Source organism: Roseixanthobacter pseudopolyaromaticivorans (genome assembly GCF_043195145.2).
In the GTDB taxonomy this organism is placed as follows: domain Bacteria; phylum Pseudomonadota; class Alphaproteobacteria; order Rhizobiales; family Xanthobacteraceae; genus NCEH01.
The window spans coordinates 4,302,501-4,417,843 of record NZ_CM195539.1 but is presented as its reverse complement, the minus strand read 5'-3'; the positions used below and the strand labels follow the sequence as shown (position 1 = coordinate 4,417,843).

Here is a 115,343-nt window from a genome sequence, read left to right as displayed (position 1 = left end):
TCCATCGGCCTGCGTCGTCCGCGCCTGGGCGATATCCGGCGCGTGGCGCAGAAGCTCGCCGCGCTCGCGGGAACGCCGGATGCCGCCGGTGCACCCGCTGCCGATGCGCCCGGCTTCCGCGTGGTGGCCCCGCACGCGGTGCCCTGGCCCGGCAATCCGCTCGCCGAGGCGGCGAACGCCCGGCTTCTCGGCGCGCAGTTGCGCGCCGTGATGGCACAGGAGAACATCGTTCGGCCGATCCTGTGGACCTCGCTGCCGAGCGCCTTGCCGGTGGTGGGAACGCTCGGCGAACGGGCGGTGGTGTATTATTGCGGCGACGATTTCGGCGCCCTGTCGGGCGTCGACCATGCGCCGGTGCTGGATATGGAGCGCCGGCTGGTGGAGAAGGCCGACCTCGTGATCGCCGCGAGCCCGGCGCTTGCGGAGCGCTTTCCGCGCGAGAAGACGGTGCTGGTGCCCCATGGGGTGGATGCGCGCGTGTTCTCCAGTCCCGCCCCGCCCGCCGTGGATCTGCCGGAGGGCAAGGTCGCCGGCTTCTATGGCAGCGTCTCCGACTGGCTGGACGTGCCGATGCTCGCGCGCGCGGCGCGGGCGCTGTTCGACTGGACCTTCGTGTTCATCGGGCCGGTGCGCACCGACGTTTCGGCTCTGACGCGGCTGGAGAACGTGCGCTTTCTCGGGCCGCGGCCGCACGCGGCGCTGCCCGCCTATGTGCAGCATTGGACCGTGTCGCTGATCCCGTTCCGCGACACACCGCAGATCCGCGCCTGCAATCCGCTGAAGCTGCGCGAATATCTGGCCAGCGGCACGCCGGTGGCGGCGACCCGTTTTCCCGCGCTCGAACCCTATGCGCATCTGGTCAGCGCCATCGATCCCGGCGGCGATCTCGCGCGCGCCATCGAGGCGGCGGCCAACCAGGCGGGCGGCGCCCTGGCGCGGCTGCGCCAGCTGGCGGTGGCGCAGGAGGGATGGGACCGGCGCGCAGAGGCGGTGGAGACCGCGCTCGGCCGCTTCTGAGCGCGCGGCGCGAACGCCGGTAGTGAATCATCTATTAAGGCTGATGACAGTAAACTTGCCGCCTATGATCCGCCGATTCGGGGATGGGCGGATCGGGGAAGGGATGATGGGGAGCCGGCGTGGTCCAGAACGCTTCGCCGCCGTCTTTCTGTGGGCCATGCTCGCAGGAGGCCTGGGCGGCTGCGCCGGTCCGCGCGACCCCACCGCGCTCATCCCCGCTCCGGTGCAGAACACCGTGATGGCCGAAGACAAGCTGCGCGAGGCGCGCGCCGCCGCGGCGGCGCAGAAGGGCGAGGGGACCGCCGTGAGCGTCACGGATATTCTGGCGCGCGCTCGCGCGGCTCAGGACCAGCCGGCCGCCGCCCAGGCGCCGGCGAGCGCCTCCGCGCAAACCGCAGCTTCCTTACCGACCGCAGCTTCCTCGCCGACCGCTGCTCGCCCCGCGTCCGCGCGGCAGGTCAGCGCCTTCGCCGCCGAGACCACCGGAACCCTGCCGCGCGCCGCCACACGCGCGGCGCTGATCGACATCGTGTTCGAGCCGGGGCAGGAGGCGCCCGGCGCGGCCGATGCGACGGCGCTCGCCAAGGCGGTGAAGGCCGCGCGCCTCGGTCCCGGCCGCCCGGTGACCGTGGTCGCCGGTCCCGGCTCCGGTGCCGATCCGTTTGCCCAGGCGCTGCTCGCCAACAAGCGGGCGCGCGCGGTCAAGGCCCTGCTGCCTCAGGATATCCCCGCCGCACAGCTCTACGACCCGGATCTTGAGCCCGACACGGTGCGCGTCATCGCCGGAAGCAGCGAATGAGCGCCTTGTTCGAAAACACGTCGGATACCCTCGCCTATATCGCCCAGGTGGCGTGGCGGCGCAGGTTTCTGGCTTTCATTCCCCTGCTGTTGCTGCCGCCGCTCGCGGTGGTCACCGCCATGGTGGCCCCCAAGCGCTATGAGGCGCGCATGACGATGCTGGTGCAGGAGCCCTCCAAGCTCAATCCGATCCTGAAGGACATCTCCATCAACCCGAACCTGAAGGAGCGCATGTCGGCCCTGGTCGCGCTCGCCCATTCGGAGGTGGTGCTCGGCAAGGTGCTGGAGGATCTCGGCCGGATCGGCCCGACAACCGATCCGCGCGACCGCGACTATATGGTGCGGGCGCTTTCGCTGGCGGTGAACATTCAGCTGGTGGGCAGCGACATCATCGAAATGCGGCTGCGCTCGGGCGATCCGCTCTCGCCGGCGGCCACCCTCACCGCCATCGCCAACCGCTTCGTCGAGCGCCTGGTCTCGCCCGAGCGCACGGCGGTGCAGGACAGCGAGCGCTTCCTCAAGCAGCAGATGGACGAGCGCCGCGCCAGTCTCGACCAGGCCGAGCAGGCATTCGCCGCGTTTCGGTCCGCCAATGCGGACAAGCTGCCGGCGCTCTACAACGCCACCGTCCAGCGGCTCGCGGGCCTGACCCAGCAGCTGGAGGAAAAGCAGATGGCGCTCGGCAGCGCGGATGCCGCCCTGCAGGACCTGCGCAAGCGCCTCGCCAGCACCAATCCGCTGATCGGCCGCATCGAGGAATCCATTGTCCAGGTGTCCGCCGAGCTGGCGAGCCTGCGGGCGCGCTATACCGACGAGCATTCCGAGGTCCAGGCGGCCGAGCGCAAGCTCGCGCGGCTGGAGGAAGAGCGCCAGCGTCTGCTCGGCTCCGCCAAGAACATCGAGACCGTGGATCTCGACCGATTGTGGAACCTCGCCGCCGGCGTGACCCAGCCCGGCGAGAACGGCCAGGCCCTCGGCTCCGCCCCGCTGCTGGTGTCGCAATTGCAGCGCCTGCAGGAAGCGCAGGCCCGGCGGGTGACGCTGGCCAAGGAAGTCGAGCAGATCAAGGAAGTGACCGCCACCCTGCAGCGCGACATCGCCGCGTTCGGGCCCATCGATCGGCAGCAGCAGAAGCTGGAGCGGGACGTGGGCATGGCGCGGGACAATTACGACGCGCTCGCCAAGCGGTATGAGATGGCGCGGGTTACCGGTGCGCTCGGCGTTTTCGAGGCGCCCGAGCGCGTGAAGGTGCTGGAAGATCCCGACAGCCCGGCCCGCAAGGTCACGCCGGGCTATGTCGTCTACATCCTCGCCGGCATCGTTGCCGGCATAGCGCTTGGAGCAGGGCTGGCCGGCATGGCGGAATTCCTCGACACCCGCCTGCGCAAGCCGGGCGATTTCGCGCGCATCTTCGGCGTCCCCGTCATCGCGCGCATTCCGCGCATCGAGACCTCCGGCGAAGGGGTGCCGGCATGAGCGCTCCGCCGGACGAGGCGCCGTCGTCATTCTGTAACGAAAATCGTGATTTAACCGCGCATCGCGTGGATATCTCCGGCCCGGCGGCGCCCGATGGGTCCGGGCCGCGTCCACCGGCGGGGGGCGCACGCGTCTTCACGCACCGCAGCGGGCCAGCCCACATTCAGCAACGAGACCAGATGGGGCAGGATCAGATGGGTCGCGATGCCGAGGCCCGCGCGCAGCAGGCCTCGTTCCGAACCGGGCGCCGCGCGCTCGTTCTCGGCAGCCTGTTCACGCTCGCCGGGTGCAGCGCGCTGAAACCGCCGAAATCCACCCAGGTCAGCGCCAAGATCACCGCCGACCTGTCGATCAATCCGGCGCCCGACGGCACCGCCACGCCAGTGATCATCCGCCTCTATACGCTGAAGACCGACAACGCCTTTCAGCAGGCGGATTTCTCCTCCCTGTTCAATGCCGATGCCGCCACCCTGGGCCAGGACATGCTCGGCAAGCGGGAGTTCCTCATGGCCCCCGGCAAGGTGGAGGGTTACAAGGACGACGTGCCGCTGGACACGGCTTTTCTCGGCGTGGTGGTGGGCTTCCGCAACATCGATTTCGCCGACTGGCGGGCGATCGCCCCCATCCAGGAGAACGCGCTGAACGCGGCGACGGTGAACATCACCGCCCTGTCGGTCGCGATCCCCTTGGTCAAAGTTTACTATCACAACTGGTTCTAGGCCGAACGCGGCTCAGGCACGGTATCGTGCGGCTGTCGGTTTGCCGGGAAATCGCTGCCGTTCGCGGAAGCCGGTGCTAAGCTGCGCGGGAGCCGGACGGTCGCGACGGCCCGCCGGGGGCATGGCGCCGCCTGCGCGGGCGAGGCAGCGATCGGGACCCGGTGGAAGCAGGCCGTGCCACGGGTCGGAACAAGGGTCGGGACATGGCCGGATATTCTCCCGCAGCCGAGGCCATTGAGCTTTTCCTGACCGGCGATATCGGCGTTCAGCATCTGGGCGAGCGGCTGGCGACCTGCGGTGTCGCGCCCGACGAGATTGCCGGGGTGCTCGCCCATTTCGTCGCCGCGGGCCGCCTGCCGGAGCGTCTCGCGGCGCTCCTCCTCGAGCGGGCGCGCGCCGGCGCGATGCCGGAGCGCCGGCGCGCGCTCTCCGCCGATCCTCGCCGCGCGGACTCACGCCGGGCCTTGCCTCCGGCCGCTGCAGCCACCCCGGCGCATGGGCCCGTGCGGAGCCTGCCGCCCGATCCCGCCGATCTCGAGCCGGCGCCTCCCATCCCCGATCCTGCCGCGCGGTGGCGCACGCCCCTGCCGCAGCCGCATGAGGAGCGCACGCTGCGCCCGGTCGTGGATCCGCGCCGCGCGCCGCGTCCGCTGCCGCTTGCGGACGAGCGTGGCGGCCTGGGCGCGCGCCCGGTGCTGGATCGTCGTGGGCTTGCGCCCGGCGCGGTCCGCGCCTTCGAGCCGCCGGAGGTGGCTCCATCTGCAGACGCCGCGCCCCCCGCCGCGCCGCCGCCCTCCGTTGCCCCTGACAGGTTCGCCCGCGACCGCACGGGCTTTGCGCCCGCGTCCGGCCGGCTGGCGGAGGACGGCGCCGCCCGTCGGCCCCTGCTGCCCCCCAACGCGGCGGGAACCCTGGCCGGGTCACCCCCTCAGCCGGGCATGCCGAATCCGGCGGCGCTGCGCGGTGCCGTGCCGCCGGCGTCCGCACCCCAGCGCGCGCCGCTCCCGCTGCCCACCTTGCCGACCCGGCCGCGCGGCCGCACCCCGCTCGCCGCCGCGCCCGACACGGCCGAAACCCCACCCGCGGTGCCGCGGGCGCACATCGACGACAGCATCACCTCGGCCCTGCTTTCCGGCCTCAAGGGGTTGCGCCACAAGGCAACGCCGCCGCAAGGCCCGGGCCTCAGCGAGCGCCATCTGGACGGCTGGCTCTCCGGCTTCCGCAGCATGCGCGTGCGCCGGCAGGCGGATCTGGTCCATGAAGGCGAGCGGCTGGAGCCGAAGCGCCTGCCCGCAGAGGCCCCCAAGCTCGCCACCGGCTTCATGTTGAAAGACCGCTTCGTGCTGGACGACGAGCTGGGCCATGGCGGCATGGGCGAGGTGTTCCGCGCGGTGGATCGCCGTCGCCTGGAGGCCGGCGATCCCGACCCCTATGTCGCCTTGAAGGTGCTCTCCGCCCAGTTCCGCCTGCATCCCGACGCGCTGGCGGCCCTGGAGGCGGAGGCGCGCAAGGTGCAATTGCTCTCCCACCCCAACATCTGCCCCATCTTCGATTTCGACCGCGACGGGCCGCACGCCTTCTTCGTCATGGAGCTGCTCCAGGGCGAGACGCTGGACCTCGCGCTGCGCCGCGCGCCGGGCGCGCCGCTGGAGGCGCCGCTGCCGGCCCGCGTGGTCTCCGGCGTGCTGGCGGCCATGTCGCATGCCCATGCGCTCGGCATCGTCCATGGGGATCTCAAGCCGGGCAATGTGTTCCTGACCCGAGAGGGCCTCGCCAAGGTGCTGGATTTCGGCGTCGCTGTGGCGCTGCGGGGCGGCGGCTTCAATCCTGAGGGCCTCGCCGCCTACACGCCGGCCTTTTCCAGCCCGGAGATGATCGCGGGCGCACCGCGCGATCCGCGCGACGACGTGTTCTCGCTCGGCTGCCTGATCTATCTGGTCTATGCCGGCCAGCATCCCTACGGGCGCCGGCCGGCGGGGGAGGCAGCGCAGCTGGGGCTGGTGCCGGAGCCCATTTTCGGCATGCCGCATGCCGCGTGGCTGGCCCTGGAGCGCGCGCTCGCCTTTCGGCGGGAGGACCGGCCAGCCGACGCCCGCGCCCTTGCCGCCGCGCTATTGCCCAGCCTCATCGGCCGCCGCGGGGAAGACTGAGGCGTCCCGCTCCAGCGCCGTCGCCAGCTGGCGCACGCCGCGCGAAAAGTCGATCTGCGGATAGAGCAGGGAGACCAGGCCGGAGGAGCCGGTGCGCACCAGTTCGTCGCTCATCAGGATCATGGCGCCGACCTCCGCGCCATAGGTCTCCGAGATCCGCTCGGAGAGCACGGCGGTGTCGAAATCGGGATGCACCTTGTTCACCGCCATGACGATGCGCGGCACCTCCAGCCGGCGGGCAAGCTGCATGGTCACCGCCGTGCCCTGGTAGTCCTGGTGGTCCGGCCGCAGCAGGATCAGCGCGATGTCGGAAATGGCGATCGAGAGCAGGGTCTCGTTGTTGAGGCCGGGATGGGTGTCGAGGATCAGATAGTCGAGGGCAAGCGAACGGCAGAGCGAGATCAACCCCTCGTTCAACAGCTCCACCTCGTAGCCCTCCTTCACCACGCGGGCGATATCGACCGCCTTCAGGCTGGCGGGCAGCAGGCTGAGATGGCCGAGGCCGGGCAGTTCTACCGGCGGCACGGCGCGGGCCACCATGTGCGTAACGTCCACCGCCACCTTGTCGATCGCGCAGCGGCCCCAGAGGAAGTCGTTGAGGGTGTTGACCTCGTCCACGTCCACCTCGAACAGCACGTGGATGCCGGGGGACTGGATGTCCGCGTCCACCAGCGCCACGCGGCGGCCGGCGCGCACCAACTCGGCGGCGAGATTGCCGGCCACGTTGGTTTTTCCGGTGCCGCCCCGATAGGAATGCAGCGCGAGGATCTGGGTCATGGTCAGGGCAAGTCCCTAGAGGGGGCGGTCGCGCAGTCGCTTGGCCATGGCCTGGACGGCGCGGAACTGGTCGGTGTCCACGATCTCCGCCACCGCGCGGTCGCGCTGGGAGATGTCGATACGCAGCCGGTGTACTTCGGCGGAGAGGGCCTCATTGCTGGCGGCGAGACTGCGGTTGTCCTTCTCCAGCAGCGCCTGCGCCTGCTTGAGGGCGGCGAGGGTTTCCTCAAGGTGCAGTTCGCGCGCTTCCACGCGCACGATCATCATGCCGAAGGCCTCCGCGAGCCGGCGCACGGTGTCGGGCAGCGCGCCGTCGCCGGTCATGGCGAGCAGCACGTCCACATCCTCGTAGCGGCCGCCGGAAATGGCCTCGCACAGCGATCGCAGCTGATCGAGCGCCAGGGTTTCGCTGTCGTGCTCAGCCATGCTGGGTTCCGCCGCTCCCTTCCCGCTCGGCATGATCGAAGCCGCGACGTGCGGGAAAGCTAAGATGTAGCATCGAAAAATGACAGTGGCGTTTTTTAGCGCAGCATCCTGGCGCCGCCGACGACGCTCCACACCCGTCTCCCGCAGCGCAGCAACCGGCGACCCGCCCAAAAGGTGACGTGTGCCATAATGCCGCAGATTTCGGCTTGTTTCGGGCCGTGCGCGAGCAGATGGCGACGAGGCCGGAAGGCCGTAAGCGTGCGGGCATACGGGAAAACCCGTAGGCCGCCGCGGCGGGGATTTTTTGCTGCTCCGCCACAGCTCGCTCGCCGCCCTCGACCCCCGCCCCCGTGCGCTCGCTGACATGGCCAAACCGACATATTGTTCTAGTCATTCGTGCATAGGTTCGCGCCGCGCGGGGGATCACACCCCTCGGCGAGAGGCCTGCGCGTGCGCGCGGGCCGGATCAGCGGCGTGGGGACGACAATGGCGGCGGTGGATCTCAAATCATTGATTCTGCGCTTGGACGAGGTGTGCCGCGCGACCTTGGAAAGCGCTGCGGGCTTCGCCCTCATGCGCACGCACTACAATGTCGAGGTCGAGCATTGGATCGCCAAGCTGGCCGGCGAGGCCGACGCCGATTTCATCGCCGTGCTCAATCATTACGGGGTCGAGCAGGGCCGCCTCGCCGCCGATCTCAACCGCGCCCTCGACAAGATGAAGACCGGCAATGCCCGCCCGCCCGGCCTCGCGCCCGACGTGGTGGACCTCGCCAAGCAAGCCTGGCTGCTCGCCTCGCTCGACCAGGGCCAGTCGCGGGTGCGCTCGGGCCACCTCCTGTGGGCGATGGTGGCCGACGACGCGCTCGCGCGCCGCACCTATGAGATTTCCGACCAGTTCCGCCGCATCCCCGCCGACGCGCTGAAGCGCGACCTCGCTGGCCTCACCATGACCACGGGCGAGGCCAATTCCGTGGCCCGCACCGCGCAGGCGAGCGACGGTGGCGGCAACGACATGGCCCTGCCGCGCGGCAAGGGCGCACTCGACCAGTTCACCATCGACCTCACGGCCCAGGCGCGCGCCGGCAAGATCGACCCGATCCTCGGCCGCGACGAGGAAATCCGCCAGATCATCGACATCCTGTCGCGCCGCCGGCAGAACAATCCCATCCTCACGGGCGAGGCCGGCGTCGGCAAGACGGCGGTCGTGGAGGGCTTCGCCCTGCGCATCGCCGCCGGCGACGTGCCGCCCGCCCTCAAGGACGTGGCCTTGCGCACGCTCGATCTCGGACTGCTGCAGGCCGGCGCCGGCATGAAGGGCGAATTCGAGAACCGCCTGCGCTCGGTGATCGACGAGACCAAGGCGAGCCCCACGCCCATCATCCTGTTCATCGACGAGGCGCATACCCTGGTGGGCGCTGGCGGCGCGGCGGGGCAGGGGGATGCAGCCAATCTCCTGAAGCCGGCGCTGGCGCGCGGCGAATTGCGCACCATCGCCGCCACCACCTGGGCCGAATACAAGAAATATTTCGAGAAGGACGCCGCCCTCACCCGGCGCTTCCAGGTGGTGAAGGTGGAGGAGCCGAGCGAGCCCACCGCCATGGCCATGATCCGCGGCCTCGTCTCGACCCTGGAGCTGTACCACAAGGTGCGCATCCTCGATGAGGCGGTGGGCGATGCGGTGCGCCTTTCCGCCCGCTACATCCCGGCCCGCCAGCTGCCGGACAAGGCGGTCTCCCTGCTCGATACCGCCTGCTCGCGCGTGGCGGTGAGCCAGAGCACCATCCCGGCGCCGGTGGAGGATCGCCAGCGCAAGATCTCGCTGATCGACACCGAACTCGGCATCCTGGAGCGTGAGACCCGCTCCGGCGGCGAGCATTCCGCCCGTGCCGCGGAACTTCAGGCCGAGCGCGACATCGCCACCGCTGAACTTGCCGCGCTGGAACAGCGCTGGGCCGAGGAAAAGGCGCTGGTGGCGGAGTTCGAGGCCCTGCGGGCAAAATTGGAAGATCCCGCTTTGCTGGACGACAAGGACGTGCTGCGCGCCGCCCTCCAGGACGCGGTGGCGCGCCTCAAAGCGGTGCAGGGCGAGCAGCCGCTGGTGTTCCCGGTGGTGGACGGGCAGGCGGTGGCCGAGATCGTGCAGAGCTGGACCGGCATTCCCGCCGGCCGCATGCAGTCCAACGAGATCCGCACCGTCCTCGCCCTCAAGGATGCGATGGAAAAGCGCATCATCGGCCAGTCGCACGCGCTGGAGGCGGTGGCGCAGGCGATCCGCACCTCGCGCGCCAAGCTCACCGATCCGCGCAAGCCGGTGGGCGTGTTTCTGATGGTCGGCCTCTCCGGCACCGGCAAGACCGAGACCGCGCTGACGCTGGCGGACCTGCTCTATGGCGGCGAGCAGAACCTCACCACCATCAATATGAGCGAGTTCAAGGAAGAGCATAAGGTGAGCCTGCTCATGGGCTCGCCCCCCGGCTATGTGGGCTATGGCGAAGGCGGCATCCTCACCGAGGCGGTGCGCCGCAAGCCCTATTCCGTGGTGCTGCTGGACGAGATGGAAAAGGCCCATCCCGGCGTCCAGGACGTGTTCTACCAGGTGTTCGACAAGGGCAATATGAAGGACGGCGAAGGCCGCGACATCGACTTCAAGAACACCATCATCATCATGACGTCGAATGCCTGCACGGACCTTCTGGCGAAGCTGTGCGCCGACCCGGAGACCATGCCGGAGCCGGCGGTTCTCGCCGAGGCGCTGCGGCCGGAGCTGATGAAATATTTCAAGCCGGCCTTCCTCGGCCGCGTGACGCTGGTGCCCTATCTGCCGCTCACCGACGCCACCATCCGCACCATCGTCGGCCTGCAGCTCGGGCGCATCGCCAAGCGCGTGCGCGAGGCCTACAAGGCCGAGTTCGCCTATGCCCCCGAGCTGGTGGAGACCATCGCCGCCCGCTGCACGGAAAGCTCCTCGGGTGCGCGCAACGTGGAGAACATCCTCTCGCGCACGCTGCTGCCGGAAATGTCCGCGCGGGTGCTGGAAAAGCTCACCGAGGGTACGCCCATCACCCGTATCCAGGTCGGCCTCGGGGAAGACGGACATTTCACCTATGACGTCGCCTGAGCGCCATTGGCTCTTCTTGCGGCCGGCGTGCGCGCCGGCCCTGCGGAGGCGTGCCTGATGCCCCCCGCCGCGCGCATGGGCGACCAGGTGCTGCAAACCGCGCCCCATTGCCATGCGCCCATGCATCCGCCGGCGCCGGTGCCCACCCCGGTGCCTCATCCCGCCACGCCGCTGGCGATCATGAAAGGGTGCTCCACGGTGCTGATCGGCAATATGCCCGCCGCGCGCCTCACCGATACCACCATGCCCTGCATGCTCATCGGCTGCGTGCCGGGCGGGCCGGGCATGATCATGAAGGGGTCCGCAACGGTGCTGATCGGCAGCTTGCCGGCCGCGCGGGTCGGCGATTCCTCCTTGCATTCCAGCTGCGTCGCGCCGATTCCAAGCCCCAGCGGAAGCATCCTTCCGCCGGGCTGCCCGACCGTCATCATCGGCGGCTGATCTCCATGCGCCATGCCCATTTCGAGGCGCTTCAGCCGATCTGCCCCGCGTGCCAGCGCCGTGGCATCGAGGCGCCGCTTCTGCTCGCGCCGGGCGCGCTGGAGGATGCCGCCGGGGTGAGTTCCGGCCTGCTGCGCTGCCCGGAGCTGGATTGCGGCATTGCCTATCCCATCATCGACGGCGCGCCGATCCTGGTGCCGGATCTCGCCGCATGGCTCGCCGCCAACGGCCACCTGCTGCTGCAGCGCCATGAGCTGCCGGATCCGGTGGAAACCGTGGTGGCGGCCGCGCTCGGGCCGGATGCGGCGTTCAACGTCATCCGCACCCAGCAGGCGAGCTACGCCCACGACCATTACGGCGATCTGGAGGAGGAGGGCGGCTCGGCCGCCGTGTTCGGACCGCCGCCGGTCGCGCCCGCGCCGCCGTCGCCCACACTGCTTTCGCCCGGCGCGGTGCGGCGGACCCTCGCCGCGGCGTTGGCGCAATTGCCGGCGGTGAACGGGCCGGTGCTCGACATCGGCTGCGCCGTGGGCCGCACTTCGTTCGACCTTGCCGCCGCCACACCCGGGCTCGTTCTCGGCATCGATCTGAACTGGCCGCTGCTGTCCATCGGCCGGGGCATCATCGATCGCGCGCTATTGTCCTATCCGCACCGCCGCCTCGGCATGCGGTTCGAGCGCCGCCGCCATGCGGTCTCCTTCGCCGGCAGCGAGCGGGTAGATTTCTGGATCGCCGATGCCCTCGCCCTGCCGTTCCGCGCGCAGACGTTCGATCTTGCGGTGGCGATGAATGTGATCGACTGCGTGAGCGCGCCGCCCCGGCTGATCGCCGAGATGGCGCGGATCCTGATGCGCGGGGGCGGAGCGGCGATCGCAACGCCGTTCGACTGGAGCAGCCAGGTCACCCCGCCGGAGGCGTGGGTGGACGGGCCGGCGGCCCTGGACACGCTGCTGGCGCAGATCGGCGCCCAGGCCCGCCAGGCGGGTTTCGGGGCCCTGGTGCAGACCGGACCCTCGCTCGATCTGGACTGGCAGGTGCGCCTGCACGACCGTGCTGCGATGCACTACGCGGTTCATCTTCTGACAGCTTTACTGGACTGATTTGGAATTTCAGGAGTACGGCTAAGCTGGTTGTACGACTGTCAATAATGGGTGCTACAGCCAAGCCTCGATGATCTCCGCAGCCGCGCCGATCATGGGTAAAACAGGGAAACCCCCACCATGGCCATCTACGTGAATTACGACGGTATTCCGGGTGAGGCCACCCAGCAGGACCACACCAAGTGGATCGACGTGCTGTCGCTCTCCTGGGGCGTCGGCCGCGGCATCGCCACCGTCTCCGGCTCGACCAACAATCGCGAGGCGTCCGAGCCGTCGGTGAGCGAAGTGTCGATCGTCAAGATGTTCGATTCCTCTTCGCCCAAGCTGTTCACGGAATCCTGCACCGGCAACACCGGCAAGACGGTGAAGATCGACCTCACCACCACCGGCAGCCCCGGCGTGACCTATTGCACCTACACGCTGACCAATGCGCTGATCTCCTCCTATTCGGTCTCTTCCGGCGGCGACCGCCCGACGGAATCGATCTCGATCTCCTTCACCAAGCTCGAGTTCAAATTCACGCCCTACGACGACACCAACAAGGCCGGCACCCCGGTCACCGTGTCGTACGACATGGCCACCACCAAGACCTCCTGATCCGACCTGGAACTCGGGTCGGCGCGGCGCGCCGGCCCGGGGGCTCGCGCTTGTCAGGGACCGGGCGGATGCTGCGCGGCCGGCCCATTGAGCCTGCCGCTGCGCCCGTGGTTTTTCGAAGGGGGACGTCATGGATATCAAAGAGTTCACAAAGCTCATCGAATCGACCGTGGCGGCGGCAGGTGGCGCCGATACCCTCGCGGCATGCATGACGAAGCCGGCGGGAACCCTGGTGGCCCAGTACGGCCCCCTCACCGACAAGATCATGAAGGACAAGGCCGTCGCCAAGGCGCTCGAGCTTTACGACGAGCATATGGTGCGGGTGCCGAACCAGCAGTTCGCCAACGCGCTCGCGGAACTTGCGCTGGTGGTCAACGGACTGCCGGCGCAGGCGACCACCGGCGCGACCACAGCCATGGGCGCGCTCGTGTACCAGACCCAGCGCTTCGATGCGAACCTAAGCGCCGTGCTGGCCGGCGTGAAGCCGCCGCCGGCGGGCATGATGGGCGTGCTGCTGGCGGTGATGGATACCTCGATCACCGCCGGCCTCGCCTTCGTGCCGGTGGCGGGCCCGTTCCTGGTTCCACTCTCGCAGGGCCTCGGCAGCGCCATCGGCTTCGGCATCAATGCCGGCATCCAGCGCGCAGCGGATGACCCCGCGCTTCTGTTCAACACCGGCAACGCCCAGCAGAAGGCCGACCAGAAGACGGCTATTTCCGGCAGCTCGGACGTCAATTCCGCGCAGAACCGCTCGGATGCCGCCGGGAATGCCGGCAAGGCGATCAGCAGCGGCGTTTCCAACGCTTTCGGCGCCTTCGACAAGGAAAGCACCATCGGCCAGCTGGCGGCGCAGAAGGGCATCGCCAGCCTCGTCGCCACCGGCATCGGCATGTTGGTGAAGCGCAATGAGGAATCGGTTCTGAAGAACCCCGATTCCACCAGCGGGCGTGCCTTCACCAATGTCATGATGGGGCAGGTCCAGTCGCAGAACCAGTCGGTGGCGGTGGAGATCAACAGCCTCAACAAGATCAATCTCAAGCTGCCGGACGTGCTGCGCCCGACCGCCGACCGCACGAAATTCTATCTGGACGAAAAGAAGTCGCTGGGCGATTTCCGGACCAAGACCCAGGAAATGTTCATCGCCTTCTACAAGCTGATCAGCCAGGTGATTTCGGCCGGATTGCGCGAATCCTTCAAGAGCTCGACCGATAAGATCGATCGCCCGCTCACCAACGAGCAGAAGATCGCGCTGCTTATCCTCGGTTATTTCTATGCGAAGCGCTGGGATAAGGGCGCCCAGATTGCGACCCGGACCACCGACCTCCAGCGTCTGGGCATCGAGAAGAGCGATATCGAAACGAGCATCCAGAGGAATACCGGCGATCTGGGCAATGCGCAGGGCATTGATCGCGGTCCGATCGAGGACAGGATCAGCCAACTCAATCTTGATCTGCGCACCAAGGAAGGCCAGATCGCTTCGATTCAGCAGGAAATGGCCCAGCTGATGTCGAAGAAGAACACGCTGACAGCGGTTCACACCTTCTGGCAGCAGGCGGGGAACCAGGACGACGCCCTGATGGCGACCAGTTTCGCCACCTATCAGAAAGCGAGCACCGCGCTCAGCAAGAAGAACTTCCTCGGTGCCGCCTTCACGACCTCCGACATCTCCATCGACAAGCTCGACCAGGTGAAGGCGGCCTCGAAGGAATATTTCAGTGCCCTGAAGGACGCCCTCGTGTCGGACATTTCGACCGCCATGAACAAGGGCAACGAAGGGATCATGAACGACAAAGACATGGTCGAGATGTGGAAGGTCTATATCGGCGCCAACCTCATCATCAATCAGACGCTGCGGGATGCGAAGCTGAAGGAAACCAGCAAGCTCACGCGCTTCTCGCGCGCCATCACACCCACCACCGACGCCACGTCCATCGACAGCCGCTACATCCAGATGCTGGAAGACGCCGGCTTCATCGAGCGTTATGTCGGCACCTTCGGCGTGGTGACGAAGGCGAAGAAGGCGACGCTGGCCGCGACCGGCCGACTGCGCTGGTCGGTAAGCCCGAGCAATACCGAGCGCGCGATGGTCATTGCATTCTGCACCGTGGTGGCCTTCTCATTGGACGTCGGCAAGATTTCGTTGGGCTTCTGCAGTTGGAAGGAAACAAAGCTTGCCCTCAATGAGGTCTGCAAGACGATCTCCAACACAGCGGTCAAATGATTTGACCTCCGGCCTCATTCAGAAAGGCTGGAGTTCAATTTTTCCCAACCGGTTAAAATAGCAGGAGGGCAGCAATGGCCATTTATGTAAATTACGACGGCATTCCGGGCGAAGCCACGCAGCAGGACCACACCAAGTGGATCGACGTGCTGTCGCTCTCGTGGGGCGTCGGCCGCGGCATCGCCACCGTTTCCGGCTCCACCAACAATCGCGAAGCCTCCGAGCCGTCCGTGAGCGAAGTGTCGATCGTCAAGATGTTCGACTCCTCCTCGCCCAAGCTGTTCACGGAAGCCTGCACCGGCAACACCGGCAAGACGGTGAAGATCGACCTCACCACCACCGGCAGCCCCGGCGTGACCTATTGCACCTACACGCTGACCAATGCCCTGATCTCGTCCTATTCGGTCTCCTCCGGCGGCGACCGCCCGACGGAATCGATCTCGATCTCCTTCACCAAGCTCGAGTTCAAATTCACGCCCTACGACGACACCAACAAGGCCGGCACCCCGGTCACCGTGTCGTACGACATGGCCACCACCAAGACCTCCTGATCCGAGGCGGTACCGGGGTCGGCGCGGGTGCGCCGGCCCCTCGCTTCCAGCCGGGATGCGGGGCGCGCGCCATCGCATTCCGGCTTTGCCGGTTCCGGCATCACGCTACACTGTGCCGCGCTAAACTTGCGCCGCGGGACGCCAATCGGGCCTCGCGCGCCACGGGACCTGACCCATGAGTACCGAAGCGCCGGTGCAGACCGATCGCCTGCTGACCCTCACCACCCCGCTTGGCGGCGACGTGCTCATCGCCACGGCGTTTTCGGGGAAGGAGGGCCTGTCGCAGCTGTTCCGCTTCACCCTCTCCATGGTGTCCACCAACACCGCGATCACCCCGGACAGCCTGCTGGGCAAGCCGATCACCGTCGCCATCGCGCGGCCCGGCGCCGATCCGCGCTACATCAACGGCATCGTGATTTCCTTCATGGCCGCCGATAAGACCGTGGACGGCATGCGCCGCTACGAGGCGGTGCTGGCGCCGAAATTCTGGCTGCTCACCCGCACGGCGGACTGCCGCATCTTCCAGAACCAGAGCGTCACGCAGATCGCCGATACGCTGTTCTCGGACGGCGGCATCACCGATTATCAGAAGCAGGGGCTCACCGGCTCGCATCCGGCGCGCGACTATTGCGTGCAATATCGCGAGACCGATTTCGATTTCCTCACCCGGCTGTTCGCGGAAGAGGGCATCTATTATTATTTTCAGCACACCAACGGAAAGCACACGCTGATCCTCAGCGACAGCACCGCCGGATACACAGATTGCGCCGACAAGAGCGTGCAGCATGCCCAGCCGCAGAGCGGCGAGACGGTGGCGGTACAGCACTGGGAATCGACCTATCATTTCGAATCCGGCAAGACGACGTTGGACGATTATAATTTCGAGCAGCCGACCACCGATCTCACCTCCACCACCTCCACAGTGCTCACCAATTCGGCCTTCAAGTCCTGGGAAATCTATGATTATCCCGGCGACTATACGAAGAAGGACGATGGCACCTCCCTGTCGCGGGTGCGCATGGAAGCGGTGGAAGCGACCTATTCGGTGGTGCGCGGGGAGGCGACATACGCCTCGTTCCAGGCGGGCTCCAAATTCACCATGGCCAAGCACGAAGTCGCCGCGGAGCAGGGCAAGCCCTATGTGCTCTCAACCGTCACCCACGAGGCGCGCGATCCCACCCACATCGGCAACCAGACCAAGGACGTGGTCTATGCCAACAGCTTCACCGCCCTGCCGGCGAGCGTGGCCTATCGCCCGCCGCCGGTGACGCGCCGCCCGCTGATCCCTGGTCCCCATACCGCCACCGTGGTCGGCCCCTCGGGCGAAGAGATCTATTGCGACAAGTACGGGCGCGTGCGGGTGCAGTTCCATTGGGACCGGCTCGGCACCAATGACGAGAAGAGCTCGTGCTGGATCCGCGTATCGCAGGGCATGGCGGGCAACAGCTGGGGCGCCCTGTTCACGCCGCGCGTCGGCATGGAAGTGGTGGTGAGCTTCCTGGAAGGCGATCCCGACCGGCCGCTGATCACCGGCTGCGTCTACAACGCCACCAACATGCCGCCCTATACGCAGCCCGACAACAAGACCCAGAGCGGGCTGAAGACGCGCTCCACCACCGGGGGCGACGCCACCACCTTCAACGAGCTGCGCTTCGACGACAAGAAGGGCGCCGAGCTGATCTACATGCACGCGCAGAAGGACCAGACGCGCGACGTGGAGAATGACGACACGCTGAACGTGAAGCACGACCAGATCATCACCATCACCAACAATCGCACCGAGACCGTGTCCGAGGGCAATGAAACGGTCACGGTCTCCAAGGGCGACCGGGCGGTGACGATCACCACCGGCAACGAGGATCTGACGGTCTCGAAGGGCAACCAGACCCTCACCGTCTCCCAGGGGAATTCCACCACCACGGTCAGCCAGGGCAACCATGCCCTGACGGTCTCGCAAGGCAATTCGACCACCGACATCAGCCAGGGCAACCAGACCGTGACGCTCGGATCGGGCAATGCGACGCTGAAGTGCAACGGCGGCAGCATCACCTTGCAGGCGGCGCAGACCATCACGCTCAAGGTGGGGAGCAATTCCATCACCATCAGCCAGAGCGGCGTTGCCATCAGCGCGACGCAGGTCACGATTTCCGGCACCGCGAAGGTTGCGGTCAGCGGGCCGATGGTGTCGGTAAACGGCAGCGGCACGGTGCAGGTCCAGGGCGGCCTGGTCACGATCAATTAGGGGGGCGAACATGGAACTCGGTTTTCTCCCCAAGCTGCGCTATGCGCTGGCGGACCATCTCACGGCGCAGATCGAGCCGAGCGCGGAGGCGCAGGCGCTGCTGACGCCGGGCCTCACCGCCGCCGGCTTCATCCAGGCGCTCGCCGATGCGGAGCTCACCACCGAGGCGCTGCGATTCCTGGCGCTGGGCCTGCCGCGGCGCGAGGCGGTGTGGTGGGCCTGCGCGGCGCGCCAGCGCTTCCTGCCCGGTGACCTGCCGGAGAAGGAAACCACCGCCTGGAACGCGGCGGAGGCCTGGGTCTACCAGCCCACCGAGGCGAACCGGCGGGCCGCCTATCGCCCGGCCGAGGCGCTGAAGTTCGAGACCGCGGGGGCCTATGCCGCGCTCGGCACCTTCTGGTCGGGCGGCAGCCTCGCGCCGCCGGAATCGGTGCTGGTGGTGCCGCCCGGCGATGCCCTGACGGGCAGCGCGATCGGCGCGTCCCTGCTGCTGTGCTGCGTGCCCGGTCCGGCCAAGACCATCGGCGAACGCCATGCGGCGGCATTGATGATCGGCGCGGATATCGCCAATGGTGGCAGCGGACAGTCGGCCACCTGAAGGAGCACATGAGGAGCATGGCACCGAGCCTTCGCCTGACCATCGTCGACCCGGCCAACCTGCCGCTGCACGAGCGCACCCGCAGCGTCACGCAGGGGCCGTTTCGCATCGGCCGCGTGGACGATAACGACTGGGTCATCGAGGACCCGGCGCGGCTCATGTCCCGTCACCATTGCACCATCGACCTGAAGGGCGGCGTGTTCGTGGTGATCGACACCTCGGTCAACGGCCTGTTCGTCAACAGCGCCGAGCAGCCGCTCGGGCGCGGCAATTCCGTGATCCTGAACGACGGCGACCTGCTGCATCTCGCCAGCGTCACCCTTCAGGCCAGCCTCCAGGATGCGGAGGCACAGCGCGACCCGTTCCTGGCGATCCTGCCCGGCGCCGCCGGCGCCCGTCCTGCCCCGCCGTCGGCCGCCGATCCGTTCGCGGATGCCCCGCAGATCGCGCTGGACAATGCCTTCTCGTCCTATTCGCCCACTTCGCTCCTGCCCTGGACCGAAGATCCGCCCGCCCACTTGCCGGACCCCCTGTTCGCCACCAGCCCGTGGCAGAACGCAACCGAGCCGGACCACGTGCCGGCCGAACTCCAGGCGCTGGGCGCCGTCACGCCGGTGAACACGCATATTCCCGAAAGCTGGGAGGAGGAGGTGCTGGGGCTGGCATCGCACCAGAGCCCGGCCTTCGGCGCTCCGAGCCCCACTGCCGGGGTGCCGGGCAGGAGCGCGCCGGCCGCCGAGCCGACCTTGCCGCGTGCGACCGTGCTCGCCTTGGTGGAGGCGCTCGCGCGCATCTGCGAGGCGGCCGATGCCCAGAGCGGCGAGGATATTCTGGCGGGGACCGCGGAAGACGCGGTGGTGCGTCTCGCGGCGCTGGACCCGGAATGGGCCGGCCTCTCCCTGGTCAGCCTGTCGGTGCGGATCGCCGGCCAGTTGCGGGCGGAGCGCGACGTCTCGCGCGGGCCCGCACCCCATGCCGAATTGCCGCCGGACGCGTGGGAGCCCCCAGATCCCGAGGCCCCGTACCGCCGACCCTTTGACGGAGACGACACGCGATGAACACCAACGGCAAGGTCGTCTGGTCCGAGGGCATGTTTCTGCGCGCCCAGCACTTCCAGCAGCAGGACCGCTATCTGGAGCGCCTGGTGCGGCTGCGGGTGGAGGGGCTCTGCCCATTCCCGTGGGGTCTGCGGGCGCTGTCCATCAATCGCGATCTCCTCGCATTGGGCAAGTTCGCGCTCGACCGCTGCCAGGGCGTGTTCGAGGACGGGACGCCGTTCGATATCCCCGAGGATAACGAGCATCCCGAGCCCATCGACCTGCCGGTGAGCCTGACGGATTCCATCGTCTATCTCTGCATCCCGGTGCGCCAGCGCGGCGCGGCGGACGTGGAGGTGGGCACCATGCGCAATTCCGCTGCCCGCTTCGGCTCGGAAGAGATGGAGGTGGTGGACGAGATCAGCGGCTCCAACAACACCGCCCGCATCCGCACCGCGAAGCTGCGGCTCCAGCTGCTGCTGCACAATCAGGACCGCAGCGGCTTCCATTGCCTCGGCCTGGCGCGGGTGGCGGAGGTGGGGGCGGACCGCAAGGTGCGGCTTGACCCCAATTATATCCCGCCCTTCCTCGACGCCGCCGCCTCGCCAGGGCTGTCCGGCTTTCTCAACGAATTGACGGCGATGCTGCACCATCGCGGCGAGGCGTTGGCGCCGCGCGTGACCGGCTCCGACAGCCATGGCGTCGCCGAGATCGCCGATTTCCTGATGCTTCAGGTGATCAACCGGGCGGAGCCGCATCTGGCCCATCTGGCGCGGCTCTCGGGCCTGCATCCTGAACGGCTCTATGCCACTTTCCTGGAGCTGGCCGGGGAATTGTCCACCTTCACCGCGATGCAGAAGCGGCCACGCGATTTCGCGGTCTACCGCCACGACAATCTCGAAGAGACGTTCGAGCCGGTGATGGTGGAATTGCGCCGCTCTCTCAGCGCGGTGCTGGAGCAGAGCGCGGTGCAGATTCCGCTGCAGGATCGCAAATACGGCATTCGCGTCGGCACGATCCAGGACCGCACCCTGATCTCGGGCGCGAATTTCGTGCTGGTGGTGAAGGCGGAGATGCCCGGCGAGACGATCCGCCGGTCGCTGCCGGCCCTCATCAAGATCGGCCCGGTGGAGCAGATCCGCGAACTCGTGAACGTCCAGCTTCCTGGCATCAGGGTAAGGCCGCTGGCGCTCGCGCCGCGCCAGATTCCCTACAATGCCGGCGCGGTTTACTTCGAATTGGAGCCGGCCAGTCCACTTTGGAAGCAATTAGCGGTTTCGGGCGGTATCGCCGTCCATCTCGCGGGCGATTTTCCCGGCGTGCATATGGAGATGTGGGCGATCCGCAATTAAGGTTAAGCGGAGCTTTAGGGGCCTAGTCATCCGATCGCAACAAGAAACCAGCACAAGGTCCGCTAACACGAGGTACCATGAGCTAAGCTGGAAAATGATCGCATGAACCGCAACGGACCGAGCGAAGGAGATATGGATGACACCATTTTCGCTCGTCCTGCTGTTGCCGCGCGCCAGCTTGGATCTGTGGTCGCCGCGCCTGCCGACGGCAGCGTAAAAGCGCAGCCGGCCCCGCCGCCGGGGCGGGCCCGGGCGGCGCCTGCACAGGGCTTCGCCTCGCCCTTCGATCAGACCCGACCCGCTCCCGCCGCCCCGCCGCCCGCGCAAAGCCCCGCCGCATCCGGCACGCGCGGCGCCGATGCCCGCGCGGCGCCGCGCAAGGGACCGCCCGCCGGCACCGAGCGATCCGACGCGCTCTATGCGGCCTTCGACGTCTATCGCGACAATCCCAGCCTCGGGCTCGCCGCGCCGATCTTCGATCTGCTCGCCAGCGTCGAGGCGACCACGCAGACACCCGACATCGAATGGCTGCACCAGACCCTGGTGCAGGGGCTTCAGGATTTCGAGGCCCAGGCGACCGCCAACGGCCTCAATTCCCAGCAGGTGCGCATCACCTTGTACGCCCTCGCCGCGACCGTGGACGACGGGGTGCTGAAGACCAATTGGGGCAAGGACAGCTTCTGGTCCTCGAAGAGCATGATCTCCATGTTCTTCCGCGAGACCTGGGGCGGCGAGCGCTTCTTCGCCCTGCTCAACCAGATGATGGCGGCGCCGCAACCGGTGCTGAAGGAAATCGAATTCTTCTATTATTGCCTGGAGTTCGGCTTCGAGGGCAAATATCGCCTCGCTGCCAACGGGGCGGGCGAACTCGCGCATCTGTGCGAGGAGATCTTCCAGATCCTGCGCAGCGCCCAGGGGCCGGTGAAGACCGACCTCTCGCCCAAATGGCGCGGCGTCAGCGTCGAGCAGAACCAGCTGCGCGACCTGCTGCCGATCTGGATCGGCGGCGCGGTGCTCGGCACGCTGTTGGTGGCCGCCTTCGTCGCGCTCGCCGCGGTTCTGCGGCACGACAGCAGCCTCGCGGTGGAGAAGGTTTCGGCTTTGCTCGCCGCCCCCGCGCCGCATGTGGCGAAGCCGCCGATCCCGGTCGCGGCGCCGCCTGCCCAGCCGGCACCAGCCCCAGCGCCCGCGGCGCCCCCCAAGCCGGCGGTGCCGGCGCCCGATCCCTACCAGATCATTTCCACCTTCCTCGGGCCCGAGCAGAAGGCCGGCGTGCTGCAGGTGATGAAGCAGGACAACAAGGTGGTGATCCGCACCGTGGGCGAGGTGTTCGCGACCGCCAGCACCGGCATTCGTGCGCAATTCACCGACGTGATCAAGCATATCGGGCAGGCGCTGATGAAGACCCCGGGCTCGATCGAAGTGATCGGCTATAGCGACAACGTGCCGATCAATACCGCGACCTATCCCAACAACCAGGTTCTTTCCCAGGCGCGGGCCGGCCGGGTGGCGGATTTCCTCGCCGCCGAAATGGGCAGCCCGGCGCGGCTCAGCGCCACCGGGCGCGGCTCGTCCGATCCCATCGCGTCCAATGCGACGCCCGAAGGCCGGCAGGCCAACCGGCGCGTCGAAATCGTGCTGACCCCCCAATAGCGCCCCGCAAAGCCCAGGTGAGGCGACAAGATCCATGGTGAAAATGCTGACATCGCGCGCGTTCTGGCGCTGGGTGGTGCTGATCGTGGTGGCCGCCCTGGTCGCTGCGGCCATCTGGTTCCTTGGCCCGCTGCTCAGCATCGGCGGGGATGCCCCGCTGGCCGATGCGACGCCGCGCGTGCTGGCGGTGTTGGTGCTGGTGCTGATCTGCGTGCTGATCGTCCTGAGCTGGCGGCAGCATCCGCCCGCGCCCGCCGCAGCCGGGGCGCCGCAGGACAAGAAGGGCATCATCCCCGCGGGCGTCGTGCCCGCCCATGACGAGCAGGTCGAAGCGCAGACGAGCGCCATGGCTGACGGCATGCAACGCGCCCTCGGCGTCTTGCGCCGCATGCGCCTGTCCCATCGCTGGGGCCGCTCCTACGCCTACCAGCTGCCCTGGTATCTCGTGACCGGGACCGCCGGAGCCGGCAAGACCTCGCTGATCCGCCGCTCGGGCCTGCGCTTTCCGGTGACCGACCGCCGCGACGGGGCAGGCGGGCAGATCGCGGCCGGCAACAGCTGCGCCTTTTTCTTTAGCGACGCCGCCGTGCTGGTGGATACCCAGGGGCCGTTTCGCGGCGACGGGGTTGCCTCCGGCAGCGACCGGCAGGTGTGGAACAATTTCATCGGCCTGCTGAAGAAGCATCGCCCCCGCCAGCCGATCAACGGCGTCATCCTGACCCTCAGCCTGGAAGATCTGGAGAATTGGAGCGAGACCGAGCGCCTGACCCATGGCGCCGACATCCGCCAGCAATTGGTGGGATTGCAGACGAAGCTCAAGGTCCGCTTTCCCATCTATGTGGTCATCACCAAAGCGGACCGCATTCCCGGCTTCCATGCGTTCTTCGACGGCATCACCGCGGAAGAGCGCAACCGCGTGTTCGGCCTCACCTTCCCGCTGTGCGACGAGAACGGCCTCACCGCCGACGGCGAGACCATGTTCGCCTTCCTCAACCGCGAATACGACAACCTGCTGCAATGGCAGTTGCCGCGCGTGCTGAACCGGGTGAACACCGAGGCGGACACGGAACGGCGCTTCGACACCTTCATGTTCCTGCCCTATCTGGCGGCGCTGAAGCCGGCGATCTGCGATCTGCTGGAAGATATGTTCAAGCCCAGCGGATACGACCGCCCGCTGCTGCTGCGCGGCCTGTACCTGACCAGCGCCGATGCCGAGGATGCCGCGAGCGAGAGCCCCTACCGCCTGATCCCGCAGGAGCGTCCGGAAGGCGGGACCGCGGTGGTGGAGCGCCGCCGCACGGGTTTCTTCATCCATGACGCGCTGGAAAAAGTGATCTTCGGCGAGGCGGGGCTGGTGGGCGTGGATGCCGAGCTGAAGCGGCGCCAGAAGCGCATGCTGTGGGGAGTGACCGCGCTCGCCACCTGTTTTGCCGCCGGCATCGCGGTGTGGTGGGCCACCAGCTTCTTCGGCAATCGCGAATTGATCGAGCGGGTGGACCGGGCGGCCCACCAAGCGAAGGTGGTGATCGCACCGTTCAGCAACAGCACCGGCGTCAAGCCGGGCGATGACGGGGACCTCTCGGCCACCATCCCCGCCCTTACCACCCTCGCGGCCATGCCGACCGGGTGGAACGAGCGCAACCAGCCCGTGCCGCTGCGCCTGACCGCCGGGCTCAGCCAGACGCCGCGTCTCGCGGCGGCGACCCGCTCGGAATATACCGACGCGCTGGAAACCCTGTTTCTGCCGCGCCTCGATCTGCGCCTGCAACGGCAGATCGATGCCAACATGCACAAGCCCAGCGCACTCTACGGGGCGCTGATGGTCTATCTGATGTTCGGCGGCGTTTCGCCCATCGACAAGGACCTGGTGATCGCCTGGATGCGGCAGGACTGGGCCACCGCCTATCCCGGCCCGGCCCAGGCGCCGCTACGCGCTGCGCTGGTCACCCAGCTGACCAATCTGCTGCAGGCCGGCTTTCCCAAGCTCGATCTGAACGCCAATCTCGTGGCCCGCGCCCGCGTGGTGCTGAACCAGTATCCCGCCGCCGAACGCGGCCTCGCGATCCTGGAAGACCTGCCGGAAGTGAAGGACCTGACCCCGTGGACCCTCGCGGAAGCGGCGGGGCCGCTCGCGTCCTATGCGCTGGTACGCCGCTCCGGCAAGTCGCTCTCCGACGGCATCGCGGGCATGTACACGGCGGCCAATTTCTTCACCATCGTGCTGCCCGCCATCTCAAAGGTCGCGGAAGCCCTGGTGCGCGAGGATTGGGTGCGCACGCCCGCCAATCCCAATACCCCCGCTCTGGTGCGCACGGACCAGCTGAAGAAGGACATGCTGTCGCTTTATACCAGCGATTACACCGCCCAATGGGAAGACTTGCTGAGCGACGTGACCATCGCGCCCTTCAGCACGCTTCAGCAGGAAATGGCGGTGCTGCAGGCGCTGATCGGCCCGCCGTCGCCGCTGAAGATGTATCTGACCGCGGTGGCGCAGCAGACCACGCTTGCCCCGCCCGCCAAGCCGACCACGGTACAGAATGCCTCCGCCGCCAAGGCGGAACTGGAAAGCCTGCTGGGCGGCGGGCCCTCTCCTGGCCAACCGGTGACCGACCGCTTCGCCGGGCTGCAGAAATTCGTGGCCGGCACGCCGAGCCCGATCGACGACGTGGTGAAGGCCCTGACGCAGCTGCGCATGGCCATCGGCCCCGCCGCCAGCGCGGGCGATGCCAGCCCCTCGCAGGTGACCGAGCTCACCTCCGGGCCCGCCTTCGCGCAGATCCTCGGTCAGTTGAAGATGAGCACGCTGACCGCGCCGCCGGCGCTGGCGGAATCCATCATGGCCCTGGTGCGGCAGACCTCGACCATCACCAATGCGGGCGTGCGCGAGGACATGAACGCCGCCTGGAAGGCGCAGGTGCTGCCGTTCTGCCAGGTGGCCATCAACGGGCGCTATCCGTTCGAGAATTCGCAGAACGAGGCGACCCTGCCGGACTTCACCCGCATGTTCGCGCCCGGCGGCCTGCTGGAGCAATTCTTCGACAAGCAGCTGAAGCCGTTCGTGGATACCAGCATCGCGCCGTGGAAACTTCTGTCCAACGCCAGCGCGCGGCCCGACATCACGGTCGCCGCGCTCGGTTATTTCGAGCAGGCGGCGCGCATCCGCGCCATGTTCTTCCCCGCTGGCGCCACCGCGCCGCAGCTCAATTTCGACGTCACGCCGACCCGCCTCGATCCCGGCGCCATGCGCGTGAAGCTGGAGATCGACGGCCAGTCGATCATCTATCAATACGGGCCGCCGCAGGCGCTGGCGGTGAAATGGCCCGGCGCCACCGGCATCATGCGCGTGGAGTTCGGCGCGCAGGAAAGCGGCCAGCCCTCTTCGGTCACCGTCAACGGGCCCTGGGCGCTGTTCCGCTTCCTGAACGCGCGCGGCCTCACGCGCATCACCGCGAACCGCTTCTCGTTCAACGTGAACCTCGGCCCGCGCTCGGCCGGCTTCACGCTGGATGCGGCAAGCGTGAACAATCCTTTCCGGCAGAACCCGATGACGGGTTTCAAGTGCCTGCCTTCGCTGGTGCCGTGATGAACGTCATTTCCGGTGTCCAATTGATCCAGCAAACAAATATTGCGCTGTCACAATGGTGTTTTGGTCTGCGGCCTAGCTTCCGGCCGACACATCCGATAGCGTATTGCCCGATGCGACGGCGCGGCGCGCGCACGCATCGACAATCGGGTGCAGCGCATCTAGGGCACGCTCGGTAACCCATGGCCATCGCAACCACCTTCGATCCTGAAGTTCTGCTTCAGCCCATCAGCGAGGAGGCGCCTTGCGGCACCGATCCGCGCGCCGATATTTCCGTGACCTCCCGCTATCTGCGCGTGAAGGACGCCCGCGCCACGGCCCGGCGCGCCGAGCGCGCGAACGATGTCGACAACGACGGCGCACCGCCCCTGCAGGAATGGAGCGACGTGGTCGATCTCTCCGGCGAGATCCTGGCCCAGGAGGGCAAGGATCTCGAGGTCATGGCCTGGATGATCGAGGGCATGGTGCGGGTCGACGGCTATGCCGGACTCTATACCGGCCTCAAGGTGGCGGCCGGGCTGGTTGGCAGGTTCTGGGACGGCATCCATCCCATGCCCGACGAGGACGGCAACGAGGCGCGCCTCGCCCCCTTCATCGGCCTCAACGGCGTGGACGGGCAGGGCACGCTGATCCAGCCGCTGCGCAAGCTGGCGATCACCGCCAGCGATCCGGCCTATGCCTTCTGGCAATATGAGCAGGCCAACGACATCGTCCATATCGCCGACCAGGCCAAGCGCGATGCGCGGCTGGCGGCGGGCGGGCTCACGCTGGAGGCCTTTACCGCCTCCGCGCAGGCGACGCCGGCCTCCTTCTATTCCACCCTCGTGGCGGAGCTCGAAGGCTGCCTGGAGGCCCTGAACGAACTGTCCGATGCGTTCGGCGCCCATGTGGGCCGCGACGCCCCGCCCGCCGGCACCATTCGCGGCGTACTGACCGGCGTGCTCGACGCGGTCAAGATGTTCGCCGCCGACAAGCTCGCGGAGGCCGCTCAGCAGAGCGAAATGCACACCTCCCAGCCCGACGGAGCTGCGGGGGAGGGCGCCGCCGGCGCCGCCCCGGGCGGCAGCGGCACGGCTGCATTCGGCGCGCCCTCGAACCGCGAGGACGCGTTGCGCCAGATCCTGCGCATCGCCGCCTATTTCCGCGAGCATGAGCCGCATTCGCCCATCTCCTACACGCTGGAGGAGATCGTGCGGCGCGGGCGCATGCCCCTTGCCCAGCTTCTGGACGAGCTGATCATCGACCACGATGCCCGGCGGTATTTCTACATCGCCTCCGGCTTGAAGGCACCGGAAGTGGAGAGTTGACCGCATCCGGCCGCCGCGCCGGATGTCGGAGAACGTAACGCTAAAATGCGTAGCCGATAACAAGGGGTTGAAGCGCGATGCCCAGCATTCACGAAAAGCTAAACCGCGTGCGCAAGCCGCGTGTCCACATCACCTACGATGTCGAGACCGAAGGCGCGGTCGTCCAGAAGGAACTGCCCTTCGTTGTCGGCGTGCTCGGCGATTTCTCGGGCGATCCCACCGAGCCGCTGAAGCCGCTCAACGATCGCAAGTTCATCCAGATCGACCGGGACAATTTCGACCAGATCCTGGCGCGCATGACCCCCGGCCTGAAGCTGAAAGTGGACAACACCCTGGCCGACGACGGCAGCCAGATGCTGGTCGAGCTGGGCTTCAAGTCCATGGACGATTTCGACCCCGCCTCCGTGGTGCAGCGCGTGGAACCCCTGCGCAAGCTGATGGAAGCGCGCGACCAGCTGCGCGACCTGCTTTCCAAGGCCGACCGCTCGGAAAATCTCGAAAGCCTCCTTGAGCAGATCCTGACCAAGGAAGAAGATCTGAAGACGCTGAGCAGCCAGCTCGGGCTCGAGACCGAAACCGAAAAGAAGGAAGGCTGAGACCATGGCCGACGTTCAGACCCAAGAGGGCGCTGCCCCGGAAGGTGCCGTCGCCGAAGCCGGCGCGCTGTCCTTCCTCGACCAGGCGATCGCCGCCACCAAGCAGACCGATCCCGACCGCACCGCCGAACTGCTGCGCACCTTCACCCGCGAAGCGCTGTCCGGCACGGTCACCTATTCCAAGAACCTGTCGCAGACCATCAACAATGCCATCCAGGGCATTGACGCGAAGATCTCGACCCAGCTCAACGCCATCATGCATCACCCCGACTTCCAGAAGCTGGAAGGCACGTGGCGCGGCCTGAACTATCTGGTGATGAACTCGGAAACCGGCGCGGGCATGAAGATCCGCGTCATGAACTGCACCAAGAAAGAGCTCTACAAGAGCCTCACCAAATCGTCCGAGTTCGACCAGAGCACGATCTTCAAGAAGATCTATGAGACCGAGTTCGGCAGCCCCGGCGGCGAGCCCTATGGCGCGCTCATCGGCGATTACGAATTCACCAACCATCCCGACGACATCGAGCTGATGACGCAGATGTCCTCGGTGGCCGCGGCCGCCTTCGCTCCGTTCATCGCCGCCGCCAGCCCCAAGCTGTTCGGCTTCGACGACTATACCGAGCTGTCCAAGCCGCGTGACCTCGAGAAGATCTTCGACTCGATCGAATACGCCAAGTGGCGCTCGTTCCGCGACAGCGAGGATTCCCGCTTCCTCACGCTGACCCTGCCGCGCACTCTCGCCCGCCTGCCCTACGGCGCCGACACCAAGCCGGTGGAAGCGTTCGATTATGAGGAGGCGCCGATCGTCAATGGCGTGCCGCGCGCCATGCACCATTCCGACTACACCTGGATGAACTCGGCCTATGTGCTGGGCGTGCGCCTCACCGATGCGTTCGCGCAGCACGGCTGGTGCACCGCCATCCGCGGCGCCGAGGGCGGCGGCAAGGTGGAGAACCTGCCGAGCCACGTGTTCGTCTCCGACGACGGCGACAGCGACCAGCAGTGCCCGACGGAAATCGGCATCACCGATCGCCGCGAGGCCGAACTCTCCAAGCTCGGCTTCCTGCCGCTCTGCCATTACAAGGGCACGGACTATGCCGTGTTCTTCGGTGCGCAGACGGCGCAGAAGCCCAAGAAGTACGACCGCCCCGAGGCAACGGCCAATGCCGCGATCTCGGCGCGCCTGCCTTACATGATGGCCACCTCGCGCTTCGCCCATTATCTGAAGATCATGGGTCGCGACAAGGTCGGCTCCTTCATGGAAGCCAGCGATTGCGAGAAGTGGCTGAACCGCTGGATCATCAACTATGTCAATGGCAATCCCGATGCCGGCCAGGACATGAAGGCCAAGTATCCGCTCGCCGAGGCCAAGGTCGAAGTGCGCGAGATCCCCGGCAAGCCCGGGTCCTACAACGCGGTCGCCTGGCTGCGCCCGTGGCTGCAGATGGAAGAGCTGACCACCTCGCTGCGCATGGTGGCCCGCATCCCGACCGCGTCCTGATCGGATTGAGCGCCACGGGAGGACACCCGTTTGGACTCCCTGGTGGACCAGCCGCACCCGGGCCCGGAGGCATCGCCTTCCGGGCCCGGCCCCATGCCGGGCGCGGTCCGCTCTTCGGACCTCGACCTGCTGGCTCCGTTGCCGCCGCCGCTGCGCCGGCACGCCATCGACATGGCGCTCGGCCGCGCCGATGACGCGCGCCTGACCGCCTTTCTCGCGGAAGACGATCCGCTACGCGCGCTGATCGCCTGGTTCGGCGCGGATCTGGCGCAGATGCCCAAGGGCACGGCGCTTGCGGGCCTGATCGACCGCGACATCGCCTTCCTCGACGAATTGCTCACCGACCAGCTGAATGCGGTGCTGCACAACGAGCGCTTCCGCGCGCTGGAGGCGTCCTGGCGGGGGCTGTCCTATCTCACCACCTGCGCCGCCTCGGCCCAGAAGGTGGTGGTACGGGTGCTCAACGTGTCCTGGAGCGAGGTGTGCGCCGATTTCGACCGCGCCTCGGACTTCGACCAGAGTCATCTGTTCGGCAAGGTCTATAACGAAGAATTCGGCATGCCCGGCGGGCTGCCCTACGGCGTGCTGCTGTGCGACTATCAGGTGCAGCATCGCCCGACCATCGATCATCCCACCGACGACATCGCGGGCCTCGCAGGCCTGGCAGGGGTCGCCGCCGCGGCCTTCGCCCCGGCCATCCTCGGCGCCTCCCCACGCATGCTCGGCCTCGACAGCTTTTCCGAGCTGAGCCATCTGCCGAGCTTGAGCGGATTGTATCGCGGGGCGGAATATGCCCGCTTCGAACGGCTGCGCGGCACCGACGACGTGCGCTTCCTCGGGCTGGTGCTGCCGCGCGTGCTGATGCGCAAGCCCTATACCCAGGACGGCGTCAGCGGCGTCGGCTTCCGCTATCGCGAGGACCTGCGCGGCCTCACGGAGGAGGACATGTGCTGGGGCAGCGCGGTCTATCCCTTCGGCGAAGTCCTGATCCGCGCCTTCGACCTGCACGGCTGGTTCGCCGACATCTGCGGCACGCGGCGCGACGAGATCGACCACGGCCTCGTCACCGGCATCCAGGCGCCGAGCGCGGAAACCGATACGCCGGGAGTGGTGGATCGCTTCGGCAGCGAGCTGGCCATCGCCAACCAGACCGAGGTCGATCTCTGGCAGATGGGCTTCATGACGGTGAACGTCTGCAAGGACACGCCCTATCTGGTGTTCCATTCCAGCCCATCGATCCAGAAGGTGCCGGCGGGTGGGCATTCGGCGGCGAATGTGAATGCGCGCCTCTCTGCCATGCTGCGCTACATCCTGTGCGTCTCGCGCTTCGCCCATTATGCCAAGGTGAAGATCCGCGATCGGATCGGCGCCTACGTCAATGCGGAGGCGTGCGAGCGCGACCTGCAGACGTGGCTGCACTCCTATTGCCTCGGCAATGACGATGCCGGCCCCGACATGAAGGCCCGTTTCCCGCTGCGCGAGGCGAGTGTCGAGGTGAAGGCGGTGCCGAGCCGCCCCGGCACGTTTGCTTGCGTCATGCACCTGCGCCCGCATTTCCAGCTCGACCAGATCTTCACCACCTTCAAGCTCGTAACGGACGTGGCCATCGCCGCGTCGCGCACCGGCTGAACCGACGTCCAGGAGACTCTCCCATGACCGATTCCGCGCTGAAGATTTTCGAAGCCGGCCGTCTGAGCGACGCCATCGCCGCGGGCAGTGCGGAGGTGAAGGCCGCCCCGCAGGACATCCAGCGGCGCAGCCTGCTGGCCGAGCTGCTGTGCGTCGCCGGCGATCTGGAGCGGGCGGAACGCCAGTTCGACGCCATCGCCACCCAGGACCCCACCACCGCCGTGCGCGTCGCGGCGCTGCGCCAGCTCGTGCGCGCCGACATGGCGCGCCGCCAGGTGTGGACCGAAGGCCGCCTGCCGGAATTCGCCGGCACCCCGCCGGAACACGTCACGCTGCGCCTCGAAGCCCTGATGCACCTGCGCGAGGGCCGCGCCGAGGCCGCCGCCGCATGCCTCGCCCGCGCGGAGGAAACCCGCCCCGTGGTCGGCGGCACCCACAACGGCGTGCCGTTCGAGGATTTCCGCGATCTCGACGATCTCACCGCCGGCATCTTCGAAGTGATGACCGTGACCGGCAAATATTTCTGGATTCCCTTGGAGCAGGTGGACGAGGCGGTGTTCACGGCGCCGAGCCGTCCGCTCGACTGCGCCTGGCGCACGGTTCAGATGAGCGTGCGCGGCGGGCCGGAAGGCGAAGTGGTGGTTCCCGCCACCTATCCGGTGCTCTCCGGCGAGGTGCGCGAGGCGCTGCGGCTCGGCCGCGCCACCGACTGGATCGAGGACAGCACCGGCTTCGTTACCGGCCAGGGCCTGCGCTGCTTCCTGACGGGGGAGGACAGCGTCTCGATTCTCGATCTGCGCGCGCTCGCCTTCACCTCGGCGGTCTCCGCGCAGCAGGAGGCCCCCGCCGCATGAGGCGCCCGGAGCAACTCGCCCCGCTCGGCCTGTCGCTGGTGGACCGGCTGCTCGACACGGACCGGCCCACCGTGGCCGCGTTCCGCGACGGGCTGCGGCGCGACCTGGAGGAATTGCTCAATACCGACCGGCGCGTGATCGGCTGGGCGGCGGATCTGACCGAGCTTGACACCTCGCTGGTCAATTTCGGTGTCATGTGCCTATCCACCGTCAATCTCTCCACGGAGCAGCGGCGCGCGCAGGTGGTGGATGAGATCGGCGAGATCATCCGGCAATGGGAGCCGCGGCTGGCGAACATGCGCGTCAGCGCGGTGCCCAACGTGGATTCCAGCGACCGCTCGCTGCGCATGCGCATCGAGGCGGAGATCATGATCGAGCCGTCGCCCGAGCCGATGATCTTCGATACGCTCATCGACCCGCTCGGCAATACCGTTTCCCTCACGAGTGCCCGCAGTGACTGACGATCTTCTGTCCTATTACAACCGCGAGATCGCCTATCTGCGGCAGATGGCGAGCGAATTCGCCAGCGCCAATCCCAAGATCGCGGGCCATCTGCGCCTGTCGGGCGACGCCATCGACGATCCCCACGTGGCGCGCCTGATGGAGGGTGTCGCCTTCCTCAACGCCCGCATCGGCCGCAAGCTCGACGATGAATTTCCCGAGCTGGTGAATGCGCTGCTGGAGGTGCTCTACCCGCATTATCTCGCGCCCATCCCCTCCATGGCGACGGTGCAGTTCCAGCCCAAGGCGGAGATGACCGGGCCGCAGCTCATTCCGGCCGACACCGAGCTGGAATCGGAGGCGGTGCAGGGCGAGGTCTGCCGCTTCCGCACCCGCTATCCCGTGACGCTCTGGCCGATCGTGCTGTCAGATGCCTCCATGACCGGGCGCCCGCTGGTGGCGCCGCCCAATCCCGCCGCCGAGGGTGCGGCGGCGGTGCTGCGCCTCTCGCTCGCCTGCACCACGCCCGGCGTCACCTTCACCCAGCTCCAGCCCGACAAGCTGCGGGTGTATCTGCGCGGCCAGCCGCATCAGGTCTACACGCTCCAGCAATTCATCCTGAACAACACCGTCTCCATCGCCCTGGCGGACGGGGTGGGCGACCAGAACCCGGTGATCCTGCCGCCGAGCGCGGTCTCGCCCGTGGGGTTCGCCGCCGAAGACAACATGCTGCCCTATCCTCCGCAGTCGCAGCACGCCTATCGCCTGCTCACCGAATTCTTCGTCTTCCCCGAGAAGTTCCTGTTCTTTGACATCGACCTCTCGGCCAAGGTGCTGCGCGAGGCCGGCGCGGCCATGGACGTGTTCTTCTATTTCGACCGCACCGACGTGACGCTGGAGCGCACGGTCTCGCGGGAGCTGTTCGCGCTCGGCTGCACCCCCATCATCAATCTGTTCCCCCAGCGTGCGGAGCCAATGGTGCTCTCGCAGAACCGCTACGAGCACCGCGTCATTCCCGATGCCCGCCGGCAGGGCGTGCTGGAGGTGCATTCGGTCCTCTCCGTCGTCGGCACCGACGCCGATGGCGAGCAGCGGCCGGTGCTGCCGTTCTATGCCCGCCGCCGCGCCGGCCACGAGGTGAACGCGCCGGCCTATTGGGCCGCCTCCCGCCGCCCCGCGGGCGGGCGCGATCCCGGCACGGAAGTGTTCCTCTCCTTCGTGGATCTCGATCGCGACCCGACCGGCCAGCAGGATTGGGTGATCTCGCTGGAAACCTTGTGCCTCAACCGCGATCTGCCCTCCAAGCTGCCCTATGGCGGCGGCCATCCCTATCTCAAGCCGGTGCACGGCATCGGCACGGTGGGCGAGATCAGCTGCATTTCGCCCCCCACGCGCACGCTGCGCCTCGGACCGGGGCAGGGGCATCGCTGGCAGCTGGTGTCGCACCTGCTGCTCAACCATCTCTCGATTTCCGGCGCGCACGGCCTTGAGGCGCTGAAGGAGATCCTGCGACTCTACGATTTCCGCGATTCCGCCGAGAGCTACCGCCTGATCGACGGAATCGTGGAGCTGACCGCCCAGCGCGGCACGGCGCGCGCGCCGGTGCGGCCGGGGGACGTGGCCTGGGGCGACGCCATCTGCCGCGGCATCGACATCGGCATCGAGTTCGATCCCGCCAATTTCAGCGGCAGCTCCATGTTCCTGTTCGCCATGGTGCTGGACCAGTTCTTCGGGCTCTATGCCTCCATCAATTCCTTCACGCGGCTGACCGCCACGATCAAGGGACAGTCAGGAACCCTGTGCACATGGCCCGCTCGCGCCGGATACCGTCCGCTACTGTAATCGAGCAGCTCATCGCCACGCCGGAGAGCTTCGATCTGATCCAGGCGGTGCGCGTGCTGGAGCGGCGGTGGCGCGACAAGCAAGGGCCGCGGCACGATCAGCGCGGCAGTTGGTCGTCCGCCTTCGGCGACGAGCGCGACGTGCATCTGGACGCGGTGCGCTTCGTTTCCGAGCCTTCGCTCAAATATCCCACCGCCACCATCACCCGCGCGGTCGCCCCGCAGGGCGAGGGGCCGGTGCAGCTCACCGTGGCCCTGTTCGGCCTCATCGGGCCGTTGGGCGTGATGCCATATGGCTACACCAATCTCGCAACCCAGAGCCTGCACGAGAAGAACCCCGCCTTCGCCGCCTTCCTGGACATCTTCCAGCACCGGGCGGTGACCCAATTCTATCGTGCCTCAACCAAGTACCGGCTCGCCGCCTCCCACGAGCAGCGCACCCCCAAGGCGCCCGACCCCTTCACCATCGCCCTGCGCGCCCTGGTGGGCCTCAGCCCGCCGGCGCTGCACGATTGCCTCGCGGTGGCGGACGACGTGGTGCTGCATCATGCCGGCCTGTTCTCCAGCGAGGCGCGGCCCATGTCCGGGCTCGAGGCGCTGCTGGTGAACGAACTGGCGCATCCGGTCTCGATCGTCTCCTTCGTCGGCGGCTGGCTCTCGGTCGCACCTTCCGAACAGACGCGCCTGCCGTTTCCCGGCGCGCCGGAGGGCCTGCACTGTCGGCTCGATTCCAGCGCCATGCTGGGATCGCGCGCCTGGGTGGCGCAGGATTGCTTCCGCGTGGTGATCGGCCCGGTGGATGGCACCGGCCTGCAGGATCTCCTGCCCGGCGGGCCGGAATCCAACCGCATCGTGGACCTGGTGCGGCTCTATTGCGGTCTGGAGTTCGATTTCGACATCAACGTCATCATCAAGGCCGATGCGGTGCCCGCAGCGCGCTTGGCGAGCGGCTCGCACGATGCCGGCGCGGCGCGCCTCGGGCAGACCGCCTGGGTGCTTTCCGCGCCGAGCCCCATCGACCGTTCGGACGCCGTCTTCCCCGCCGGCCGGCTCGCCTGATCTTTCCGGCCCGTTCCTCTCCCTGAACTGAAGCGCGCACCTCATGACCTCCTGGGCCTCCGGCTACGTCAGCGACATCGAGTATCTTCCCGGCCTGTACGTGGAGCAGGCGCCGGGGCATCTGATCCTGGCCTGCCTCATCAATGGCATCGAGCCGCCCCTGCTGGGCGATACGTTCGATTATTGCGAACTGGGCTGCGGGCAGGGCGTGACCGCCAATGTCGTCGCCGCGTCCAACCCGCCGGCGCGGGTGGTGGCGGTGGATTTCAACCCGGCCCACATCGCCCGGGCGGGTGGCGCCGCGCGCGCGGCGGGGCTCGACAATGTGGATTTCCTCGAACTGAGCTTCGAGGAAATGCTCGACCCGCAGAAGGCCGACCTGCCGGCGTTCGACATCGTGACGCTGCACGGCGTGTGGTCCTGGGTGAGCGCGGAGCATCGCGCCGCCATCACGGCCTTCCTGGCGCGGCGGGTGAAGCCGGGCGGCATCGTTTCGCTGAGCTACAATGCCATGCCCGGCTGGACTGCCATCCTGCCGCTCCAGCGACTGATGCTGGAGCATGCGGCGCTGAGCCACGAGCGCAGCGACGTGCAGGTGCTGCACGCGCTGGATTTCGCCGAAAGCCTGCAGAAAGCGGGGTCCGGGGTGCTCGGCTCGCCGACCCTGTTCGAGCAGCTGCGTGCCGGCTCCGCCAAGCATGCGGGTGACGAGAAGGCGGTCTATCTCGCCCACGAATATCTCAACGCCAATTGGCAGCCGCTCTACCACATGGACACCGCGCGCCTGCTGGGCGAGGCCAAGCTGACCTATGTGGGGTCGGCCACCCTGACCGAGAATTTTCCTGATCTCGTGTTCAATCCGGCGCAGCGGGAGATGCTCGCGAGCGTGCCCGCCGGGCCGCTGCGGGAGAGCGTGAAGGATTATCTGGCGAACCGGCCGTTCCGCCGCGACATCTTCGTGCGCGGCGCCCGCCGCATGCCGGACGCGCTGCGCGACGCGCGGCTGCGCGAGTTCGGCCTCGCCCTCAGCGTGCCGCTGGCCGACACCAAGACCACGCTCGATGTGCCGGCCGGCAAGGCCCAGCTGGAGGCGCGGTTCTATCGCCCGGTGTTCGAGGCGCTGGCAGAGCGGCCCCGCACGCTGGGCGAGCTGGTGGACCTGCCGGAGCTGCGCGGGCAGGCGGGCAGCCCCTCCATGGTGGAGCTGGCCGGCATTCTGGTGGGCACCGCGCAAGCGCTGCCGGTGCCGTTCGGCCTTTCGGCGCGCCCCAGCGCGGCCAGCCTTGAACTCAACCGCGCGGCGGCGCGCGAAGTGGCGGCAAAGCGGGCGAAGACGGCGGTGGTGTCCGCTCCGCTCACCGGCTCGGGCCTCACGCTCACCACCATGGAGGCGCTGGTTTATGACGGCCTGGCGAGTGGCGTTCCGGCAGAGCTGCCGGCGCTGCTGGCCCATGCGGAAGCCTGCATGGCGGCGGGTGCCGTGCCGCTGATGCGCGACGGCAAGCGCATGGAGAATGCCGAGGAGGCGCGTGCCGCGATCGCCGAGGGCGTGCAATGGTGCTTTGAAAACCGCTTGCCCATCTGGCGCCAGATGGGCGCGATCTGAGCGGACGGGGCCGCCGCGCAAAGAAAAAGCCGGCCTTGCGGCCGGCTCAGACCGCTGACAAACCCCGTCGATTTTTCGGCGGGGTTTTGTTTTGTTGGCGTCGGGCCGGTTTGGCTCGGGCGTGGGGGGATTTTGAAGGGGAAGCGGGGGTCAGGCTGGGTTGGCCTTTGCTGGATCGGTGGCGATTGCGATCTTCTTGATGTTCTGGGCGGCGGCTGCCAGCAGACACTGGACCTGGACCCGCACCAGACCGCGGAAGCGGGCATAGCGGTGGCCGAAGAGCTGCTTGGCATCGGCGAAGGAGCGCTCCACGGTCTCCTTGCGCCGGGCATAGACGAGCTTGCCCCAGGCGGTCAGGCGGTGGGCGTCCACCCGCTCGCGGGCGTCCTGCCAGACATGGCGGGTGAGGGTGCGCTCGGCCTTGGCATTGCTGGTGCAGGAGGCCAGCAGCGGGCAGGCGCGGCACAGCTTCGGATCCGAGCGATAGTGGCGATAGCCGGTCCGGTCGGTGGTGGCGTAGGTGAGGCTCTGGCCCTGCGGGCAGCGATAGCTGTCGGTGCCGGCCTCATAGGTGAAGCGGGAGGTCCGCATCATGCCTGGCCGCGGCGGGGTCGGGGTGCGATAGCCCGTCACCCCGGCGATGCCGCGCGCCTCAAGCCCATGGGCGATCGCCGCGCTGGCATAGCCCGCATCCAGGCCGACGGTGGCGACCGGCAGGCCGAAACGGGCGCGCTGGCGGTCCAGGCGCTCCAGATAGGGGATGCTGTCATGCACATTGGCCGGCGTGGCGAAGCTATCGGTGATGATGCCGAGCCGACCGTCCACCGTGCGGTGGTCGAGATAGAAGAAGCCCTTGGGCTTGCCCTCCCGCACCATGTAGCCGCTGTCGGGATCGGTGCGGCTGACCTTGGTGGGCTTCACCGGCGGTTCGCGCGGCGGGGCGGGCGGCAAAGGCGGCTGGCCATGGGCGGCGCGATCGTCTTCCACCGCCGCGTCCAGCTCGGCCCAGTAGGCCGCGCGGGACTTGGCCGCCGGGACGATGTCGTGGCGGTTCTTGTTGGCGCTGGCCTTCAGGTGGGTGGAATCGGTATAGAGCGTGCGCCCCTCCACCAGCCCCAGCCCCATGGCCTGCTCGACGATGCGGTCGAAGATCGCCTGCGCCACCCGCTCGTCCTGATAGCGCCGGCGGCGGTTCTGCGACAGCGTCGAGGCGTCGAACACCTTCTCCCGCAGCGACAGCCGCAGGAACCAGCGATAGGCGACGTTCACCTCGATCTCCCGCACCAACTGGCGCTCCGAGCGGATGCCGAACAGGTAACCGAGGAACAGCGCCTTGAACATCAAGGTGGGATCGAGCGGCGGCCGGCCATTGTCGGCGCAGTAGAGCGGCGCCGTCAGATCGTGGATGAAGGTAAAGTCCACCGCCGCATCGATCCGCCTCAGGAGGTGATCCTTCGGGACCAACTCGTCCAGCGTCACGATCTCAAGGGCGGTCTGGGCGGGAGCAGGACGGCGCAGCATGTCCCAGTCAATCAAAAACCCCCGGCTCACGCCAGGGGTTTGTCAGCGGTCTGAGCCGGCCTTGCGGCCGGCTTCTATTGTTATCCGCGCCGCGGTTGCGACCGGCGCTGGCAGGTTTGCCGCGCGTCAGTGCGCCGGCTTGGGGGCGTCGGCGGGCTTGGCATCCGCCGGGGCCGCCGGCGCGGCGGAGGCCGTCGGCAGGGGCTTGGGCGAATGGGCCAGCGAGTTGAGATAGGCGATCAGGTCCGCGCGCTCGGTTTCCTTCGGAATGCCGGCGAAGGCCATGGCGGTGCCCGGTACGAAGCCCTTGGGATTGGTGAGGAAGGCGTTGAGATCCTGCGGGGTCCAGTCGCCGCCCTTGGCCTGCATGGCGGCCGAATAGGCGAAGCCGGGGACGCTGGCCTTCTTGCGGTCCACCACGCCATAGAGATCCGGGCCGACCTTGGCGCCGGCGCCTTCCTGGAAATTGTGGCACGAGGCGCAGCGCTTGGCGACGTTCGCGCCCTTTTCGATGGAGGCGGTGGCGAACAGCTGCTCAATCGGCACTTCGGCGGGCTTGGCTTCAGCCACATTGCCGCCAGCGGGGCCTTCCGGCACGGCGATTTCATAGCCGGGCTTGGCGGGCGCTTCGGGTGCGAAGAGAATTTCGGAAACGATGCCGAGGCCGATTGTCAGCGTGAGCGTGCCGAGCAGCGCGCCCGCGATTTTGTTCAATTCGAAACTATCCATCGGCGCTTCGCTCCTCGGAGCCTCTAAATTCGCGGTCGACCGGGCAAAAACTTGGGCCGTCGCCCCAATTAAGGCGCAGCCGGTCGGACACTAATCACTTTGATTGGCGCCGTGCAACCCGTATAAGGCGCGCCCCAATGCCACGTTTCGCGCCGGTCGCGGCGCATTCCCGCCCCAAGGTTGCCATGATCATGAACGCAGCGGAAGTTCTGGTGTTGATCCCCGCCCGCATGTCGGCCACCCGCCTGCCCGGCAAGCCGCTCGCCGATGTCGGCGGGCGCAGCATGATCGTGGAAGTGGCGCGGCGAGCGGTCGCAGCCGGAATTGGCCGCGTCGCCGTGGCCACCGACACCCAGGAGATCGCCGACGCGGTCCGCGCGGCCGGCCTCGAGGCGGTGATGACCCGCGCCGACCATCCCTCCGGCTCCGATCGCATCCACGAGGCGCTCACGCGGATCGACCCGCACGGCAAGATCCAGATCGTGGTCAATGTGCAGGGCGACCTGCCCACCATCGCGCCCGCCACCATCGCCCGCGCCCTCGCTCCGCTTGCCGATCCGGCCGTGGACATCGCGACGCTGGCCGCCGAGATCGTGCTGGAGGAAGAGCGCACCGACCCGAACGTGGTCAAGGTGGTCGGCTCGCCGCTCGCGCCGGGCCTGTTGCGGGCGCTCTATTTCACCCGCGCCACGGCGCCCTATGGGGCGGGGCCGCATTATCATCACATTGGCCTCTATGCCTACCGGCGCGGGGCGCTGTCGCGCTTCGTGGCGCTGCCGCCCTCGCCCCTGGAACTGCGCGAGAAGCTGGAGCAATTGCGCGCCATCGAGGCGGGCATGCGCATCGACGTCGCGGTGGTGGACGCGGTGCCGCTGGGGGTGGATACACCTGCGCACCTGGAGCGGGCGCGCGCGCTGCTCGCCGCCGAGCGCACATCGGGAGATTTCGCATGAGGACGTTGGCATGAGGACGCAGGCATGAGCCGCCGCATCGTTTTTCAGGGCGAGCCGGGCGCCAATTCCCACATCGCTTGCCGCGAGACCTATCCCGATTACGAAGTGGTGCCCTGCCACACCTTCGAGGATGCCTTCGCCGCCGTGGAGGGCGGTGCCGCCGATCTCGCCATGATCCCGATCGAGAACACGGTCGCCGGCCGGGTGGCGGACATCCACCATCTGCTGCCGCGCGCCAGCCTGAAGATCATCGGCGAATTCTTCCTGCCGCTCTCCCACCAGTTGATGGCCGTGAAGGGCGCGACCCTCGCCACGCTGAAGACCGCGCAGAGCCATGTGATGGCGCTCGGCCAATGCCGCAAGGCGTTGCGCACGCTCGGCCTGACGGCGGTGATCGGCGCCGATACCGCCGGCTCGGCGCGGGAGATCGCCGAGGCGCGGGATGTGACCCGCGCGGCCATCGCCTCGCGCCTTGCGGCGGACCTCTATGGGCTGGAGATTCTGGCGGAAAACATCGAGGACGAGAGCCACAACACCACGCGCTTCGTGATTCTGGCGCGCGAGGGCGAATGGGCGGGGGCGGACGACGGCCCGGTGATGACCTCGTTCGTGTTCCGCGTGCGCAACGTGCCGGCGGCGCTCTACAAGGCCATGGGCGGGTTTGCCACCAACGGCGTCAATATGACGAAGCTCGAATCGTACCAGATGAACGGCGAGTTCACGGCCACCCAATTCTATGCCGAGGTGGAGGGCCACCCGGACGATCTCCCGGTGAAGCTGGCGCTCGAGGAACTGGCGTTCTTCTCGCGCGAGCTGCGCATTCTCGGGGTGTATCCCGCCCATCCGTTCCGCGGCACCATCGTGCGGGCGGAATAGGCATCGTCGGTGGCTTTCCGCGAAGGGCCGGTCGTGCGCCCTAATGGTCGAAGCGCAGGGTGATGCGCGCGCGCCCGGCCGCCCGGCCGAAGGTGACGTGGTCGCCCAGCTTCACCAGAAGATAGGCGGCGAAGCCGGCCACTTCCTTGGCGTCGCCCAGCAGCGCCTCGGGCGAGGGGCGTTCCTTCGGCACCTCCAGCACCTCGCCGTCATAGAGCACGAACACGTCGAGATGGGTCTCGTCGAAGCGGGCGCGCAATTCCACCGGCCCCTCGGCGATGCCTGTGTCCACCAGCACCTCCAGCGCCTGCGCCGCCACCGGGATCGCGGCGGCAATCACGTCGCGCCGCGCGCCCCACAGGTCGCCCTGGCGTTCCAGGAAGTCCTGGGCGGTGAGGAAGGCGTTGGCGCCCTCGGGCACTACAAACGAGCTTTCCTTCGAGATGCCGATTCGGAACAGCAGGTTCAGCGCGATGGCGCAGCAGGCCGCGACGGTGAGCGGGGTGGAGAACAGCGGCTGGATCCAGAACGGCAATTGTCCCTTCAGCGGCAGCAGCGCCACCGAGAGCCCCGCCAGCACCGAAAGCCCCACCAGGAACACCCGCCGTTCGCTGAGCCGGCGGGAGAGGATGAGGTCCATGCCCGCCACTAGCAGATAGGCCGAGGTGTAGAGCAGGATGCCGCCGATCACCGGCGAGGGAATCAGCGTCAGCGCCATGATCGCCTTGGGGAAGAAGGCGGTGGCGAAGATTACCACCCCGGCGAGGATGCCGATGCTGCGCGCGGTGGCTCCGGTGGCGAAGGCGAGGCCCACGGCCGAGGACGAGAGGCCGGACTGGAAGCCCGAGGTCATGCCGTTGAGGATGTTGCCGATGCCGCAGGCGGTCACCGCCCGCCCCGCCGCCTGCATGTCGGCGCGGCGCCATTCGGCATCGTTCATCTTTTCCAGCGAGACGGTGACGCCGAGCACGTCCACCAGTCCCATCATCACCAGCAGCGCCACCAGCGGGAACAGGCGCGGCTCCAGCGCCAGCGAGGGCAATTGCAGGTGCGGCAGGGCGATGAAATCCGCCTTGGCCAGCGTGGCGCTGAGATCGATGGGATCGACGCCGCTGAAGGAGGCGAGCACCCAGCCGCTGGAAGCCCCCACCAGCACCGCGAACAGCTTGAAGCGGCGCGGCGCGAACACGGTGACGCACACGATCAGCGCGAGCGTCACCATGGAGACGGCGAGCGGGCCGAGGTTCACCTGCGTGCCGCCACCTTCCAGGCCGAGCGCGCGGCGCAGGGCAGGGCTCGCCAGCGAAACGCCGAGCATGGTCACGGCGACGCCGCACACCTCGGGCGGCAGCAGCACGCGCAGGGGGCGCACGAGGCGCGCCATGAACAATTGGCACACGCCGACCAGGATCGTCGTCGCCGCCATCAGCCCCAGCCCGCCAATGGTGAGCGCCTGTACCGCGAGCGGAATGGCACCCGCGGCGGGAATGTGGATCGCCAGATAGCCGCTGCCGAAGCGGGTGCGGGAGCATTGGATGATGGTGGACAGCCCGATGCACATGGCGCAGGCGCTGAGCATGGCCTCGACCTGATCCTCCGGCAGCCGCGCCTCGGTGGCGGCGACGATGGGGTAGATCAGGAACGTCAGCGCCAGCATGGCGTGCTGGGTGGACAGGGGAATCAGGGCGGAAAGTGGAACCTTGTCTTCCAGCCCATAGACCAGGTTGGTCGGCCGGCGCACGGGGCGGGGCGCGGTGCCGCGTTCGGGCGCGATCAGCCGGCGCAGCGGGCGCAGGGCCGCGCGCACCGAGCCGCGCCAGCGCGCGGCGCCGCCATGCCTGTGATGAGCCCGGCGGCCGTCGTGATGCGGCCCGTCCTGATGCGGGCCTGGGATGATCTGCGGTCCGGAGCGGGGCTGTTGATCCGGCACGTGTGCTCTTTCAGACGGTCGCGCCTTCGACGAAGGCGCGGATGAGGTGATGGGCGATGGCGTTCGCCGGCGGAACGAACAGTCCCTCGGGGTGCGCGCGCACCAGCATCTTCGCGGTTTCCTCACGGGAAAACCAGCGGGCGCCCGCCAGTTCGTTCGGGTCCATCGTGATGGTTTCAGATGTCGCCTCGGCGATGCAGCCGAACATGAGCGACATGGGGTAGGGCCAGGGCTGCGACCAGCGATAGCGCACCGCGCCCGTGGTGATGCCGGTTTCCTCCAGCGTCTCGCGCCGCACCGCTTCCTCGATGGTCTCGCCGGGCTCGACGAAGCCGGCGAGGCAGGACCACATTTCCGGCGCGAAATGCGGCGCCCGGCCCATCAGGCACTGATCGCCGCGATAGGTCAGCATGATGACCACGGGATCGGTGCGGGGAAAATGCTGGGCGCCGCAGTTCGGGCAATCGCGCCGCCAGCCGCCTTCGATGGCGCGGGTGCGGGTGCCGCAATTGGCGCAGAAGCGATGCCGCCCGTGCCAGGCGAGCATGGCCTTGCCGCAGGCGAGCGCGGCCAGATGATCGGTGGACACAAGGCCCTGCACGGCGGTGGAGCGCAGATCGGGCACCAGAAGGCCGCGCGCCTCCAGGCGCTCCTTTTCCGCCGGATCGAACCGGGCGGCGAAGCGCGGCGCACCGTCGGCGAGGCCGAGGAAGATCCGCTTGCCGCTGCCGAGCGCGGCTGCGGCATCGGCGGTGAACAGCGGGTCGCGCAGCGGTTCTCCCGGGTGGAGCACCACCCATTCGCCGCCGAGGAGATAGAAGCGGGCATCATCCCGCTTGGCGAGGTCTTCGACCGAGCCGCGCAGATGGGCGGCGCGGTCGAGCGGGCTGCCCTGGTAGCCGAGGGCCGGCCAGGGTCCGAGATCCGGTAGGGAAAGCAGTGGCATGGCCCCTGAGGGTGGCAGTGCGAGACGGCGCCGACCGTGGCATGGGCGACACAGGGAGGCAAGGCCGGCGCGCCCCCGGTCCCATGGAATGCGCGCGCGAGGGGCGGCTCTGCGCGCGAAGCGCTTGCCTGCGGACGCGGCCTGCGGCACATCTCGCGCGCCATTCACCAAAGGCCATGCCGATGTCCGCTCCCCTGTCCCCGCTCGCCCCCCGGCTGATTCCCTATGTCCCGCCCGTCGGGGGCGTCCGGTTCGCGACCGCCTCAGCCGGCGTCAAATACCAGGGCCGCACCGACGTGCTGCTGATGGTGTTTGCGCCGGGCACCACGGTTGCCGGCGTCACCACGCGCTCCCTGTGCCCCTCCGCTCCCGTGGAATGGTGCCGGGCGGCGCTGCGCGGCGGCCGGGCGCGGGCGCTGGTGGTGAACTCGGGCAATGCCAATGCCTTCACCGGCGAAGCCGGCCGCGACACCACCGCCGCTACGGCCGAATATGCCGCCGCGGCGCTCGGCTGCAAGCCCTCGGAAGTGTTCCTCGCCTCCACTGGTGTGATCGGCGAGCCGCTGGACGCCGACAAGTTCGAGGCGCCGCTCGCGGACGCCGCCACCCGCCTCGCCAGCGAGAACTGGACCGAGGCGGCACGCGCCATCATGACCACGGACACCTTCCCCAAGCTCTCCACCACCACGGTGAAGCTCGGCGAAGTGGACGTGACCATCGCCGGCATCGCCAAGGGCGCCGGCATGATCGCGCCCGACATGGCGACCATGCTCTCCTTCATCGTCACCGACGCGCCGATCGCCGCCGACGTGCTCCAGAAGATGCTGTCGAAGGCGGTGGGCTCCACCTTCAACGCGGTGACGGTGGACGGCGACACCTCCACCTCCGACACGCTGCTGCTGTTCGCCACCGGCGCCTCCAAGGTGCAGGGCGTCGGCACCATCAAGCGCTGGGATGATTCGCGCGTCGAAGGCTTCCGCGCCGCGCTGAAGGGCGTGATGGCCGATCTCGCGGAACAGGTGGCCCGCGACGGCGAGGGCGCCCGCAAGCTGCTGCGCGTGCATGTGAGCGGCGCGGTGTCCAAGAAGTCGGCGCGGCGCATCGCCATGTCGATCGCCAATTCGCCGCTGGTGAAGACCGCGGTCGCCGGCGAGGACGCCAATTGGGGCCGCGTGGTGATGGCGGTGGGCAAGGCCGGCGAGCCGGCCGACCGCGACCTTCTCGCCATCTCCTTCGGCGACATCCAGGTGGCCGCCCATGGCGCGCGCGATCCCGATTACGACGAGGGGATCGTCTCGCGCTACATGAAGGGCGATGTGATCGACGTGCGGGTGGACCTCGGGCTCGGCGACGGCAAGTTCCGCGCGCTCACCTGCGATCTCACCAAGGAATACATCGCCATCAACGGCGATTATCGCTCGTGAAGATCGTCCTCGTTGCCGCCTGCGCGCTCGTGGACGCGGACGGCCGGGTGCTGGTGGCCCAGCGCCCGGAGGGCAAGCAATTGGCCGGCCTCTGGGAGTTTCCCGGGGGCAAGGTGGAAGCGGGCGAGCGGCCGGAGGAAACCCTCATCCGCGAACTCAACGAGGAACTCGGCATCACCGTGAAGGAGGCCTGCCTCGCCCCCCTCACCTTCGCCAGCTATGGCTATGAGACCTTCCATCTGCTGATGCCGCTGTGGATCTGCCGCCGCTGGGACGGGCCGGTGGTGGCGCGCGAGCATTCCGGGCTGAAATGGCTGCGCCCGGCGAAACTGCGCGACCTGCCCATGCCCCCCGCCGACGCCCCGCTGATCCCGGCGCTGATCGATTTGCTCGGGCCGTAGGGGCGGCAGGGTATCCCGGCTCGCGTTCCGCGCCGGCTGCGCCGCCGCTGCACTTGGCCGCTGCACTTGGCCGGGACACTTGGCCGGGACGCGGCACTTATCCGCGCGATAGCTCAGGTCAGCGGCAGCAAGGCCGCCTTGAGCGCCTCCGGCAACGGCACGGGCCGGCGGGTGAGGCGGTCCACATAGACATGGACGAAATGCCCCTGCGCCGCCGCCTGATCGCTGCCCTGAAACAGGCCGATCTCATAGCGCACCGAGCTGGAGCCGAGCTTCGCCACCCGAAGGCCCGCCTGCACCACCGCCGGATAGGAGAGGCTGGCGAAATAGGCGCAGCGGGTTTCCACCACCAGCCCGATCACCGGGCTCTTCTCGAAATCCAGGGCGCCCTTGGAGATCAGATACTCATTCACCACCGTGTCGAAATAGGAATAGAAAACCACGTTGTTCACGTGGCCGTAGACATCCATGTCCGCCCAGCGGGTGGTGATGGTGAGGAGGTGCGGGAAGGCGGAGATCAGCGCCGGCTGCTCGCGCCCCGCACCCTTGTTCCCGCTGTCCTTTTGCTCTTGGGCCGGCGCGCTCATGCCCAGGCCGCCTGATAGATGGCCAGCGCATCCGCCTCGTGCACGGGGCGGGGATTGTTCACCAGGAGGCGGCTCTGCTTCATGGCATCGGCCGCCAGCATGGGCAAATGGTGTTCCGGCACGTTCACTTCCCTCAGGCAACGGGGCAGGCCGAGATCCAGGGAGAGCGCGGCCAGCCGCTCGACAAAACGTTCCGCCACCTGCGCGTCCGTGCCCGCACCGATGTCGGGAAAGGCGATGGGCGCGATCTGCGCATAGGCGCTTGCGGCGGCCGGCAGGTTGAAGCGCAGCACGTGCGGCAGCACAAGGGCATTGGTGAGCCCGTGCGGCAGATGGTAATGGCCGCCGAGCGGATAGGCGAGCGCATGCACCGCCGCCACCGGCGAATTGGCGAACGCCTGCCCCGCCAGCAGCGAGCCGAGCAGCATGGCCTCGCGCGCCGGCCGGTCGGTGCCCTGGTGCACGGCGGTGCGGATATTCGCCCCCAGCAGCCGCAGGGCTTCCTTGGCGAGGCCGCGCGAGATGGGATTGTTGTTGGGGCTCGCCGAGGCATAGGCCTCGATGGCATGGACCATGGCGTCCACGCCGGTCGCCGCCGTCACATGGGCCGGTAGGCCGAGCGTGAGGTCGGCGTCCAGCAGCGCGATATCGGGGATCAGGCAAGGCGAGACCACGCCCTTCTTCACCGTCTCCCCCGTGGTGACGATGGAGATGGGCGTGACTTCCGAGCCGGTGCCGGCGGTGGTGGGCACCAGGATCAGCGGCAGGCGCGGTCCCTTGGCGATGCCGACGCCGTAGATTTCTGTCAGCGCCTCCTGGCCCAGCGCGAGCAGCGCCACCAGCTTGGCCACGTCCAGCGAGGAGCCGCCGCCGAGCCCGAGCACGCCTTGCGCGCCCATGGCGACGGCTTCGGACGTGGCGGCGAACACCACGTCCTCCGGTGGGTCGGCCACAACCTGGTCGAAGATGCGGTGGGCGATTTCCGCCGCGCGCAGGGCTTCCAGCGTCGGCGCCAGAAGGCCCGCCTTGACGATGCCGGGATCGGTGACGATCAGGATGCGCGAGACCCCCCGCGCCGCGAACAGATCGCCCACCCGCAGTGCCGCGCCGCTGGCGCACACGATGCTCGGCGTGGTGTTGAACACGAACCCGGACATGGCTCCCCCTCAGATGTTCGCGCGGGACGCGAAACGCGGTCTATTCTGGCTGTTCCGGCCCGGCCGGGGAATCCCCCGCTGTCTTCACTTCCTTCGTTCCGAGCGCGTCGGCGAGGCGCATGCGGGCGGAGCCGGGGCGCAGCGGCTTCTGCTGGCTCTCGTGCGGCGCCCAGCCCGACAGCCAGACGATTTCGAAGGTGGCGCGCACCCGTCCGTCCGCATCGGCGAACCGTTCCGCATAAACCTCCGCCGCCCGCAGCAAAGTGCCGCGGCGCAGCGGCACGCGCCGGCGCTCGGCGAGCACATTGCCCGCCCCCATGCGGCGCAGATCGGCGAACAAGGTGAAGGGAGAGGCATAGCGCACGCTCACGCGGTCCACGTCCGTCACCGGCAGGGCAAAGCCCGCCCTTTGCAGCAGCGCGCCCATGTCGCGCACATCGGCGAACGGCGCGACGCGGGGCGAAAGGCCGCCCGTGGTCTCGCTCTCCGCGACGGCGAAGGCTTCGCGCAGTTCGGCCAGGCTCGACCCGCCGACGAGGGCTGCGATGAACAGGCCATCCGGCTTCAGGGCGCGGCGGATCTGGGCGAGAGCGCCGGGCAGATCGTTCACATATTGCAGCGAGAGCGCGGAGACGATGAGATCCAGCGCGCCTTCCGCGAACGGCAGCGCCTCCTCGTCCGCCACCACGGCGGGAAAGGCGGGGCGCGCCGGCGCGAGGGGCGCCGCGCGGAACACGGTGTCGATGCCGGGATGGCGTGCCAGCGTCTCGGCGACGGCATCGGTAGCGCTGCCGAGATCGAGCGCGCGGGGAAAATCGCGCTTCACCGCCAGCAGGCGGTCGCCGACATCCTCGGCCACGCGATCCAGCAGGAAATCCGCCGGGCCAAGCGTGGCGGCACGGGCGAGGCGGCGGCGCAGCAAGGGCCGGTCGAAGACGAGAGGGCTGCTCATGGGCGCCATATAAGCGCGCACCATGCGGCTTGCACAGGCCGGGTCATTCGCACACCGACAGGGTCACCGGGTCGGCGCTCTCCGGCAGCAGCGCGCCCATGGGCCGGCAGGTGCCTTCGATGCAGACGCGGTAATCCGCCGTCGCACCCGAGCGGCGCATAACGATCTGCTTCTGCGGCGCCAGCGTGGGATGGGCGACATAGCGCCCGTCCTTCAGCACCGCCCCTTCGGGCGGTTCCATGCCCGCGCCGGAGCCCTCCAGCCGCATCTCGGTGAGCACCAGGCCGGCGGGCGTTGCCCGCCAGTCCTCCTCCCATGAGGTCTTCTGCACCGAATGGGTCCAGGCGAGGGTGATCATGGCGGCAAGGCGCAGCGTGACCCCGCCCCCGGCGAGACAGATCAGGCTCACGCCGTTCGCGCCGGTGCGTTCCGCACCTGGATCAGATGCCACGCGAGGAACGCCACCAGCAGCGCGAAGGCCGCGATGTCCGACAGGGGCACCGAGGCGACGAAAAGCAGGGCCGCGATCCCCGCCACCACCCGTTCGAGGATCGATAGGGGCCCGAACAGCCAGCCGATGGCCACCGCGCCCAGCAGGCCGATGACGATGCTGGCCTTGAAGAACACATAGGCCACCTCGACCCAATAGCCGTATTGGGCGGCGATTTCCCCGCCCTGTTGAAGCATCAGGGTGGGCTCGTAGACCGCCATGACGGGGATGAGGAAGCCCGCCAGCGCGATGCGGCACGCCTGCCAGCCGATGGCGTCGGGCGAGGCTTTCGCGATCGGCGCGGCGGCGAGGGCGGCAAGCGCCACCGGAGGGGTGAGGTCGGCGATGATGCCGTAATAAAATACGAACATGTGGCTGACGATCAGCGGCACGCCGAGCGTGAGCAGGGCCGGCGCGGCCAGCGAGGCGGTGATGATATAGGTGGGAATGGTGGGAATGCCGGTGCCGAGAACGATGCTGGTGACGATGGTCAGCAGCAGCGAGAGCCAGAGCGTGTCCTTGCCGATGGACACCACCCATCCGCCGAAGATGGTGGCGGAGCCGGTGAGGGTGAGCACGCCGATGACCGTACCGACGATGGCGCAGGCCATGCCCACGGGCAGCGCCTGCCGCGCGCCTTCCGCCAGCCCGTCGCGGCACAGCACGAGCGTTGCCCGCCCGCCCCGGGTGATGAGGTTGCCAAACACCAGCACCAGTACCAGGCCGACGATGACCATCACGCCGAATTCGAAGAAGGCCGCGCACACGAGCCCGAGCGCAATCCAGAAGGCAAGTCGGATCAGCGGCCGCGAGGTTTCGCTGGAAAGGCTCTGGCCAAGGATCAGCACCACGGTCAACGCCAGGCCCACGGCGCCGGCGAACAGCGGCGTGTACCCGGCGAACAGCAGATAGACCAGGACGATCAGCGGCAGCAGCAGGTACCAGCCCTTGCGCAGGGCCGGCAGCATCAGGGGCACCTTGTCCTTGGGAATGCCCATCAGGCCGCGCTTGCCGGCCTCCAGATGCACCATCCAGAAGGCGGAGGCGAAATAGAGAATGGCGGGGATGATCGCAGCCTTGACGATGGTGGCGTAGGGCACGCCGATGGTCTCGGCCATGATGAAGGCGACGGCGCCCATGACCGGCGGCATGATCTGCCCGCCCATGGAGGCGGTGGCCTCCACCCCGCCGGCGAACGACGCGCTGTAGCCGAAGCGCTTCATCAGCGGGATGGTGAACTGGCCGACGGTGACCACATTGGCCACGCCCGAGCCGGAAATGGTGCCCATGAGCGCGGAGGAGAACACCGCCACCTTCGCCGGTCCGCCGCGGGCGCGGCCGAACAGGCCGAGCGCGAGATCATTGAACAATTGGATCATGCCGGCCCGTTCCAGGAACGTGCCGAACAGGACGAACAGGAAAATGTAGGTGGCCGAGACCGCGATCGGCACGCCATAGATGCCCTCGGTGCCGAACGACATCTGCTCGACGATCTGCTCCAGCGAATAGCCGCGATGGTCGAGCGGGGCGGGCAGATATTGACCGAACAGGCCATAGGCCAGGAAGCCGCCGCAGATCAGCGGCAGGGCGGGCCCCATCATTTGCCAGGAGACGGCGAACACCACCACAATCAGGGCGATGCCCATGATGAAATCGGCGCCGGAGAGATCCCCGGCCCGCAGGATCAGGTCGTTATAGAAGATCCATTGATAGAGCCCGGTCGCGAAGCCGAGGAGGCCGACGCCCCAGCCGAGTGCGAGCGTGAGCTTGGAGGTGCTGCGGTGATTGGCAATAAGGGCCGCAGAGATCAGGCACAGGAAGCCCACATGCAGGCCGCGGATCACCTGGCTCGGCAGGATGGCATAGGTGGAGACGAACAATTGGTAGGCGGAAAAGGCGATGGCGATCCAGAACAGGATCTGCCCCTTGAGCCCTTGGCCAAACCCCGGGGGCAGGCCGTGCTCCATGTCGTCGATGGGCGCGAAAGTCTGCGGTGGCGTGACATCGGCATCGGCGGATAGGCTCGGCGCGCTCATCTTCACTCGCTCCAGAATCGCTGGCTCGGGATCGTCCGGGCCGCACCGGCCGGCGGGTCTTTGCCCATGCGGCAGGCGGCGGGAATGGGAAACGGGCGCACCGCAAGGGTGCGCCCGTTCACGTCATCTTCCCAAAGGTCAGGGCGAAACGCCCTTTTCCTTGAAGTACTTTTCCGCACCCGGGTGGAACGGCACCGGCGAGCCCTTCATGGCGCCCTGCAGCGAAATGGCCTTGGCGGCGGCATGGGCGGCCTGGAGGTCCGGCAGATTCTCGAAGATCGCCTTGGTCATGGCATAGACGTCGGCGTCCTTCATGTCCTCGCGCACGACGAGGAAGTTCGGCACCGCGGCGGTGGCGACGTCCTTGTCCTGGCCGGTGTAGGTGCCGGCGGGGATCACCGTCTTCAGATAGGGCGTGCCCACCTTGTCCACGACGGCGTTGGGAATCTCCACCACGTTGATCTCGACCGCGGTGGCGAGGTCCTTGATGGAGGACACGCCGAGGCCGGCCGACTGCAAGGTGGCGTCGAGCTGGCGATTCTTCATCAGCTCCACCGATTCCGCGAAGGGGAGATATTCCACCTTGCCGAGGTCTTCATATTTGAGGCCGGCGGCATTGAGGATCGCGCGGGCATTCAATTCGGTGCCGGATTTCGGCGCGCCGACCGAGAGGCGCTTGCCCTTCAGGTCCGCGAGCGTCTTGATGCCGCTGTCCTTGGACGCGACGATCTGGATGTAGTTGGGATAGATCGCGGCGAGGGCGCGCACCTTCTTGAGCGGCGCCTTGAAGCCGGCCTCTTCCTTGCCGGCCCAGCCGTCGGCGAGGCTGTCGGCGAGAGTGAAAGCGATCTCGCCCTTGCCCTGCTGGATCAGGATGAGATTTTCCACCGACGCCTTGGTGGCCTGCACGGAGGGGCGGACGTCCGGCACCTTGCTCGACAGGATATTCGAAATGGCGACGCCCATCGGATAATAGACGCCCGAGGTGCCGCCGGTGAGGATGTTGACGAATTCCGCCGCCTGCGAGGCCATGGGCGCGCAGGCCAGCGCGACCGACAGGGCAACCATCTTCAGCCTTTTCATGAACGCTCCTCCGATATCATTTGGCATTTTTCCGAAAGGCTAACGCCTTCGACGGCAAAGGCCACCTGCTTTCTTGCGGCTGAGACGAAAGTCTAAACCGCCTACCCTGGTCCCGACCCGCCTGCGAACCGCGTTTTCACGGGCGCGGGCCATTGATCCCGGCGTTTCGGGGCGCTAGTGACGGGGTGAAATAATGAATCCCACAAGCCCTAAGGGCGCGGGATGCCGCCCTCCCGTGCGGAGGGCAAAGGGAGCGCTCATGCCATCCGACAAGGAAATCCTCCTCGCCCTGTTCGAGACCGCGCTCGCGGCCGCCGTGCCGGAGGGCAAGTTCGAGGGGCGGCTGCCGGAGCCGCCGAAGGGGCGCACCATCGTCATCGGCGCCGGCAAGGCCTCCGCCCGCATGGCGCGCGCGTTCGAGGACGCCTGGCAGAAGCCCTGCGAGGGGCTGATCGTGACGCGCTATAGCCATGGCTGCGAAACCCGCCAGATCGAGATCGTCGAGGCCGCCCACCCGGTGCCCGACGCGGCCGGACTGAAGGCGGCGCAGCGCATCCTGGAACTCGCCCGCTCCGCCGGGCCGGACGATCTCGTGATCTGCCTGATGTCGGGCGGCGCCTCCTCGCTCCTCACCCTTCCGGCGGAGGGCATGACGCTTGAGGACAAGCAGGCGCTCAACAAGGCCCTGCTGCGGTCCGGCGCGCCCATCGGCATCATGAACCAGGTGCGCAAATCCATGTCGGCCATCAAGGGCGGGCGCCTCGCGGCGGCCATCGCCCCGGCCCGCTGCGTCACCTATCTCATCTCGGACGTGCCGGGCGACGATCCCCGCTCCATCGGTTCCGGCCCCACCATTCCGGAAAAGTCCGATCCCGAGGCGGTGCTTGCCCTGATGCGGGCCTATCAGGTGCCGGTGAGCCCGCAGATGGAGGCCGTCATCCGCGCCAATACCGTCTCCGGCGACGCCCTGCCGGGGCAGGAAGTTCATATGATCGCCACCCCCATGATGGCGCTGCACGCGGCACGGGAGAAGGCGAAGGCGTTTGGCCTTTCGACGGTCATCCTCGGCGATGCCATTGAGGGCGAGGCGCGCGAGGCGGCCACCGTGTTCGCCGGCATCTCGTTCAGCGCGGCGACCCACGGCGAACCGGCCAAGGCGCCCTGCGTGCTGCTGTCCGGCGGCGAGACCACGGTGACGGTGCGCGGCAAGGGACGGGGCGGGCGCAACGTGGAATTCCTGCTCGCCCTCGCCATCGCGCTGAAGGAAGCGAAGGGCATTTCCGCCATCGCCTGCGATACCGACGGGGTGGACGGCACCGAGGACAATGCGGGCGCCTGGTTCGACGACCAGATCCTGGCGCAGGCGCGGGCGGCCGGCGTTTCGGCGGCGGATCTCCTCGCCAATAACGACGGCTACAGCTTCTTCGAGAAGCTGGACCGGCTCGTCGTCACGGGTCCGACCTTGACCAATGTGAATGATTTCCGCGCCATCCTGGTCCGCTAAAATTAGGTAACCAAGCCTGTTATTGCTGCGACGCAGCAGCGTTGCGTCCGCCGCATGGCGCGCGGAAATTGAGCTGAGTCAAATCACTAGCCCCTCTTTCCAGGGGGTTAGCGTGGGCTTGACTTATGGCTTGATGGGTCAATGTCCTTGACCTTTGCTGCGTTGCACATAGATTGCGGGTGGAGGAACCGGGGGGTCCGGACCATAGGTCAGGAGACCACCATGAACGATCAGGCCGCGCCTGGAATCATTCGCAAGCTCTGGCCCGCCGAGGCCCAGCTGTTTCGCGAACATCTTCTCCGCCTGGATAAGGAGAGCCGGCGCAATCGTTTCGGCTCGGCCGTCTCCGAATCCTTCATCGAGCATTATGCCGAGCGCGTCTTCCGGTCTGGCGCGGTAATCCATGGCTGTTTCGTGGATGGGGTGCTGCGGGCGGCGGCGGAGCTTTATCCCTTCTCCGGCGTGCTGCCGCGCGAGGCCGAGGCGGCCTTCAGCGTGGAGAGCGCATTCCAGAACGGCGGGTTCGGCACGCATTTGATGGAGCGCACCATCCTTACCGCGCGCAATCGCGGCATTCGCACGCTCTATATGAACTGCCTCGCCCACAATCGCCGCATGCAGCAGATCGCGCGCAAGTTCGACGCCGACCTGAAGTTCGAGTCCGACGAGGTGGTCGCGCAGCTGAACGCGCCTTATCCCACACCGCTGTCCCTGGCGCGGGAGGCGGCGGCGGATGCCCAGGGCGTCTCGCGCACCCTCTTCCAGGCCCAGGTGCGGGCGACCGGCCGCGTGATCGACCTGCTGCTTCCCAGCTCGCGCGCCGCCTGAGGGCCCGCAGCGGCTCGTCCGTAAGGGACGCTTAGTGGGGCACGCTCTTGGAGAGCAGGTTCACCACCAGCACGCCGGCGATGATGAGGCCGAGGCCGATAACGGCGGGCAGGTCCAGCTTCTGCCCGTAGACCACAAGGCCGATGGCGGCCACCAACACGATGCCCACGCCCGACCAGATGGCATAGGCGATGCCCACGGGCAGCACCTTCAAGGTGAGCGAGAGGCAATAGAAGGCGACTGCATAGCCGATCACCACGATGACGGAGGGCACCGGCTTGCTGAAGCCCTCCGCTGCCTTGAGGGCGGAGGTGGCGATGACTTCCGCCGTGATGGCGATGAGGAGCAGCACGTAGGTCATGAAGCGAGGTGAGCCCAGAGGCGATTCCGCGTCAATGCGGTTTTGCCTTTCGCGGCCGCGCGATACCGTCACAGCCTGCGGGCTGCGGAGCGCGTGCGGCGGTGGCGAACAGGCCCCGGCGGCCGGGCAAAATGTTTCACGTGAAACAATGGGCTTGTGAAACAAGGGTTTGGCGTGGACGAACATCGGTTTGAAGCGCGTTCTCCGCACTTTTACGGACGATGACACCGGCTTTTCGGGCGAATGTTCGGCACGCATGACTTCGCAGCCGCTGTAAAGCTCCGAACATTCCCCAACGGCATTCACCTCCCACGCAGGCCCGTCCCGGCGCGAAGGCGCCGGGCGATTGGCCGGCCATTCGCGGGCCTCTCCCGCGCCCGCCTCAATGGAAATTTCGCCCCTTCGGCAAGGCCGCCTGCGCGGTGCCTTCGGGCAGGGCCGCGTGGGTGGAGCGGCGGCGGTGCGGCGCCTCGTTGGGGTCGCGCGGATCGCGGCCGGGCCCGCGCTTGGCCTCGTCCGGCGGCATGGCGGGATCGATGGGCGGCCCGGCCCGGTCCAATTCGTCGATGAGGTGGCTCCAATCCTCGATCTTCTCCGCCACCAGATGGATGACGCTGCTCTCGTTCTGAAGCCGGCCGGTGACGCCCACGAGGCGCGCGCCCATCACCTGCGGGCGGAAGGTCTCGAACACGCGGGGCCAGACGATGACATTGGCGAAGGCCTGCTCGTCCTCAATGGTCATGAAGATGACGCCGCTCGCGGTGCCCGGCCGCTGGCGCACCAGCACCAGTCCGGCGAGGGTGAGGCGCCGCCCGCTGGAAAGATCCGGCAGGCGGCCGTTCGGCGTCACGCCCCGCTGGTTGAGCCGGCTGCGCAGGAAGGCCAGGGGATGGGATTTCAGCGACAGCTTGAGATGCCGGTAATCGGCGATCACCTGCGCGCCCGGCGGGAGGATGGGAAGGTCAACCTCAGCCTCGCGCGGGGCGGCGGCGGCGCGGAACAGGGGCAGATCGTCCTTGTCGCCGGCCCGGCGCAGGCCGCGGACGGCCCAAAGCGCGGCGCGCCGGTCCAGCCCCAGGGAGCGAAAGGCGTCGGCATCGGCGAGGCGCTCCAGCACGGCCGGGGCAAGGCCGGTGCGCAGCCACAGGTCGCGCACGCAATCATAGCCCGGCCCACGCAGGGCGGCGATGCGCCGGCCCGCCTCCTCGTGCAGGCCCTCGATCTGCCGCAGGCCGAGCCGCAGGGCGTAAGTGGTCTTCACGTCGCCGGCCATGTCGCCATGGCGCGGGTGGAGGCGCCCGGCGGCGGCGCCGTCCTCCGCTTCCAGCGTATGGTCCCAGTGCGATGCATTGATGTCGGCGGGGCGGATCTCGACGCCATGCTCGGCGGCGTCGCGCACCAATTGGGCGGGGGCGTAGAAGCCCATGGGCCAGGCGTTCAGCAGGCCGGCGGCGAACACATCGGGATAATGGCACTTGATCCAGGCCGAGACATAGACCAGCAGCGCGAAGCTCTCGGCATGGGAACGGGGAAAGCCGTAGGAGCCGAAGCCCTGGATCTGCTGCCACAGGCTTTCCGCGAAGGCGCGCTTATAGCCCTTGGCCAGCATGCCGCGGATCAGCTTGCCCTTGAACGTGTCGATGGTGCCGACATGCTTGAATGTGGCCATGGCGCGCCGCAGCTTGTCGGCCTCCTCCGCCGTGAAGCCGGCGCCGACGATGGCGATCTGCATGGCCTGTTCCTGGAACAGCGGCACGCCGAGCGTGCCTTCCAGCACCTCTTTCAGCTCGGGCGAAGGATAGACCACCGGATCCAGCCCCTGCTTGCGGCGCAGATAGGGATGCACCATGCCGCCCTGGATCGGGCCGGGGCGCACGATCGCCACCTCCACCACCAGATCCTCGAATTTCGTCGGCTTGAGGCGCGGCAGCATGGTCTGCTGGGCCCGGCTCTCCACCTGGAACACGCCGATGGAATCGGCGCGCTGGAGCATGGCGTAGACGCGCTTATCGTCCGGCGGGATGTCGCAGATGCGCTTGAAATCGTGTCCGTACCGGGTGTTGAGCAAAGCGAAGCACTTCTGGATCGCGGTGAGCATGCCGAGCGCCAGCACATCCACCTTCAGCAGGCCCACCGCCTCCAGGTCGTCCTTGTTCCATTCGATGATGGGCCGCTCATCCATGGCCGAGCGGGTGAGCGGCACGGTCTCGTCTAGCCGGTCGTGGGTCACCACCATGCCGCCCACATGCTGGGAGAGGTGGCGCGGAAAGCCGATCAGGGCGCGGGAGAGTTCCAGCGTCAGCGCCAGCCGCCGGTCGGTGGGATCGAGGCCGAGGCGCACCGCCTCCTCCGCCTTCACCCCGCCGGAGGACCAGCCCCAGATGGAGCCGGCCAGCGCGCCCACCGTATCCTCCGAGAGGCCGAGCACCTTGCCCACCTCGCGCACCGCCGAGCGGGTGCGATAGGTGATGGTGGTGGCGGCGAGCCCGGCATGGGCCGCGCCATAGCGCCGGTAGACGAATTGCAGCACCTCGCCGCGCCGCTCGTGCTCGAAATCAATGTCGATGTCGGGCGGCTCGTTGCGGTTGCGCGAGATGAAGCGCTCGAACAGCAGCGAGGCCTTCATCGGGTCCACCTCGGTGAGGCCGAGGCAGAAGCAGACCGCCGAATTCGCCGCCGAGCCGCGGCCTTGACACAGGATGCCCGCGCCCCGGGCGAAGCGGACGATCTCGTCCACCGTGAGGAAATAGGGCGCATAGCCGAGCTCGGCGATGAGGCCGAGTTCGTGGCGCAAGGTGGTATTCACCTTGTCCGGTATGCCTGCGGGATAGCGCGTGCGGGCGCCCTCCCAGGCCAGCGCTTCCAGCGCCGCCTGCGGCGAGGCGAAGCCGTTTCGCGCCTCGCGCGGATAGGTGGGCTTCAACTGGTCCAGGGAGAAATTAAGCCGCGAGAAAAAGGCGAAGCTCTCCGCCACCGCTTCCGGCAGGGCACGGAACAGGCGCGCCATCTCGGCGGGCGGCTTGAGGTGGCGCTCGGCATTGGGGGCGAGGCGCGTTCCGGCGGCGTCCAGCGTCACGTGCGTGCGGATGCAGGTGAGAATGTCGTGCAGCGGGCGCTGCTCCGGCGCGTGATAGAGCGCGTCGCCCACCGCCAGCACCGGCAGGCGCGCGCGCCGCGCGAGGTCGGCGAGGCGGGCGAGGCGGCGGGCATCGTCCCCGCCATGGGCGAGGGCTGCGGCGAGCCATATCCGGTCCGGCGCAGCCTCTTTAAGCTGGCTAAGGAATGCCGTGAAAGCGTCGGGCGGCCGGCGCGGCGGCAGCACGGCGAGGCACAGGCCCTCCTGGAAATCCAGCAAATCGGTGCGGGTCAGGCGGCAATCGCCTTTCTCCGCCCGCATGTTGCCGGTGGTGAGCAGGCGACAGAGCCGGCCATAGGCGGGCCGGTCGGTCGGATAGGCGAGGATGTCCGGCGTGCCGTCGCAGAACACCAGCCGGGCGCCGATGGCGAGGGGGAAATCCAACGCCTTCGCCATGGAATGGGCCCGCACCACGCCGGCCAATGTGTTGCGGTCGGCGATGCCGATGCCGCGATGGCCGAGCGCGTGCGCCTGCCGTACCTGATCTTCCGGATGCGAAGCGCCGTGCAGGAAGGAGAAATTGCTGGTGGCGGCCAGCTCCACATAAGGCAGCGGGGCGGGCGGCTCGGCGCGCGGGCCGGACCTGCGGGCGAAGGCGGGGGTGAGGAGATCGCCGCTCATGCGAACAGCCCGTGCACATACCAGGCGGGCCGGCTGGTTTCCGCCCCATAGAGCCCGGCGCGGAACAGCCAGAGGCGCAGCCCGTCATTCGTTTCCACGCGAAAATAATCCCGCGTCGGGTTGTGGAGCGCGCCCTCGAGCAGAAGGTCCGGATGGGCTGCGGGCGGCAGTCCCGAAAGGCGCAGGGCGGGTTCGCGCCACCAGGGGGCGGAGATGCGCTCGGGTCCTTCCACCCGCGCCACATGATGGATGCGGCGCCGCCAGCGGAAGCGCACAGGGGCGCCGTCCGGCACCTCGGCCACGGCCTCCACCGCTTCGGGCACGGCGAACAGGCGCTGCGGGCGCCCGGCGCCGCCGGCGTCTGGACGCGCGGCGGGCGGTGGAGATGCGGACGATGGGGGAGACCGGCGACCACGCGTCGGCGGGCGAGGGGGCGAAACCGGCGCCTGCGCCGACGGGGGAGATATCGCGGTGTCGGGCGCGCGAGGCAGGGCGATCAGGACGGGGGCCGGCCGGGCCGGATCGACAGGGGGCGACGCGGAGCGGAGACGCGCGGGGAAGGGGATGGTCTGTGCCGCCTTCCCTTCCTGCCCGTTTTCTTCCGCGCGCGTTCCTTGCTCTCTTGGCCGTGCGCCTGGTGCCGGCGCATCCTGCGGTGGCTGGCGAGGGGGAACTGTGTCGAGGGCGGCAAAAGGCGTGCTTGGCCCAGCTGCAAAGGCTTCGCTCCCGGTCAGAACCCGCGCCGGGTCGGCGAGCGCGCCGGCATCGAACGGCAGGCGCTTGCGCGCCAGGGCGATGGCCTGTCCAGCCTCCTCGGGCAGATGTGCGTCGGCGACGGCGAGATGCTGCACCCGGCCGGCGCCGAAGCGGGCAGCGAGGCGGTCCACGAGGCCGTCCAGGGCGGCTTCCTCCGCCTGCCGGGCATCGAAGCCGTGCTGGTGGGGCGCCATGTCCTCGGCCAAAGTGACGCCGAGGCGCAGCAGATCGAAGCCGAAGCCGGCATCCAGGCTCGCCACCTGCGCCACCTTCTCCGCAAACAGGCGGCGGATGGCGAGGGGATCGCGCAGCGGCCGGCTGGCGCCCACCTTCAGCCGCGTCACCTGCCCGTCCACCCGGAACAGGACCAGCTCCAGATGCCGGGCGCCCTGGCCCGCGCGCTCCAAAGCGGGGGCCAGCTTGGTCGCCAGGTGATGGGCAAGGCCGAGCACGTCCTCGGTGCGCTCGATGGGGTCGGACAAGCTGCGCTCGGCGCAGAAGCGCGGCGGGGGAAAGCGATGGTCCACGGGCTCCCGCGCAAGGCCGCTCGCCTGGTCGAGCCGCCGCAGCAGGTCGGCGCCGAAGCGCGCGGTGAGCGGCGCGCGCGGCTTGCCCGCGAGATCGCCCACGCGCGTGAAGCCGAGCCGGGAAAGGGCGGCGAGACCGCCCGCCTCCAGCCGCAAAGCGGCGAGCGGCAAGGGGGCGAGCAAGGCGGCAAGGTCGGCGCCCTCTTCCGCCACCAGGGCCGGGCGGGAGCCGAAATGCGCGAACGCCCAGGCGGCGCCGATGGTGGAGGCGATCGCGGCGCGGGTGGAATAGCCCCGCCCGCCGACGCGGGCGCGCAGATCCGCCACCAGGGCGCGCTCGCCGCCGAACAGATGGGTGCAGCCGGAAATGTCCAGGATCAGGGTGTCCGGGGCATCGAGGGCGAGCAGCGGCGTATAGCGCTCGCAGGCATCGGCCACATGGCCGAGCAGGCGCGCGTCCGCCTCGGCCGCATGGTCCGCCACCTGAAGATCGGGATGGCGCGCGCGGGCATCCGCCAGGGAGAGGCCCGGCACGAGGCCGCGAGTGCGCGCGGCGGCGTTGAGCGCGGCGAGCCGCAGCGCGCTCTTCTCCCCGATGAGGGTGGCGCGCGGGGCCGCGCGCATCTCGGGCGGCAAGCTGCGCTCGATGCGGTCGGTGGAAAGGCGGTTCAGCCACAGGCACAGATAGCGCCGGCCGGGCGCGGCAGGTGCAGTCATGATCCGGCCTCGCGCGCATGGCTGGGATGGTGGGGAACGGCGCGGGTGGGCGCGGCCGAAAGGAAGGCCGGGCCGTCCAGGGACAGGGTCCAGCGTCCCAGCGGGCCGAGGCGGTTGCGCATCAAGGCAGCCTCAAGGGTCGGCAGGCCGAGCCCGCCATAGGAATCGCGCGGCGCGCTCACGGCGGGCGCGATCACCCAGCGGGATAAAGCGGCACAGGCGGCGGGGTCCGGCCTTTGGCGCAGCAGCAGGCCGAACACCGGGTGGGCGCGTGCCGCGAGCGAAAGCCGCCGGGTCGCCGTGAGGGCTTCGGGAAAGGGCGCGCCCACTTCGCCGAGCACGGCGGACAGCCCGCCGCATTTGAGGCCCTCCTCCATCACGAACAGCACGTCCTGCGGCTTGCGCACCCGCACCAGGACCAGCGCGCCGCCGCACAGGCCGAGTTCGGCAAGGCCGGGCGCATAGAGGCTTCCGGCTTCCCGTTCCGCCAGTTCGTGCTGCACCATCAGCACCGGACGCGAGAGCTGGAAGGCGGCGCGGGCCGCGAGCGCCAGGGCGAAGGCGGTGAGGGCGGCTTCCGCGCCGGGGCCGTGGGCCGCAGCCTCGTGCAGCGCGCCGAGCGTGAGCCCGCCGCCCAGCGCCGCGTCCAGCGGCGGGAGGCCGAGGGGCAGGAGGCCGAGGGGCAGGAGCGGCCGCGGCGGGGACAGGTCGGGGCCGGGATCGTCGAAGGGCGCCTGGTCCTCGTCTTGGTCTTGGTCCTCGTCTTGGTTCCGCGCGCCGGCTCCGTTCTGGTCAGGAACCCGCGTCTGGTCTCCTTTCCGGCCGGCCTTACTCAGGTCGCCATAGTCCCCGCCCTTATGGTCCCGGCTGTCATTGCCGCCCCAATTCTCCTGTCCCCAATCGTCTTCGTCCCAATCCGCTGCCTCGCCCGCCGACCAGGGCACGGGCACGCGCGCCGGCAAGGGGGCGTTCGCCCCCCGCTCGATGGCGGAAATGCAGCGCCGCAGGCGCGCAAGCTCGCCCGCAGCGCGAGTCGCGCTCGGATTGGACATGGGCCGTCCGTTTCGCTGGCAGCATCCCCGCGAGCGGCGCAAGCGCGGCCGCCCGTGTTGAATGCCGGGGGTTCGCGGGAACGTGCGTGCCGGCCAGCTTTCGCCAGTGAGAGGCTCGCGTGTTCCCTATTTGTTCTTATAGATTCCGGAACGGCGCGGGAGAGTCAAGCGCGCCGTTCGGGAGGGATCAGCGCTCGGTCAGCTTCAGCTCGATGCGCCGGTTGCGGGCCTGGGCGTCGTCCGTGGTGCCGGGATCGATGGGCTGGTATTCGCCGAAGCCGGCCGCGATGAGATGAGAGGGCTGCACGCCTTTGGCGATCAGATACTGCACCACCGCGATCGCGCGGGCCGCCGACAATTCCCAGTTGGAGGGAAACTGCGGGGTCGAGATGGGGCGGTTGTCGGTATGCCCGTCCACCCGCAGCGCCCAGGAAATATCCGGCGGGATCTGCTTTTCCAGATCGAGGATGGCGCCGGCGAGCTGGTCGAGCGCGGGCAGGGCCTCCGGGCGCGGAGTGGCCGAGCCGCGATCGAAGAACACCTCGGATTGGAACACGAAGCGGTCGCCGACGATGCGGATGTCCGGCCGGTTGCCGAGAATCTCGCGCAGGCGGCCGAAGAATTCGGAGCGGAAGCGGCTCAGCTCCTGCACCCTTTGGGCCAGCGCCACGTTGAGCCGCTGGCCGAGGTCGGCGATGCGGGTCTGGCTCTCCTTGTCGCGCTGCTCGGAGGCGTTGAGCGCCTCTTCCAGCGCCGCCATCTGGCGCCGCAAAGCGGAAATCTGCTGGTTCAGCAATTCGATCTGGGCAAGCGCGCGGGAGGCGGCATCCTTCTGGATGTCCACTTCGCGCGACAGCGCCTGTTCGCGCGAGGCGTCGGGCGCCGCCGGGGCCGCGCTCAGCTGCCCCTTGAGGCGGTCGCGCTCGGCGGTGGTGGCGTCGAGATTGGCGCGCAGCGCGCTCAATTCGCCTTCCGCCGTCAGCCCGGTCGCCCGCTCCAGAGACAACAGCTCGGTGAGCTGGCGGATCTGCGCCTGCAATTTCTGCATGGCGTCGTCCTTGCCCGAAATGTCTTGGGTCAGGAAAAACTGGGTGATCATGAACACGGAGAGCAGGAAGATGAACACCAGCAGCAAGGTGGACAAGGCGTCCACGAAGCCGGGCCAGTAATCGATCGTGCGCTCGCGGCTGCGCCGGCCGAGGGCCATGCTCAGGCCCCCCGGCCGCCGCGGCCCGGCCCCGGCGCGTCCTCGTCATAGGTGTCCAGGGTCTGGTCCAGCCGGTCGACGATGCGGCGCAATTCCTCCTGCTGGCCGGTCTGCACTTCGATCATCTGCTTCATCAGCGCCTGTTCGGAGCGCATGTGGGTCACGAGCCCCTGGAGGCTCTCGGCCAGTTGGGCGACCGCCGAGGTGACGCGCTGGGAGCCGGCCTCGTTCAGCGTGCGCTCCAGCTTCGCCATGGCATCCACCAGAGGCGCCACATCCAGCTGCGGCGGGGGCGGCAGGGCGAGGGGAAGGGCGGCCGGAACACCCGCCGCGCCCGCATGGGGCAAGGCGGAGAGCGTCGGCATGCGCTCGCGCGGCATCGGTCCGACCGGATCGCCGAGATCCTCCACCGTGGTGGAGAGCCAGTCCTCAAGATCGGTATAGAAGCGGTTCTGTGCCTGGCCGGCCTGGAGATCGAGAAAGCCGAGGATCAGCGAGCCCGCGAGGCCGAACAAAGAGGACGAGAAGGAAATGCCCATGCCGGCGAGCGGGGCGGAGAGGCCGCGCTTGATCTCATCGAACATGGAGCCGCTGTCGGGTCGCACCTCCAGCGAGGAGATGACCCCGCCGATGGAGGAGACGGTCTCCAGCAGGCCCCAGAAGGTGCCGAGCAGGCCGAGGAACACCAGCAGGCCGGTGAGATAGCGCGCCGTGTCGCGCGCCTCGTCGAGCCGCGTGCCGATGGAATCCAGGATCGACCGCATGGTGGATTGGGAGATCGCCATGCGGCCCATCCGGTCGCCCAGCAACGCCGCCATGGGGGCGAGCAGGGTGGGCGCGCGGGCAACCGCGAGGCCGGGATCGGCGAGGCGGAAGGAATTCACCCATTCCACCTCCGCGAACAGCCGCGATACCTGGCGGATGGCGAGGATGATGCCGCAGGCCAGCACGCCGAAGATCACGGCATTGAGGCCCGGATTGTTCAGGAAGGCGGCCTGGATCTGCTGGTAGAGCACCGCGGCGAGGGCGGCGCAGAGCAGGAGGAAGATGATCATCCGCACCAGGAAGATGCGGGGAGAAGACACCTTTACGTACGGATCAACGACACGCGCCATTTTCGCTCCCGCAGGCCGTTCCCCTGACAACGGACTATGGCACACATCGGTTCAAATGGAACCGCGCCCGGCGCATGGCCGGGCAAATTGGAGCGGTGCGAAGATAGGGCGCAACCGAAGCCGGGGCGGCGGCGTCCCCCCGCCGCGCACCGCGCCGCAGGCCGGCAATCGCAGGCCAGCGCTCGGGAATATGGGGCCTCAGGCCGCCTTCAGAAGCGCCAGAAGGTCGCGCCGCATGTCCTCGTTGCCGGCGATCACGTCGCCCTTCTCGAGGATCTGATCGCCGCCGTCGAGATCGGACACATAGCCGCCCGCCTCGCGCACCAGGAGAATGCCAGCCGCCATGTCCCACGCGGAGAGATTGCGCTCCCAGAAGGCATCGAACCGTCCCGCCGCCACCCAGGCGAGGTCGAGCGCGGCCGAGCCGGTGCGGCGCAGGCCGGCGACCTGGGTCTGCACCTTGGCGAGTTCGCGGTTGAAGCGCGCGTGATCGCCCCGGCCCATGTGGGGCAGGCCGCAGCACACCACCGATTCGGCGAGCTTGCGGCGTCCCGCGACGCGCAGGCGGCGGTCGTTGAGATAGGCGCCCTGGCCTTTTTCGGCGACGAACAATTCGTCGGTCACGGGATTGAAGATGACGCCGGCGAAGGGCGCGCCGTTGCGCACCAGCGCCACCGAAATGGCGAACAGGGGAATGCCGTGCAGGAAGTTGGTGGTGCCGTCGAGCGGGTCGATGACCCACTCATTGGCCGGATCGGTGCCTTCCACCCGGCCACGCTCCTCCATGAGGAAGCTGAAGCCGGGACGGGAGCGGGAGAGTTCCGTGAACAGGATCTCCTCGGCCTTGCGGTCCGCCGCCGAGACGAAATCCGCCGGGCCCTTCACCGATACCTGGAGATTCTCGACCTCGCCGAAATCGCGGGTGAGGCCGCGCGCGGCCTTGCGGACGGCCTGGACCATGACGGTGATGAGCGGAGAGCGGATCATTTTTCGAAAAACCATTGCTGCCATGCGGCATGGGCGCCGGCGCCGTCCGTCGGGGACGATGGGCCGGCCATGCCGCTGTGAGGGCGCAGACCCGGCGGCGCGAAGGCGCTCCGCTCCAGGCCGGTTCTGCAATAAGGAGGCCGCGCGTGCGACCGTCAATTGAATTGAGGGCGATCCTCTGCCCGTCCCGCAAGGCCGCGTCAAGGCTGGACCGCGTTGGGTGTCAGGGCGATCCATTTGTGGGCGACGTCTTCCGCCTTCTTGCGATCCTCGGGCGAGAGGCTCTCGACCACCCCGTCCAGATAGGGATCGCCGAGCCCCTGCGCCTTGGCAAGCATGTGCCAGGCGGCGGCGGCCACCTTGTTCTGCGGTGCGCCGCGTCCCACCGAAAGCACGCGGGCATAGCGGTTCTGGGCGATCGCATTGCCGGCGAGGGCGGCCTTGCGGAACAAGGCCGCGCCCGCCGCCTCATCCTTCGGCACGCCATTGCCGTTGAAGGTGGCGATGGCGAGTTCCACCTGCGCGGTCACGTGATCCTGCTGGGCGGCGGCGGTCAGATATTTGATCGCCGCCGCCTTGTCGACAGGCACGCCGTTGCCGGCATTCAGCAGCACCGACAGGGCATATTGGGCATCCGCGACCCCGCCGTCGGCGCCCTGCTTGAAATAGGTCGCCGCCTTGGTGAAATCCTGCGTGACGCCGCGCCCCTGGAGATAGATCAGGCCGAGATTGTAGGCCGCGGCCGGATTGCCGGCCTTGGCCGATTGTTCGAACCATTTCTGCGCGGCGGTTTCATCCACCGCCTTGCCCTGTCCGGTCAGATTCATCATGCCGAGCGCGAACATGGCGTTTCCCGACCCGGCCTTGGCGGCGCGCTCGTACCATTGCGTCGCCTTCGCGGGATCGTAGGGCACGCCATAGCCGCGGGCATATAATTCCCCGAGCAGGGTCATGGCGGCGGGGTCGTTGCCCGCCTCGACCCGCTTCATGGCTTCTTTATAGGCGGTGAGATAATTGCCCGCCTGATAGGCGCCGAAGGCCACGTCCACGGGGCCGCTCGGGGCGGGGGCGGGTGCGGCTGCGGCCGGTGGCGCCGCCGGGGCGGGCGCGGATTTGCCGCCATTGGCCCCGTTGCCGCTCTTGGCGCCGGCCGCACCCGCGGCAGGGGGCTTCTGCCCGGTCTGCGGCTGCGCGCACAGCGGCGCGGCGAGGCCGACCAGCAAAAGGGCAGCCGCGCCGGCGCGCAGCGCCAGGCTCCGGCCCCGGAACAGGCCTGCGCTTTGCCGGCGCGTTTCGGCCCGGAAGATATCGCGCACCACGGGCAACCGCATCAAGGCGCGGTCTCCACCGCTGCGATGCGGGCGGCGATCTCGCCGATGCGCGCTTCCGCATCGGCGCCGGTGATCCAGTCGCCCGACAAAGCGATGAAATCGGCGCCCGCGCGGGCCAGTTGCTCCGCCTCCTCGGCGGAGGTGGCGACGCCCACGCAGGGCACCTCGAACACTTCCGCCCACCAGGCGATCATGTCGAGCACATCCTCGAACGGCGGGGCATCCGCCTCCCAGCCGCCGAACAGCACGTAATCGGCGCCGGCCTCTCCCGCCTCCATGGCGTCGTGCCGCGAGGTGAGGCCGCCCGCGCCCGCGATGCGCGCCGGCTTGAGGGTGCCGATGGCTTTCTTCAGCGCCGCGACGCTGGAGAGATGGGCGCCGTCGGTGTCGATGTCGATCGCCACATCGGCGCGTCCATCGACGATCAGGGCGGCATCCGCTTCCTGCACCGGGGCCATCAGGCCGCGCAGCCGGTCCTTCTCGCCCTTGCCCTCGCCCATGCGGGCGATGACGGCGGCCATGTCTCCGGCGCGTACCCGCGCGGCGACGGCGCTGCGGCCCAGGGCCGGCGCGGCGGGAAGGATCAGCATGAGCCGGGCGCCTTGCGCCTGCTGTGTGTTCGACATGGGTCCGATCGGTCTGCCAAGAAGCGGGCGAAAACACGGCCGACGCACTGCGACCGTGCAGGATGGCTAGAGCACGCGCCGTCAGCTGGCATCGCAAGCTGACCGGATAACGCGTTCTCTCATAAATGCTTAGAGACTGATTCACCGATCAGGCTGTTTCAACCTGATCGGATCAGGCTCTAGTCCGAGTGGCCGGGAAAAAGCAAGCGCCGCCCGCCGCTGAGGGGGTCGCGAAGGCGTTTCCGGGAGTTTCCCACCCGCCTTGTCCCTCTCATCTCCTCCGCGCGCCACGAAAAAAGCCCGCCCCCAATGCGGGGACGGGCTTTTTCAACGGACGTAGGCAGAGGCTCAGGCGGCCTTCTGTTCCTGCGCGCTGGTCCACTGGCCGAGGGCGGCGAGCGAATTCATGCGGGCGCGGTGGGTGAAGGCGGCCTGCGCGGCGCCGACATTTTCCACCTTGCCGGACCAAGCCTTCTGCGGCGCGGCCTGAAGGGCGCGGCCGTAGGAATAGGTGAGCTTCCAGGGCAGGCCGCCCAGCTTCACCATGGCGTCGAGATGGGCGGTGGCGTCCTCGTCCGACTGGCCGCCGGAGAGGAAGGCGATGCCCGGCACGGCCGACGGCACGCAGCTCTTGAGCACGCGCACGGTCTTTTCCGCCACGTCCTCGACCGAGGCCTGGGTGCGGGCCTTCTTGCCCGGCACGATCATGTTGGGCTTCAGCACCATGCCTTCCAGGCGCACGCGCTGGTAATACAGCTCCTCGAACACGGTCTTGAGGACCCATTCGGTGACTTCGTAGCAGCGGTCGATGCCGTGGTCGCCGTCCATCAGCACTTCCGGCTCGACGATCGGGACGATCTTGTTTTCCTGGCACAGGGCCGCATAGCGGGCCAGCGCATGGGCATTGGCGCGCACGGCGGTGTAGGTGGGGATGCCGGCGCCGATGTCGATCACCGCGCGCCACTTCGCGAAGCGGGCGCCGAGGTCGTAATATTCCTTCAGCCGGCCGCCGAGGCCGTCGAGGCCCTCGGTGATGGTCTCGCCGGGGCAGAAGGCGAGGGGCTTGGCGCCCGCGTCCACCTTGATGCCGGGGATCGCGCCGGCATCCTGGATCAGCTGCACCAGGGGCGTGCCGTCCTTGGCCTTCTGGCGGATGGTCTCGTCGAACAGGATGACGCCGGAAATGTAGTCCTGCATCGCTTCCTTGGTGCGGAACATCAGCTCGCGATAATCGCGGCGATTGTCCTCGGTGTTCTCGACGCCGATGGCGTCGAACCGCTTCTTGATGGTGCTGGTGCTCTCGTCTGCGGCCAGGATGCCCTTGCCGTCGGCCACCATTTTCTGCGCGATCGCGTCAAGCTCAGCCGTCATCATTTCGTCCACCCATCTGAAAAGCCGCTTTTCGCGGCCGATTTGACCCTGGAAACGATTTTAGCAAACACGCCTCAACGGCGCAGCGCCTCCACGCCCGGCAGCGCCTTGCCTTCCAGCCATTCCAGGAACGCACCGCCGGCCGTCGAGACATAAGAGAAGTCGTCGGCCGCACCGGCGTGGTTCAGCGCCGCCACCGTATCACCGCCGCCGGCGACCGAGATCAGCCGCCCCTCGGTGGTGGCTTTTCCGACGGCCTGCGCCACCGCCACCGTCGCCGCATCGAACGGGGCCAGCTCGAACGCGCCGAACGGGCCGTTCCAGACCACCGTCTTCACCGTGCCGAGCTTGCGCTTCACCAGCTCGACCGTGGCCGGACCGGCATCAAGGATCATCTCGTCGGCGGCCACGTCGTCGATGTCGGCGACGCGATGGGGCGCATGGGCGGCGAAGGTCTTCGCCACCACCGCATCCACCGGCAGCACGATCTCGCAGCCGCGGGCCTTGGCCTTTTCCAGAATGTCGCGGGCGGTGTCGGCGAGATCATGCTCGCACAGCGACTTGCCCACCGCATGGCCTTGCGCGGCCAGGAAGGTGTTGGCCATGCCGCCGGCGATCACCAGCACGTCCACCTTGCGGCAGAGATTGCCCAGCAATTCCAGCTTGGTGGAGACCTTCGCGCCGCCCACCACCGCGAGCACGGGGCGCTCGGGCGCTTCCAGCGCCTTGGTGAGGGCCTCGATCTCGCTCTGCATGGCCCGGCCGGCATAGGCCGGCAGCTTGTGGGCCAGGCCTTCGGTGGAGGCGTGGGAGCGATGGGCGGTGGAGAAGCTGTCGTTCACATAGACGTCGCCGAGCGCCGCGAGCGCGCTGACGAAATCCGGCGCGTTTTTTTCCTCGCCCGCATGGAAGCGGGTGTTCTCCAGCACCAGCACCCCGCCCGCCGGCAGGTCGGCCACGGCGGCTTCCGCTTCCGGGCCGACGCATTCGCCCGCGAAGCGCACCGCGGCGCCGAGCCGCTCGCGCACCGCCGGCATCACTGCGGCCAGGGACTGGCTTTCGTCGCGGCCCTTGGGGCGGCCAAAATGGGAAATCAGGATCGCGCGCCCGCCGCTGCGGGTGATGTCCCGCACCGTCGGCTCGATGGCCTGGATGCGGGTGTCGTCGGTCACGCGGTCCCCGTCCATGGGGACGTTGAGATCGACGCGGACCAGCACGGTCTTTCCGGCGAGGTCCGCATCGTCGAGCGTGCGGAAGGCGGTGATGTCGGCATCGGCGACGGCGGTCATGGGCATGCCTCCCTCACCCGCCGATCAGCCGAGCTTTCCGAGCGCGACCGCCGTGTCCGCCATGCGGTTCGAGAAGCCCCATTCATTGTCGTACCAGGAGAGAACGCGCACCAGCGTGCCGTCCATCACCTTGGTCTGGTCCATGTGGAAGGTGGACGAATGGGGATCGTGGTTGAAGTCGATGGAGACGTTGGGGGCCAGCGTATAGTTCAGCACGCCCTTCAGCTCGTTCTCGGCGGCGCGCTTGATGGCCTCGTTGATCTCGGCGACCGTGGTCGCGCGCTTGGCGACGAACTTCAGGTCGATGACAGATACGTTCGGGGTCGGCACGCGGATCGAGACGCCGTCCAGCTTGCCGTTCAGCTCCGGCAGCACCAGGCCCACCGCCTTGGCGGCGCCGGTGGAGGTCGGGATCATGGAAAGGGCGGCGGCGCGGGCGCGGTAGAGGTCCTTGTGCACCTGGTCCAGCGAGGGCTGGTCGTTGGTGTAGGAGTGCACCGTGGTCATGAAGCCGTGCTGGATGCCGACGGCATCGTTCAGCACCTTCGCCACCGGGGCGAGGCAATTGGTGGTGCAGGAGGCGTTGGAGACCACGAAATGCTCGCCCGTGAGCTTCTCGTGATTGACGCCATAGACCACCGTGATGTCGGCGCCTTCGGCCGGGGCCGAGACCAGGACGCGCTTGGCGCCGGCGGTCAGATGGGCCGAGGCCTTTTCCTTGCTGGTGAAGATGCCGGTGCACTCAAGCGCGATATCGACGCCCAGCTCCTTGTGGGGCAGCTGCGCGGGGTCGCGCACCGCGGTCACCTTGATCTTGCCCTGGCCGCAATCGATCGTATCGCCGTCCACCACCACTTCCGCGGGGAAGCGGCCGTGCACGCTGTCGAAGCGCAGCAGATGGGCATTGGTCTCGACGGGAGCGAGATCGTTGATGGCCACGACCTGGATGTCGGTGCGACCCGATTCGATGATGGCGCGCAGCACGTTGCGTCCGATACGACCGAAACCGTTGATGGCCACCTTCACCGTCATGTCTTCCTCCATTGGCCGACCCTTCAGGCCGGTGCCATATCTTGACCACTCACGACGCCGCACCCGCGCGCCGCGCTATTCTTTCCGGGGCCCGCGTGCCGCCCCACCGATTGGAGTGCCGCATCCTCCCCTAAGGGTGCGGCGCTCCCTAAGACAGCGCCTTGCGGCTCAATCCTGGCGCAGCTGCGCCAGTGCCGCGGCAACCACGGCCTCAGCCGTAATGCCGAAGTGCTTGTACAGTTCCTTTGCCGGGGCGCTGGCGCCGAAGCTGCTCATGCCGATGAAGGCGGCATCCGAGCCGATGATCGCGTCCCAGCCCATGCGGATGGCGGCTTCGATGCCGACCTTGGCGGGCGCATCGCCGATCACGGCGCGCCGTTCCGCCGCAGGGCGGGCGAGGAAAAGCTCGAACGAGGGCACCGAGACCACGCGGGTCGCGACACCCTGCGCTTCCAGCAGCTTCTGCGCCTCGACCGCGAGCGAGACTTCCGAGCCGGTGGCGAACAGCGAGACCTGGGCCTTCCCGGAGGCAGGGCTGATCTCGTAGGCGCCTTCCGACGAGCGGTTCGTGTCGTCGGTGGAACGCAGCAGCGGGAGGTTCTGGCGCGAGAGAATGAGCGCGCTCGGCCGGTCCTTGGCCTTGAGCGCGATTTCCCAGGCTTCCGCCGTCTCCACCGTGTCGGCCGGGCGCAGCACCAGCAGGCCGGGAATGGCGCGCAGGGCCGCGAGGTGCTCCACCGGCTGGTGGGTGGGGCCGTCCTCGCCGAGGCCGATGGAATCGTGCGTCAGCACGTGGATCGCCTGCGTCCCCATCAGCGCCGCGAGGCGGATCGCGGGGCGGGAATAATCGGAGAACACCAGGAAGGTGCCGGAATAAGGAATGATGCCGCCGTGCAGCGCCAGCCCGTTCATGGCGGCGGCCATGCCGTGCTCGCGCACGCCCCAATGGACGAAGGTGCCGGCGAAATCGTCCGGCGAAATGGCCTTCATGCCCTTGGCGCGGGTGTTGTTGGAGCCGGTGAGGTCGGCGGAGCCGCCGAGCATTTCCGGCACCACCGGGGTCAGGGCGTCCAGCACGATCTCTGAGGATTTGCGGGTCGCGACCGCCCCGCCGTCCGCCACCGCCTTGGCCTTGGCCGCCTTCACCGCCGCGTCGAGCGCAGCCGGAAGAATGCCGGAGACGCGGCGCTCGAACTCGGCTTTGTCGTCGGCCGGCAGCGCGGCGAGGCGCTCGGCCCAGGCGCTGCGCGCGGAGGCGCTGCGGGCGGCGGCTTGCGCCCAGGCGGCGCGCGCATCGTCCGGGATCTCGAACGCGCCGGCTTCCCAGCCGAGCGCGGCACGGGTCGCGGCGATCTCCGCGGCGCCGAGCGGCGAGCCGTGGGCCTTTTCCGAACCCGCCTTGGCGGGGGAGCCGAAGCCGATGGTGGTGCGGCAGGCGATCAGGGTCGGCCGGTCCGAGGCCTTGGCGGCTTCGAGCGCGGCACGGATGGCGACCGGATCGTGCCCGTCCACGCGTGTCGTCGCCCAATTGGAGGCGGCGAAGCGGGCGAGCTGGTCGGTCGAGCCGGAAATCGAGGTCGCGCCGTCGATGGAGATGCGGTTGTCGTCCCACATGACGATCAGCTTGGAGAGCTTCATGTGCCCGGCGAGGTCGATGGCCTCCTGGCTGATGCCTTCCATCAGATCGCCGTCGGAGGCGAGCACGTAGGTATAGTGGTCCACGACCGAGCCGCCAAAGCGGGCGGCCATCAGGCGCTCGCCCATGGCCATGCCGACGGCGGTGGAGATGCCCTGACCGAGCGGGCCGGTGGTGGTCTCGATGCCGGGCGTGACGAAATTCTCGGGATGCCCCGGCGTGAGCGAACCGAGCTGGCGGAAGCGCTTGATCTCGTCGAGGCTCACCCCGTCCACGCCGAGCAGGTGCAGCAGCGCGTACAGCAGCATGGAGCCGTGGCCGGCGGAGAGCACGAAGCGATCGCGGTCGGGCCATTTGGGATCGGCCGGATCGAACTTGATGATGTCGGAAAACAGGACCGTGGCGATGTCGGCGGCGCCCATGGGCAGGCCAGGATGACCGGAATTCGCGGCTTCCACGGCATCGATGGCGAGGAAGCGGATGGCGTTGGCCATGCGGTCATGGCGTTCGCGACTGGACATGCGGGGCGAGTCTCCGGCGCCGGGGGCGCCCTTATGGGCAACGAGGCCGAGCGGCAAATGCCGCGGCGCGGCAGTGATAGCAGCGCTGCCCCGGGTGTCAAACGCAGCGGAAGTCGTAGGTCAAGGGATCCTGCATCCGGCGGGCCGCGCCGGATGGTCGCGCCCGCGTGTCGCGGGCCTGTTGCCATTTGTTCGCAAAGGCATTTTTCCCGCAGCGCGATAGGCGGGCGAAATCGCAGCGCCGCGGGCGAAATTCGGCCGATAATGTCGCAGGCTTATTTGCCGGCTTTGGCCAGAAGGGTGCGCAGCGAGTCCCGTCCGCCGGCCCATTGCACGTCCGCGATGCGCCAGCCGCCGCTGGTGCGCACCACCTTGTAGACGATCGACTTGTTCTCGTCGAAATTCTGGAACTGCGCCGTCACCAGCGCCTCGCCCGGCGACACCGCCTTGGTCTGGTAGGTGACCGGAGACAGCTCAAAATCCTGTCCGTCGATGAAGGGATCGAAATCGAGGCGGGGCTCGGCCCGCTTGGCATCCGCCACCAGCAGTTTCGCCAGGGTCGGATCGAAATAGGCCTTGGTGGTGGCCGGGTCGTTATAGTCGAAGCTCACCGCCGTCTCGGGCGCGGTGTCGAAATAATTCTGATACAGCGCACGCACGACGGCGTCCGCCGCCTGGCTGGCCTGCGCCGAGGCAGATGTGGGCTTGGTGCCCTGCGCCGCCCCGGGCAGCGCCAGCGCCCATACCGCGACCAGCATGACGGCCATCACCAGCAGGACGTGTCCTGCCATCCGCTTTCCGCGCCACGCCGCGCCCGTGCGGGCCGTGTCGTTCCCCGTTCCGCCCATCGCGTTCCCACCCATCGCGCCCTGCTTCAGTCATGCCGTGCGTCCGCGCGGCCGGGCCTTCCGCAGCGGGTTTTGCCCCGTCTGCCGGCCCGCGGTCTCTTGCTCGCCCTAATTCCCGTTGACAAGTGGCAAGATGGCTCTGTTTTCGCTCCGACTCAGCTACACTCGAATTTCATGTACGCCTTGAAGCAACGCCCGGCTGAGACTGGACCCATCGAAACGGCAACGCAGCGCCTGCATGCCGCGCTCGATGCCTTGACCGACGCGCTGGAGCGGCGGCGCGATGCCGATCGCCATCAGCAGGCCTTGCTGGCACAGCTCCACGCCATGGGGAACGACCGCGCCCGCCTCGCCGAGGAGCTGGACGGCGCGCGCGAGAAGGTGGCGGAGCTGGGCGAGGTGGCGCAGGAAGTCACGCGGCGCCTGGATGTGGCCATGAGCACGATCCGCGACGTGCTCGCGACCCACGGCGGATAATATGGCGCAAGTCAGCGTCACCATTGCGGGCCGCTATTATCGCATGGCCTGCGACGAGGGGCAGGAAGAGCATCTCATCCGCCTCGCCCGCGACATCGACAGCCGCATCGCCCAATTGCGCACCGCCTTCGGCGAGATCGGCGACCAGCGGCTCACCGTCATGGCCGCCGTCACCATCGCCGACGAACTGGCCGAGGCGCGCAACCGCATCCGCGCGCTGGAAAGCGACATCGAAGGCCAGCGCGATGCCCGCGCCTCCGCGCTCGCCCGCATGGAAGCAAGCGAGGAGGCGGTGGCCCGCTCCATCGACGAGGTGGCCGAGCGCCTGGAAAAGCTCGCCCGCGAGGTCGGCCCGGCGCCCACCGCCAATGTCGGCATGGGCTGATCCGCCTCCAGCCGGCGGTTCTCGGGTTAAGCACGCGTGTTTGTTACCTGGGTAAATTTAAAACCGCCCCTGGCGTCCGGGGCACGGCGGGCCTACATTCAGTCGGCGGGGCTGTGGGGTTCGTTAGGAGAACATTCCCCGGGGCCTTATCGATCCTTAAGGGAGCTGTACCTGACCTTGCCCGTGGGCTTGGCCATACGGCGCCCACCTACGCTGTAGGTTTCCCGGGATCGACCTCCGACGGCTTTTGCGGCTCCGCACATGACTTTTTCGCTGTCCCCTTCCGGTACTACTGCCCCCGGCGCGGACGAGCCCGCGTCGAAACGCGACGCGGCCGAACGGCGGGCTGAAAAGTCCGCCCTGCGCCGTGCGGCGCTCGCCCGTCGCGCCGCCATGGGCGAAGAGGCACGTTCCCACGCTTCCCAGCGCGCGGCGCTCAATGCCATGTCTCTGCTGGAAAACGTGCAGGGCCGCGTCGTCTCGCTGTTCGCGCCCTTCCGCGACGAAATCGATACTGCTCCGCTCGCCGCTTTGCTGTGGGATGCCGGCGCGATCGTCGCGCTTCCCGTGGTTTTGAGCCGGGACGAACCCTTGCTGTTCCGCCGCTGGCAGGCGGGCGATGCGCTCGACCTCGTGGGTGCCTACCGCATTCCCACGCCCGCGCCCGACGCGCCCGAGGTGGTGCCGCAGGATCTCATCGTGCCGCTCGCGGCGTTTGATGCGCGCGGCTTCCGCATCGGCTATGGCGCGGGCCATTATGATCGCACCCTTGCCGGCTTGCGCGCAGGCGGCCCGGTGCGAGCCTTCGGCTATGCGTTTTCCTGCCAGGAAGTGCGCGAGGTGCCCGAAGAGCCCCATGACGAGAGGGTGGACGGGATGATAACGGAGGCGGGGCTTTTTCTCTGCGGCGGTTGATATGCGTATTCTGTTCCTGGGTGATGTGGTGGGTCGGCCCGGCCGCGATGCCCTGACCTCCCGCCTGCCGGGCCTGATTGCCCAATGGCAATTGGATCTCGTGGTGGTCAATGGCGAGAATGCCGCCGGCGGCTTCGGCATCACAGAATCCATCTATGAGGATTTCCGCGCCGCCGGGGCCGATGCCGTGACGCTCGGCAACCACGCTTTCGACCAGCGCGAGGCGCTGGTGTTCATCGAGCGGGTGGACCGGCTGGTGCGCCCGGCGAATTATCCGGCCGGCACGCCGGGGCGCGGCGCCATCCTGGTGGAAGCCAAGAACGGCGCCCGCGTGCTGGTGGCCAACATCATGGGGCGCACCTTCATGGATCCGCTGGACGACCCGTTCGCCGCGCTCGACCGGGTGCTGGAAGGTGCCGAGCTGGGCCATATGGTGGACGCGGTGGTGATCGACTTCCATGCCGAGACCACCAGCGAGAAGCAGGCGTTCGGCCATTATTGCGACGGCCGCGCCACTCTGGTGGTGGGCACGCACACCCATGTGCCCACCGCCGATCATCGTATCCTCTCCGGCGGCACGGCCTTTTGCACCGACGTCGGCATGTGCGGCGCCTATGACGGCGTGATCGGCATGGAAAAGGAGGAGCCGCTGCGGCGTTTCACGCGCAAGATCGGCTCCGGCCGGTTCGAGCCGGCCTCCGGCCCCGCCAGCCTTTCGGGCCTGGCGGTGGAGACCGACGACCGCACGGGGCTCGCCGTGAAGGTCTCGGCCGTGCGCCTCGGCGGGGTGCTTGAGGAGGCCCGGCCGGGCTTCTGGGAAAATTGACGAAGCGGAATCCTTGAGGGGCTTCCTTGCCCTTCGCCCATCGGCCGACCTATAAGGCCGGCTTCATACAAGAAGACCCAGCTCGAGCGGCGCCCCGATGGGCGCGCGGAGGTGAGGCCGAACAGAAATCGGAGGCGGTCATGGCCGGACATTCACAGTTCAAGAACATCATGCACCGCAAGGGCAAGCAGGACGCGGTGCGCTCCAAGCTGTTCTCCAAGCTGGCGCGCGAAATCACCGTGTCGGCCAAGATGGGCCTGCCCGACCCCAACATGAATGCCCGCCTGCGCGCCGCGATCCTCGCCGCCCGCGCGGAAAACATGCCCAAGGACAATATCGAGCGCGCCATCAAGAAGGCCGGCGGTGCCGACAGCGAGAATTACGAAGAGATTCGCTACGAGGGCTACGGCCCCGGCGGCGTCGCGGTGATCGTCGAGACGCTGACCGACAATCGCAACCGCACGGCGGGCGAGGTGCGCTCTTATTTCACCAAGTCGGGCGGAAACCTCGCGGAAACCGGCGCGGTCTCGTTCATGTTCGACCGCGTCGGGCTGATCGAGTTCGACCCCGCCAAGGCCAGCGCCGACGCCATGCTGGAAGCGGCCATCGACGCAGGGGCGGACGATGTGGCCTCCTCCGAGCACGGGCATGAGGTGATCTGCGCGGTGGAGAATCTCAATGAGGTCCAGCGCCAGCTCGAACTGAAGTTCGGCGAGCCGCGCAAGGCCGGCCTCGTGTGGCGCCCGCAGAACAATATCGCGGTGGACGACGAGACCGCCGAAAAGCTCCTGCGGCTGGTGGATTCGCTTGAGGACAATGACGACGTCCAGAGCGTCACGGCCAATTTCGAGCTCTCGGACGCGATGGTCGCGAAGATGACCGCCTGAGCATCGGCTCAGCCTCGCCCCTTAATCGAAGAACCGTCCGCGGCGCCGAATGGCGCTGCGGACAGCTGTGTTCTGTGGCGCCGGCGCTCATGTGGCGGGGGCCGCGCCCTCGCGCCGCCTCTCGCAAAACCCTTCCCGCTCGCGCGCCCGGATACCGCGCGGACTCTTGTCGCGGCATGCCGCGCGGCATTATGTTCGTTTTCGTAACGTCATTCTGGGCGAGAGGAGCCGTAGGCAAAGCAAACGCTACGTCATGTGACGGCACACCGGTGGGGGCTCTTTTCAGCCGGCGACGACTCTGCGCATGGTATCATCCAACAGCGCTAGACAATTGCATAATACCTCCACTTCTGTAATCACGCCGTCATGGCGGCTGGACTAATTGCAAACGGTATCGCCTGCGTTTGGCACGGTGTAAGGTTGTCAGCAACGTAAGCGTGTATTCGGACTTGATTCGGGAACGACCCGGGGGAGCGAGCGTGTCAGGGCGGCGGCGAATCTTGTGCCTCATGGAAACGCTCAATGCGCATCAGCCGAATGCATGCGCTTACTTGCGTCTCCTGCTGCCGCTGACGAAACCGATCGTGAAGGAAGAGTTTGATATAACCTTCGGCGATATCGACAACTATCAGCACATTGATGCGGATATCGTCATTACCCAGCGCGTTGTTCTTAAAACCTTGAAGCGCGCGGAGCGGCTGGTTTCTTATTGCGCGCGCAAGGGGGCCCGCCTCGTCTACGATCTGGACGACGATCTACTTTCCCTTGCGGCGGACCATAACGAGCATTCCTATTATCAGCAGCTGCGCCCTCTGGTGACCTTCCTGCTGCGGGAATCCCATGAAGTCTGGGTCTCCACCGAGGATCTCGCCCGGCGGCTCGCGCCTTTGTCCGACAAGCTTGCCGTGCTCCAGAATCATCTCGATCCGCGGGTCTGGCAGGTGCGTCAGCCGGTTCCCTGCGAAGGTCCGTTGCGTTTGCTGTTCATGGGGACGACCACGCACCAATCGGATTTCGACACCTTGCTTCGGCCTGCGCTGGCGCGGGTGCGCGATCGGGTGAGCCGGGACATCGCCCTGACCCTGATCGGCGTCATGCCCAGCCATACGGTATGCGAGGGATGGCAGGCCATCCGCCCGCCCGACCATGTGTCCGTGTCCTACCCCGCCTTCGCGAACTGGCTCATGGACCAGGGGCCCTACGATATCGGCCTTGCGCCGCTGGCCGATAATCAATTCAATCAGTCGAAGAGCCGGCTGAAGTTCCTCGAATATTCTGGGCTCGGCCTCGCCACCGTGGCCAGCACCGTGGGCGAGTACCGTGAGTCCATCGTCGACGGGGTCAATGGAAGGCTGGGGGGAAATTCGGCGGAAGCGTTCGAGGAGGCCTTGTTCTCCTTGGTCACCAACGAGGATCTGCGGCTGGAACTTGCCGAGAATGCGTCACGTCTGGTTGCCGAAAGCCTGGCTGAAGCTCACCGCGTGGAGCCTCGTCTTGAGCGCCTGCGGGGGCTGGAAGTGCTTGCGCCGCCGCTCGCGGCGCAATAGGGGCGGTCCACTGGCCCTGAACACCCCACCATTCGCCGACTATTTGTCAGGGCATCACATTCTTGAAAGGCGTCATCGCAGACTGCTAGATCAGCCTGCGGTTCTCGCGCTGCCTGGAAAAGGCGCAAGTACGCAGGCGTTTTGCGGTCACCGCGACAGGCGCAGGCGGGATCGGAGACGGGTATGATTGGCTCTTCGTTGTCTTTGGGGATCACCCTGACGACGCCGGCGTTTTTTGAGCCCAAGCGGGTCGCCCTGCCTCCCGTCTTCGTCGAGCATTTTCCGTTCGGCTTCTGGCTGATGGATGCCCTGCGCCCGCGCCTCGTGGTTTCGCTCGGGCGGCGCACGCCGAATCCTCATCTGTGCTTTCTCCAGATCGCGTCGCATCTCGATCTATCGACCCGTTGCGTTGCCATTTCCGGCTGGAGCGAAGCGGGCGAGGGGCGGCAGCCGGCGGCATTCGGCGCCGCGTTCAGCCGTGACGACATGCGGGCCTCCGAAGTTCTGCTCGCCTCCGCCGAGACAGCATATCGCGACTTTCCTCCTGGAAGCATCGATCTGCTCTGCCTCGATGCGGTTCCCCTGGGTGCCCTTGCGGACGACACGCTCGCGGCCTGGCTGGACCGCCTGTCCGACAGTGCCGTCATCCTGGTCCATGGTCTCAGCGAACCGGGCGGGGAACGCGTGTGGCGGCAGCTGCGCGTGCGCTACGGCAGCTTCATCTTCACCCACGGCGAAGCGCTCGGCATCCTCGCGATTGGGCCGCGGATCGCCCCGCTGCTGCGTCCGTTGTTCGATCCGGCGCCGTCCGCCGGCTTTCAGCAAAATGTCCAGCTCGCCTTTTCGCGCCTCGGGAAGGATCTGAAGCTGGCCCTGGCGCCGCAAGTGCGCCAGCCGGCATTCGGAAGCGACGCCGCCCGCGCGGCCCAGATGGAGTTGCTGCGGGAATCCGAGCGCGAACGGGCCGAAGCGCTCGGCAAGGAAGCCGCTCGCCTGCGCGCGCTGCTGCAGGAAGAGACCGCGCAAACCTCGGCCCTGGAACAGGAACTGCTCCAGAAGGAGGGGCAATTGCTCCATCTGGTCCAGCGTCTGCGCTCGTTCTCCTGGCTGTTGCGGCAGATGGTCAAGACCATCCGCATCGGCCAGCGCCGCTTGGTGGGCCGGGTGGCTAAATTGTTCGGCGTGCGCACCGCCTCCTATGTGATGGACAAGAGCCGCAAGCGCCTGGCCCGATCGAACCTGTTCGACCCGGTCTATTATCTGCGGCGCTATCCCGACGTGGGCGCTGCCGGCATGGATCCCCTGACGCATTATCTGGCGCACGGCGCCAAGGATGGGCGGGACCCCAATCCGGTGTTCCGAACCCTCTGGTATGTCACGCAATATCCCGACGTGGTCGCTCTGGGCGAGAACCCGCTGCTGCACTATATCCAGCACGGCAGCAAGGAAGGGCGCATGCCCAGCCCGGATTTCGATCCCCGCTGGTATCTCGCCGCCAATCCCGACGTCGCCGCCCTCGGCATGGACCCGCTCGCCCATTTCCTTACCCATGGGCGCTTGGAAGGGCGGGTCGGCGTACCGCTCGTGGAAGCCGAGGGGCTGGCCTTTCTGAAGGCGACGCGCCGCCACACGCTGGACCTTGCGAGCTTCGTGCCCTCGCCCATCCGCCATCCCGCCCGCGACCTGCTGCCCATGGACGAGGTCGCGGTGGTGATGCCGGTCTATGCGGGCTACGAGGAGAGCCGCGCCTGCATCGAGAGCGTGCTCGCCTCGCGGGCGCGCAACGAGACCTTCGGGCTGCTCGTCCTGATCGACGATTGCGGACCGGAACCCGCCTTGCGCGCCTATCTGAGGGAGGTCGCGGAGACGGCCACGGGGGTGATGCTGCTGGTCAACGAGGAGAACAAGGGCTTCGTCGCCAGTGTCAATCGCGGCATGATCGAAGCGGGCGTGCGCGACGTGATCCTGCTCAACAGCGACACCGAGGTGCGCGGCGACTGGGTGGATCGCATCGCGGCGCAGGCGGCGGCGGATCCGCGCATCGCCACCGTCTCGCCGTTCTCGAACAACGCCACGATCTGCAGCTATCCCGACATCGGCGAGGGGCTGGGCCTGCCCGAAGGGCACACACTCGCCGCGCTGGACGAGGCCTGCGCCACCGTCAATGCCGGCCGTTCCGTGGACATTCCGACCTCGGTCGGGTTTTGCATGTTCATTCGCCGCGCCTGCCTTGAGGACGTTGGCCTGTTCGACGAGGACACGTTCGGGAAGGGGTATGGGGAAGAATCCGACTTCTGCTGCCGGGCCAGCGCGAAGGCATGGCGCCATGTGCTCGCGGGGGACGTGTTCGTCTACCACGCGGGCAATGTGAGCTTCGGCGGCACCGCGAACACGCGCAAGTGCGAGTCCGCGCGCCTGCTGCGCGAGCGCTATCCGGATTATGAGGCGGCCGTCGGCCGCTGGGTGCGCGAGGACCCGGCCTTTGCCATGCGCCTCGCGATCGAGGCGAGCCTGATGCGCGCCTCCGGCACGCCCGTGATCCTGCACATTCTGCACCCCTGGGGCGGGGGGACCGAGAAGCAGGTGGTGGACCTGATGGCGCTGACGGCGGAGCGCGCGATTTCCCTGACGCTCATCATCACGCCGCCGGATGATGAGAAGCCCGATTTTGGGCTGGCCCTGTTCATTCCCGATCCCACGGGCGGGCGGCGGGTGGACATGCGCGTCGGCCAGCTCGGCGAGGTAGCCCAGCTCCTGCGCGCGTTCGGCCTGCGACGCATCCATGTGCACCACGCGCTCACCGCGATGGATGAGCTTGCGCCCTTCCTGGCGCTGATGAACCTGCCCTATGACGTGTCGATCCACGATTACGCGCTGATCTGTCCGCGCATCAATCTGGCGCAGGCGGGCACCTATTGCGGCGAGCCCGACGAGCGCGGGTGCCTGGCCTGCCTTGCGGCCGATCCCAAGCCGTTTTCACGCGATATCATCTGGTGGCGGGAGCGCGGCATCGCGCTGATCGAGCATGCCGAGCGGGTAATCTGCCCCTCGCGCGACGTCGCCGACCGGATTCGCCGTTACGCGCCCTATGCCAATCTCATCGTGGTGCCCCACGAACCCGACCTGTATCGCCGGCCGCAGCCGGTGTGGATTCCGCAGATCGCCCCGGACATTCCCATGCGCGTCGCCGTCCTCGGCATCCTTGCCGAGCACAAGGGCGGGGCCTTTCTGTTGGATTGCATCGAATACAGCCGGTCCATCCGCGCGCCGCTGGAATGGCAGGTGATCGGAGAGTTTCCCAACAAGCTCGACGTGCGGGCCTCCAGCCTGCGCGAGCATCTCTCCATCACCGGACGCTACAAGCCCGACGAGTTGCCGGCCCTGATCGCCAAGGCCGACCCGCACCTGATCTTCTTTCCCCAGCATTGGCCGGAAACCTACAGCTTTACGCTGAGCGAGGCGTTTGCCGCGCGCCGGGCGGTGCTGGTGCCGCCGCTCGGCGCGTTTCCCGAACGGGTCGCGGGAAGCGCCGGCGCGTTTGAATATTCGCTGTCGGAAACCCCGCGGCAGGTGGTTGAGGACCTGCTTGCGCTACGTCTGCGCTTCATGGACCCGGTGCCCGAAACCCCTCCCCTCGCACCGCAAATGGGCGCAACGATGCGGGAAAACGCGGATTTTTATCGCTCCGCTTATATCTGAGCGCGGCGCAAGCCTCCGCTTGATCGGCAGGCGGCGAGGATTTGGGTGGGGCGTAGCGGCGGGAGCGGTGTTCAGTCCCGGCATAAGACCGGCGTAGCGCATCTGCCCGGGCCGAGCGTCATCAGCCGAAGCAATGGTCGCGGCGCGGAAGCTGAAGGTAGCGCGGTGGCTCTTCGCGCACCGGCCACAAGGCCCTGGCGTCACACTTCTTAGGCCGGCGGAACGGATGATCGCGCGGGCGTGTAGGGGTATCCTTGAAGGACCGAGGCGGGAATGAACCCCGCCTTGATCTGAAGGGACTGGAGAACCGCCGGAGGATCAGGCGGCGAGCCGGTCGGCGGTTTCGCGCAATTCGCTGATGGCCGCCTCGATTTCGGCGCGCTGACGCTCGAGCTGGGTGAGCTGCGAGAGGCAACGGTCGCGGGTCAGGGCGAGATCCTGCACGTTCTGGCCTTCATGCGCCGCAACGAGTGAGCGAATTTCGGCGAGGGTGAAGCCGAGACGCTTGCCCTTGAGGATTACCGAGAGACGGTCCCGATCGGTCGCGGAATAAAGCCGCGCGAGGCCTTCGCGACGGGGGCTCAGCAGGCCCTTGTCCTCATAGAAGCGCAGGGCGCGCAAGGTAACACCAAATTCCCGCGAGAGATCGCCGATGGTGAAGACATTGGCGGCCCCGAAGGCCCGGTCGGTCTGCGCGATGTTTTCGCGAACTTCGAAACCGTTTGCGTCCATGCACACTCTCCTGAAGGTGGTCGCGATCGAGGACGGCAATCGCGCCATTCTACGACCAAGGCCCGCAAAGTGATTTGAAACCGAAGGAGACATTCCAGCGCGTGGCGTCCTGCCGCGTTCGCCGGCTCCCCCGATCTGTGTACGAACATAGGGAAAGCCGGCTCACCCAGGGAGAAGGTTGCAGGCTCCCTTAGGGAAAGTAACCGTTACTTCTCCGGACAAATCCCTGCAAAATCGGGCTTTAACTCGCCGTTTACCAAACCGCGTCAAAGATTCGGAACTTCTTGTCGCGGCGTTGCGCTTCGCATCGCCCCATCCCAGCCGTAGGAGGCGGGCATGGACCGTTTGGAAACAGCTGCCCGAAAGTTCCGTGTCGAACCGGGCCCTGAGCGAGATCCGGTCGGCGATCTGCGCCGCCGAATCGAAGGGGCACACGACCTTTTTGCACCCTCGGCCATCGAGACGCTGCGCGCCGAAGTGGAACGGCTGCGCGAGGAACTGCGGGAAACGGCACCGCGCGCCGCGGTGCGGGAAATCGGGCGCGCCCTGACCCATCTTCACGGCCAGATGAGCGAGGTGCAGGCCATAGAGCCGGCCCGCATCGCCGCCGATCTCAACGACATCAAGCTGTGCCTCGGCATCCTCTCCGCCGGCGAGGGACGCGACGGGTTTACCGCAGCGATGGAGGGGCTCAGCCGGAAGGTCGACCTGCTCAACAGCCAGGCGGTCGATGCCGAGGCCTTGGCCCGCCTGCAGGCGCAGACCACGGAATTGAAGGATCTGGTGGCGCGCGCCCTGGAAGATGGCGGCACCCTCGCGGGTCTTGGGGCTGCCTCCCGCGCGGATCTCATGCGGATCGGCGAGGACGTGGTGCAGCGCATCGAGGTGACGGGCGCGGCGATGGAGCGTTCCACCCGCGACCTGATCGCCCGCCTCGAGGAGGCGCCCGCCGGTGATTCGACGGGCGAGGCGATCCAGCAGCAGCTCGCGGACCTGACGGGGCGCCTTGCCGCCCTATCGGAACAGGTGGGCGCCGTCGGCGGCGCCGCCGTGCTGGCGGAGAAGGTGGCCCTGCTGCTGGACCGGCTGGAACAGAACGGCGGGCCGCAGGCCGATGCCTTGCAGCCGCTCGCAGATGCCCTGGAGCGCCATGTCGCGGTGCTTGCCGAACGGGTCCAGGTCAGCGCAGATCACCAGGCGCGGCTCGATGGCATCGAGGCCAATCTGCACGCGTTGACACAGGAATTGGAACGCTTCCGCTACGCCTCCGCCGATGTTTCCGCTGAAGCGGTGCAGGCGGTGGCCATGCGCCTGTCGGCCCGCGACGATGCGCCGGCCGTGATCGGTCTCAAGCGCGGCCTTGCGGCGCTGGAGGCGCGCCAGCAGGATTTCGAGCGGCGCACCCAGGATTTCTTCGCCGCCGAGGCGGAACTCGGTCTGCGCGACCTTGCCGAGCAGGAAATGGTGCGTCCCCCCTATCACGCGCCGGAACCGGTGGTGGACTTTGCTCCCGAGCTGGACCTGGCCCCTGACGTTGAAGCGCCGCGTTTCGACGCCACGCGCCCGGTGTTCGACGGCGCTCTGGACGAGGTGGATTTCGCTGACCTGAGGCCGCACCATTTCGCGGCCGATGACCATCGGGAAGAGGATTTCACGTCTTTTGCGCCGGTCGGGCCGGGCAAGACAGAGCCGCCGGCCGGCTCCACGCCCCGCCCCGTGCTTGGGAAGAGATCGCTGTTCGGCCAGCGCGAGGACCGCGCCATCCGCAAGGCTCGCCAAATCTCGCGCAAGCGCGCCGTGGCGGACCGCAAACGCCAAGCCATTCCGGTCGCCGGACGGGTTGCCATCGGTGCCGCAGCGCTCGGAATCCTGGTTCTTGGCGTCGCGCAGTTCTCAGGGCCGATCTCGACCCTGTCCCACTCCGTGGCGCATTCGGTCTCCGGTTCCTTCACACGGCTCGCCCACGGTCTGGAAGCTCGGGCGGCGGTGACCGCGCCGAGCGGGGCCGCCACGGCCAGCGCGGCGGTGGCCGCCGTCAAGGCGCCGCCGCCGGTCAATGCTCCCGCGCTCGGCGATCTGCCGCCGCCGGTGGGCTCGCCCGCGCTGCGCACCGCAGCCCTCGGAGGCAATGCCGCCGCTGCCTATGAGGTGGGCATGCGCTATGTGGACGGCAAAGGGACGGACATGAATCCCGTCAACGGGGTGAAGTGGCTGTCCTATGCGGTTTCGAAGGGCTCGGTGCCGGCGGCCTATCAGCTCGGCAGCCTGTATGAATATACCAATCGCGACATCGATCAGGCCCGCGCGCTTTATATGTGGGCGGCGGATCGCGGCAACGTGCGGGCCATGCACAATCTCGGCGTGCTGGCGTCCGAGGGCACGGACGGGAAATCCGATTGGCCGGCCGCCATCCGCTGGTTCCGCATGGCGGCGGATCTCGGCCTGCGCGACAGCCAGCACAATCTCGGCGTGATCTATTCGCGCGGCCTCGGCGGCACCCCGGATCTGGGCGAGGCCTGGAAATGGTTCGCTCTGGCGGCCAACCAGGGCGATACCGAAAGTGCCCGCAAGCGCGACGACATCGTCGGGCGGGCGGATGCGGAAACCCTGCGCCGGGCGCAGGCCGCCGCGATTGCCTTCACCCCGGGCATTATGGACGAGGCCGCGAACACCACCGCGAGCAAGCCGGAATGGAACCAGCCGGGACCGGAGGACGCGGCGCCGCGCACCGTCTCCGCCAAATCCAGCAGCTAGGCCTTGCCTGCCGGAAGGTGATTTTGACGGCAGCGATCTGAGAGCGGGGGCGCCACACGCTCCCGTTCGCGCGATCCCCCTCGCGGCGCGGCCTCGCCTCGCGCATGGTGAGAGGATGAAACAGCACGCGATTCGGATCATCGGGCTCGATCCCGGCCTGCGCCGTACCGGCTGGGGGGTGATCGAGGCCGAGGGTTCGCGCCTCTCCTTCATCGCCTGCGGCACCATCCTGCCGCCCGAGGGCGCCGCGATGGCGGTGCGGCTGGCGACGCTCCACCGCGAATTATGCGCCGTCGTCGCCGCCCATGCGCCCGACGAGGCGGCGGTGGAAGAAACCTTCGTGAACATGAACCCGTCTTCCACCCTCAAGCTTGGGCAGGCGCGCGGCGTGGTGATGCTGGCGCCCGCCCAGGCCGGCCTGGAGGTGGCCGAATACGCCCCGCTTCTGGTGAAGAAGACCGTGGTCGGCGCCGGCCGCGCGGAAAAGGGGCAGATCCGCATGATGATCGGCGTGCTGCTTCCCAAGGCGACGCCGCAGACGGAAGATGCAGCCGACGCCCTGGCGGTGGCGATCACCCATGCCCATCATCGCGGCGCCGCTGCGCTGCGGCGTCTGGCGCTGTAGAGTGTCCGCCTGGGCCGGGGCTGAAGCGGCCGCGAGGCAGGGGATAAGCATGGTTTGGGGGCAGCTTGCTCTGGTGGACGCGGCGCTGTTTGCCGGTGCCGCCTTGTATATCAACGTTGCCGAGCAGCCGGCGCGGGCCACGCTCGATCCGGCCGCGCAGCTGCGCCAGTGGAAGCCGGCCTACAAGCGCGGCTTCGCCATGCAGGCGACCCTGGCCCTACTGGGCTTCGTTCTCGGCGCGGTCGCCTTTGCCGTATCCGGGCAATGGCGCTGGATGGCCGGAGCCGTGCTGATGCTGGCGAACTGGCCCTTCACGCTTATCGCCATCATGCCCACCAACCGCCGGCTCCTGGCCACCGAGGAAGCTTTTGCCGGAGCGGAAAGCGCGCGCCAGATCGCCTGTTGGGGGCAATTGCATATGGTGCGCACCGGCCTCGGGCTCGTGGCCACCTTCGTTTTTCTCTGGGCGTCGCTGAGCGGCAAGGGCGCGTGAAGGCTTCAACATGATCGGCAAGCTTAAGGGCGTCATCGACAGCTATGGCGAGGACCATGTGATCCTCGATGTGCATGGCGTCGGCTATCTCGTCCATGCCTCGACCCGCACGCTCCAGGGCCTGCCGCAGGCGGGGGAGGCGGCGGTGCTGTTCATCGAGACCTTCGTGCGGGAGGACCAGATCCGCCTGTTCGGCTTCGTCAGCGAGGCGGAACGCGAATGGTTCCGCCTGCTGCAGGGCGTGCAGGGCATCGGCACCAAGACCGCGCTGGCGGTGCTCTCCACCTTGCGCCCCGCCGAATTGGCGCAGGCGATCGCGCTGGGCGACAAGGCCACCGTGGCGCGCGCGCCCGGCGTCGGCCCGCGGGTGGCGACGCGCATCGTGACCGAGCTGAAGGACAAGACACCCGTGCTCTCCGGCGTCGACCCGGTACTGGCGCAGCTTGCCGGCGAGATGGCTGCGGACCGGGTGCCGGCGCCGGTGGCGGATGCGATCTCGGCTTTGACCAACCTCGGCTACGGCCCGCCCCAGGCCTCCGCCGCCATCGCCGCCGCCGCGCGCGGGGCGGGGGAGGGGGCGACGACGGAGACTTTGATCCGGCTGGGATTGCGGGAACTGGCGAAATAATCAGGGCAGGTTGAGCTGCCAGGACACGCCATAGCGGTCGTTGACCCAGGCGAACTTCCGGCTGAAGCCGTAATCATCCGGCGGCATCAGCGCCGAGCCGCCTTCCAGCAGGGCGGCGGCGAGGGTTTCGATCTGCTCCGCGCTCTCGCAGGTGACGAAGAAGGAAAAGGACGGCGTGAAGGTGAAGGCATGCTTCACGAAGCTGTCGGTGCACATCACCTCTTGCCCGGCCAGCGTGAAAAGCGCCGTCAGGATCGAGCCTTCCGGGCCGGGACCGTCGGGCCCGTAGCGGCGGACCTCGCCGAGCGTGCTGCCGGGAAAGAGCGACAGATAGAAGGTCATGGCTTCCTCGGCCTTGCCCTCGAACATGAGGAACGGACGGACGGCGACGCTCATGGCGGCTCCTTTTCGAGCGCGGTCCAAGGCCGGACCGGCTCCAATTGACCAAGGGGCAGGAGATAGAAACCTAGGCAGGATCGCCGCGGCCTCCTAGTGTCTGGCGACCACGCCCGAAAGAGTCTCGACCGATTCCATGAACCCACGCCTCCTCACGCCGGAAAAGCGCGACGACGATACCGCCGACACGACGCTGCGGCCGCAGCGGCTTGCTGATTTCGTCGGCCAGGCGCAGGCGCGGGCGAATCTCGAAATCTTCATCAAGGCGGCGCGCGCCCGGCAGGAGGCGCTGGACCACGTTCTGTTCGTGGGCCCGCCGGGCCTGGGCAAGACCACGCTCGCGCAGATCATGGCACGGGAAATGGGGGTGGGCTTCCGCTCCACGTCTGGCCCGGTGATCGCCAAGGCGGGGGACCTCGCCGCCATCCTCACCAATCTGGAGGAGCGCGACGTCCTGTTCATCGACGAGATCCACCGCCTGTCGCCGGCAGTGGAAGAAATCCTCTATCCGGCCATGGAGGATTATGAGCTGGACCTCGTCATCGGCGAGGGGCCGGCGGCGCGCTCGGTGAAGATCTCGCTGCCGAAATTCACCCTGGTGGGCGCAACCACCCGCTCCGGCCTGCTGACCACGCCGCTGCGCGACCGGTTCGGCATTCCCGTGCGGCTCGGCTTCTATACGGTCGAGGAACTGGAATTCATCGTCACTCGCGGCGCGCGCGTGTTCGGCATCGGGATTGCGGCGGACGGGGCGCGGGAGATCGCCATGCGGGCGCGCGGCACGCCCCGCATCGCCGGCCGCCTGCTGCGGCGGGTGCGCGATTTCGCCTTGGTGGCGGAGGTGGAGAAGATCGACCGCGCCATCGCCGATCGGGCGCTCTCCGCGCTGGAGGTGGACAGCGCGGGCCTCGATGCCATGGACCGGCGCTATCTGAACGTGATCGCGCAATTCTATGCCGGTGGGCCGGTGGGAGTGGATACGCTGGCGGCAGCGCTCTCGGAGCCGCGCGACGCCATCGAGGAGATCGTCGAGCCGTTCCTGGTGCAGAAGGGCTTCATCCAGCGCACCCCGCGCGGCCGCATGCTCACCTCCGGGGCCTATCGCCATCTCGGCCTGCCGGAGCCGCAGAGACCATCCTCCGCCTTGCCTCTGTTCGACGAGGAAGAGTAGGTCTTGTCGCCGTCCCGCGCATGCGGCGGGGCGCAGGGGCTGATCGGCGCAACGGCGAGAGAGACGGCATGAAGAACGACATCAGCGGCGAACGCGCGACGGCACCGGGCGAACTGGAGACGCACCCCCATCTCTCGGGGCGCCTCATTCCCGGCGGCCATGCGCTGGCCCTGCGGGTCTATTACGAGGACACCGATTTCTCCGGCATCGTCTACCACGCCAATTATCTGAAGTTCATGGAGCGCGGCCGGTCCGACTACATCCGCCTGCTGGGCGTCGCCCAGGGCGCCTTGTTCGCCGAGGCTGCGGCGGAAGCGCCCGGTTTTCACTTCGTCGTGCGCTCCATGCAGCTCGATTTCCTGAAACCCGCCCGCATCGACGACGTGCTGGAGGTGGTGACGCTGTCGAAGGAGGTCGCCGGCGCCTCCATCATGCTGGGCCAGAGCGTGCGGCGGAACGGCGAGCTTCTGGTCTCCGCGAATGTGCGCGTGGCCTTTGTTTCCCAAGGGCGCGCGCGCCGCATCCCCGATGCCCTGCGCCTGGCGACCCTGGCCGATGCGGAGCGCGCGGCGCAGGACGTTGCAGCGCAGCGCTAACGCTTCCTTAAGCATGATCGTGTGTTCTCTGTCGCAGCGTCGCGCGATCTGCCGCGGCGCGGCGAAAATCCAACGCGGTCAAAGTTTGGACAGAGTCCGCCGGTCAAAGAGCCCGCACTCTTCAAAACGGAAGCTGCAGGCGCATGCGTTGCAACTCGCGCTGCAACGCGGTGCGAAGCCGAGGATATGAGATGATGTCTGGCGAGAACGCGCGGTGCGGCCGATGAAGCGGCTCCTCCTTGCGACGGCGGCGCTGCTGGCCCTGTCTTGCGCCACCGCTTTGGCCCAGGGCACGGGCAATGCTCCGCCTCTGGCCGCCCCCGTGGCGAGCGGCGCGCTCGACGCGCCGAGCGTGAACATCTCACTGATCAGCCTGTTCATGCAGGCTCATATCGTCGTCAAGCTGGTCATGCTCGGCCTCGTCGCGGCGTCGGTGTGGGTGTGGGCGATCATCATCGACAAGACATTGGCGTTCGGCCGCAACCGCCGCGCCATGGACACGTTCGAGCAGGCGTTCTGGTCCGGCCAGAGCCTGGAGGACCTCTATCGCTCGCTGGCCGGGCGCCCCAACCATGCCATGGCGGCGATCTTCGTCGCGGCCATGCGGGAATGGAAGCGCACCTATGAGGGCGGCGCGCGCTCCTTCGCCGGCCTCAATCAGCGCATCGAGAAGGTGATGGACGTGACCATCGCCCGCGAGATGGAGCGGCTGGAAAACCGGCTGCTGGTGCTGGCGACGGTGGGCTCCGCCGGCCCCTTCATCGGCCTGTTCGGCACGGTGTGGGGCATCATGACCTCGTTCCAATCCATCGCCGCCTCGAAGAACACCAGCCTCGCGGTTGTGGCGCCGGGCATCGCGGAAGCCTTGTTCGCGACAGCGATGGGCCTCGTTGCGGCCATTCCCGCGACCATTTTCTACAACAAGTTCATCTCCCAGGCGGGCCGGCAGGCGCAGCGTCTCGAAGGCTTTGCCGACGAGTTCTCGGCGATCCTGTCGCGCCAGATCGACGAACGGGGCTGAGGACGCGCCATGGGCATGTCGGCAGGCGGCGCGGGGGGATGGCAGGGACGGCGCTCGCGCCGGCGCCGGGTCTCCGTCATGGCGGAAATCAACGTGACGCCCATGGTGGACGTCATGCTGGTGCTGCTGATCGTGTTCATGGTGGCGGCGCCGCTGATGACCGTGGGCGTGCCCGTGGACCTGCCGCAGACCCAGGCCAAGTCCATGGACCAGGACAAGGACCCGCTGACCATATCGGTCAACGACAAGGGCCAGATCTTCATCCAGGACACCGAGATCAAGATGGATGACCTGGTGGCCAAGCTCCAGGCCATCGCCAAGAACGGATTTGACGAGCGCATCTTCGTGCGCGGCGACAAGAAGGTGGACTACGGCACGGTGATGCGCGTCATGGGTCGCCTCTCGGGCGCCGGATTCAAGCGGGTCGCGCTGGTGACCGAGGTCGAACAAGGGGGTTGAGAAGGATCAGGATGCGCGTCGGCTTAACCGCATCATCCATAGCGCACGGGGCTGTCCTCGTGTTCGCCTTGGTGTCCTTTTCGGGCCCGAGACCCTTCGACGCGCCTCCCGAGACGGTGGCGGTGGACGTGATCTCCGCGTCCGACCTGTCGCAGCTCACCAAGGGCAACCAGAAGGGCAAGAAGGCCGAGCCGCCGAAAGTGGTGGCCGAGAAGGTCGATGCGCCCAAGCCCGCCGACAATCCCGACCTGAAGGTCACCGACAAGGCGGAAGTGCAGCCGAGCGCCGCCGTGCCTCCGCCGCCGCCGCCTCCGCCCCCCAAGGTGGAAGAGCAGAAGCCCGCTCCGACCCCGCCCAAGGCGGAGAAGCCGCCGGAGCCCAAGCCCGAGCAGCCGAAGGCCGACGAGGCGCTGAAGGCCGAGCCGAAGAAGGAAGAGCAGAAGCAGGAGGCCAAGGCCCCGCCGATGCCGCCGAAGAAGCCCGATCCGCCGAAGGAAGTGCCTAAGCAGGTGGCCGACGCCAAGACGCCCACCGACCAGAAGTTCGATGTCGACAAGATCGCCGCCCTGCTGGACAAGCGCGTGCCCCAGCGTAACGCGGCGGCGGCCGATGCCATTTCCCACACCGCCTCGCTCGGCGCGACGGCGGGAGCGGCTGCGACCCTGACGCAGAACGAGTTGGACGCTCTGCGCGCCCGCCTGCGCGAGTGCTGGAACCCGCCCGTCGGCGCGGCCGAGGCGCAGGACATGCAGGTGCTGATCCGCGTCAACTTCAATCAGGACGGGTCGGTCATCGGCAGCCCTGTTCTCATTGAAGGGTCCGCGACGCCCTATGGACCCGCATTCGCGGAGAGCGCGATCCGCGCCATCCGCCGCTGCTCGCCTTATTCCTTCCTGCCGCCCTCGAAATACGAGGTCTGGCGCACCATCGACATGACCTTCACGCCGCGCGACATGTTCCGTGGCTGAGGCGTTCCGCACCCGATCTGCCGAAACGAGAAAAGAATGACCCTTCTGAAGCGACCCGCACCGTTCGAGGCCTCCGGCACCCTGCTGTCCCGCCGCGCCCTGGTAACGGCGGGGGGCGGCGCCGCGGCCGCCCTGGCCCTTGGCGGGTTCCCCGCGCCGGCGCGGGCCGCGCTGAAGCTGGACATCACCTCCGGTACGCCGCAGCCGATCCCCATCGCCGTCACCGACTTCATCGGCGAGGGCGAAGTGGGGCGCGGCGTGAGCCAGGTGGTGAGCGCCGATCTCAAGCGCTCCGGCCTGTTCGCGCCCATCGAGCCCAAAGCGTTCGTGGAGAACATCACCAATCCCGACCAGGCACCGCGGTTCCAGGACTGGCGGGTGATCAACGCCCAGGGTCTCGTCACCGGCCGCGTCACGCGCCAGGGCGATGGACGGCTGAAGGCCGAGTTCCGCCTGTGGGACGTGTTCGCCGGCCAGCAATTGCTTGGCCAGCAATATTTCACCCAGCCCGAGAACTGGCGCCGGGTGGCCCACATTATCGCCGACGCCATCTATGAGCGGCTGACCGGCGAGAAAGGCTATTTCGACACCCGCATCGTGTTCATCGACGAGAGCGGCTCGAAGGAGCGGCGCATCAAGCGGCTCGCCATCATGGACCAGGACGGCGCCAACGTGACCTATCTCACGCGCGGCGATGATCTGGTGCTGACCCCGCGCTTCTCGCCGACCAGCCAGGAAATCACCTACATGTCCTACGGCAGGTCGGATCCGCGGGTCTATCTGCTGAATATCGAGACCGGGCAGCGCGAGATCGTCGGCAATTTTCCCGGCATGAGCTTCTCGCCACGCTTCTCGCCGGACGGGCAGCGGGTGATCATGAGCCTGCAGCAGGGCGGCAATTCCAACATCTTCGTCATGGACCTGCGCTCCAAGACCACCACGCGCCTCACCGACGTGGCGGCGATCGACACCGCGCCCTGCTATTCCCCGGACGGCCGCCAGATCTGCTTCGAGAGCGATCGCGGCGGCACCTCGCAGATCTACATCATGGGCGCCGACGGCTCCGGCGCGCGCCGCATCTCGTTCGGCAATGCGCGCTATTCAACGCCCGTCTGGTCGCCGCGCGGGGATATCATCGCCTTCACCCGGCAGGCGGAAGGCCGGTTCGGCATCGGCGTCATGAAGACCGACGGCTCGGGCGAGCGCGTGCTGACCGAGGGATACCATAACGAAGGCCCGACCTTTGCGCCCAACGGCCGCGTCATCATGTTCTTCCGCGATCCTGCAGGCTCGGCCGGGCCGCAGCTCTTCACGATCGATGTGACGGGCTATAACGAGCAGCGCGTGCCGACCCCGAGCTATGCCTCGGATCCGGCCTGGTCGCCGCTGCGCTCCTGATCCCACCCTGTTGCGTTTGCGCCACACCTCGGCGCAAACGGGTGCCATGGTTTCGGGCGGCGTTAAGGATAACGCCCTGATTTCAGGGGCTTGGCACCGATTTTCGCAAAACGTCCAAAAGCGTGGCGCGGCCGCCTTTTGCGGCCCTCATCTTCGCCATCATGATGCCACGGCCCCGCACCACTGCTGCATTCGCCGCATGCGGGGCTACGCCTGCACGCGGTTCGGGCGACCGGCTGCCGGCCGTTGCCGGACGCCGGGGTGCGCAAGCCGGCGTCCTGCTGTGGCCGACGTCGCTCACCAAGCATTAACCACGAGAGACGGTAGGCGCCCGCGAACGGGCCTCCGCCGCGCTCTGCGGACACCGGACGGAGCCTGCGGAACCTTCGCTTAAGAAAGCGGCTGTTACACGAGGTCTCCGGCTTGCGTTGAGAAGGGAGTCACCGGAATGCGTTTCTTTGGTTTTGCTCGCGGCTTCCGGTTCGCCGCTCTATTCGGGTTCGCGCTGGCGCTGGCCGCCTGCGCCAATAATCCTGATCAGAATGCGGCGGGTGGTGCCGGCGGCGCCGGCGGGCCTCCCGGTTCGCCGCAGGAATTCGTGGTGGCGGTGGGTGATCGCGTGTTCTTCGATACCGACCAGACTGATCTCTCGCCCCAGGCGCGCGCCACGCTGGATCGTCAGGCCCAGTGGCTCCAGCAGTACAGCCGCTATTCCTTCATCATCGAAGGTCACGCCGACGAGCGCGGCACGCGCGAATACAACATCGCGCTCGGCGCCCGCCGTGCCCAGAACGTGCGCGACTATCTCGCCTCGCGCGGCATAGACCCGGCGCGCATGCGCACCATCTCCTACGGCAAGGAACGCCCGGTGGCGGTGTGCAACGACATCTCCTGCTGGTCGCAGAACCGCCGCGCGGTGACGGTGCTGAACACCGGCGGTGCCTGATCCGCGATCCTCGCCTTCGTTCTCCCTTCGGCCGAGCCGGTGCCTTCGGGCGCCGGCTCTGTCGTTTTCACGGGCACGCGCGCGACCCATCGCGTGGGCGCCTCCTGGCTTTGCCCGGGTCACACTTTGGACGCGATCCCTGGGCAAAGCTGCGACAGATGCGGGGCTTTTACCCATGTCCCTGACCTCAACCCTTTTCGCGATTCGGACCATGATGCGCCCGCTTTCCGGTGCCCGAGCGCTTCTGTTCGCCGCCTGCCTGAGCATGGCGGCCGGTGGCGCGCAGGCGCAGAACAATCCCTTCGGCGATCTCTTCAAGCCGCCCGGCGCGGTGCAGAGCGAGCAGGCTGCGGCCGCCGCCCAATCCGAGAGCGTGCTGCGCATCGACCGGCTGGAAAACCAGCTGCGCACGATGACCGGCCAGATCGAGGAATTGCAGTATCGGAACCAGCAGCTGGAGCAGCAATTGCGCCGCTTCCAGGAGGATATCGAATACCGCCTTTCGGGCGGCAAGGGGCCGCGCCCCACCCCGCCTGCGGCCGGTGTCGCCGGTCCGGTGGGCGCACCCGGCGCCGCGCCGGGGGCTGTGCCCTCTTCAGTGCCACCGGTTGCCGCTCCGGTGGTGCCCGGCGCGGGCAAGCGGTCCGACGCCTTCGACCCCAATGAAGATCCCGTCGCCCCGGGCGCGCCCCAGCCCCTGGGGTCGCCGGCGAGTGCCTCCGCCGGACTCGCGCGGCCGAGCGTGCCGTTGGAGATCGGTCCGGGCGGCGGCGGGGCCGCGCCCTCGCGCGCCGGCGCGCCCGCGCAGACGGCCGCCCTCACGCCCGCCGGCAGCGCGCGCGAGATGTTCGACACCGGCTACGGGCAGATCCAGCGGCAGGATTATGCGGCGGCGGAGCAGACCTTCCGCCAGTTCCTCCAGACCTACCCCTCCGACCGGCTGACCCCGGACGCGGTCTACATGCTCGGCGAGAGCCAGTTCCAGCGCCAGTCGTTCAAGGACGCGGCCGAGCTGTTTCTCCAGGTTTCGACCAAATATCCCAATTCGACCCGCGCGCCGGAATCGCTGCTGCGCCTCGGCCAATCGCTTGCCTCGCTGAACGAGCGCGAAGCGGCCTGCGCCACCTTCGGCGAAGTGGATCGCAAATATCCCCGCGCCTCCTCGACGGTGCGCCAGGCGGTGGAACGCGAGCAGAAGCGTGCCGGCTGCTGACGCGCCGCCATCCGCGTCGTGTCCCGTCGGGGATGCCGAACTCCCCGCGCTGTTTTCTTCGCTTTCCGCCCATCCCATCGTGCTTCTGGCCTGCTCCGGGGGCCCGGATTCCACCGCCCTGATGGAACTTGCCGCCCGATGGGCGCGCCTTTCTTCCGCCTCGCCCCGGCTGCACGCCGCCACGGTGGACCACGGCTTGCGCCCCGAGGCCGCCGAGGAAGCGCGGCTGGTCGCCCTTCACGCCCACCGCCTTGCGATTCCCCATGCAATCCTGACCTGGGCCGGGCCGCGCATCACCGGCCGCGTCCAGGAAACCGCGCGCGCCGCACGCTATGCGCTGTTGGTGGCCCATGCTCGCCGGGTAGGCGCGCAGGCCATTGTGACGGCGCATACGCTGGACGACCAGGCCGAGACGATCCTCATGCGCCTCGCCCGCGGCTCCGGCCTCTCCGGTCTTGCCGGCATGCGCGCCTCTTCGCGGCGGGAGGGCTTGGCGCTGCTGCGCCCCTTGCTCGCCCTTCCCAAGGCGCGGCTGATCGCAACGCTTGAGGCTGCGGACATCGGCTTCGTCAGTGACCCCTCGAACGCGAGCCCGAAATTCACACGGGTGCGCCTGCGTGCCCTGATGCCGGTTCTCGCGACCGAGGGCCTGGACGCGGCCGGGCTCTCCCGGTTCGGTCGCCGGGTCGCGCGGGCCGAGGCGGCGCTGGAGCAGGCGACCGCCCGCGCGCTCGCGGATCTGGCGCCGGAGCCCTGGCCCCCAGCCGGGCCGATCCGCCTTGCGCCGGCGGCCTTCTTCGCCTTGCCGGAGGAAATCGCCTTGCGGGTGCTGCATCGCGCGCTGGATGCCGTGGGCGACGAAGGCCCGGTGGAACTGGCCAAGCTTGAGCGCCTGCTCGCTCGCATCACCGCCGCGCAGGCCGAGTGCCGCAGCGTTTCCGCGACCCTGGCGGGCGGGCGCATCCACCTCGCGCCCGGTCGGCTGGAGATTGCGCGAGCCTTGCCGCGCCGTGCCCGCCGCGTGGGCAATAGCGCATAATTGAGTCTTCTGGCTGCTGTTCTCCTTGGCAAGACACGGGCCGCGACCTATTTTAGCGTGGGACGCAAGGTGAGCGATGACGCAGAATGGCCATTCCGGGCAACTGGAAGCCCGATGCGGGAGCGCTGTCGCTGCGCTCCTCGTGAGGAATTTATGAACGCCAACCTTCGCAATTTCGCCCTGTGGGTCATTATCGTTCTGCTGCTTCTGGCGTTGTTCTCGCTCTTCCAGAGCCCGGGACAGCGCACCAGCGCGAACGACATTTCCTTCTCGCAGCTGCTCTCCGACGTGGATCAGGGGCGGGTGCGCGACGTCGTGATCGAGGGGCCGACCATTACCGGCTCGTTCACCGACGGCCGCGCCTTCCAGACCTATGCCCCCAATGACCCCACGCTGGTGCAGCGCCTGTATGGAAAGGGCGTTTCCATTACGGCGCGTCCGATCCAGGACAATGTGCCCTGGTTCGTCAGCTTGCTGGTGTCCTGGCTCCCCTTCATCGCCCTGATCGGCGTGTGGATCTTCCTCTCGCGCCAGATGCAGGGCGCCGGCGGCAAGGCCATGGGCTTCGGCAAGAGCCGCGCCAAGCTGCTGACGGAAGCGCACGGCCGCGTCACGTTCGAGGACGTGGCGGGCATCGACGAAGCCAAGAGCGAATTGACCGAGATCGTCGAATTCCTGCGCGACCCGCAGAAGTTCCAGCGCCTCGGCGGCCGCATTCCGCGCGGCGTTCTGCTGGTCGGCCCTCCGGGCACCGGCAAGACCTTGCTTGCCCGCTCCATCGCGGGTGAAGCGAACGTGCCGTTCTTCACCATCTCCGGCTCGGACTTCGTGGAAATGTTCGTGGGCGTCGGCGCGAGCCGCGTGCGCGACATGTTCGAGCAGGCCAAGAAGAACGCCCCCTGCATCATCTTCATCGACGAAATCGATGCGGTCGGCCGTCATCGCGGCGCCGGTCTCGGCGGCGGCAATGACGAGCGCGAGCAGACCCTCAACCAGCTGCTGGTGGAGATGGACGGGTTCGAGGCGAACGAGGGCATCATCCTCATCGCCGCCACCAACCGCCCGGACGTGCTCGACCCGGCCTTGCTGCGTCCCGGCCGCTTCGACCGCCAGGTCGTGGTGCCCAATCCGGACGTGGTCGGCCGCGAGCAGATCCTGAAGGTGCATGCCCGCAAGATCCCGATCGCCCCGGACGTGAACCTGAAGGTGATCGCGCGCGGCACACCCGGCTTTTCGGGCGCCGACCTTGCGAACCTGTGCAACGAAGCCGCCCTCATGGCCGCCCGTCGCAACAAGCGCATGGTCACCATGAGCGAGTTCGAGGACGCCAAGGACAAGGTGATGATGGGCGCGGAACGCCGCTCGCTGGTCATGACCGAGGAAGAGAAGATGCTGACCGCCTATCACGAGGGCGGCCACGCCATCGTGGCGCTGAAGGTTCCGGCGACGGATCCGGTGCACAAGGCGACCATCATCCCCCGCGGTCGTGCGCTCGGCATGGTCATGCAGCTGCCGGAGCGCGACAAGCTCTCCATGTCCTACGAGCAGATGACCTCGCGCCTCGCCATCATGATGGGCGGGCGTGTGGCGGAAGAGCTGATCTTCGGCCATGACAAGGTGACCTCGGGCGCGGCTTCCGACATCGAGCAGGCGACCCGCCTCGCCAAGATGATGGTGACGCGCTGGGGCTTCTCCGACCTGCTCGGTCAGGTGGCCTATGGCGAGAACCAGGACGAAGTGTTCCTCGGCATGTCCATGCAGCGGCACCAGAATATTTCCGAGGCGACGGCCCAGACCATCGACAAGGAAGTGCGCCGCCTGGTGGACGAGGGCTATGCGGAGGCAACCCGCATCCTCACCGAGAACCGCGACGGCCTGGAAGCTCTGGCGCGCGGCCTGCTGGAATATGAAACCCTCTCCGGCGACGAGATCATCGATTTGCTCGGCGGCAAGCCGCCGGTGCGCGACACGGTGATCGAGCCCGCCAACCCGCGCGGCTCCGTCGTTCCCACGGCGGGCAAGAACCGGCCCCGTCCCGACGGGCCGGCCGGCAGCATAGAGCCTCAGCCGCAGGCTTGATGACGCCGCAGCCAGTTGTGCCTTTGAAGATGCCCGCTCTTTGAGCGGGCATTTTCATGTTATGGGTCCGCGATCCGCACGGTGGCATGCAGGCGAGGCGGAGCGATATTCCGGCCGGGCGTCGGCGATTCGCGCTGCGATCATCGCCGTGCCGGGCCGCCGGAGTTGTGCGGAGCCAAGACTTTGCAGCGCGGGAAGTAAGTGACGTTCCTGCGCTTTTCCTTGCGACGCCAGAGGAGCTGGGTATTGTTTGGCGTGGGATCAGCTTTTTGCGCGGCGCGGTAAGTTTCTCGTGTTTTTTGGGAAGGCGATTACGATATTACCGTGCGCGGGGGCTTAGGGCGGAGACGCATTGAGGTGTGAAGGGAACAGGCATCCTGAGCAGTTGCGGCTGAGCCTGATGTCACAATGAAAGAAGCTGGCTCATCATATGCATGGCCGCTGGGGGCAAACGTGTTGATGGAAACGGAAAGGGGCCAGGTTCAGGAATTGGAGGCATTGCGTGCGGCGTTGGACGCCGAGCGCGAGCGGCATGCGCGCATGGCGAGCGAAGCCGCCCGGTTCAAGCAGGCCTATGAGAAGGAGGCGGCCGAGCACGCGCGGCTGCTAGGCATCGTCCAGAGTGATTTCGGTCTGGAGCGCGATCGGCTGAAAGCCGCGCTCGACCGAGAAGTTGCTCGCGCCGAAGACCGCGCGCGCCAGCACGAAAGCGAACTCGCAAGCCTCAGCTACAGGCTGGAAGCCGCCCATCTCCGCGTGGAGCTGGAGCGCAACCGGCGGCACAATCTTTCGAAGCTCTTCCGCTCGCGGCCCGTTGCGGCCCGCCGCGGGGCACGCGGCGTGCTCGGCCGCCTGATCCGCCGGTTCGGCGGTGGGGAGCTGGAAGCCAATTGTCGCCTGCTGCTGGATTCCGGGCTGTTCGACCGGAATTTCTACACACGGCAATATCCCTTGCCCGATTCGCTTCTCGTGGAGCCCGTGGTCGATTATCTGCTGCGCGGCGGATTCGAGGGGTGCCGGCCCAATCCGGTGTTCGATTCGGAATTCTATTTCGCGACCTATCCCGACGTGCGCAACGCCGGCATGAATCCGCTGTGGCATTACATCAGCTATGGCGAGGCCGAGGGGCGCATTCCCAGCGCCTCGTTCAGCCCCTACGCCTATCGCGAGGAACATCCGGAGCTGGAGCCGTGGCAGTCGCCGCTCGCGGACTATCTGGCGCGGCACGCGAACCAGGAACGTGACAGGTCGGGCCTCAAGGGCGCGGTCGGCGCGATCTGGGATGCGGGCATGAACCAGCTGCGCTCCTATCGCTACGCGCGGATGGCGAAGACCAAGATTCCGGCGCTGCGGGCGGGCCTCGCGGCGCTCGATGGGCGCTATCTCAGCTTCCGGCCCGGCCGGGGCGGGGTGCAGGAGGTGCTTCCCGCAGCGCGCACCGGAACCTACGAATGGCGCGGCCAGCCGTCCGGCTACACTTATATCGCCCCGCGCCGCCCGGCGGATCTCGACGCGCGCATCGCGCGCTTCCGCTCCACGCCCCGCTTCTCCATCGTGGTGCCGCTCTACAATACGCCGCTGGATGTGTTCCGCCGCATGGTGGCGTCGGTCGAAGCGCAATGGTACCCCCACTGGGAGCTGATCCTGGTGGACGACCGGAGCCCGCGTGAGGAGGTGCGGCAAGCCCTCGCCGCGCTCAAGGATCCGCGCGTCGTCATCAAGACCCTGAGCGAAAATCAGGGCATCGCCGGCGCCACCAACGAAGCGATCGCGCTTGCGGGCGGAGATTTCCTGGTTTTTCTCGACCATGACGACGAGCTGACCGAGGATTGCCTCTACGAACTCGCGGCATGCATCGATCGGGACGACCCCGATTTCATCTATAGCGACGAAGACAAGATCGCGACCAACGGCACGCTCGTTGAGCCGTTCTTCAAGCCCGACTGGTCGCCCGATACGCTGATGAGCCTCATGTACACCTGCCACGTCAGCTGCGTGCGGCGCAGCCTGGCGCTGAAGGTGGGGCCGCTGCGTTCGGAATATGACGGATCGCAGGACTGGGATTTCGTGCTGCGCGTCACCGAGAATACCCGGAAGATCTCGCATATCCCGAAGGTCCTGTATCATTGGCGCATCATTCCCGGCTCCGCGGCCGCGGAGTTCGACGCAAAGCCGGAGGCGCTTGCGGCGGCCGTGCGGCTGCGCCTGGACGCGATGCAGCGCCGGGGCGTCAGCGGCGCCTGCGAGCCGGTCGAGGGCCTGCAGGCCTATATGCGCGTGAGGTATGACGTTATAGATACGCCGCGCGTCTCGATCATCATCCCGTCCAAGAACAATTGGGCCGTGCTGCGCCAATGCCTGCGCTCGATCCAGGAAAAGAGCGTTTATAAGAATGTCGAGCTCGTCGTTGTCGACAACGGATCGAGCGAAGCGGACACCCTCGCCTATCTCGACAGCCTCGCCGGCGAAGACGGTGTGCGGGTGGTGCGGCACGATTTCCCGTTCAATTTCTCCGAGCTCTGCAATGTGGGCGTGCGCGCCTCCTCCGGAGAGATCCTGCTGTTCCTCAACGACGATACCGAGGTGGTCACGCCCGACTGGCTCGACCGCATGGTCGGCTATGCCCAGCAGAGCCATATCGGCGCGGTCGGCGCCAAGCTGCTCTATCCCAAATCGCAGCGGGTGCAGCACGCCGGGGTGATCTATATCGCCGATGGTCCGAGCCACGCCTTTCTCGGCGCGAATGCGAAGGACCCCTGCTATTACGCGCGCAACATGCTCGATGCGAACTGGCTCGCGGTCACCGGCGCGTGCCTGATGGTGGAACGCAGCAAATTCGAGACTGTCGGCGGGTTCGACGAAGCCTTCCCGGTTGCCTATAACGATGTCGACCTCTGCTTCCGCCTGGTGGAGGCCGGCCTGTTCAATGTGGTGTGTCCGGCTGCGGAACTGCTGCACTACGAATCCATGAGTCGGGGCATCGATCACGTCAGCGCGGAAAAAATGGCGCGGCTGCGCGCCGACAAGCGGCGGCTGGACGTGGCACACCCGCTTTTCTTCATGCGAGATCCCTTCTTCTCCCCTAATTTGCATCCCAACGACCTTACCTTCCGCGTTCCGTCGTGAGCACGCGGTGCGTAAGGTCCCAAGGGCGCAAGCGATGACATACGCCTGTGCTCGATTGCGGTGCACCTTCGGGGTGTAGAGTGTCTGTCGGCGGAAACGGTCTTGTGTGACCGTGCCGAGGGAAGGGCGAAAGGGGTCCGGTTTTGACAATGAATGCGGCTTTGGAGGCAGCGGATATCGTCTGGTTCGATGTCTGCGAGACCTTATTCATCCGCCCATTGGTGGAGCCGGAACACCTTTTCGACCTCGTGGGCGCGCGCGTTGGCATTGTCGAATTCAAACGGCGCCGGATCGCCGCCGAAGCGCTGGCGCGCAGCGAAGCTGCGGCCCGCGGCGCGGCTGTGACGCTGGACAGCATCTATGAGCGCCTCGAGGCGACGCCAGCGCAGCGCGACCTCGCCAGGAGAACCGAATACCGATTTGAACTCGCCCTGTGGCGGCCCGTCCCCGATGCGGTCGCGAGCTTTCGCGCGGTGGCCGCCGCTGGCCGCGCGGTGCTGAGCGGCACCACGCACCTGCCGGCGGGCTTCTTCGACGAATTGCTGGCGCTGCACGATCTGCCGGCCGCTCCGGTGATTCTTTCGGATGCCGAGTGGGAGGCGGATCGCGCGCTCTCACCAGTGGAGCTGATCGCCCGCCATATGAATGTCCGGCCGGATCGCATCCTCCCGTTCGCCACGGGGCGGGCCGGTGATGTCGACCCGGTGGACCCGCCGGAGCGTCCGGTCACCGAGGGAATTGCCTCGCTGGCCTTTGGATTGCGACGGATCGGCGGGGATGGGCTGGGCGGTGCCCGCGCCGCGCTCGGATTTGAGATCGCGGGGCCGGCTCTCACCGGTTTCGTGCACTGGCTCGGCGAGCAGGCGCGGCGCGATCAGATCGACCTGCTGCTGTTCTGCTCCGGCCCCGGCATGGCCTTGATTCGGATCGCCGAGGGGCCCTATCCGCCGCTCCTGCCGCGGCACGGCTATTTCGCCACGGGGCCCGCCGCGATCCTGCTGGCGGGGACGCACGATCGCAATTTCGACGCGCGCCTTGAGCTTTTCATGGCCGGGTGCCACGGCATGCGCGCCTTTGAAGTGCTCGAGCGGTTCGATATTCCCGTGCCCGCTCCGTTCATGATGGCGGACATCGGCCTCGGCGACGACGTGGTGATCGATCACGCCACCGAGCCGCTGCTGCGACGCTTCCTCAGCGCGTATCGGTGGGAGATTCTCAAGGTCGCGCGGCGCAATCGCCGGGGGCTGTTCCGCGAATTGCTGGATCTCGGCGCCGGGCCAAATATGCGGGTGGCGCTGGTGGATCTCGGCTGGGACGGAAGCCTGCTCGAATCCTTCATCCATACGGTGCAGGATATGATCGAGATTGAGATCTTCGGTTATTCCTTCTGCCTCCTGGATACTCAGGAGAGCCGGCGCCGGCAGGGTCTGCTCAACCTGAAGGGCCTTCTCTCGCGCAGCAGCCTGCCGCCCGAGCAGCTCGCTGCCATCGGCGCCAATCACGCCGCGATCGAGCTTCTGTTCACGCCGCCGCATCGGGAAATCATCGGGCTCGACGATCTGCCCGGTGCCGTCGCGCGGATCGAGAGCCGCAAGGGCTACGGTTCGGATCGGCTGGAGGCCGTGTCTACCGAAACTTCAGAGGGTGTCGCGGCTTTCGCGGCGTTGTTCAACACCTTCTGCGCCCGCGCCGGGTTCGAGCCGGACCCCATCGCGGTGTGCCAGCCTTTCCTCGCGGTGGCGGCGGATGCACAGGCCGTCGCGGGGCCGGTGGTGGCGGCGCTCGAGGTGCCGGCTACGGCCTGAGCGATCGTTCGTTTCGATATCAAATGAAGAAGCCGCCCTTTCGGGCGGCTTCTTTTTTACGCGCGCTCCGGCTCCTGCCTCAGGAGGCGTGGGACGGGGCGGGGTGGGGGGCGCCGTGGCCGTCCGTGCCGTGGCCGCCAGAGGTCGGGTGGATGTCCGGCAGGACTTCGCCGTGCTGCACCAGGGGTCGGTTACCCGCCAGCCGGCGCAGCAGCACGTAGAATACCGGGGTGAGGAAGATGCCGAACACCGTCACCCCGATCATGCCGGCGAACACCGCCACGCCCATGGCATGGCGCATTTCCGCGCCCGCGCCGGTGGAGGTGACCAGCGGCACCACGCCCATGATGAAGGCCAGCGAGGTCATCAGGATCGGCCGCAGGCGCAGCCGGCTCGCCTCGATCGCGGCCTCGACGGGCTTTCGCCCCTGGAATTCCAGCTCGCGGGCAAATTCCACGATCAGGATCGCGTTCTTCGCAGACAGGCCCACCAGCACGATCAGGCCGATCTGGGTGAACACGTTGTTGTCCCCCGCGCTGAGCCAGACGCCGGCCATGGCGGCGAGCAGGCCCATGGGCACGATCATGATGATCGCCAGCGGCAAGGTGAGGCTCTCGTACTGGGCGGCGAGCACCAGGAACACCAGGAAGATCGAGAGCGGGAACACCCACACCGCCGAATTGCCCGCCAGGATGTCCTGATAGGTCAGCTCGGTCCATTCGAAGCCGAAGCCCTTGGGTAGGGTTTCGGCCGCCACCCGCTCGATGGCCGCCTGCGCCTCGCCGGAGGAGAAGCCGGGCGCCGGCCCGCCGTTCACGTCCGCCGAAAGGAAGCCGTTATAGCGCATGGCCCGTTCCGGTCCCGCCGCCGAGCGCACCTTCAGCAGCGCAGACAGCGGCACCATCTCGCCGGTCTTGGAGCGGACCTTGAGCTGGCCCACGTCTTCCGGGCGGGCGCGGAACGGCGCGTCGGCCTGCACGCGCACCGTGTACGTGCGGCCGAACTTGTTGAAATCATTTACATAGGACGAGCCGAGATAGATCTGCATGGTGTTGAAGACATCCGTCACCGCCACGCCGAGCTGCCGCGCCTTCGTGCGGTCGATGTCGGCATAGAGCTGGGGCACGTTCACCTGATAGGAGGAGAACAGGCCGATCAGCTCCGGCTGCTGCATGGCCTTGGCCATGAACGCCTTCGTGGCTTCGTCGAGCGCCTCGTAGCCGAAGCCCGCGCGATCCTCCAATTGCAGCTTGAAGCCGCCGATGGTGCCAAGCCCCTGGACCGGCGGCGGCGGGAACATGGCGATGATGGCTTCGCTGATGGAGGCGAACTTCTTGTTCAGCTGCATGGCGATGGCGCCGCCATTCAGCTCCGGCGTCTTGCGCTCCTCGAACGCCTTCAGCCCGACGAACACGATGCCGGAATTGGAGGAATTGGTGAAGCCGTTGATCGAAAGGCCGGGGAAGGCGATGGCCGATTCGACGCCGGGCTGCTGGAGCGCGATGTCGCTCATGCGGCGGATCACCTCTTCCGTCCGGTCGAGCGTGGCGCCGTCGGGCAATTGGGCGAAGCCGACAAGATATTGCTTGTCCTGCGCCGGCACGAAGCCGCCTGGAACCGCGCGGAACAGCACCACGGTGCAGGCGACCAGCACCAGGTAGAAGCCCACCATGATGCCCTTGCGGGAGATCGCACCCTTCACCCCATTGCCATAGGCGCGGGAGCCGCGGGTAAAGATGGAGTTGAAGCCGCGGAACAGCCAGCCGAGCGAGCGGTCCATGATGCGGGTCAGGCGGTCCTTCGGCGCATCGTGGCCGCGCAGAAGAAGGGCCGCCAGAGCTGGCGAGAGAGTCAGCGAATTCACCGCCGAAATCACGGTGGAAATCGCGATCGTCAGGGCGAATTGCTTATAGAATTGACCCGACAAACCGGTGATGAAGGCGAGCGGCACGAACACGGCGATCAGCACCAGGGCGATCGCGATGATCGGGCCCGACACTTCCTTCATGGCGCGGTAGGTGGCTTCGCGCGGGGCGAGGCCCTGCTCGATGTTGCGCTCCACATTCTCCACCACGACGATGGCGTCATCGACCACGATGCCGATGGCGAGCACCAGGCCGAACAGAGTCAAGGCATTGATGGAGAAGCCGAATACATACATCACGCCGAACGTGCCGACGATCGAGACCGGCACCGCCAGCAGCGGGATGATGGAGGCGCGCCAGGTCTGCAGGAACAGGATCACCACCAGCACCACCAGCAGCACCGCTTCCAGCAGGGTGTGGATGACCGCGTCGATGGAGGCACGCACGAACTGGGTGGTGTCGTAGACGATGGAATAATCCACCCCGTCCGGCATGTTCTCCTTGATTTCGGCCATGACCCGGCGAACTTCGTCGGCGATGCGGATGGCGTTCGATCCGGGCGCCTGGAACACCGGCACCGCGACGGCCGACTTGTTGTTCAGCAGCGAACGCAGCGCATAATCGGCGGCGCCGAGCTCGATGCGGGCGATGTCGCGCAGGCGCACCACTTCGCCATTGTCGCCGCTCTTCACGACGATGTCGCCGAACTCCTCCTCGGTCTGGAGGCGGCCCTGGGCGTTGACGGAGAGCTGAAGGTCGAGCCCGTCCACGCCGGGCGAGGCGCCCACCGTGCCGGCCGCGGCCTGCACGTTCTGCGCCTGGATCTCGGCCACCACATCGCTGGCGGAAAGCCCGTGCTCGGCCACCTTCTGCGGATCCAGCCACACGCGCATGGAATAATCGCCCGAGCCGAACAATTGCACGTCGCCCACGCCGGCGATGCGGGCGAGGCGGTCCTTCACGTTCAGCACCGCGTAGTTGCGCAGATAGGTCATGTCGTAGCGCCCGTTGGGCGACAACAGGTGAACCACCAGCATCAGGTCCGGCGAGCTCTTGATGGTGGTGATGCCGAGGCGGCGCACGTCTTCCGGCAAGCGCGGCTCGGCCTGGGAGACGCGGTTCTGCACCAATTGCTGGGCCTTGTCCGGGTCGGTGCCGAGCTTGAAGGTGACGGTCAGGGTCATCAGACCGTCGGTGGTGGTCTGGCTGCTCATGTAGAGCATGCCTTCCACGCCGTTGATCTGTTCCTCGATGGGCGTGGAGACGGTTTCCGCGATCACCTTGGGATTGGCGCCCGGATAGTTGGCGCGCACCACGATCTGCGGGGGCACCACCTCCGGATATTCGGAAATCGGCATCACCCGCAGCGCCAGCAAACCGCCGAGGAAGATCAGGACCGAGAGCACGCCTGCGAAGATCGGGCGGTCGATGAAGAATTTGGAGAGATTCATGACATCCTCCCCCGCAGGGGCATAAGCGGTCGGGCCCCGCGGGCGGGCGGCCCGGGAGCGGAGAAAACGCGGCTACAGGTGACGTGGCCCGTCCCCGAGGACGATCCCCGGGGACGGGCCGGCAGGATCAGCGTTGGGCGACGTCCTCGGGGGCGGCGGCCTGGGCGGTTTTGGTGACGTCCATGGGCACAGTCTGCGGCACCACGAGCGCGCCGGGCCGGATGCGCTGCAGCCCGTTCACCACTACGCGGTCGCCGGCGGAAAGACCGCTGGTGACGATGCGCAGATTGCCCACCGGCTCGCCGAGGGTGATTTCGCGATAATTGGCCTTGCCCTCGCCATCCACCACCAGCACGAACTTCTTGTTCTGGTCGGTGCCTACGGCGCGCTCGCTCACCAACAGAGCATCCGAATTGGTGGTGCGGCCCATGCGCAAGCGAGCGAACTGGCCGGGAATGAGGCGGCCGTCGGGATTGTCGAACACCGCCCGCACCCGCACCGTGCCGGTTTTTGCGTCCACCTGATTGTCGATGAGCTGCAGATGCCCGCGCACTGGCGTGCCGTTGCTGGTCACGGTGAGCATTTCCACCGGGATGCGCTCCAAAGGCAGCTTGTCGGTGCCGTTCTCCGGCGAAAGGCCGGCGAGCGCCCGCAGCACCACTTCTTCATCCGCATGGAAGCTGGCGTAGATGGGATCGGTAGAGACCAAAGTGGTTAGCACCACGGAGCCGGGGCCGGCCGAGATGAGATTGCCCGCCGTGACTTCCAGCTTGCCCACGCGGCCGGAAACCGGCGCGCGGATTTCGGTATAGCCGAGGTTCAGCTCGGCCGATTGGAGCGTCGCCTGGGCGGCGCGCAGATTGGCCTGGGCCTCGCGATGGGCATTCAGCCGCTCGTCGAGATCTCGCTGGGCGACCGTGCGCGATTCGAACAGGCGCTGGCCGCGTTCCAGATCCGCCTTGGTCAAGGCGACGCGCGCCTCGGCGGCGGTGACCTGGGCCTGGGTGCGATCCACCTCCGCCTGGTAGGGCGCGGGGTCGATGGTGATGAGCAGCGCGCCTTCCTTCACCAACGCACCCTCGCGAAAATGCACGGCCTGGATCGCGCCGGCGACGCGTGAGCGCAGCTCTACGCGCTCGATGGCCTCGAGCCGGCCGGAGAATTCATCCCACACCGGGGCATCGCGCTTTTCGATGACCGCGACCGAAACCGGCACGCCGGCCGGGGCTTTCGCGGGGTCGCTGGCCCGGGCAGCGCCGTGGGGCATCACATAGGGAATGGCGAGGCCGCTCGACAAAGCGGTCGCCGCAACGGCGGCGATCAGGAGGCGGCGCGTGGTGAGGATCCGGGTCATGGGAGCGTCCTGGCGTTCAGATAAGGGCGGGATGTGCCGGCAGGCCGGGCCGCACGGCGGCCCGAAGCTCGGCGAAAAAAGCGGAGAAGAGGCTGCGCAGGCGCTCGGCCCAGTCGGCCTCGCGCGATGCAGCCTCCGAGAGGGAGGCGGGCCAGCCGGTCGGGCTGTCGAACACGTGGGTGTGCACGCACACCTGCGCCTTGCGCAGCTTGTGGGCATACCGGACGCTTTCGTCCCGCATGGGGTCGTCCTCGGCCGTCACCACCAGCGCCGGCGCAAGTCCGGACAGGCGCGAGGCGGAGGCCGGCGCGGCGTAGGGGTGGGCGGCCTTGTCGGCGGAGCCGAGATATTTCTGCCAGCCGTCCGCCCATTTGCAGCCGACCGGGCCGGCATCGGCCTCGCGGATCGAGCAGGTGGCGAGCGAGGGGTCGAGCATGGGCGAGATCAGGATCTGCCCCGCGAGCGGCGGAGCCTTCTGGTCGCGCGCCATCAGCGCGACGCCGGCGGCCAGATTGCCGCCCGCCTCTTCACCGGCCACCAGCAGCGGGGCGCGCTTGGTGCTCCATTTGGCGCGCTCGCGGTTGAGGCCTTCAAGGGCGGCGAACGCGATGTCGAGCGGATAGGGAAAGGGTTTCTCGCACGCCAGCGGATAGTCCAGCGACACCACGGTGGCGCCGGCCTGGGCTAGAAGGCCCGCGATGGTGCGTCCGGCATCCAGCGTGCCGGTGATGAAGGTGCCGCCATGCAGGTGGAGAATGAGCGGCGCGGCGCGGGAGGCGCCCGGCCGGCGCAGAACGCGCACAGGCACCGCGTCGCCGCACGACATGACGATCCGATCTTCGCTCCAAGGCAAGGGCATTGTAGGGGTCCAGATTGCCGCGAAATCCGCCAATCGTTCATCGGCGTTTTGCGATGCGTCATGGATATGCCTCTAAGTCGCTTGAATAAAGATGCAATTTTTGACTACATTATTTCCCTATGTGAATAATAGGCGATAAATCGCATCGGAGCGCTGTTGATTTGGATCAATTTGCTGCAATGCGCGCGTTCGTTGGCGTGGTCGAGGCCGGCACATTCACCCGCGCCGCCGATCTGCTGCGCGTGCCGAAGCCGACGCTGACCAAGCAGATTCAGCAACTTGAGGCGCATCTGCGCACGCGCCTGCTCAACCGCACCACCCGCCGGGTCACCGTGACGCCGGACGGCGCGGCCTATTATGAGCGCGCCGTCACGCTGCTGGCCGACCTCGACGAACTGGACGGGTCGATGACCCAGCAGCAAGGCACGCCGCAAGGGCGGCTGCGGGTGGACATCAGCCCCAGCCTTGCGCTGCTGGTTCTCATTCCCTCATTGCCCGATTTCCACGCCCGCCATCCCGATATCCAGATCGATCTTGGCGTCACCGACCGGCCGGTGGACCTCCTGAGCGAGAATGTGGACTGCGTGATCCGCGGCGGCGAGATCACCGACCCCTCGCTAGTGGCTCGCCGGATCGGCGAACTCGGGATGGTCACCTGCGCCGCGCCGGCTTATTTGGCGCGCCATGGCACACCCACCCACCCAAGCCAGCTTGAGAACGATTTCCCGGTCGTGCGTTATTTCAGTGCCCGCACCGGCCGGTATTTCCCGCTGGAATTCGTGCGCGACGGCCAGACGCTGGAAATCGACGGCCGCTACGCGCTCTCCGTGAACGAGGGGAATTCCTACCTCGCCGCCGGCGTTGCCGGTCTCGGCATCATCCAGCCGCCGAGCTTCCTCGCCCATGCCGCCCTCGGGCGCGGCGACCTTGTGCCGGTGCTGACCGCATGGAGCACGGAGCCGTTTCCGCTTCATGTGGTCTACCCGCCCAACCGCCACCTGAGTGCGCGGCTGCGCGTGTTCGTGGATTGGGTGGCCGAATTGTTCGCCACCGATGATCTCATTCAGCGCCGCTCGACCTTGCGGTGAGGCTCAGGCGGGGGTGCGGATGACCCAGTGCTTGCGCATGGTCTCCAAAACTTCCCAGGTGCCGGCGAAGCCCGGCTCCAGCACGAAGGCATCGCCCGGGCCCGCCTCGATGCGGATGCCATCGTCGCCGATCACGACGCAGCGGCCGGAAAGCACGAGGCAATATTCCCATTCCTCGTAATTCACCCGCCATTTTCCCGGCGTCGCCTCCCATTCGCCCGTGCACAGGCGTTCGCCAGGGGCATCGTAGGTGATCCAGACGCGGGTCTGCGGAGTGCCAGAAATCAGCACCTCCGCGGCGACCGGCGTTGCCTCGGCGGCGTGTTCGTCGCACGTCAGCTTGTGCAGGCGCATGATTGTCCCTCTTAGATCCGAAGCACGCAGGCGCCGCCGGTCAAGCCCGCCCCGGCCGCGGTGAGCACGAGTGTTTCCCCACGCCGGAAAGGACGGCCCCGGTGCGCAAGGGAAAGGGATAGAGGAATGGTTGCGGCCGAAGAATTGCCATAGCGGGCAATGCTGCGCACCACCTTCTCCGGGGCTATGCCGAGCTGATGGGCCACCATGTCCAGCATGCGGGCATTGGCCTGGTGGGGTGCCAGCCAATCCACTGCGCCGGGGGCGAGGCCGGCGATATCGAGGGCGGTCTTGGCGGAATCGGTCATCATCCGCACCGCCTGGACATAGAGTTCTCGGCCGTCGGTGATGGTCATGCGGGTTTCTTCGAACGGCAGGTCCGGCCCGAACGGGCGATTGCTGCCGCCGCCGGGAATCGCGACGAGATCATAGCCCGTACCGTCGGAGGCAAGCGAAACCCCGAGAATGCCGGTGTCCGGCTCGGCGGATGGCGCCAGCACGACCGCGCCCGCCGCGTCGGCGAACAGCACCGCGCTGCCCCGCTCGGCGGGATTGATGCGGCGGCTGAGGATGTTCGCCGCCACCACCAGGGCCGGCTTGCGGTGCAGCCGCACGAAGCCTTCCGCCAGCACCAGCGCATAGAGAAACCCGGCGCACGCGCCCGCGAGATCCGCCGCGCCGGAGCGGGAGAGCCCCAGCCGGTGCGCCAGCAGCGGGGCGGTGGGCGGCAGGAGTTGGTCCGGCGTCGAGGTGGCAAGCAGCGTCAGGCCGATGTCCGCGCGCGGAAGATCCGCCTCGGCAAGGGCCATTTCCGCCGCGCCCTGGGCAAGGCCCGAGAGCGTGTCGCCAGGCTGTGCCCAGCGGCGCGACTCGATGCCGGTGCGGCGGGCGATCCAGCCGGGCTCCAGCGCCAATTGCGCTTCCAGCTCGGCATTCAGCACCTCGCGCCCCGGCACGGCATGGCCGAAGCCGACGATCCGGCTGGTGGAAAACGCGCTCATGAAGGGGTCCCGAACAGGTCCGCCGCCCCGCCGATCGCATCATACAGCGCGTCCAACTCGGCGGGGGTGATGCAATAAGGTGGCATCAGATAGAGCACATTGCCGAGCGGGCGAACCAGGAAGCCGCGCTCTAGGAAGAAAGCCCGCAGCTTCGGGCCCACTTCGGCGAGATAGCCGCCCTTCGCCACCTTCAGATCCAGCGCCGCGATCGTGCCGCAGCGCCGGGGGTTTTCGAACCGCCCGTCGCCCGCGAACCGCGCGATGCGTTCGGCCTGGAGCGAACAGAGCGTCGCGACCCGTTCGCGCACCGGCTCCTCTTGCCACACCTTCACATTGGCGAGGCCGGCGGCGCAGGCGATGGGGTTGGCCGTATAAGACGAGGAATGGAAGAAGGTCTTGGCGCGGTCGGTGGAATAATGCGCGTCGAACACCTCCGACGTGGCGAGGGTCGCCGCGAGCGGGATAGCCCCGCCGGTCAGGCCCTTGGAGGTGCAGAGGATATCCGGCGAAATCCCGGCCTGCTCGCAGGCGAACAAGGTGCCCGTGCGGCCCCACCCGGTCATCACCTCATCGGCGATGAACAGGGTGCCGGTCTCTTGCGCGATGCGCTTCAGCTCCACGAGCACCTGCGGCCCATACATGCGCATGCCGCCGGAGCCGAGGATCAGCGGCTCGACGATAATGGCGGCGGCCTTTCCGGTGCGGGCGAAGCCTTCGAAGGCGTCCAGCGTTTCCTGCTCGCGGCCCGGCGCGGGGAAGGGGATGGTGTCCACCTCGAACAGCAGCGGCTCGTACGCCGCATTGAACACGCCGCGCGCGCCCACACTCATGGTTCCGATGGTATCGCCGTGATAGCTGTCCTCCATCACCACGATGCGGCTGCGCCCTTCGCCACGATTGCGGAAGGTGCCGAGAGCCATCTTCAGCGCGACTTCCACGGCGGTGGAGCCGGAATCCGAATAGAACACATGCTCCAGCCCGGCCGGGGCGAGCTTCACCAGTTCGCGCGCCAGCGCTTCGGCCGGCGCGTGGGTGAAGCCGGCGAAGATGATCTGGTCCAGGTCCTGGGACGTTGCGCGGATCGCCTCCATGATGGGCGGGTGGCGATGGCCGTGGGTGATCACCCACCAGGAGGAGATGGCGTCGAGGATGCGCTTGCCCTCCGCCGTTTCGAGATAGGCGCCCTGCGTCCGCGCGATCAGCGGCGGCGTCGGCTCGGTCGCGTGCTGGAAGAAGGGGTGCCAGACGGGGGAGGCGCTCATCGTGGGGTTCCCGCGTGCTTCGGCGCAAAATCGGCGAGTTTAAAGGCAGCCGAAAAGGCGAAGGCCAGCGCGTCGGGGGTCAAGGGATCGAGACGCGGCAGGCGGCCGAGGATCCGTGCGCCGGCGAAGGCGGCGATCGTCTCCTGGCTGTCCCTCATCTCGTCGCCCACGAAGGCGATGCCCAGCAGCGGGATGCCGCGCTTCTTCAGGGCTTCCACCGAAAGCAGCGTGTGGTTGATGGTGCCGAGCTGCGTGCGCGCGCACAGCACCACCGGAAAACCCCAGCGGGCGAACTGGTCGATGGTGAGCAGCGTGCGCGTCAGCGGCACCATGAGCCCACCCGCCCCCTCGATCACCAGCGGGCCTTCGACGGCGGGCGGCACAAGCCGTGCGGGATCGATGGCGACGCCGTCCAGCTCCGCCGCCAGATGGGGCGAGGCCGGGGTGTTCAGGCGATAGGCCTCGGAAAGGATGTGCGCGGCGGGCAGGCGAGCGAGCCGCCGCACCAGTTCGCTATCGGTCTCTTCCTCCAGCCCGGATTGTACGGGCTTCCAGTAATGCGCGCCGAGCGCGCCTGCGAGGGCGGCGGAAAAGACGGTTTTGCCGATACCCGTATCGGTGCCCGTCACGACCAGGGGAAGGCTCATGCCGCAACCTGCTCCAGCGCCTCGGCGATGGCGCCCATGAGGCCGTCCACGATGGCCTCGTCCACGTTCAATGTGAGCGAAATGCGCAGTCGCGCGGTTCCTTCTGGCACCGTGGGCGGGCGGATGGCGCGGCAATCGAAGCCGGCGGCGCGCACATGCGCCGCCACTGCTGCCGCGCGCGCATTGGAGCCGAGGATGACCGGCACGATCTGCGAGCCGCTGGCCGGCCAGCCCATGGCGCCGAGACTTTCGCCGGCGCGTGCCACCAGAGCGGATAGACGGGCGCGGCGTTCCGGCTCGTCCTTCAATATGTGCAAGCCCTCGCGCACCGCCGCCGCCATCAGGGGGGACGGGGCGGTGGCATAGATGAAGGGGCGTGCGCGATTTACCAGGAAGTCGATGAGCGTGGCATGCCCCGTCACCAACGCGCCGGAGGCGCCGAGCGCCTTGCCGCAGGTGTGCAGGGTGATGAGCGCATCGCGCCCTTCCAGATGGGCCGCGCGCCCGCGCCCTTCCGGGCCGAAGACGCCGGTGGCATGGGCTTCGTCGGCGATCAGGAAGCCGTCGTGCCGCTCGGCGATGGCGATGAGGTCGTCCAGCGGGGCGGCGTCGCCATCCATGGAATAGATGGTCTCAACGACGATCCACGGCGTTCCCCGCCCGCCGCGCGCGCGCCAAGCGGCGATCGCATCCTCCACCGATTGGGCATCGTTATGAAGGGCTGCGATCGTCTCGGCCTTGCCGGTCTTCATGCCCTCGTGGACGCTGGCGTGGATGAGGGCATCATAAACCACGAGGTCGCCGCGCTGGGGCAAAGCGGAGAGCAGAGCGACATTGGCATTATAGCCGCCGCCGAAGAACAGCGCCCGCCCGGCGCCGAAGAATGCGGCCGCCTCCGCCTCCAGGGCCTCATGTTCGGGATGATTGCCGCGCAGCAGGCGCGATCCCGCTGCGCCCACCGGCACGCCGCGGGCGATCGCCGCCTCCACCGCCGCCGCGAGACGGGGGGAGGCGGCAAGGCCGATATAATCGTTGGAGGCGAAATCGTGTCCCGCCCGGCCTTCCAAGGCCCGCCGCCGGCTCTTGGCCTTGAGGCCGGCGAGGGTGGCTTCAAACCGCGCGAGCCGTCCGCTCATTGGGCGACGTCCGCCTCCTCGGGCGAAATCCCCAATCGGCGGAACAGGGCCGTGTCGTGATCCTCGCCGGGATTCTCGGCCGTCAGAAGGCAGTCGCCCACGAAGATGGAATTGGCGCCCGCAAAGAAGCACATGGCCTGCAATTCGTCGCTCATCTCGGTGCGGCCAGCCGACAGGCGCACATGGGACGTGGGCATCATGATGCGGGCGAGCGCGATGGTGCGCACGAAATCGATGGGGTCCACGGGCGCCGCATTTTCCAGCTTCGAGCCGGGAATGGGGATCAGCATGTTGATCGGCACGCTTTCCGGCGGCACGTCCATGTTTGCGAGGGTCAGCAGCATGTCGATGCGGTCGTCATTGGTCTCGCCCATGCCGAGGATGCCGCCCGCGCACACCTTGATGCCCGCATCGCGCACGTTGGAGAGGGTTTCCAGCCGGTCGGCGAAGGTGCGGGTGGTGATGATCTCTTTATAGAAGCGTTCGGACGTATCGATATTGTGGTTGTAATAATCGAGCCCCGCTTCCGCGAGCTGGGCCGCCTGGGGCGGGGAGAGCATGCCGAGCGTCATGCAGGTTTCCATGCCCAGGGCCTTCACGCCCTCCACCATGGCGATCACCATATCCATGTCGCGCTCTTTCGGGCTGCGCCATGCCGCGCCCATGCAATAGCGCGTGGCGCCGCCTTCCTTGGCCTTGCGCGCCTCAGCCAACACCCGTTCCACTTCCATCAGCTTGGAGGCCTTGAGCCCCGTGGGCGCATGGGCCGACTGGCTGCAATAGCCGCAATCCTCGGGACAGCCTCCGGTCTTAATGGAGAGCAGCCGGCTCATCTGGACCTTGTTCGGGTCGAAATGGCGCCGGTGTACGCTTTGCGCTTCGAACAGGAGATCGTTGAG

At 67.6% G+C, this 115,343-nt stretch carries 93 protein-coding genes and 1 other RNA gene (2 of these 94 cut by a window edge); 57 read left to right on the top strand and 37 right to left on the bottom strand.

The window, feature by feature from the left end; translation table 11 throughout:
* The 5 genes from V5F68_RS20615 to V5F68_RS20595 all read left to right on the top strand — a co-directional run.
* On the top strand, nt 1-1,017 hold the 3' portion of the coding sequence (locus V5F68_RS20615; RefSeq protein ID WP_394015517.1) for a glycosyltransferase. It extends 159 nt beyond the left edge of the window; the window shows 1,017 of its 1,176 coding nt (coding positions 160-1,176); its start codon lies beyond the left edge, outside the window; it ends in the stop codon at nt 1,015-1,017.
* A 103-nt stretch (nt 1,018-1,120) separates the two neighbouring features.
* Nucleotides 1,121-1,816, top strand: a complete 696-nt coding sequence (locus V5F68_RS20610) for a hypothetical protein (protein ID WP_394100493.1) — start codon at nt 1,121-1,123, stop codon at nt 1,814-1,816.
* Nucleotides 1,813-3,291: a GumC family protein gene (locus V5F68_RS20605; protein WP_394015519.1), complete on the top strand. Its 1,479-nt coding sequence runs from the start codon at nt 1,813-1,815 to the stop codon at nt 3,289-3,291. Before V5F68_RS20610 ends, V5F68_RS20605 begins: the two co-directional genes overlap by 4 nt.
* 179 nt (nt 3,292-3,470) lie before the next feature.
* Entirely contained in the window at nt 3,471-4,010 is a 540-nt protein-coding gene (tssJ, locus tag V5F68_RS20600) for a type VI secretion system lipoprotein TssJ (RefSeq protein ID WP_394015520.1), read from the top strand.
* A gap of 203 nt (nt 4,011-4,213) precedes the next feature.
* Entirely contained in the window at nt 4,214-6,160 is a 1,947-nt protein-coding gene (locus V5F68_RS20595) for a protein kinase domain-containing protein (protein WP_394015521.1), read from the top strand.
* Here V5F68_RS20595 and V5F68_RS20590 read toward each other — a convergent pair.
* Both V5F68_RS20590 and V5F68_RS20585 read right to left on the bottom strand, forming a co-directional pair.
* Nucleotides 6,122-6,937, bottom strand: coding sequence for a MinD/ParA family ATP-binding protein (locus tag V5F68_RS20590; RefSeq protein WP_394015522.1), 816 nt, complete (start codon nt 6,935-6,937; stop codon nt 6,122-6,124). The genes V5F68_RS20595 and V5F68_RS20590 overlap by 39 nt on opposite strands.
* 15 nt (nt 6,938-6,952) lie before the next feature.
* Nucleotides 6,953-7,363, bottom strand: a complete 411-nt coding sequence (locus tag V5F68_RS20585) for a hypothetical protein (protein WP_394015523.1) — start codon at nt 7,361-7,363, stop codon at nt 6,953-6,955.
* 486 nt (nt 7,364-7,849) lie between these two features.
* Here V5F68_RS20585 and tssH point away from each other — a divergent pair, with 486 nt between their 5' ends.
* From tssH to V5F68_RS20480, 21 genes are all read left to right on the top strand, one after another.
* Nucleotides 7,850-10,483 carry a type VI secretion system ATPase TssH gene (gene tssH / locus V5F68_RS20580; protein ID WP_509274718.1) on the top strand — a complete coding sequence of 878 codons (2,634 nt, stop codon included), beginning with the start codon at nt 7,850-7,852 and terminating at the stop codon, nt 10,481-10,483.
* A 57-nt stretch (nt 10,484-10,540) separates the two neighbouring features.
* Nucleotides 10,541-10,924, top strand: coding sequence for a PAAR domain-containing protein (locus V5F68_RS20575; protein WP_394015525.1), 384 nt, complete (start codon nt 10,541-10,543; stop codon nt 10,922-10,924).
* A gap of 5 nt (nt 10,925-10,929) precedes the next feature.
* On the top strand, nt 10,930-12,024 hold the full coding sequence (locus V5F68_RS20570) for a class I SAM-dependent methyltransferase (protein WP_394015526.1): 1,095 nt from the start codon (nt 10,930-10,932) through the stop codon (nt 12,022-12,024).
* A gap of 120 nt (nt 12,025-12,144) precedes the next feature.
* On the top strand, nt 12,145-12,621 hold the full coding sequence (locus tag V5F68_RS20565; protein ID WP_394100494.1) for an Hcp family type VI secretion system effector: 477 nt from the start codon (nt 12,145-12,147) through the stop codon (nt 12,619-12,621).
* A gap of 130 nt (nt 12,622-12,751) precedes the next feature.
* Nucleotides 12,752-14,842, top strand: coding sequence for a hypothetical protein (locus V5F68_RS20560; RefSeq protein ID WP_394016423.1), 2,091 nt, complete (start codon nt 12,752-12,754; stop codon nt 14,840-14,842).
* Between the two features lie 74 nt (nt 14,843-14,916).
* On the top strand, nt 14,917-15,393 hold the full coding sequence (locus V5F68_RS20555) for an Hcp family type VI secretion system effector (protein WP_394100495.1): 477 nt from the start codon (nt 14,917-14,919) through the stop codon (nt 15,391-15,393).
* Between the two features lie 175 nt (nt 15,394-15,568).
* A complete protein-coding gene (locus tag V5F68_RS20550; protein ID WP_394016367.1) occupies nt 15,569-17,635 on the top strand; it encodes a type VI secretion system Vgr family protein in 2,067 nt (688 codons plus the stop codon).
* A 10-nt stretch (nt 17,636-17,645) separates the two neighbouring features.
* Nucleotides 17,646-18,233: a DUF6931 family protein gene (locus V5F68_RS20545; protein WP_394016368.1), complete on the top strand. Its 588-nt coding sequence runs from the start codon at nt 17,646-17,648 to the stop codon at nt 18,231-18,233.
* A 17-nt stretch (nt 18,234-18,250) separates the two neighbouring features.
* Entirely contained in the window at nt 18,251-19,291 is a 1,041-nt protein-coding gene (locus tag V5F68_RS20540; RefSeq protein WP_394016369.1) for an FHA domain-containing protein, read from the top strand.
* Nucleotides 19,288-20,622 (top strand): type VI secretion system baseplate subunit TssK, encoded by a 1,335-nt coding sequence (gene tssK / locus V5F68_RS20535; RefSeq protein WP_394016370.1) that lies wholly within the window; start codon nt 19,288-19,290, stop codon nt 20,620-20,622. Before V5F68_RS20540 ends, tssK begins: the two co-directional genes overlap by 4 nt.
* A 132-nt stretch (nt 20,623-20,754) precedes the next feature.
* The gene (gene icmH / locus V5F68_RS20530; protein ID WP_394016371.1) at nt 20,755-22,275 is read left to right on the top strand and encodes a type IVB secretion system protein IcmH/DotU; all 1,521 of its coding nucleotides are present in this window, start codon (nt 20,755-20,757) and stop codon (nt 22,273-22,275) included.
* Between the two features lie 34 nt (nt 22,276-22,309).
* Entirely contained in the window at nt 22,310-25,858 is a 3,549-nt protein-coding gene (tssM, locus tag V5F68_RS20525; protein WP_394016372.1) for a type VI secretion system membrane subunit TssM, read from the top strand.
* Nucleotides 25,859-26,040: 182 nt separating this feature from the next.
* Nucleotides 26,041-27,165, top strand: coding sequence for a type VI secretion system protein TssA (tssA, locus tag V5F68_RS20520; protein ID WP_394016373.1), 1,125 nt, complete (start codon nt 26,041-26,043; stop codon nt 27,163-27,165).
* A gap of 77 nt (nt 27,166-27,242) precedes the next feature.
* The gene (gene tssB / locus V5F68_RS20515; protein ID WP_394016374.1) at nt 27,243-27,761 is read left to right on the top strand and encodes a type VI secretion system contractile sheath small subunit; all 519 of its coding nucleotides are present in this window, start codon (nt 27,243-27,245) and stop codon (nt 27,759-27,761) included.
* 4 nt (nt 27,762-27,765) lie between these two features.
* Nucleotides 27,766-29,262: a type VI secretion system contractile sheath large subunit gene (tssC, locus tag V5F68_RS20510; RefSeq protein WP_394016375.1), complete on the top strand. Its 1,497-nt coding sequence runs from the start codon at nt 27,766-27,768 to the stop codon at nt 29,260-29,262.
* Between the two features lie 30 nt (nt 29,263-29,292).
* Nucleotides 29,293-30,891 carry a type VI secretion system contractile sheath large subunit gene (tssC, locus tag V5F68_RS20505; protein ID WP_394016376.1) on the top strand — a complete coding sequence of 533 codons (1,599 nt, stop codon included), beginning with the start codon at nt 29,293-29,295 and terminating at the stop codon, nt 30,889-30,891.
* 23 nt (nt 30,892-30,914) lie between these two features.
* Entirely contained in the window at nt 30,915-31,745 is an 831-nt protein-coding gene (locus tag V5F68_RS20500) for a type VI secretion system accessory protein TagJ (protein WP_394016377.1), read from the top strand.
* Nucleotides 31,742-32,206 (top strand): type VI secretion system baseplate subunit TssE, encoded by a 465-nt coding sequence (gene tssE, locus V5F68_RS20495; RefSeq protein WP_394016378.1) that lies wholly within the window; start codon nt 31,742-31,744, stop codon nt 32,204-32,206. Before V5F68_RS20500 ends, tssE begins: the two co-directional genes overlap by 4 nt.
* A complete protein-coding gene (gene tssF / locus V5F68_RS20490) occupies nt 32,199-34,028 on the top strand; it encodes a type VI secretion system baseplate subunit TssF (RefSeq protein ID WP_394016379.1) in 1,830 nt (609 codons plus the stop codon). The genes tssE and tssF overlap by 8 nt, the downstream gene beginning before the upstream one ends.
* A complete protein-coding gene (gene tssG / locus V5F68_RS20485) occupies nt 33,992-35,086 on the top strand; it encodes a type VI secretion system baseplate subunit TssG (RefSeq protein ID WP_394016380.1) in 1,095 nt (364 codons plus the stop codon). The genes tssF and tssG overlap by 37 nt, the downstream gene beginning before the upstream one ends.
* A 43-nt stretch (nt 35,087-35,129) precedes the next feature.
* Nucleotides 35,130-36,692 (top strand): methyltransferase regulatory domain-containing protein, encoded by a 1,563-nt coding sequence (locus V5F68_RS20480; protein WP_394016381.1) that lies wholly within the window; start codon nt 35,130-35,132, stop codon nt 36,690-36,692.
* A gap of 150 nt (nt 36,693-36,842) precedes the next feature.
* Here the strand turns inward: V5F68_RS20480 and V5F68_RS20475 are convergent, their stop codons facing one another.
* Entirely contained in the window at nt 36,843-38,213 is a 1,371-nt protein-coding gene (locus tag V5F68_RS20475; protein ID WP_394016434.1) for an IS1182 family transposase, read from the bottom strand.
* A 126-nt stretch (nt 38,214-38,339) separates the two neighbouring features.
* Nucleotides 38,340-38,942, bottom strand: coding sequence for a c-type cytochrome (locus V5F68_RS20470; protein WP_394015896.1), 603 nt, complete (start codon nt 38,940-38,942; stop codon nt 38,340-38,342).
* A gap of 191 nt (nt 38,943-39,133) precedes the next feature.
* Between V5F68_RS20470 and V5F68_RS20465 the strand changes: the two genes are divergently transcribed.
* Nucleotides 39,134-39,895, top strand: a complete 762-nt coding sequence (locus tag V5F68_RS20465) for a 3-deoxy-manno-octulosonate cytidylyltransferase (protein ID WP_394015950.1) — start codon at nt 39,134-39,136, stop codon at nt 39,893-39,895.
* Nucleotides 39,896-39,919: 24 nt separating this feature from the next.
* Nucleotides 39,920-40,771 carry a prephenate dehydratase gene (locus V5F68_RS20460; protein ID WP_394015897.1) on the top strand — a complete coding sequence of 284 codons (852 nt, stop codon included), beginning with the start codon at nt 39,920-39,922 and terminating at the stop codon, nt 40,769-40,771.
* Between the two features lie 40 nt (nt 40,772-40,811).
* Here the strand turns inward: V5F68_RS20460 and V5F68_RS20455 are convergent, their stop codons facing one another.
* Together V5F68_RS20455 and nudC are read right to left on the bottom strand one after the other, a co-directional pair.
* Nucleotides 40,812-42,701 carry a uracil-xanthine permease family protein gene (locus V5F68_RS20455; protein ID WP_394015898.1) on the bottom strand — a complete coding sequence of 630 codons (1,890 nt, stop codon included), beginning with the start codon at nt 42,699-42,701 and terminating at the stop codon, nt 40,812-40,814.
* Nucleotides 42,702-42,711: 10 nt separating this feature from the next.
* Nucleotides 42,712-43,647, bottom strand: coding sequence for an NAD(+) diphosphatase (gene nudC / locus V5F68_RS20450; protein ID WP_394015899.1), 936 nt, complete (start codon nt 43,645-43,647; stop codon nt 42,712-42,714).
* A gap of 182 nt (nt 43,648-43,829) precedes the next feature.
* Here nudC and argJ point away from each other — a divergent pair, with 182 nt between their 5' ends.
* Both argJ and V5F68_RS20440 read left to right on the top strand, forming a co-directional pair.
* Nucleotides 43,830-45,071: a bifunctional glutamate N-acetyltransferase/amino-acid acetyltransferase ArgJ gene (gene argJ / locus V5F68_RS20445; protein WP_394015900.1), complete on the top strand. Its 1,242-nt coding sequence runs from the start codon at nt 43,830-43,832 to the stop codon at nt 45,069-45,071.
* On the top strand, nt 45,068-45,472 hold the full coding sequence (locus V5F68_RS20440; RefSeq protein WP_348845861.1) for a (deoxy)nucleoside triphosphate pyrophosphohydrolase: 405 nt from the start codon (nt 45,068-45,070) through the stop codon (nt 45,470-45,472). Before argJ ends, V5F68_RS20440 begins: the two co-directional genes overlap by 4 nt.
* Nucleotides 45,473-45,585: 113 nt before the next feature.
* Here V5F68_RS20440 and V5F68_RS20435 read toward each other — a convergent pair whose 3' ends face one another.
* The 6 genes from V5F68_RS20435 to V5F68_RS20410 all read right to left on the bottom strand — a co-directional run bounded on the left by V5F68_RS20435 (nt 45,586) and on the right by V5F68_RS20410 (nt 51,777).
* Nucleotides 45,586-46,059 (bottom strand): acyl-CoA thioesterase, encoded by a 474-nt coding sequence (locus tag V5F68_RS20435; protein ID WP_394015901.1) that lies wholly within the window; start codon nt 46,057-46,059, stop codon nt 45,586-45,588.
* Nucleotides 46,056-47,216, bottom strand: coding sequence for an iron-containing alcohol dehydrogenase (locus V5F68_RS20430; protein WP_394015902.1), 1,161 nt, complete (start codon nt 47,214-47,216; stop codon nt 46,056-46,058). Before V5F68_RS20430 ends, V5F68_RS20435 begins: the two co-directional genes overlap by 4 nt.
* 40 nt (nt 47,217-47,256) lie before the next feature.
* Nucleotides 47,257-48,177: a methyltransferase domain-containing protein gene (locus tag V5F68_RS20425; protein ID WP_394015903.1), complete on the bottom strand. Its 921-nt coding sequence runs from the start codon at nt 48,175-48,177 to the stop codon at nt 47,257-47,259.
* A 34-nt stretch (nt 48,178-48,211) separates the two neighbouring features.
* Nucleotides 48,212-48,577, bottom strand: coding sequence for a DUF1850 domain-containing protein (locus tag V5F68_RS20420; RefSeq protein ID WP_394015904.1), 366 nt, complete (start codon nt 48,575-48,577; stop codon nt 48,212-48,214).
* Complete coding sequence (locus V5F68_RS20415) at nt 48,574-50,694, bottom strand: TRAP transporter permease (protein ID WP_394015905.1); 2,121 nt, start codon at nt 50,692-50,694, stop codon at nt 48,574-48,576. The genes V5F68_RS20420 and V5F68_RS20415 overlap by 4 nt, the downstream gene beginning before the upstream one ends.
* Nucleotides 50,695-50,832: 138 nt before the next feature.
* Complete coding sequence (locus tag V5F68_RS20410; RefSeq protein WP_394015906.1) at nt 50,833-51,777, bottom strand: TAXI family TRAP transporter solute-binding subunit; 945 nt, start codon at nt 51,775-51,777, stop codon at nt 50,833-50,835.
* A gap of 259 nt (nt 51,778-52,036) precedes the next feature.
* On the opposite strand from V5F68_RS20410, the gene V5F68_RS20405 reads away from it, so the two are divergent.
* On the top strand, nt 52,037-53,281 hold the full coding sequence (locus tag V5F68_RS20405; RefSeq protein WP_394015907.1) for a glycerate kinase type-2 family protein: 1,245 nt from the start codon (nt 52,037-52,039) through the stop codon (nt 53,279-53,281).
* A 222-nt stretch (nt 53,282-53,503) separates the two neighbouring features.
* Nucleotides 53,504-54,109 carry a GNAT family N-acetyltransferase gene (locus V5F68_RS20400; protein WP_394015908.1) on the top strand — a complete coding sequence of 202 codons (606 nt, stop codon included), beginning with the start codon at nt 53,504-53,506 and terminating at the stop codon, nt 54,107-54,109.
* A gap of 31 nt (nt 54,110-54,140) precedes the next feature.
* On the opposite strand, the gene V5F68_RS20395 is transcribed toward V5F68_RS20400, so the two are convergent.
* The 14 genes from V5F68_RS20395 to V5F68_RS20330 form a co-directional block, all read right to left on the bottom strand.
* Nucleotides 54,141-54,470, bottom strand: coding sequence for an SMR family transporter (locus V5F68_RS20395; RefSeq protein WP_394015909.1), 330 nt, complete (start codon nt 54,468-54,470; stop codon nt 54,141-54,143).
* A gap of 382 nt (nt 54,471-54,852) precedes the next feature.
* Nucleotides 54,853-58,227 (bottom strand): error-prone DNA polymerase, encoded by a 3,375-nt coding sequence (locus tag V5F68_RS20390; protein ID WP_394015910.1) that lies wholly within the window; start codon nt 58,225-58,227, stop codon nt 54,853-54,855.
* Complete coding sequence (locus V5F68_RS20385) at nt 58,224-60,227, bottom strand: Y-family DNA polymerase (protein WP_394015911.1); 2,004 nt, start codon at nt 60,225-60,227, stop codon at nt 58,224-58,226. The genes V5F68_RS20390 and V5F68_RS20385 overlap by 4 nt, the downstream gene beginning before the upstream one ends.
* On the bottom strand, nt 60,224-61,279 hold the full coding sequence (locus V5F68_RS20380; protein WP_394015912.1) for an ImuA family protein: 1,056 nt from the start codon (nt 61,277-61,279) through the stop codon (nt 60,224-60,226). Before V5F68_RS20380 ends, V5F68_RS20385 begins: the two co-directional genes overlap by 4 nt.
* Before the next feature lie 187 nt (nt 61,280-61,466).
* The gene (locus tag V5F68_RS20375; protein WP_394015913.1) at nt 61,467-62,486 is read right to left on the bottom strand and encodes a peptidoglycan -binding protein; all 1,020 of its coding nucleotides are present in this window, start codon (nt 62,484-62,486) and stop codon (nt 61,467-61,469) included.
* Nucleotides 62,487-62,488: 2 nt separating this feature from the next.
* Nucleotides 62,489-63,601: a flagellar motor protein MotA gene (locus V5F68_RS20370; protein WP_394015914.1), complete on the bottom strand. Its 1,113-nt coding sequence runs from the start codon at nt 63,599-63,601 to the stop codon at nt 62,489-62,491.
* Between the two features lie 198 nt (nt 63,602-63,799).
* Nucleotides 63,800-64,588 carry an inositol monophosphatase family protein gene (locus V5F68_RS20365; RefSeq protein ID WP_348845875.1) on the bottom strand — a complete coding sequence of 263 codons (789 nt, stop codon included), beginning with the start codon at nt 64,586-64,588 and terminating at the stop codon, nt 63,800-63,802.
* Between the two features lie 200 nt (nt 64,589-64,788).
* The gene (locus V5F68_RS20360) at nt 64,789-65,919 is read right to left on the bottom strand and encodes a tetratricopeptide repeat protein (protein WP_394015951.1); all 1,131 of its coding nucleotides are present in this window, start codon (nt 65,917-65,919) and stop codon (nt 64,789-64,791) included.
* Nucleotides 65,919-66,545 (bottom strand): thiamine phosphate synthase, encoded by a 627-nt coding sequence (locus V5F68_RS20355; protein WP_394015915.1) that lies wholly within the window; start codon nt 66,543-66,545, stop codon nt 65,919-65,921. Before V5F68_RS20355 ends, V5F68_RS20360 begins: the two co-directional genes overlap by 1 nt.
* Nucleotides 66,546-66,893: 348 nt before the next feature.
* Nucleotides 66,894-67,919, bottom strand: a complete 1,026-nt coding sequence (locus V5F68_RS20350) for a class I fructose-bisphosphate aldolase (protein ID WP_394015916.1) — start codon at nt 67,917-67,919, stop codon at nt 66,894-66,896.
* Between the two features lie 71 nt (nt 67,920-67,990).
* Nucleotides 67,991-69,181, bottom strand: coding sequence for a phosphoglycerate kinase (locus tag V5F68_RS20345; protein ID WP_394015952.1), 1,191 nt, complete (start codon nt 69,179-69,181; stop codon nt 67,991-67,993).
* A 48-nt stretch (nt 69,182-69,229) separates the two neighbouring features.
* Nucleotides 69,230-70,237 (bottom strand): type I glyceraldehyde-3-phosphate dehydrogenase, encoded by a 1,008-nt coding sequence (gene gap / locus V5F68_RS20340; RefSeq protein WP_394015917.1) that lies wholly within the window; start codon nt 70,235-70,237, stop codon nt 69,230-69,232.
* A 168-nt stretch (nt 70,238-70,405) separates the two neighbouring features.
* Entirely contained in the window at nt 70,406-72,394 is a 1,989-nt protein-coding gene (tkt, locus tag V5F68_RS20335; RefSeq protein ID WP_394015918.1) for a transketolase, read from the bottom strand.
* 275 nt (nt 72,395-72,669) lie between these two features.
* A complete protein-coding gene (locus V5F68_RS20330; protein ID WP_394015919.1) occupies nt 72,670-73,185 on the bottom strand; it encodes a DUF3828 domain-containing protein in 516 nt (171 codons plus the stop codon).
* A gap of 231 nt (nt 73,186-73,416) precedes the next feature.
* Here V5F68_RS20330 and V5F68_RS20325 point away from each other — a divergent pair, with 231 nt between their 5' ends.
* The 8 genes from V5F68_RS20325 (at nt 73,417) to V5F68_RS20290 (ending at nt 81,978) form a co-directional block, all read left to right on the top strand.
* Nucleotides 73,417-73,719: a DUF4164 domain-containing protein gene (locus V5F68_RS20325; protein WP_348845881.1), complete on the top strand. Its 303-nt coding sequence runs from the start codon at nt 73,417-73,419 to the stop codon at nt 73,717-73,719.
* Between the two features lies 1 nt (nt 73,720).
* Nucleotides 73,721-74,104, top strand: coding sequence for a cell division protein ZapA (locus V5F68_RS20320; protein ID WP_348845882.1), 384 nt, complete (start codon nt 73,721-73,723; stop codon nt 74,102-74,104).
* Nucleotides 74,105-74,209: 105 nt separating this feature from the next.
* A non-coding RNA gene (ssrS, locus tag V5F68_RS20315) (6S RNA) lies at nt 74,210-74,364 on the top strand.
* 1 nt (nt 74,365) lies between these two features.
* A complete protein-coding gene (locus V5F68_RS20310; protein WP_394015920.1) occupies nt 74,366-75,019 on the top strand; it encodes a 5-formyltetrahydrofolate cyclo-ligase in 654 nt (217 codons plus the stop codon).
* A gap of 1 nt (nt 75,020) precedes the next feature.
* Nucleotides 75,021-75,845 carry a TIGR00282 family metallophosphoesterase gene (locus V5F68_RS20305; protein ID WP_394015921.1) on the top strand — a complete coding sequence of 275 codons (825 nt, stop codon included), beginning with the start codon at nt 75,021-75,023 and terminating at the stop codon, nt 75,843-75,845.
* Between the two features lie 140 nt (nt 75,846-75,985).
* Nucleotides 75,986-76,732: a YebC/PmpR family DNA-binding transcriptional regulator gene (locus tag V5F68_RS20300; protein WP_394015922.1), complete on the top strand. Its 747-nt coding sequence runs from the start codon at nt 75,986-75,988 to the stop codon at nt 76,730-76,732.
* A gap of 437 nt (nt 76,733-77,169) precedes the next feature.
* Nucleotides 77,170-78,279 (top strand): glycosyltransferase, encoded by a 1,110-nt coding sequence (locus V5F68_RS20295; protein WP_394015923.1) that lies wholly within the window; start codon nt 77,170-77,172, stop codon nt 78,277-78,279.
* A 183-nt stretch (nt 78,280-78,462) separates the two neighbouring features.
* On the top strand, nt 78,463-81,978 hold the full coding sequence (locus V5F68_RS20290; protein ID WP_394015924.1) for a glycosyltransferase: 3,516 nt from the start codon (nt 78,463-78,465) through the stop codon (nt 81,976-81,978).
* A 318-nt stretch (nt 81,979-82,296) separates the two neighbouring features.
* On the opposite strand, the gene V5F68_RS20285 is transcribed toward V5F68_RS20290, so the two are convergent.
* A complete protein-coding gene (locus V5F68_RS20285) occupies nt 82,297-82,710 on the bottom strand; it encodes a MerR family transcriptional regulator (protein WP_394015925.1) in 414 nt (137 codons plus the stop codon).
* A gap of 336 nt (nt 82,711-83,046) precedes the next feature.
* Here V5F68_RS20285 and V5F68_RS20280 point away from each other — a divergent pair, with 336 nt between their 5' ends.
* The 4 genes from V5F68_RS20280 to ruvA all read left to right on the top strand — a co-directional run bounded on the left by V5F68_RS20280 (nt 83,047) and on the right by ruvA (nt 87,210).
* Nucleotides 83,047-85,464, top strand: coding sequence for a tetratricopeptide repeat protein (locus tag V5F68_RS20280; protein WP_394015926.1), 2,418 nt, complete (start codon nt 83,047-83,049; stop codon nt 85,462-85,464).
* 115 nt (nt 85,465-85,579) lie between these two features.
* Complete coding sequence (gene ruvC, locus V5F68_RS20275; RefSeq protein ID WP_394015927.1) at nt 85,580-86,089, top strand: crossover junction endodeoxyribonuclease RuvC; 510 nt, start codon at nt 85,580-85,582, stop codon at nt 86,087-86,089.
* 49 nt (nt 86,090-86,138) lie between these two features.
* The gene (locus tag V5F68_RS20270) at nt 86,139-86,582 is read left to right on the top strand and encodes an anthrone oxygenase family protein (protein WP_394015953.1); all 444 of its coding nucleotides are present in this window, start codon (nt 86,139-86,141) and stop codon (nt 86,580-86,582) included.
* 10 nt (nt 86,583-86,592) lie between these two features.
* On the top strand, nt 86,593-87,210 hold the full coding sequence (ruvA, locus tag V5F68_RS20265) for a Holliday junction branch migration protein RuvA (RefSeq protein WP_394015928.1): 618 nt from the start codon (nt 86,593-86,595) through the stop codon (nt 87,208-87,210).
* Here the strand turns inward: ruvA and V5F68_RS20260 are convergent, their stop codons facing one another.
* Nucleotides 87,211-87,606, bottom strand: coding sequence for a VOC family protein (locus tag V5F68_RS20260; protein ID WP_394015929.1), 396 nt, complete (start codon nt 87,604-87,606; stop codon nt 87,211-87,213).
* Between the two features lie 136 nt (nt 87,607-87,742).
* Between V5F68_RS20260 and ruvB the strand changes: the two genes are divergently transcribed.
* The 12 genes from ruvB to V5F68_RS20200 all read left to right on the top strand — a co-directional run bounded on the left by ruvB (nt 87,743) and on the right by V5F68_RS20200 (nt 103,427).
* A complete protein-coding gene (ruvB, locus tag V5F68_RS20255; RefSeq protein ID WP_394015930.1) occupies nt 87,743-88,777 on the top strand; it encodes a Holliday junction branch migration DNA helicase RuvB in 1,035 nt (344 codons plus the stop codon).
* A gap of 68 nt (nt 88,778-88,845) precedes the next feature.
* Nucleotides 88,846-89,373 carry a tol-pal system-associated acyl-CoA thioesterase gene (gene ybgC / locus V5F68_RS20250; protein ID WP_394015931.1) on the top strand — a complete coding sequence of 176 codons (528 nt, stop codon included), beginning with the start codon at nt 88,846-88,848 and terminating at the stop codon, nt 89,371-89,373.
* A gap of 223 nt (nt 89,374-89,596) precedes the next feature.
* The gene (gene tolQ, locus V5F68_RS20245; RefSeq protein ID WP_348845896.1) at nt 89,597-90,394 is read left to right on the top strand and encodes a protein TolQ; all 798 of its coding nucleotides are present in this window, start codon (nt 89,597-89,599) and stop codon (nt 90,392-90,394) included.
* 9 nt (nt 90,395-90,403) lie between these two features.
* Nucleotides 90,404-90,853 carry a protein TolR gene (gene tolR / locus V5F68_RS20240; protein ID WP_348845897.1) on the top strand — a complete coding sequence of 150 codons (450 nt, stop codon included), beginning with the start codon at nt 90,404-90,406 and terminating at the stop codon, nt 90,851-90,853.
* A gap of 11 nt (nt 90,854-90,864) precedes the next feature.
* Nucleotides 90,865-91,821 carry a cell envelope integrity protein TolA gene (gene tolA, locus V5F68_RS20235; RefSeq protein WP_394015932.1) on the top strand — a complete coding sequence of 319 codons (957 nt, stop codon included), beginning with the start codon at nt 90,865-90,867 and terminating at the stop codon, nt 91,819-91,821.
* 36 nt (nt 91,822-91,857) lie between these two features.
* Entirely contained in the window at nt 91,858-93,219 is a 1,362-nt protein-coding gene (gene tolB / locus V5F68_RS20230; protein WP_394015933.1) for a Tol-Pal system beta propeller repeat protein TolB, read from the top strand.
* A 448-nt stretch (nt 93,220-93,667) separates the two neighbouring features.
* On the top strand, nt 93,668-94,165 hold the full coding sequence (gene pal / locus V5F68_RS20225; RefSeq protein ID WP_394015934.1) for a peptidoglycan-associated lipoprotein Pal: 498 nt from the start codon (nt 93,668-93,670) through the stop codon (nt 94,163-94,165).
* Nucleotides 94,166-94,376: 211 nt separating this feature from the next.
* Nucleotides 94,377-95,378, top strand: a complete 1,002-nt coding sequence (gene ybgF, locus V5F68_RS20220; protein ID WP_394015935.1) for a tol-pal system protein YbgF — start codon at nt 94,377-94,379, stop codon at nt 95,376-95,378.
* Entirely contained in the window at nt 95,365-96,417 is a 1,053-nt protein-coding gene (gene tilS, locus V5F68_RS20215; RefSeq protein WP_394015936.1) for a tRNA lysidine(34) synthetase TilS, read from the top strand. The genes ybgF and tilS overlap by 14 nt, the downstream gene beginning before the upstream one ends.
* A 153-nt stretch (nt 96,418-96,570) precedes the next feature.
* Complete coding sequence (gene ftsH, locus V5F68_RS20210) at nt 96,571-98,496, top strand: ATP-dependent zinc metalloprotease FtsH (protein ID WP_394015937.1); 1,926 nt, start codon at nt 96,571-96,573, stop codon at nt 98,494-98,496.
* Nucleotides 98,497-98,955: 459 nt separating this feature from the next.
* The gene (locus tag V5F68_RS20205) at nt 98,956-101,622 is read left to right on the top strand and encodes a glycosyltransferase family 2 protein (protein ID WP_394015938.1); all 2,667 of its coding nucleotides are present in this window, start codon (nt 98,956-98,958) and stop codon (nt 101,620-101,622) included.
* A 149-nt stretch (nt 101,623-101,771) separates the two neighbouring features.
* The gene (locus V5F68_RS20200; RefSeq protein ID WP_394015939.1) at nt 101,772-103,427 is read left to right on the top strand and encodes a hypothetical protein; all 1,656 of its coding nucleotides are present in this window, start codon (nt 101,772-101,774) and stop codon (nt 103,425-103,427) included.
* Between the two features lie 79 nt (nt 103,428-103,506).
* Here V5F68_RS20200 and V5F68_RS20195 read toward each other — a convergent pair whose 3' ends face one another.
* The 3 genes from V5F68_RS20195 to V5F68_RS20185 form a co-directional block, all read right to left on the bottom strand.
* On the bottom strand, nt 103,507-106,743 hold the full coding sequence (locus tag V5F68_RS20195; protein WP_394015940.1) for an efflux RND transporter permease subunit: 3,237 nt from the start codon (nt 106,741-106,743) through the stop codon (nt 103,507-103,509).
* Nucleotides 106,744-106,870: 127 nt separating this feature from the next.
* On the bottom strand, nt 106,871-108,097 hold the full coding sequence (locus V5F68_RS20190; RefSeq protein WP_394015941.1) for an efflux RND transporter periplasmic adaptor subunit: 1,227 nt from the start codon (nt 108,095-108,097) through the stop codon (nt 106,871-106,873).
* 16 nt (nt 108,098-108,113) lie between these two features.
* A complete protein-coding gene (locus V5F68_RS20185; RefSeq protein ID WP_394015942.1) occupies nt 108,114-108,956 on the bottom strand; it encodes an alpha/beta hydrolase in 843 nt (280 codons plus the stop codon).
* A gap of 161 nt (nt 108,957-109,117) precedes the next feature.
* Here V5F68_RS20185 and V5F68_RS20180 point away from each other — a divergent pair, with 161 nt between their 5' ends.
* Nucleotides 109,118-110,044 carry a LysR family transcriptional regulator gene (locus tag V5F68_RS20180; RefSeq protein WP_394015943.1) on the top strand — a complete coding sequence of 309 codons (927 nt, stop codon included), beginning with the start codon at nt 109,118-109,120 and terminating at the stop codon, nt 110,042-110,044.
* 3 nt (nt 110,045-110,047) lie between these two features.
* Here V5F68_RS20180 and V5F68_RS20175 read toward each other — a convergent pair whose 3' ends face one another.
* The 6 genes in view from V5F68_RS20175 to bioB are tightly spaced (at most 11 nt apart) and all read right to left on the bottom strand, a layout consistent with a single transcriptional unit that may run on beyond the window.
* Nucleotides 110,048-110,398 (bottom strand): cupin domain-containing protein, encoded by a 351-nt coding sequence (locus V5F68_RS20175; protein WP_394015944.1) that lies wholly within the window; start codon nt 110,396-110,398, stop codon nt 110,048-110,050.
* A gap of 11 nt (nt 110,399-110,409) precedes the next feature.
* The gene (locus tag V5F68_RS20170; protein WP_394015945.1) at nt 110,410-111,399 is read right to left on the bottom strand and encodes a beta-ketoacyl-ACP synthase III; all 990 of its coding nucleotides are present in this window, start codon (nt 111,397-111,399) and stop codon (nt 110,410-110,412) included.
* Nucleotides 111,396-112,661: an adenosylmethionine--8-amino-7-oxononanoate transaminase gene (locus V5F68_RS20165; RefSeq protein WP_394015946.1), complete on the bottom strand. Its 1,266-nt coding sequence runs from the start codon at nt 112,659-112,661 to the stop codon at nt 111,396-111,398. Before V5F68_RS20165 ends, V5F68_RS20170 begins: the two co-directional genes overlap by 4 nt.
* The gene (gene bioD / locus V5F68_RS20160; protein WP_394015947.1) at nt 112,658-113,308 is read right to left on the bottom strand and encodes a dethiobiotin synthase; all 651 of its coding nucleotides are present in this window, start codon (nt 113,306-113,308) and stop codon (nt 112,658-112,660) included. The genes V5F68_RS20165 and bioD overlap by 4 nt, the downstream gene beginning before the upstream one ends.
* Complete coding sequence (locus V5F68_RS20155) at nt 113,305-114,444, bottom strand: 8-amino-7-oxononanoate synthase (protein WP_394015948.1); 1,140 nt, start codon at nt 114,442-114,444, stop codon at nt 113,305-113,307. The genes bioD and V5F68_RS20155 overlap by 4 nt, the downstream gene beginning before the upstream one ends.
* Nucleotides 114,441-115,343: the 3' portion of a biotin synthase BioB gene (gene bioB / locus V5F68_RS20150; RefSeq protein WP_394015949.1), read on the bottom strand. It continues 111 nt past the right edge of the window; only the last 903 of its 1,014 coding nucleotides appear in the window; the start codon falls outside the window, past its right edge; it ends in the stop codon at nt 114,441-114,443. The genes V5F68_RS20155 and bioB overlap by 4 nt, the downstream gene beginning before the upstream one ends.

Bases quoted from the DNA above. Each gene is read 5' to 3' on its own strand.
- V5F68_RS20610 (WP_394100493.1), top strand. From the start codon at position 1,121: ATGATGGGGAGCCGGCGTGGTCCAGAACGCTTCGCCGCCGTCTTTCTG.
- V5F68_RS20605 (WP_394015519.1), top strand. From the start codon at position 1,813: ATGAGCGCCTTGTTCGAAAACACGTCGGATACCCTCGCCTATATCGCC.
- tssJ (WP_394015520.1), top strand. From the start codon at position 3,471: ATGGGGCAGGATCAGATGGGTCGCGATGCCGAGGCCCGCGCGCAGCAG.
- V5F68_RS20595 (WP_394015521.1), top strand. From the start codon at position 4,214: ATGGCCGGATATTCTCCCGCAGCCGAGGCCATTGAGCTTTTCCTGACC.
- V5F68_RS20590 (WP_394015522.1), bottom strand. From the start codon at position 6,937: ATGACCCAGATCCTCGCGCTGCATTCCTATCGGGGCGGCACCGGAAAA.
- V5F68_RS20585 (WP_394015523.1), bottom strand. From the start codon at position 7,363: ATGGCTGAGCACGACAGCGAAACCCTGGCGCTCGATCAGCTGCGATCG.
- tssH (WP_509274718.1), top strand. From the start codon at position 7,850: ATGGCGGCGGTGGATCTCAAATCATTGATTCTGCGCTTGGACGAGGTG.
- V5F68_RS20575 (WP_394015525.1), top strand. From the start codon at position 10,541: ATGCCCCCCGCCGCGCGCATGGGCGACCAGGTGCTGCAAACCGCGCCC.
- V5F68_RS20570 (WP_394015526.1), top strand. From the start codon at position 10,930: ATGCGCCATGCCCATTTCGAGGCGCTTCAGCCGATCTGCCCCGCGTGC.
- V5F68_RS20565 (WP_394100494.1), top strand. From the start codon at position 12,145: ATGGCCATCTACGTGAATTACGACGGTATTCCGGGTGAGGCCACCCAG.
- V5F68_RS20560 (WP_394016423.1), top strand. From the start codon at position 12,752: ATGGATATCAAAGAGTTCACAAAGCTCATCGAATCGACCGTGGCGGCG.
- V5F68_RS20555 (WP_394100495.1), top strand. From the start codon at position 14,917: ATGGCCATTTATGTAAATTACGACGGCATTCCGGGCGAAGCCACGCAG.
- V5F68_RS20550 (WP_394016367.1), top strand. From the start codon at position 15,569: ATGAGTACCGAAGCGCCGGTGCAGACCGATCGCCTGCTGACCCTCACC.
- V5F68_RS20545 (WP_394016368.1), top strand. From the start codon at position 17,646: ATGGAACTCGGTTTTCTCCCCAAGCTGCGCTATGCGCTGGCGGACCAT.
- V5F68_RS20540 (WP_394016369.1), top strand. From the start codon at position 18,251: ATGGCACCGAGCCTTCGCCTGACCATCGTCGACCCGGCCAACCTGCCG.
- tssK (WP_394016370.1), top strand. From the start codon at position 19,288: ATGAACACCAACGGCAAGGTCGTCTGGTCCGAGGGCATGTTTCTGCGC.
- icmH (WP_394016371.1), top strand. From the start codon at position 20,755: ATGGATGACACCATTTTCGCTCGTCCTGCTGTTGCCGCGCGCCAGCTT.
- tssM (WP_394016372.1), top strand. From the start codon at position 22,310: ATGGTGAAAATGCTGACATCGCGCGCGTTCTGGCGCTGGGTGGTGCTG.
- tssA (WP_394016373.1), top strand. From the start codon at position 26,041: ATGGCCATCGCAACCACCTTCGATCCTGAAGTTCTGCTTCAGCCCATC.
- tssB (WP_394016374.1), top strand. From the start codon at position 27,243: ATGCCCAGCATTCACGAAAAGCTAAACCGCGTGCGCAAGCCGCGTGTC.
- tssC (WP_394016375.1), top strand. From the start codon at position 27,766: ATGGCCGACGTTCAGACCCAAGAGGGCGCTGCCCCGGAAGGTGCCGTC.
- V5F68_RS20500 (WP_394016377.1), top strand. From the start codon at position 30,915: ATGACCGATTCCGCGCTGAAGATTTTCGAAGCCGGCCGTCTGAGCGAC.
- tssE (WP_394016378.1), top strand. From the start codon at position 31,742: ATGAGGCGCCCGGAGCAACTCGCCCCGCTCGGCCTGTCGCTGGTGGAC.
- tssG (WP_394016380.1), top strand. From the start codon at position 33,992: ATGGCCCGCTCGCGCCGGATACCGTCCGCTACTGTAATCGAGCAGCTC.
- V5F68_RS20480 (WP_394016381.1), top strand. From the start codon at position 35,130: ATGACCTCCTGGGCCTCCGGCTACGTCAGCGACATCGAGTATCTTCCC.
- V5F68_RS20475 (WP_394016434.1), bottom strand. From the start codon at position 38,213: ATGCTGCGCCGTCCTGCTCCCGCCCAGACCGCCCTTGAGATCGTGACG.
- V5F68_RS20470 (WP_394015896.1), bottom strand. From the start codon at position 38,942: ATGGATAGTTTCGAATTGAACAAAATCGCGGGCGCGCTGCTCGGCACG.
- V5F68_RS20465 (WP_394015950.1), top strand. From the start codon at position 39,134: ATGAACGCAGCGGAAGTTCTGGTGTTGATCCCCGCCCGCATGTCGGCC.
- V5F68_RS20460 (WP_394015897.1), top strand. From the start codon at position 39,920: ATGAGCCGCCGCATCGTTTTTCAGGGCGAGCCGGGCGCCAATTCCCAC.
- nudC (WP_394015899.1), bottom strand. From the start codon at position 43,647: ATGCCACTGCTTTCCCTACCGGATCTCGGACCCTGGCCGGCCCTCGGC.
- argJ (WP_394015900.1), top strand. From the start codon at position 43,830: ATGTCCGCTCCCCTGTCCCCGCTCGCCCCCCGGCTGATTCCCTATGTC.
- V5F68_RS20435 (WP_394015901.1), bottom strand. From the start codon at position 46,059: ATGAGCGCGCCGGCCCAAGAGCAAAAGGACAGCGGGAACAAGGGTGCG.
- V5F68_RS20430 (WP_394015902.1), bottom strand. From the start codon at position 47,216: ATGTCCGGGTTCGTGTTCAACACCACGCCGAGCATCGTGTGCGCCAGC.
- V5F68_RS20425 (WP_394015903.1), bottom strand. From the start codon at position 48,177: ATGGCGCCCATGAGCAGCCCTCTCGTCTTCGACCGGCCCTTGCTGCGC.
- V5F68_RS20415 (WP_394015905.1), bottom strand. From the start codon at position 50,694: ATGAGCGCGCCGAGCCTATCCGCCGATGCCGATGTCACGCCACCGCAG.
- V5F68_RS20410 (WP_394015906.1), bottom strand. From the start codon at position 51,777: ATGAAAAGGCTGAAGATGGTTGCCCTGTCGGTCGCGCTGGCCTGCGCG.
- V5F68_RS20405 (WP_394015907.1), top strand. From the start codon at position 52,037: ATGCCATCCGACAAGGAAATCCTCCTCGCCCTGTTCGAGACCGCGCTC.
- V5F68_RS20400 (WP_394015908.1), top strand. From the start codon at position 53,504: ATGAACGATCAGGCCGCGCCTGGAATCATTCGCAAGCTCTGGCCCGCC.
- V5F68_RS20395 (WP_394015909.1), bottom strand. From the start codon at position 54,470: ATGACCTACGTGCTGCTCCTCATCGCCATCACGGCGGAAGTCATCGCC.
- V5F68_RS20390 (WP_394015910.1), bottom strand. From the start codon at position 58,227: ATGAGCGGCGATCTCCTCACCCCCGCCTTCGCCCGCAGGTCCGGCCCG.
- V5F68_RS20385 (WP_394015911.1), bottom strand. From the start codon at position 60,227: ATGACTGCACCTGCCGCGCCCGGCCGGCGCTATCTGTGCCTGTGGCTG.
- V5F68_RS20380 (WP_394015912.1), bottom strand. From the start codon at position 61,279: ATGTCCAATCCGAGCGCGACTCGCGCTGCGGGCGAGCTTGCGCGCCTG.
- V5F68_RS20375 (WP_394015913.1), bottom strand. From the start codon at position 62,486: ATGGCCCTCGGCCGGCGCAGCCGCGAGCGCACGATCGATTACTGGCCC.
- V5F68_RS20370 (WP_394015914.1), bottom strand. From the start codon at position 63,601: ATGGCGCGTGTCGTTGATCCGTACGTAAAGGTGTCTTCTCCCCGCATC.
- V5F68_RS20365 (WP_348845875.1), bottom strand. From the start codon at position 64,588: ATGATCCGCTCTCCGCTCATCACCGTCATGGTCCAGGCCGTCCGCAAG.
- V5F68_RS20360 (WP_394015951.1), bottom strand. From the start codon at position 65,919: ATGCGGTTGCCCGTGGTGCGCGATATCTTCCGGGCCGAAACGCGCCGG.
- V5F68_RS20355 (WP_394015915.1), bottom strand. From the start codon at position 66,545: ATGTCGAACACACAGCAGGCGCAAGGCGCCCGGCTCATGCTGATCCTT.
- V5F68_RS20350 (WP_394015916.1), bottom strand. From the start codon at position 67,919: ATGATGACGGCTGAGCTTGACGCGATCGCGCAGAAAATGGTGGCCGAC.
- gap (WP_394015917.1), bottom strand. From the start codon at position 70,237: ATGACGGTGAAGGTGGCCATCAACGGTTTCGGTCGTATCGGACGCAAC.
- tkt (WP_394015918.1), bottom strand. From the start codon at position 72,394: ATGTCCAGTCGCGAACGCCATGACCGCATGGCCAACGCCATCCGCTTC.
- V5F68_RS20330 (WP_394015919.1), bottom strand. From the start codon at position 73,185: ATGGCAGGACACGTCCTGCTGGTGATGGCCGTCATGCTGGTCGCGGTA.
- V5F68_RS20325 (WP_348845881.1), top strand. From the start codon at position 73,417: ATGTACGCCTTGAAGCAACGCCCGGCTGAGACTGGACCCATCGAAACG.
- V5F68_RS20320 (WP_348845882.1), top strand. From the start codon at position 73,721: ATGGCGCAAGTCAGCGTCACCATTGCGGGCCGCTATTATCGCATGGCC.
- V5F68_RS20310 (WP_394015920.1), top strand. From the start codon at position 74,366: ATGACTTTTTCGCTGTCCCCTTCCGGTACTACTGCCCCCGGCGCGGAC.
- V5F68_RS20305 (WP_394015921.1), top strand. From the start codon at position 75,021: ATGCGTATTCTGTTCCTGGGTGATGTGGTGGGTCGGCCCGGCCGCGAT.
- V5F68_RS20300 (WP_394015922.1), top strand. From the start codon at position 75,986: ATGGCCGGACATTCACAGTTCAAGAACATCATGCACCGCAAGGGCAAG.
- V5F68_RS20290 (WP_394015924.1), top strand. From the start codon at position 78,463: ATGATTGGCTCTTCGTTGTCTTTGGGGATCACCCTGACGACGCCGGCG.
- V5F68_RS20285 (WP_394015925.1), bottom strand. From the start codon at position 82,710: ATGGACGCAAACGGTTTCGAAGTTCGCGAAAACATCGCGCAGACCGAC.
- V5F68_RS20280 (WP_394015926.1), top strand. From the start codon at position 83,047: ATGGACCGTTTGGAAACAGCTGCCCGAAAGTTCCGTGTCGAACCGGGC.
- ruvC (WP_394015927.1), top strand. From the start codon at position 85,580: ATGAAACAGCACGCGATTCGGATCATCGGGCTCGATCCCGGCCTGCGC.
- V5F68_RS20270 (WP_394015953.1), top strand. From the start codon at position 86,139: ATGGTTTGGGGGCAGCTTGCTCTGGTGGACGCGGCGCTGTTTGCCGGT.
- ruvA (WP_394015928.1), top strand. From the start codon at position 86,593: ATGATCGGCAAGCTTAAGGGCGTCATCGACAGCTATGGCGAGGACCAT.
- V5F68_RS20260 (WP_394015929.1), bottom strand. From the start codon at position 87,606: ATGAGCGTCGCCGTCCGTCCGTTCCTCATGTTCGAGGGCAAGGCCGAG.
- ruvB (WP_394015930.1), top strand. From the start codon at position 87,743: ATGAACCCACGCCTCCTCACGCCGGAAAAGCGCGACGACGATACCGCC.
- ybgC (WP_394015931.1), top strand. From the start codon at position 88,846: ATGAAGAACGACATCAGCGGCGAACGCGCGACGGCACCGGGCGAACTG.
- tolQ (WP_348845896.1), top strand. From the start codon at position 89,597: ATGAAGCGGCTCCTCCTTGCGACGGCGGCGCTGCTGGCCCTGTCTTGC.
- tolR (WP_348845897.1), top strand. From the start codon at position 90,404: ATGGGCATGTCGGCAGGCGGCGCGGGGGGATGGCAGGGACGGCGCTCG.
- tolA (WP_394015932.1), top strand. From the start codon at position 90,865: ATGCGCGTCGGCTTAACCGCATCATCCATAGCGCACGGGGCTGTCCTC.
- tolB (WP_394015933.1), top strand. From the start codon at position 91,858: ATGACCCTTCTGAAGCGACCCGCACCGTTCGAGGCCTCCGGCACCCTG.
- pal (WP_394015934.1), top strand. From the start codon at position 93,668: ATGCGTTTCTTTGGTTTTGCTCGCGGCTTCCGGTTCGCCGCTCTATTC.
- ybgF (WP_394015935.1), top strand. From the start codon at position 94,377: ATGATGCGCCCGCTTTCCGGTGCCCGAGCGCTTCTGTTCGCCGCCTGC.
- ftsH (WP_394015937.1), top strand. From the start codon at position 96,571: ATGAACGCCAACCTTCGCAATTTCGCCCTGTGGGTCATTATCGTTCTG.
- V5F68_RS20205 (WP_394015938.1), top strand. From the start codon at position 98,956: ATGGAAACGGAAAGGGGCCAGGTTCAGGAATTGGAGGCATTGCGTGCG.
- V5F68_RS20200 (WP_394015939.1), top strand. From the start codon at position 101,772: ATGAATGCGGCTTTGGAGGCAGCGGATATCGTCTGGTTCGATGTCTGC.
- V5F68_RS20195 (WP_394015940.1), bottom strand. From the start codon at position 106,743: ATGAATCTCTCCAAATTCTTCATCGACCGCCCGATCTTCGCAGGCGTG.
- V5F68_RS20190 (WP_394015941.1), bottom strand. From the start codon at position 108,097: ATGACCCGGATCCTCACCACGCGCCGCCTCCTGATCGCCGCCGTTGCG.
- V5F68_RS20185 (WP_394015942.1), bottom strand. From the start codon at position 108,956: ATGCCCTTGCCTTGGAGCGAAGATCGGATCGTCATGTCGTGCGGCGAC.
- V5F68_RS20175 (WP_394015944.1), bottom strand. From the start codon at position 110,398: ATGCGCCTGCACAAGCTGACGTGCGACGAACACGCCGCCGAGGCAACG.
- V5F68_RS20170 (WP_394015945.1), bottom strand. From the start codon at position 111,399: ATGAGCGCGTTTTCCACCAGCCGGATCGTCGGCTTCGGCCATGCCGTG.
- V5F68_RS20165 (WP_394015946.1), bottom strand. From the start codon at position 112,661: ATGAGCGCCTCCCCCGTCTGGCACCCCTTCTTCCAGCACGCGACCGAG.
- bioD (WP_394015947.1), bottom strand. From the start codon at position 113,308: ATGAGCCTTCCCCTGGTCGTGACGGGCACCGATACGGGTATCGGCAAA.
- V5F68_RS20155 (WP_394015948.1), bottom strand. From the start codon at position 114,444: ATGAGCGGACGGCTCGCGCGGTTTGAAGCCACCCTCGCCGGCCTCAAG.